Source organism: Zeimonas arvi, assembly GCF_008039575.1.
In the GTDB taxonomy this organism is placed as follows: Bacteria; Pseudomonadota; Gammaproteobacteria; order Burkholderiales; family Burkholderiaceae_E; genus Zeimonas; species Zeimonas arvi.
Map to the genome: position 1 here is coordinate 169,126 of NZ_VDUY01000001.1, position 110,799 is coordinate 279,924.

113 protein-coding genes and 1 other RNA gene (2 of these 114 cut by a window edge) are annotated in these 110,799 nt (G+C 70.3%); 46 read left to right on the top strand and 68 right to left on the bottom strand.

Annotated elements, in window-relative coordinates; translation table 11 throughout:
- Both FHP08_RS00770 and FHP08_RS00775 read right to left on the bottom strand, forming a co-directional pair.
- On the bottom strand, positions 1-769 hold the 5' portion of the coding sequence (locus FHP08_RS00770; protein ID WP_147702403.1) for a PilT/PilU family type 4a pilus ATPase. The gene continues 365 nt to the left of window position 1, outside the view; the window shows 769 of its 1,134 coding nt (coding positions 1-769); its start codon is at positions 767-769; its stop codon lies beyond the left edge, outside the window.
- 88 nt (positions 770-857) lie between these two features.
- Positions 858-1,901, bottom strand: coding sequence for a type IV pilus twitching motility protein PilT (locus FHP08_RS00775; protein WP_147702404.1), 1,044 nt, complete (start codon positions 1,899-1,901; stop codon positions 858-860).
- A 210-nt stretch (positions 1,902-2,111) separates the two neighbouring features.
- Here FHP08_RS00775 and FHP08_RS00780 point away from each other — a divergent pair, with 210 nt between their 5' ends.
- A complete protein-coding gene (locus FHP08_RS00780; RefSeq protein WP_225879019.1) occupies positions 2,112-2,837 on the top strand; it encodes a YggS family pyridoxal phosphate-dependent enzyme in 726 nt (241 codons plus the stop codon).
- Positions 2,838-3,115: 278 nt separating this feature from the next.
- Here the strand turns inward: FHP08_RS00780 and rpsT are convergent, their stop codons facing one another.
- Positions 3,116-3,379, bottom strand: a complete 264-nt coding sequence (gene rpsT, locus FHP08_RS00785; protein WP_147702405.1) for a 30S ribosomal protein S20 — start codon at positions 3,377-3,379, stop codon at positions 3,116-3,118.
- Positions 3,380-3,516: 137 nt separating this feature from the next.
- On the opposite strand from rpsT, the gene murJ reads away from it, so the two are divergent.
- Entirely contained in the window at positions 3,517-5,097 is a 1,581-nt protein-coding gene (murJ, locus tag FHP08_RS00790; protein ID WP_147702406.1) for a murein biosynthesis integral membrane protein MurJ, read from the top strand.
- Between the two features lie 64 nt (positions 5,098-5,161).
- Entirely contained in the window at positions 5,162-5,977 is an 816-nt protein-coding gene (gene proC, locus FHP08_RS00795) for a pyrroline-5-carboxylate reductase (RefSeq protein ID WP_147702407.1), read from the top strand.
- Positions 5,978-5,993: 16 nt separating this feature from the next.
- Here proC and ubiA read toward each other — a convergent pair whose 3' ends face one another.
- The 19 genes from ubiA to FHP08_RS00885 all read right to left on the bottom strand — a co-directional run bounded on the left by ubiA (position 5,994) and on the right by FHP08_RS00885 (position 24,508).
- Positions 5,994-6,836: a 4-hydroxybenzoate octaprenyltransferase gene (gene ubiA, locus FHP08_RS00800; protein WP_267285480.1), complete on the bottom strand. Its 843-nt coding sequence runs from the start codon at positions 6,834-6,836 to the stop codon at positions 5,994-5,996.
- 112 nt (positions 6,837-6,948) lie between these two features.
- Complete coding sequence (locus FHP08_RS00805; protein WP_147702408.1) at positions 6,949-7,311, bottom strand: ComEA family DNA-binding protein; 363 nt, start codon at positions 7,309-7,311, stop codon at positions 6,949-6,951.
- Between the two features lie 42 nt (positions 7,312-7,353).
- Positions 7,354-8,343, bottom strand: a complete 990-nt coding sequence (gene rfaD / locus FHP08_RS00810; RefSeq protein WP_147702409.1) for an ADP-glyceromanno-heptose 6-epimerase — start codon at positions 8,341-8,343, stop codon at positions 7,354-7,356.
- Positions 8,340-9,341 carry a D-glycero-beta-D-manno-heptose-7-phosphate kinase gene (rfaE1, locus tag FHP08_RS00815; protein WP_147702410.1) on the bottom strand — a complete coding sequence of 334 codons (1,002 nt, stop codon included), beginning with the start codon at positions 9,339-9,341 and terminating at the stop codon, positions 8,340-8,342. Before rfaE1 ends, rfaD begins: the two co-directional genes overlap by 4 nt.
- Positions 9,304-10,488, bottom strand: coding sequence for a lipopolysaccharide assembly protein LapB (lapB, locus tag FHP08_RS00820; RefSeq protein ID WP_147703086.1), 1,185 nt, complete (start codon positions 10,486-10,488; stop codon positions 9,304-9,306). The genes rfaE1 and lapB overlap by 38 nt, the downstream gene beginning before the upstream one ends.
- 16 nt (positions 10,489-10,504) lie before the next feature.
- Positions 10,505-10,825 (bottom strand): LapA family protein, encoded by a 321-nt coding sequence (locus FHP08_RS00825; RefSeq protein ID WP_147702411.1) that lies wholly within the window; start codon positions 10,823-10,825, stop codon positions 10,505-10,507.
- 80 nt (positions 10,826-10,905) lie between these two features.
- On the bottom strand, positions 10,906-11,214 hold the full coding sequence (locus FHP08_RS00830) for an integration host factor subunit beta (RefSeq protein ID WP_147703087.1): 309 nt from the start codon (positions 11,212-11,214) through the stop codon (positions 10,906-10,908).
- Positions 11,215-11,369: 155 nt separating this feature from the next.
- On the bottom strand, positions 11,370-13,061 hold the full coding sequence (gene rpsA, locus FHP08_RS00835; protein WP_147702412.1) for a 30S ribosomal protein S1: 1,692 nt from the start codon (positions 13,059-13,061) through the stop codon (positions 11,370-11,372).
- A gap of 109 nt (positions 13,062-13,170) precedes the next feature.
- Entirely contained in the window at positions 13,171-13,878 is a 708-nt protein-coding gene (gene cmk, locus FHP08_RS00840; RefSeq protein WP_147702413.1) for a (d)CMP kinase, read from the bottom strand.
- Positions 13,875-15,197 carry a 3-phosphoshikimate 1-carboxyvinyltransferase gene (aroA, locus tag FHP08_RS18365; RefSeq protein ID WP_187272111.1) on the bottom strand — a complete coding sequence of 441 codons (1,323 nt, stop codon included), beginning with the start codon at positions 15,195-15,197 and terminating at the stop codon, positions 13,875-13,877. The genes cmk and aroA overlap by 4 nt, the downstream gene beginning before the upstream one ends.
- A gap of 43 nt (positions 15,198-15,240) precedes the next feature.
- Positions 15,241-16,101 (bottom strand): prephenate dehydrogenase, encoded by an 861-nt coding sequence (locus tag FHP08_RS18370; protein WP_187272112.1) that lies wholly within the window; start codon positions 16,099-16,101, stop codon positions 15,241-15,243.
- A 3-nt stretch (positions 16,102-16,104) separates the two neighbouring features.
- Positions 16,105-17,199, bottom strand: a complete 1,095-nt coding sequence (hisC, locus tag FHP08_RS00850; RefSeq protein ID WP_147702414.1) for a histidinol-phosphate transaminase — start codon at positions 17,197-17,199, stop codon at positions 16,105-16,107.
- A gap of 92 nt (positions 17,200-17,291) precedes the next feature.
- On the bottom strand, positions 17,292-19,016 hold the full coding sequence (locus FHP08_RS00855) for a class I adenylate-forming enzyme family protein (protein WP_225878983.1): 1,725 nt from the start codon (positions 19,014-19,016) through the stop codon (positions 17,292-17,294).
- Complete coding sequence (locus FHP08_RS00860) at positions 19,013-19,666, bottom strand: ABC transporter ATP-binding protein (protein ID WP_147702415.1); 654 nt, start codon at positions 19,664-19,666, stop codon at positions 19,013-19,015. The genes FHP08_RS00855 and FHP08_RS00860 overlap by 4 nt, the downstream gene beginning before the upstream one ends.
- A 2-nt stretch (positions 19,667-19,668) precedes the next feature.
- Positions 19,669-20,424: an ABC transporter ATP-binding protein gene (locus FHP08_RS00865; protein WP_147702416.1), complete on the bottom strand. Its 756-nt coding sequence runs from the start codon at positions 20,422-20,424 to the stop codon at positions 19,669-19,671.
- Complete coding sequence (locus FHP08_RS00870) at positions 20,421-21,389, bottom strand: branched-chain amino acid ABC transporter permease (RefSeq protein WP_147702417.1); 969 nt, start codon at positions 21,387-21,389, stop codon at positions 20,421-20,423. Before FHP08_RS00870 ends, FHP08_RS00865 begins: the two co-directional genes overlap by 4 nt.
- Positions 21,389-22,282, bottom strand: a complete 894-nt coding sequence (locus FHP08_RS00875; RefSeq protein WP_147702418.1) for a branched-chain amino acid ABC transporter permease — start codon at positions 22,280-22,282, stop codon at positions 21,389-21,391. The genes FHP08_RS00870 and FHP08_RS00875 overlap by 1 nt, the downstream gene beginning before the upstream one ends.
- A 121-nt stretch (positions 22,283-22,403) precedes the next feature.
- The gene (locus tag FHP08_RS00880) at positions 22,404-23,708 is read right to left on the bottom strand and encodes an ABC transporter substrate-binding protein (RefSeq protein WP_147702419.1); all 1,305 of its coding nucleotides are present in this window, start codon (positions 23,706-23,708) and stop codon (positions 22,404-22,406) included.
- The gene (locus tag FHP08_RS00885) at positions 23,708-24,508 is read right to left on the bottom strand and encodes a FadR/GntR family transcriptional regulator (protein WP_222707788.1); all 801 of its coding nucleotides are present in this window, start codon (positions 24,506-24,508) and stop codon (positions 23,708-23,710) included. Before FHP08_RS00885 ends, FHP08_RS00880 begins: the two co-directional genes overlap by 1 nt.
- Positions 24,509-24,657: 149 nt before the next feature.
- Here FHP08_RS00885 and FHP08_RS18375 point away from each other — a divergent pair, with 149 nt between their 5' ends.
- Entirely contained in the window at positions 24,658-24,825 is a 168-nt protein-coding gene (locus FHP08_RS18375; RefSeq protein WP_187272113.1) for a hypothetical protein, read from the top strand.
- A gap of 103 nt (positions 24,826-24,928) precedes the next feature.
- On the opposite strand, the gene FHP08_RS00890 is transcribed toward FHP08_RS18375, so the two are convergent.
- The 9 genes from FHP08_RS00890 to gyrA all read right to left on the bottom strand — a co-directional run bounded on the left by FHP08_RS00890 (position 24,929) and on the right by gyrA (position 35,727).
- Positions 24,929-25,897, bottom strand: coding sequence for a branched-chain amino acid ABC transporter permease (locus FHP08_RS00890; RefSeq protein ID WP_147702420.1), 969 nt, complete (start codon positions 25,895-25,897; stop codon positions 24,929-24,931).
- 2 nt (positions 25,898-25,899) lie between these two features.
- Entirely contained in the window at positions 25,900-26,769 is an 870-nt protein-coding gene (locus tag FHP08_RS00895) for a branched-chain amino acid ABC transporter permease (protein WP_147702421.1), read from the bottom strand.
- Positions 26,769-27,473, bottom strand: a complete 705-nt coding sequence (locus FHP08_RS00900; protein ID WP_147702422.1) for an ABC transporter ATP-binding protein — start codon at positions 27,471-27,473, stop codon at positions 26,769-26,771. Before FHP08_RS00900 ends, FHP08_RS00895 begins: the two co-directional genes overlap by 1 nt.
- Positions 27,473-28,246 (bottom strand): ABC transporter ATP-binding protein, encoded by a 774-nt coding sequence (locus FHP08_RS00905; RefSeq protein WP_147702423.1) that lies wholly within the window; start codon positions 28,244-28,246, stop codon positions 27,473-27,475. The genes FHP08_RS00900 and FHP08_RS00905 overlap by 1 nt, the downstream gene beginning before the upstream one ends.
- A gap of 13 nt (positions 28,247-28,259) precedes the next feature.
- Positions 28,260-29,630 carry an ABC transporter substrate-binding protein gene (locus FHP08_RS00910; protein WP_147702424.1) on the bottom strand — a complete coding sequence of 457 codons (1,371 nt, stop codon included), beginning with the start codon at positions 29,628-29,630 and terminating at the stop codon, positions 28,260-28,262.
- 129 nt (positions 29,631-29,759) lie between these two features.
- Entirely contained in the window at positions 29,760-30,875 is a 1,116-nt protein-coding gene (gene pheA / locus FHP08_RS00915; protein WP_147702425.1) for a prephenate dehydratase, read from the bottom strand.
- A complete protein-coding gene (gene serC, locus FHP08_RS00920) occupies positions 30,868-32,007 on the bottom strand; it encodes a 3-phosphoserine/phosphohydroxythreonine transaminase (protein WP_147702426.1) in 1,140 nt (379 codons plus the stop codon). The genes pheA and serC overlap by 8 nt, the downstream gene beginning before the upstream one ends.
- A 46-nt stretch (positions 32,008-32,053) precedes the next feature.
- Positions 32,054-33,043 (bottom strand): AEC family transporter, encoded by a 990-nt coding sequence (locus FHP08_RS00925; protein ID WP_147702427.1) that lies wholly within the window; start codon positions 33,041-33,043, stop codon positions 32,054-32,056.
- Positions 33,044-33,078: 35 nt separating this feature from the next.
- On the bottom strand, positions 33,079-35,727 hold the full coding sequence (gyrA, locus tag FHP08_RS00930) for a DNA gyrase subunit A (RefSeq protein WP_147702428.1): 2,649 nt from the start codon (positions 35,725-35,727) through the stop codon (positions 33,079-33,081).
- A 121-nt stretch (positions 35,728-35,848) separates the two neighbouring features.
- Here gyrA and FHP08_RS00935 point away from each other — a divergent pair, with 121 nt between their 5' ends.
- The 4 genes from FHP08_RS00935 (at position 35,849) to FHP08_RS00950 (ending at position 39,484) form a co-directional block, all read left to right on the top strand.
- A complete protein-coding gene (locus FHP08_RS00935; protein WP_147702429.1) occupies positions 35,849-37,183 on the top strand; it encodes a TRZ/ATZ family hydrolase in 1,335 nt (444 codons plus the stop codon).
- A gap of 102 nt (positions 37,184-37,285) precedes the next feature.
- Positions 37,286-37,948 (top strand): outer membrane protein OmpA, encoded by a 663-nt coding sequence (gene ompA / locus FHP08_RS00940; protein ID WP_147702430.1) that lies wholly within the window; start codon positions 37,286-37,288, stop codon positions 37,946-37,948.
- Between the two features lie 85 nt (positions 37,949-38,033).
- Entirely contained in the window at positions 38,034-38,771 is a 738-nt protein-coding gene (gene ubiG, locus FHP08_RS00945) for a bifunctional 2-polyprenyl-6-hydroxyphenol methylase/3-demethylubiquinol 3-O-methyltransferase UbiG (RefSeq protein ID WP_225878984.1), read from the top strand.
- Positions 38,768-39,484 (top strand): HAD-IA family hydrolase, encoded by a 717-nt coding sequence (locus FHP08_RS00950; RefSeq protein ID WP_147702432.1) that lies wholly within the window; start codon positions 38,768-38,770, stop codon positions 39,482-39,484. The genes ubiG and FHP08_RS00950 overlap by 4 nt, the downstream gene beginning before the upstream one ends.
- Here the strand turns inward: FHP08_RS00950 and FHP08_RS00955 are convergent.
- Positions 39,403-41,181: an acyl-CoA dehydrogenase family protein gene (locus FHP08_RS00955; protein WP_225878985.1), complete on the bottom strand. Its 1,779-nt coding sequence runs from the start codon at positions 41,179-41,181 to the stop codon at positions 39,403-39,405. The genes FHP08_RS00950 and FHP08_RS00955 overlap by 82 nt on opposite strands.
- 71 nt (positions 41,182-41,252) lie before the next feature.
- Here FHP08_RS00955 and FHP08_RS00960 point away from each other — a divergent pair, with 71 nt between their 5' ends.
- On the top strand, positions 41,253-42,251 hold the full coding sequence (locus FHP08_RS00960) for a Bug family tripartite tricarboxylate transporter substrate binding protein (protein WP_147702433.1): 999 nt from the start codon (positions 41,253-41,255) through the stop codon (positions 42,249-42,251).
- A gap of 43 nt (positions 42,252-42,294) precedes the next feature.
- Here FHP08_RS00960 and FHP08_RS00965 read toward each other — a convergent pair whose 3' ends face one another.
- A complete protein-coding gene (locus FHP08_RS00965) occupies positions 42,295-42,945 on the bottom strand; it encodes an NAD(P)H-binding protein (protein WP_147702434.1) in 651 nt (216 codons plus the stop codon).
- Positions 42,942-43,637 (bottom strand): cupin domain-containing protein, encoded by a 696-nt coding sequence (locus FHP08_RS00970; protein WP_222707789.1) that lies wholly within the window; start codon positions 43,635-43,637, stop codon positions 42,942-42,944. The genes FHP08_RS00965 and FHP08_RS00970 overlap by 4 nt, the downstream gene beginning before the upstream one ends.
- A gap of 139 nt (positions 43,638-43,776) precedes the next feature.
- Here FHP08_RS00970 and ssrA point away from each other — a divergent pair.
- The 6 genes from ssrA (at position 43,777) to FHP08_RS01000 (ending at position 48,783) form a co-directional block, all read left to right on the top strand.
- Positions 43,777-44,152: a transfer-messenger RNA gene (gene ssrA, locus FHP08_RS00975) on the top strand.
- 335 nt (positions 44,153-44,487) lie between these two features.
- Positions 44,488-45,336, top strand: a complete 849-nt coding sequence (locus FHP08_RS00980) for a DUF3047 domain-containing protein (RefSeq protein ID WP_225878986.1) — start codon at positions 44,488-44,490, stop codon at positions 45,334-45,336.
- Positions 45,337-45,366: 30 nt separating this feature from the next.
- A complete protein-coding gene (gene arsS, locus FHP08_RS00985; RefSeq protein ID WP_147702436.1) occupies positions 45,367-46,347 on the top strand; it encodes an arsenosugar biosynthesis radical SAM (seleno)protein ArsS in 981 nt (326 codons plus the stop codon).
- On the top strand, positions 46,344-47,024 hold the full coding sequence (locus FHP08_RS00990) for a TIGR04283 family arsenosugar biosynthesis glycosyltransferase (protein ID WP_147702437.1): 681 nt from the start codon (positions 46,344-46,346) through the stop codon (positions 47,022-47,024). Before arsS ends, FHP08_RS00990 begins: the two co-directional genes overlap by 4 nt.
- Positions 47,021-47,632: a TIGR04282 family arsenosugar biosynthesis glycosyltransferase gene (locus FHP08_RS00995; protein WP_147702438.1), complete on the top strand. Its 612-nt coding sequence runs from the start codon at positions 47,021-47,023 to the stop codon at positions 47,630-47,632. Before FHP08_RS00990 ends, FHP08_RS00995 begins: the two co-directional genes overlap by 4 nt.
- Positions 47,633-47,649: 17 nt before the next feature.
- Complete coding sequence (locus FHP08_RS01000) at positions 47,650-48,783, top strand: FAD-dependent oxidoreductase (RefSeq protein ID WP_187272114.1); 1,134 nt, start codon at positions 47,650-47,652, stop codon at positions 48,781-48,783.
- A 65-nt stretch (positions 48,784-48,848) separates the two neighbouring features.
- Here the strand turns inward: FHP08_RS01000 and FHP08_RS01005 are convergent, their stop codons facing one another.
- Positions 48,849-50,261, bottom strand: a complete 1,413-nt coding sequence (locus FHP08_RS01005; protein WP_147702440.1) for an MATE family efflux transporter — start codon at positions 50,259-50,261, stop codon at positions 48,849-48,851.
- The gene (locus FHP08_RS01010; RefSeq protein WP_147702441.1) at positions 50,254-50,727 is read right to left on the bottom strand and encodes a VOC family protein; all 474 of its coding nucleotides are present in this window, start codon (positions 50,725-50,727) and stop codon (positions 50,254-50,256) included. The genes FHP08_RS01005 and FHP08_RS01010 overlap by 8 nt, the downstream gene beginning before the upstream one ends.
- 202 nt (positions 50,728-50,929) lie before the next feature.
- On the opposite strand from FHP08_RS01010, the gene FHP08_RS01015 reads away from it, so the two are divergent.
- The gene (locus FHP08_RS01015; protein ID WP_147702442.1) at positions 50,930-51,553 is read left to right on the top strand and encodes an FMN-binding negative transcriptional regulator; all 624 of its coding nucleotides are present in this window, start codon (positions 50,930-50,932) and stop codon (positions 51,551-51,553) included.
- A gap of 31 nt (positions 51,554-51,584) precedes the next feature.
- Here FHP08_RS01015 and FHP08_RS01020 read toward each other — a convergent pair whose 3' ends face one another.
- Positions 51,585-52,553: a threonine dehydratase gene (locus tag FHP08_RS01020; RefSeq protein WP_147702443.1), complete on the bottom strand. Its 969-nt coding sequence runs from the start codon at positions 52,551-52,553 to the stop codon at positions 51,585-51,587.
- 157 nt (positions 52,554-52,710) lie between these two features.
- On the opposite strand from FHP08_RS01020, the gene FHP08_RS01025 reads away from it, so the two are divergent.
- A complete protein-coding gene (locus FHP08_RS01025) occupies positions 52,711-54,186 on the top strand; it encodes an amidase (protein WP_147702444.1) in 1,476 nt (491 codons plus the stop codon).
- Between the two features lie 16 nt (positions 54,187-54,202).
- Positions 54,203-55,276 (top strand): enolase C-terminal domain-like protein, encoded by a 1,074-nt coding sequence (locus FHP08_RS01030; protein ID WP_147702445.1) that lies wholly within the window; start codon positions 54,203-54,205, stop codon positions 55,274-55,276.
- 30 nt (positions 55,277-55,306) lie between these two features.
- On the opposite strand, the gene FHP08_RS01035 is transcribed toward FHP08_RS01030, so the two are convergent.
- Positions 55,307-56,158: a class I SAM-dependent methyltransferase gene (locus FHP08_RS01035; RefSeq protein ID WP_147702446.1), complete on the bottom strand. Its 852-nt coding sequence runs from the start codon at positions 56,156-56,158 to the stop codon at positions 55,307-55,309.
- 139 nt (positions 56,159-56,297) lie between these two features.
- Here FHP08_RS01035 and FHP08_RS01040 point away from each other — a divergent pair, with 139 nt between their 5' ends.
- Positions 56,298-57,191, top strand: a complete 894-nt coding sequence (locus FHP08_RS01040; protein ID WP_187272115.1) for a LysR family transcriptional regulator — start codon at positions 56,298-56,300, stop codon at positions 57,189-57,191.
- A gap of 56 nt (positions 57,192-57,247) precedes the next feature.
- On the opposite strand, the gene FHP08_RS01045 is transcribed toward FHP08_RS01040, so the two are convergent.
- Entirely contained in the window at positions 57,248-57,730 is a 483-nt protein-coding gene (locus FHP08_RS01045) for a cytochrome P460 family protein (protein WP_147702448.1), read from the bottom strand.
- A gap of 118 nt (positions 57,731-57,848) precedes the next feature.
- On the opposite strand from FHP08_RS01045, the gene FHP08_RS01050 reads away from it, so the two are divergent.
- The 6 genes from FHP08_RS01050 (at position 57,849) to FHP08_RS18705 (ending at position 62,482) form a co-directional block, all read left to right on the top strand.
- Complete coding sequence (locus tag FHP08_RS01050) at positions 57,849-58,391, top strand: MarR family winged helix-turn-helix transcriptional regulator (protein ID WP_222707790.1); 543 nt, start codon at positions 57,849-57,851, stop codon at positions 58,389-58,391.
- 5 nt (positions 58,392-58,396) lie between these two features.
- Positions 58,397-59,248 carry a PhzF family phenazine biosynthesis protein gene (locus FHP08_RS01055; RefSeq protein WP_147702450.1) on the top strand — a complete coding sequence of 284 codons (852 nt, stop codon included), beginning with the start codon at positions 58,397-58,399 and terminating at the stop codon, positions 59,246-59,248.
- Between the two features lies 1 nt (position 59,249).
- Positions 59,250-60,044 carry an enoyl-CoA hydratase/isomerase family protein gene (locus FHP08_RS01060; RefSeq protein ID WP_147702451.1) on the top strand — a complete coding sequence of 265 codons (795 nt, stop codon included), beginning with the start codon at positions 59,250-59,252 and terminating at the stop codon, positions 60,042-60,044.
- A gap of 49 nt (positions 60,045-60,093) precedes the next feature.
- The gene (locus FHP08_RS01065; protein WP_147702452.1) at positions 60,094-60,675 is read left to right on the top strand and encodes a YqaA family protein; all 582 of its coding nucleotides are present in this window, start codon (positions 60,094-60,096) and stop codon (positions 60,673-60,675) included.
- Positions 60,672-61,277: a DUF2889 domain-containing protein gene (locus FHP08_RS01070; RefSeq protein ID WP_147702453.1), complete on the top strand. Its 606-nt coding sequence runs from the start codon at positions 60,672-60,674 to the stop codon at positions 61,275-61,277. The genes FHP08_RS01065 and FHP08_RS01070 overlap by 4 nt, the downstream gene beginning before the upstream one ends.
- Positions 61,278-61,339: 62 nt before the next feature.
- Positions 61,340-62,482: a sensor domain-containing diguanylate cyclase gene (locus tag FHP08_RS18705; RefSeq protein ID WP_147702454.1), complete on the top strand. Its 1,143-nt coding sequence runs from the start codon at positions 61,340-61,342 to the stop codon at positions 62,480-62,482.
- Positions 62,483-62,495: 13 nt separating this feature from the next.
- On the opposite strand, the gene FHP08_RS01080 is transcribed toward FHP08_RS18705, so the two are convergent.
- Positions 62,496-63,911, bottom strand: a complete 1,416-nt coding sequence (locus FHP08_RS01080) for a dihydrolipoyl dehydrogenase (RefSeq protein ID WP_147702455.1) — start codon at positions 63,909-63,911, stop codon at positions 62,496-62,498.
- Between the two features lie 54 nt (positions 63,912-63,965).
- A complete protein-coding gene (locus FHP08_RS01085; RefSeq protein ID WP_147702456.1) occupies positions 63,966-64,718 on the bottom strand; it encodes an SDR family oxidoreductase in 753 nt (250 codons plus the stop codon).
- Positions 64,719-64,842: 124 nt separating this feature from the next.
- On the opposite strand from FHP08_RS01085, the gene FHP08_RS01090 reads away from it, so the two are divergent.
- Positions 64,843-65,745, top strand: coding sequence for a cation diffusion facilitator family transporter (locus FHP08_RS01090; protein WP_222707791.1), 903 nt, complete (start codon positions 64,843-64,845; stop codon positions 65,743-65,745).
- 12 nt (positions 65,746-65,757) lie between these two features.
- Here FHP08_RS01090 and FHP08_RS01095 read toward each other — a convergent pair whose 3' ends face one another.
- Entirely contained in the window at positions 65,758-67,215 is a 1,458-nt protein-coding gene (locus FHP08_RS01095) for an N-acyl-D-amino-acid deacylase family protein (protein WP_147702458.1), read from the bottom strand.
- A gap of 300 nt (positions 67,216-67,515) precedes the next feature.
- Here FHP08_RS01095 and FHP08_RS01100 point away from each other — a divergent pair, with 300 nt between their 5' ends.
- From FHP08_RS01100 to FHP08_RS01135, 8 genes are read left to right on the top strand one after another with little or no spacing between them, the layout of a single operon-like run.
- Positions 67,516-69,126, top strand: a complete 1,611-nt coding sequence (locus FHP08_RS01100) for an ABC transporter substrate-binding protein (RefSeq protein WP_147702459.1) — start codon at positions 67,516-67,518, stop codon at positions 69,124-69,126.
- Between the two features lie 23 nt (positions 69,127-69,149).
- Positions 69,150-70,088: an ABC transporter permease gene (locus FHP08_RS01105; protein WP_222707807.1), complete on the top strand. Its 939-nt coding sequence runs from the start codon at positions 69,150-69,152 to the stop codon at positions 70,086-70,088.
- A gap of 18 nt (positions 70,089-70,106) precedes the next feature.
- The gene (locus FHP08_RS01110) at positions 70,107-70,997 is read left to right on the top strand and encodes an ABC transporter permease (protein ID WP_147702461.1); all 891 of its coding nucleotides are present in this window, start codon (positions 70,107-70,109) and stop codon (positions 70,995-70,997) included.
- An 8-nt stretch (positions 70,998-71,005) separates the two neighbouring features.
- Positions 71,006-72,052, top strand: coding sequence for an ABC transporter ATP-binding protein (locus tag FHP08_RS01115; RefSeq protein WP_147702462.1), 1,047 nt, complete (start codon positions 71,006-71,008; stop codon positions 72,050-72,052).
- The gene (locus FHP08_RS01120; RefSeq protein ID WP_147702463.1) at positions 72,049-73,062 is read left to right on the top strand and encodes an ABC transporter ATP-binding protein; all 1,014 of its coding nucleotides are present in this window, start codon (positions 72,049-72,051) and stop codon (positions 73,060-73,062) included. The genes FHP08_RS01115 and FHP08_RS01120 overlap by 4 nt, the downstream gene beginning before the upstream one ends.
- 47 nt (positions 73,063-73,109) lie before the next feature.
- Positions 73,110-74,306, top strand: coding sequence for a diaminopropionate ammonia-lyase (locus tag FHP08_RS01125; RefSeq protein WP_225878987.1), 1,197 nt, complete (start codon positions 73,110-73,112; stop codon positions 74,304-74,306).
- The gene (locus tag FHP08_RS01130) at positions 74,303-75,595 is read left to right on the top strand and encodes a Zn-dependent hydrolase (RefSeq protein ID WP_147702465.1); all 1,293 of its coding nucleotides are present in this window, start codon (positions 74,303-74,305) and stop codon (positions 75,593-75,595) included. Before FHP08_RS01125 ends, FHP08_RS01130 begins: the two co-directional genes overlap by 4 nt.
- A 46-nt stretch (positions 75,596-75,641) precedes the next feature.
- Positions 75,642-76,583 carry an N-carbamoyl-D-amino-acid hydrolase gene (locus FHP08_RS01135; protein WP_147702466.1) on the top strand — a complete coding sequence of 314 codons (942 nt, stop codon included), beginning with the start codon at positions 75,642-75,644 and terminating at the stop codon, positions 76,581-76,583.
- Between the two features lies 1 nt (position 76,584).
- Here FHP08_RS01135 and FHP08_RS01140 read toward each other — a convergent pair whose 3' ends face one another.
- Positions 76,585-77,487, bottom strand: a complete 903-nt coding sequence (locus FHP08_RS01140; RefSeq protein WP_147702467.1) for a LysR family transcriptional regulator — start codon at positions 77,485-77,487, stop codon at positions 76,585-76,587.
- Between the two features lie 124 nt (positions 77,488-77,611).
- Here FHP08_RS01140 and FHP08_RS01145 point away from each other — a divergent pair, with 124 nt between their 5' ends.
- The 4 genes from FHP08_RS01145 to FHP08_RS01160 all read left to right on the top strand — a co-directional run bounded on the left by FHP08_RS01145 (position 77,612) and on the right by FHP08_RS01160 (position 82,640).
- Positions 77,612-78,682, top strand: coding sequence for an NAD-dependent epimerase/dehydratase family protein (locus tag FHP08_RS01145; RefSeq protein ID WP_147702468.1), 1,071 nt, complete (start codon positions 77,612-77,614; stop codon positions 78,680-78,682).
- A 92-nt stretch (positions 78,683-78,774) separates the two neighbouring features.
- On the top strand, positions 78,775-79,482 hold the full coding sequence (locus tag FHP08_RS01150; protein ID WP_147702469.1) for a haloacid dehalogenase type II: 708 nt from the start codon (positions 78,775-78,777) through the stop codon (positions 79,480-79,482).
- A 42-nt stretch (positions 79,483-79,524) separates the two neighbouring features.
- Complete coding sequence (locus FHP08_RS01155; protein WP_147702470.1) at positions 79,525-81,687, top strand: malate synthase G; 2,163 nt, start codon at positions 79,525-79,527, stop codon at positions 81,685-81,687.
- A 266-nt stretch (positions 81,688-81,953) separates the two neighbouring features.
- On the top strand, positions 81,954-82,640 hold the full coding sequence (locus FHP08_RS01160) for a PEP-CTERM sorting domain-containing protein (RefSeq protein ID WP_222707792.1): 687 nt from the start codon (positions 81,954-81,956) through the stop codon (positions 82,638-82,640).
- Positions 82,641-82,707: 67 nt separating this feature from the next.
- Here FHP08_RS01160 and FHP08_RS01165 read toward each other — a convergent pair whose 3' ends face one another.
- The 7 genes from FHP08_RS01165 to cadR all read right to left on the bottom strand — a co-directional run bounded on the left by FHP08_RS01165 (position 82,708) and on the right by cadR (position 87,793).
- Complete coding sequence (locus tag FHP08_RS01165; protein WP_225878988.1) at positions 82,708-83,025, bottom strand: acylphosphatase; 318 nt, start codon at positions 83,023-83,025, stop codon at positions 82,708-82,710.
- A gap of 20 nt (positions 83,026-83,045) precedes the next feature.
- Positions 83,046-83,879 carry a TlpA disulfide reductase family protein gene (locus tag FHP08_RS01170; protein WP_147702471.1) on the bottom strand — a complete coding sequence of 278 codons (834 nt, stop codon included), beginning with the start codon at positions 83,877-83,879 and terminating at the stop codon, positions 83,046-83,048.
- Positions 83,880-83,907: 28 nt separating this feature from the next.
- The gene (locus FHP08_RS01175; protein ID WP_147702472.1) at positions 83,908-84,540 is read right to left on the bottom strand and encodes a dienelactone hydrolase family protein; all 633 of its coding nucleotides are present in this window, start codon (positions 84,538-84,540) and stop codon (positions 83,908-83,910) included.
- A gap of 57 nt (positions 84,541-84,597) precedes the next feature.
- Positions 84,598-85,302, bottom strand: coding sequence for an MOSC domain-containing protein (locus FHP08_RS01180; RefSeq protein ID WP_147702473.1), 705 nt, complete (start codon positions 85,300-85,302; stop codon positions 84,598-84,600).
- A gap of 3 nt (positions 85,303-85,305) precedes the next feature.
- Entirely contained in the window at positions 85,306-86,232 is a 927-nt protein-coding gene (locus tag FHP08_RS01185) for a dihydrodipicolinate synthase family protein (RefSeq protein WP_147702474.1), read from the bottom strand.
- Positions 86,233-86,316: 84 nt separating this feature from the next.
- Positions 86,317-87,240 carry an SLOG cluster 4 domain-containing protein gene (locus FHP08_RS01190; protein ID WP_147702475.1) on the bottom strand — a complete coding sequence of 308 codons (924 nt, stop codon included), beginning with the start codon at positions 87,238-87,240 and terminating at the stop codon, positions 86,317-86,319.
- Positions 87,241-87,361: 121 nt separating this feature from the next.
- The gene (gene cadR, locus FHP08_RS01195) at positions 87,362-87,793 is read right to left on the bottom strand and encodes a Cd(II)/Pb(II)-responsive transcriptional regulator (protein ID WP_147702476.1); all 432 of its coding nucleotides are present in this window, start codon (positions 87,791-87,793) and stop codon (positions 87,362-87,364) included.
- Between the two features lie 118 nt (positions 87,794-87,911).
- Here cadR and FHP08_RS01200 point away from each other — a divergent pair, with 118 nt between their 5' ends.
- Entirely contained in the window at positions 87,912-88,550 is a 639-nt protein-coding gene (locus FHP08_RS01200; RefSeq protein WP_222707809.1) for a cation transporter, read from the top strand.
- Positions 88,551-88,580: 30 nt separating this feature from the next.
- Here FHP08_RS01200 and FHP08_RS01205 read toward each other — a convergent pair whose 3' ends face one another.
- Positions 88,581-89,087: a macro domain-containing protein gene (locus tag FHP08_RS01205; protein ID WP_147702477.1), complete on the bottom strand. Its 507-nt coding sequence runs from the start codon at positions 89,085-89,087 to the stop codon at positions 88,581-88,583.
- A gap of 169 nt (positions 89,088-89,256) precedes the next feature.
- Between FHP08_RS01205 and FHP08_RS01210 the strand changes: the two genes are divergently transcribed.
- A complete protein-coding gene (locus FHP08_RS01210; RefSeq protein WP_222707793.1) occupies positions 89,257-90,477 on the top strand; it encodes an MFS transporter in 1,221 nt (406 codons plus the stop codon).
- On the opposite strand, the gene FHP08_RS01215 is transcribed toward FHP08_RS01210, so the two are convergent.
- Together FHP08_RS01215 and FHP08_RS01220 are read right to left on the bottom strand one after the other, a co-directional pair.
- Positions 90,375-91,187, bottom strand: a complete 813-nt coding sequence (locus FHP08_RS01215; RefSeq protein WP_187272116.1) for an SGNH/GDSL hydrolase family protein — start codon at positions 91,185-91,187, stop codon at positions 90,375-90,377. The two genes, FHP08_RS01210 and FHP08_RS01215, sit on opposite strands and share 103 nt — an antisense overlap.
- On the bottom strand, positions 91,184-92,152 hold the full coding sequence (locus FHP08_RS01220; protein WP_147702479.1) for a 23S rRNA (adenine(2030)-N(6))-methyltransferase RlmJ: 969 nt from the start codon (positions 92,150-92,152) through the stop codon (positions 91,184-91,186). The genes FHP08_RS01215 and FHP08_RS01220 overlap by 4 nt, the downstream gene beginning before the upstream one ends.
- A 291-nt stretch (positions 92,153-92,443) precedes the next feature.
- Here FHP08_RS01220 and FHP08_RS01225 point away from each other — a divergent pair, with 291 nt between their 5' ends.
- Both FHP08_RS01225 and FHP08_RS01230 read left to right on the top strand, forming a co-directional pair.
- Positions 92,444-92,869 (top strand): c-type cytochrome, encoded by a 426-nt coding sequence (locus FHP08_RS01225; protein ID WP_147702480.1) that lies wholly within the window; start codon positions 92,444-92,446, stop codon positions 92,867-92,869.
- A gap of 44 nt (positions 92,870-92,913) precedes the next feature.
- The gene (locus FHP08_RS01230; protein ID WP_147702481.1) at positions 92,914-93,963 is read left to right on the top strand and encodes a VIT1/CCC1 transporter family protein; all 1,050 of its coding nucleotides are present in this window, start codon (positions 92,914-92,916) and stop codon (positions 93,961-93,963) included.
- On the opposite strand, the gene FHP08_RS01235 is transcribed toward FHP08_RS01230, so the two are convergent.
- Positions 93,924-95,420, bottom strand: a complete 1,497-nt coding sequence (locus FHP08_RS01235; RefSeq protein ID WP_147702482.1) for a phenylacetate--CoA ligase family protein — start codon at positions 95,418-95,420, stop codon at positions 93,924-93,926. The genes FHP08_RS01230 and FHP08_RS01235 overlap by 40 nt on opposite strands.
- Before the next feature lie 39 nt (positions 95,421-95,459).
- On the opposite strand from FHP08_RS01235, the gene FHP08_RS01240 reads away from it, so the two are divergent.
- Positions 95,460-95,876: a YchJ family protein gene (locus FHP08_RS01240; RefSeq protein ID WP_147702483.1), complete on the top strand. Its 417-nt coding sequence runs from the start codon at positions 95,460-95,462 to the stop codon at positions 95,874-95,876.
- A gap of 61 nt (positions 95,877-95,937) precedes the next feature.
- Here the strand turns inward: FHP08_RS01240 and sufT are convergent, their stop codons facing one another.
- The 8 genes from sufT to FHP08_RS18380 all read right to left on the bottom strand — a co-directional run bounded on the left by sufT (position 95,938) and on the right by FHP08_RS18380 (position 102,510).
- Positions 95,938-96,528: a putative Fe-S cluster assembly protein SufT gene (gene sufT, locus FHP08_RS01245; RefSeq protein WP_147702484.1), complete on the bottom strand. Its 591-nt coding sequence runs from the start codon at positions 96,526-96,528 to the stop codon at positions 95,938-95,940.
- Positions 96,529-96,575: 47 nt separating this feature from the next.
- The gene (gene sufU / locus FHP08_RS01250; protein WP_147702485.1) at positions 96,576-97,028 is read right to left on the bottom strand and encodes a Fe-S cluster assembly sulfur transfer protein SufU; all 453 of its coding nucleotides are present in this window, start codon (positions 97,026-97,028) and stop codon (positions 96,576-96,578) included.
- Positions 97,025-98,245: a cysteine desulfurase gene (locus tag FHP08_RS01255; RefSeq protein WP_147702486.1), complete on the bottom strand. Its 1,221-nt coding sequence runs from the start codon at positions 98,243-98,245 to the stop codon at positions 97,025-97,027. Before FHP08_RS01255 ends, sufU begins: the two co-directional genes overlap by 4 nt.
- Positions 98,242-99,567, bottom strand: coding sequence for a Fe-S cluster assembly protein SufD (gene sufD / locus FHP08_RS01260; protein ID WP_147702487.1), 1,326 nt, complete (start codon positions 99,565-99,567; stop codon positions 98,242-98,244). Before sufD ends, FHP08_RS01255 begins: the two co-directional genes overlap by 4 nt.
- The gene (sufC, locus tag FHP08_RS01265) at positions 99,564-100,385 is read right to left on the bottom strand and encodes a Fe-S cluster assembly ATPase SufC (protein WP_147702488.1); all 822 of its coding nucleotides are present in this window, start codon (positions 100,383-100,385) and stop codon (positions 99,564-99,566) included. Before sufC ends, sufD begins: the two co-directional genes overlap by 4 nt.
- Positions 100,386-100,451: 66 nt before the next feature.
- A complete protein-coding gene (gene sufB / locus FHP08_RS01270; RefSeq protein WP_147702489.1) occupies positions 100,452-101,900 on the bottom strand; it encodes a Fe-S cluster assembly protein SufB in 1,449 nt (482 codons plus the stop codon).
- Positions 101,897-102,364 carry an SUF system Fe-S cluster assembly regulator gene (locus tag FHP08_RS01275; RefSeq protein ID WP_147702490.1) on the bottom strand — a complete coding sequence of 156 codons (468 nt, stop codon included), beginning with the start codon at positions 102,362-102,364 and terminating at the stop codon, positions 101,897-101,899. Before FHP08_RS01275 ends, sufB begins: the two co-directional genes overlap by 4 nt.
- A 2-nt stretch (positions 102,365-102,366) precedes the next feature.
- Entirely contained in the window at positions 102,367-102,510 is a 144-nt protein-coding gene (locus tag FHP08_RS18380) for a hypothetical protein (RefSeq protein ID WP_187272117.1), read from the bottom strand.
- A 537-nt stretch (positions 102,511-103,047) separates the two neighbouring features.
- Between FHP08_RS18380 and FHP08_RS01280 the strand changes: the two genes are divergently transcribed.
- On the top strand, positions 103,048-104,559 hold the full coding sequence (locus tag FHP08_RS01280) for a phospholipase D-like domain-containing protein (RefSeq protein WP_147702491.1): 1,512 nt from the start codon (positions 103,048-103,050) through the stop codon (positions 104,557-104,559).
- Here FHP08_RS01280 and FHP08_RS18710 read toward each other — a convergent pair.
- Entirely contained in the window at positions 104,533-104,667 is a 135-nt protein-coding gene (locus FHP08_RS18710; RefSeq protein WP_187272118.1) for a CPBP family glutamic-type intramembrane protease, read from the bottom strand. The two genes, FHP08_RS01280 and FHP08_RS18710, sit on opposite strands and share 27 nt — an antisense overlap.
- A 638-nt stretch (positions 104,668-105,305) precedes the next feature.
- On the opposite strand from FHP08_RS18710, the gene FHP08_RS01290 reads away from it, so the two are divergent.
- Entirely contained in the window at positions 105,306-106,109 is an 804-nt protein-coding gene (locus FHP08_RS01290) for a Crp/Fnr family transcriptional regulator (RefSeq protein ID WP_147702493.1), read from the top strand.
- Positions 106,110-106,111: 2 nt separating this feature from the next.
- Here the strand turns inward: FHP08_RS01290 and FHP08_RS01295 are convergent, their stop codons facing one another.
- From FHP08_RS01295 to FHP08_RS01315, 5 genes are read right to left on the bottom strand one after another with little or no spacing between them, the layout of a single operon-like run.
- Complete coding sequence (locus FHP08_RS01295) at positions 106,112-106,819, bottom strand: ABC transporter ATP-binding protein (protein WP_407703970.1); 708 nt, start codon at positions 106,817-106,819, stop codon at positions 106,112-106,114.
- 49 nt (positions 106,820-106,868) lie between these two features.
- Positions 106,869-108,062 carry an ABC transporter permease gene (locus tag FHP08_RS01300; protein WP_147702495.1) on the bottom strand — a complete coding sequence of 398 codons (1,194 nt, stop codon included), beginning with the start codon at positions 108,060-108,062 and terminating at the stop codon, positions 106,869-106,871.
- Positions 108,059-109,249 carry an efflux RND transporter periplasmic adaptor subunit gene (locus FHP08_RS01305; RefSeq protein ID WP_147702496.1) on the bottom strand — a complete coding sequence of 397 codons (1,191 nt, stop codon included), beginning with the start codon at positions 109,247-109,249 and terminating at the stop codon, positions 108,059-108,061. The genes FHP08_RS01300 and FHP08_RS01305 overlap by 4 nt, the downstream gene beginning before the upstream one ends.
- Positions 109,246-109,872 carry a phosphoribosyltransferase gene (locus tag FHP08_RS01310; protein ID WP_147702497.1) on the bottom strand — a complete coding sequence of 209 codons (627 nt, stop codon included), beginning with the start codon at positions 109,870-109,872 and terminating at the stop codon, positions 109,246-109,248. The genes FHP08_RS01305 and FHP08_RS01310 overlap by 4 nt, the downstream gene beginning before the upstream one ends.
- Positions 109,856-110,419: a phosphoribosyltransferase family protein gene (locus FHP08_RS01315; protein WP_225878990.1), complete on the bottom strand. Its 564-nt coding sequence runs from the start codon at positions 110,417-110,419 to the stop codon at positions 109,856-109,858. The genes FHP08_RS01310 and FHP08_RS01315 overlap by 17 nt, the downstream gene beginning before the upstream one ends.
- A 156-nt stretch (positions 110,420-110,575) precedes the next feature.
- Here FHP08_RS01315 and FHP08_RS01320 point away from each other — a divergent pair, with 156 nt between their 5' ends.
- Positions 110,576-110,799, top strand: the start of a protein-coding gene (locus FHP08_RS01320) for a cytochrome b/b6 domain-containing protein (RefSeq protein ID WP_147702499.1). It continues 397 nt past the right edge of the window; only the first 224 of its 621 coding nucleotides appear in the window; the start codon lies at positions 110,576-110,578; its stop codon lies off the right edge, out of view.

Here is a 110,799-nt window from a genome sequence, read left to right on the forward strand (position 1 = left end):
GGCGCCGCTCCTCGGGGAAGAAGTTGATGATCCGGTCCAGTGCCTGGTTGGCGCTGTTCGAGTGCAGGGTGGCCAGGCACAGGTGACCGGTCTCGGCAAAGGCCACCGCGTGCTCCATCGTCTCGCGGTCGCGGATCTCGCCGATCATGATCACGTCGGGCGCCTGGCGCAGCGTGTTCTTCAGCGCCACCTCCCAGCTCTCGGTGTCCACGCCCACCTCGCGGTGCGTGACGATGCAGTTCCGGTGCGGGTGAACGAACTCCACCGGGTCCTCGATCGTCACGATGTGCCCGTGGGTGCTTTCGTTCCGGTGACCCACCACCGCCGCCAAGGTGTTCGACTTGCCCGAGCCGGTCGCCCCCACCACGATCATCAACCCGCGCTTGGTCAGCGCCAGTTCCTTGAGCACCGCCGGGAGCTGAAGCTGCTCGAAGCTCGGGATCTCGGTGTTGATCGTGCGCAGCACGATGCCTACGCGGCCCAGCTGCATGAAGGCGTTCACCCGGAAACGGCCGATGCCCGAGGGGCTGATCGCGAAGTTCACCTCCTTGTGCGCCTCGAACTCCGCCGCCTGCTTGTCGTTCATCAGCGCGCGGGCCAGCTCGATCGTGTGCTGCGAGCTCAGCGCGACGTTCGAGACCGGCTGGAGCTTCCCGTCGATCTTGAAGGCCGGCGGAAACTCGGCGGTCAGGAAGAGGTCCGATCCGCCCTTGGTCATCATCAGGCGCAGCAGGTCGTGAAGGAATTTCGAGGCCTGTTCGCGTTCCATATGTGCTCCTAGATTCTCGCTCCGGCCGCCGGCTCGACGTCGGCTGCGCCAACGTCAGTCCGCGCCGGAGTTTCCCAGGATGACTGCGTCATCCAGGGAAATTCTCTTTCACGGTGGCGACGGCTCGGGCGTCGGCCATCGAGACCTTGTTCTTGCGGACCAGATCGGTCAGGCACTGGTCGAGCGTCTGCATGCCCAGGGCGCCGCCGGTCTGGATCGCCGAGTTCATCTGGGCGACCTTGGCCTCGCGGATCAGGTTCCGGATCGCCGGCGTGCCGATCATGATCTCGTGCGCCGCCACCCTGCCCTTGCCGTCCTTGGTCTTCATCAGCGTCTGCGAGATCACCGCGCGCAGCGACTCGGACAGCATCGCTCGGACCATGTCCTTCTCGGCGGCCGGGAACACGTCGATGATCCGGTCGATGGTCTTGGCGGCCGACGAGGTGTGCAGCGTGCCGAACACCAGGTGACCGGTCTCGGCCGCGGTGAGGGCCAGCCGGATCGTCTCGAGGTCGCGCAGCTCGCCCACCAGGATCACGTCCGGGTCCTCGCGCAGCGCCGAGCGCAGCGCGTTGTTGAACGACAGCGTCATCGGGCCGACTTCGCGCTGGTTGATCAGGCAGCGCTTGGACTCGTGGACGAACTCGATCGGGTCCTCCACGGTCAGGATGTGGCCGTAGACGTTCTCGTTGACGTGGTTGATCATCGCCGCCAGCGTCGTGGACTTGCCCGAACCGGTGGGCCCGGTCACCAGCACCAGGCCGCGAGGCGTCATCGAAAGCTCCTGGAACACCTTGGGCGCGTTCAGGTCCTCCAGCGACAGGATCTTCGACGGGATGGTCCGCATCACCGCGCCCGCGCCCCGCTGCTGCACGAAGGCGTTGACCCGGAACCGTGCCAGGCCCGGGATCGCGAAGGAGAAGTCGCACTCGAGGTTTTCCTCGTACTCCTTGCGCTGCGAGTCGTTCATGATGTCGTAGATCATGCCGTGCACCTCCTTGTGTTCCATCGGAGGCAGGTTGATCCGGCGCACGTCGCCATGCACCCGGATCATCGGCGGAAGGCCCGACGACAGGTGCAGGTCCGACGCGTTGTTCTTCACGGCGAACGCAAGCAGCTCGGCAATGTCCATCTCGATCCCTCGGAATGCTGCGGTGTTCCTGCTATCTTGGCCGGGCGACTCCCGGCGAGGCGAGCGCCGGCGGAACGAACGGAGAACCAGACGATGAACGGCAGCCCTTCCCCCGACCCTGCCCGAGCCGCGTTGCGCGAGCACGACGCGGGGGAGCGTGTCGTTCCATCCGAAGCGCGGGAGCGCGTCGTTCCGCCTGGTGCGCAGGGACTGGCCGGCCGCCTGGCCCAGCTGCGCGCGCGGATCGATGCGGCCGCTCGCTGCGCGGGGCGCGATCCGGATTCGGTGAAGCTGCTGGCGGTAAGCAAGACCTTCGACGCCGATCTCGTGCTGGCGCTGGCGGAACTGGGCCAGCGCGCCTTCGGCGAGAACTATGTTCAGGAAGCCGTGGCCAAGATGGATGCCTGCCGCGACCGGCGGCCGGAAGCAGGTCTCGAATGGCATTTCATCGGGCCAATCCAGTCGAACAAGACCCGCACCATCGCCGAGCGCTTCGACTGGGTGCACTCGATCGACCGGGAGAAGATCGCCACGCGTCTCGGCGAGCAGCGTCCCGAGAGCCTGCCGCCGCTGGATTGTTGCGTGCAGGTCAACGTGTCGGGTGAGGCCAGCAAGAGCGGCTGCGCCCCCGAGGACGCGCCCGCGGTGGCCAGGGCGATCGCCGCCCAGCCCCGGCTGAAGCTGCGCGGCGTGATGGCGATACCGGAACCGACCGAGGATCTGGCGCTGCAACGCATGCGCTTCGCCGCCGCACGCGCCGTGCTGCAAGGCCTGCGCGACGAACTGGCCGGCGATCACGCCAAGGCCATCGTCACCCTGGACACGCTGTCGATGGGAATGTCGGCGGACCTCGAGTCCGCCGTCGCCGAAGGCGCCACGATCGTGCGGATCGGGTCAGCCCTGTTCGGCCACCGGCCACGGATAGTGGCCGGTTAGTACAAACCAAGCCACGGAAAGTGGCCGGTTAGTACAAACCAAGCCACGGATAGTGGCCGGCCAGTGGAAAGCCGGCCACAAAAAGAGGCCGGTCAGCCGATATCGAGCCGGCGCGAAGCGACCGGCCGGAGGCGACTCGAGACGTCTGAAGAAATCGTGGCGAGCGGCTCGAGGTCACGCCGAGAAGCGCAGCCGTACGGGCGTACGGCGAGCATCGCAGGGGGGAGACCGAGCGTGGGCGCGAGACGGACCCGCGCAGTAGATCTACCCAGACGTCTTCAGGCCATCGACTTGATGGCCGCCGCCAGCCGACTCTTGTACCGAGCCGCGGCGTTCTTGTGCACGATCTTCTTGTCGGCGATGCGGTCGATGACGCCTTGCGCCGCCTGCAGCGACTTGGCGGCGGCCGGCTTGTCGCCGGTGGCGATCGCCTTGCGAACCGACTTGATCGCCGTGCGCAGGCGCGAGCGCAGGCTGGAGTTGTGCGCGTTGCGCAGGGCGTCCTGACGAGCGCGCTTGCGGGCCGATGCGATGTTTGCCATGCGAGAATTCCGTGTCCGTTCGATCCGGTTGCGCCGCCCGCAACCATTGTCGGACGCCTCGAACCGGAAAATATCTGGAAAGCCTTGAATAATAACCGATTTCGCGACCCGATGACAAGCCGGCGCGTGCCCGCCCGATGAACCTGCTCCGCGCGGCAGCCACCGTCAGCGGCCTGACCCTCCTTTCCCGGATCACCGGCCTGATCCGCGAGAACCTGACCGCGGCGATCTTCGGTGCTTCGGCCTTCACCGACGCGTTCTTCGTGGCCTTCCGCCTGCCCAACCTGCTGCGGCGGATGTTCGCCGAGGGGGCATTCTCCCAGGCCTTCGTGCCGATCCTCGGCGAGGCCAAGGCGCGCGCCGACACCACCTGCGCCACCGGTGCCGAGGCGGCCGCCCGGGACATGCGCCGTTTCGTCGACCGCGTGGCCTCGGCCCTGTTCTGGACGCTGGTGCTCGTCTCGGCTGCCGGTGTCGCGGCCGCGCCCTGGCTGGTCACCGCGATGGCCTCCGGCCTGCGCGCGCAGCCCGAGGTCTTCGCCACCGCGGTCACGATGACACGCTGGATGTTCCCGTACATCCTGTTCGTGTCGATGGTCGCCCTGGCTGCCGGCATCCTGAACACCTGGAAGCGCTTCGCGATCCCCGCTTTCACGCCGGTGCTCCTCAACCTGTGCTTCATCGGCGCGGCGCTCGGGCTGTCCTCGCATTTCGATCCGCCGATCCACGCGCTGGCCGCGGGCGTGTTCATCGGCGGCATCGCGCAGCTCGCGATCCAGCTGCCTGCGCTCGCCCGGATCGGCATGCTGCCGCGCATCGTGAACCCGATGGCCGCCTTCGCCGACGCCGGCACCCGGCGGGTGCTCAAGCAGATGGGGCCGGCCCTGCTGGCCGTCTCGGTGGCGCAGATCAGCCTGATCATCAACACCCACATCGCCTCGCGGCTGGGGGCTGGCAGCGTGTCGTGGATCTCCTACGGCGATCGGCTGATGGAGTTTCCCACCGCGCTGCTCGGCGTGGCACTGGGCACGGTCCTTCTGCCCAGCCTCTCGCGTGCCGGGAGCCTGGGCGACGCGGCCGAGTATCGCTCGCTGCTCGACTGGGGCCTGCGCCTGTGCGTGGTGCTGGCGGCGCCCTGTACGGTGGGACTCGCGCTGATGGCCGAGCCGCTGACCGCGCTGCTCTTCCACTACGGCCGCTTCGACGCCAACGACGTCGCGATGACGCGGATGGCGGTGGCCGCCTACTCTGTCGGGCTGATCGGGCTCATCGCGATCAAGGTCCTCGCTCCGGGCTTCTACGCCAGGCAGGACCTGCGCACGCCGGTGAAGATCGCGCTCTTCGTGCTGGTGGTGACGCAGCTGCTGAACCTGGTCACCGTGCCCTGGCTGCGCCATGCCGGCCTGGCCCTGTCGATCTCGATCGGCGCGCTCGCCAATGCCGGGCTGCTGCTGTCCGGGCTCTGGCGGCGCGGCGCCTGGCGCCCATTGCCCGGCTGGCCCCGCTTCCTGCTGGCCACCGGCGCCGGCAGCGCGGCGATGGCGCTGGCGCTGGGGTCCTTCGTGCCGGGCGTGGACTGGGTGGGCATGCAGGCGCAGCCGCTCACGCGGGTGGCCCTGGTGCTCGGCACCGTGGCGGCCGCCGGACTGCTTTACCTGGCGGTGCTGGCGGCCTTCGGACTTCGGCCCGCGCAATTCCTGCGGCGCAGCCGCGACTGACCCGGTCATGCAGCCGAGACCCTTTCGAATCAACCGATTTCCCTGAGAAATGCGAGGACCCAGAATGAAGATGCTGTTCATCGGAGGCGGCAACATGGCCGCGGCGCTGATCGGCGGCCTGATCGCCCGCGGCACCTCGGCCGCGGACATCCTCGTGGCCGACCCGTCCGAGGCGCAGCGCGAGTCGCTGTCCGCGCGCTTCGGCGTGGCCGCGGTGCCGGCCGCCGACGCCGCCACGATCGGCGCCAGCGGGCTGATCCTGCTGGCGGTGAAGCCGCAGCAGATGCGCGAGGCGGTCGGCGCGCTGGCGCCCGCCATCGCCGGCCAGCTGGTCATCAGCGTGGCGGCCGGCATTCGCGCCGTCGACCTGGCGCGCTGGCTGGGCGGCCATCGGCGCATCGTGCGGGCCATGCCCAACACGCCCGCGCTGATCGGCCAGGGCGTCACCGGCCTTGCCGCGCCGGCCGACCTGGCGAGCGGCGACCGCGCGCTGGCCGAGCGGATCCTCGGCGCGGTCGGCACGACCGTGTGGGTCGACGACGAATCGAAGCTCGACGCGGTCACCGCGATCAGCGGCAGCGGTCCGGCCTACGTGTTCCTGTTCATCGAAGCCCTCGAGGCTGCGGCAGTGAAGCTCGGCCTGAATCCCGAGCAGGCCCGCGCGCTGGCCCAGGGCACGGTGGCCGGCGCGGCCCAGCTCGCCGCCCAGTCGAGCGAACCACCGGCCACGCTGCGCGAGCGGGTGACCTCCAAGGGCGGGACCACCGCGGCGGCGCTCGCCGAGTTCGAGGCCGCCGGCCTGCGCGAGCTGGTCACCCGGGCGACCCGGGCAGCCGAGCGCCGCAGCGTGGAGCTGGGCGACGAGTTCGGGCGGGCCTGATCGGCCCGGACACGGCTCAGGGCAGCCAGAACTCGGCCGCGACGCCCGCGAAGATCGCCGCGCCGAACCAGTTGTTGTGGTTGAAGGCGCGAAAGCAGCCCTCGCGGGAGCGGTCGCGGATCAGCGCGTAGTGGTAGAGCGCGATCACCACGGCGATGGCGATGCCCAGCCAGTACCAGCTGCGGAACTGCTCGACGACGCCGACCGCGGCCAGCAGCCCCAGCGTGATCGCGTAGCAGGCCATGACCGCTGCCACGTCTTGGCGCCCGAAGGTGATCGCTGCGGTGCGGATGCCGAGCTTGAGGTCGTCCTCGCGATCGACCATCGCGTACTCGGTGTCATAGGCAAGCGCCCAGGAGATGTTGGCCGCCAGCATCAGCCAGGCCGACAGCGGCAGCGACTCCTGAACCGCCGCGTAGGCCATCGGAATGCCGAAACCGAAGGCGATGCCCAGGTAGGCCTGTGGCAAGGCGAAGAAGCGCTTGGTGAACGGATAGCTGGCCGCGAGGAAGACGGCGACGAAGGCCAGCTTCCAGACCAGCGCGTTCATCGGAAGGATGAGCAGTCCGGCCAGCAGTGAGAGCGTCACGAACACCGCCACCGCCTCCCAGGGCCGGATCAGGCCCGAGGTGAGCGGACGCTCGCGCGTGCGCTCGACGTGCAGATCGATGTCGCGATCGGCCCAGTCGTTGATCGCGCAGCCTGCCGAGCGCATCAGCAAGGTGCCCAGCGTGAAGGCGAACACCAGGTAGGGCGCGGGATGGCCATCGGCGGCGGTGAGCAGCGCCCACATCGTGGGCCAGAGCAAGAGCAGCGTGCCGATCGGCTTGTGCATGCGCACCAGGCGCCAATAGAGCAGCGCCCGCGAGGGGCGGGCCTGCGGCCCTGGGGGCCCTTCGGCCGCGCGCGAGGCCTCCTGTCGCCGGGTCCGGAAACGCGCGCTCACCGGCCCGCCCCCGCAGGTGCCCGCGTCAGGGCCGCGACGGCGGCGCTCGTCGCGCCGGCGCAGGCCCTTGCCCCGCTCCGCCGCTGCCCACGAAGGTCTCGGCGCCGCCGGGACCGCGCGATCGGTCCACGACCAGCCCGCCCTCCTGCATGCGTCGCAGGCTGGCCGGGCCCACGCCGCGCACCCGCTGCTCGAGGTCGTCGAGGCTGGCGAACGGCGCCTTGCGCCGCTCCTCGACGATGCGCGCGGCCAAGGCCGGGCCGATCCCGGAGATCGCGTCGAGCTCGACCTCGGTGGCGGTGTTCGCGTCGATGCCGGGCGCCGCCAGCGCGGCGGCGGGCGGCAAGGTCAGCAGCGCAAGGATCAGCAGGGCAGTCGAACGGATCATGGCCGGGCTCCGGGTTCGGACGATCCATCCGATTGAACTCCGTCAGCCTCGATTTCGCCAGAGCCATTCGACGTAGGCCGAAACGCCTTCCTGGACCGTGGCAAAGCGGTGGTCGCAGCCCGCCGCGCGCAGGCGCGCCGGATCGGCCTGCGTGAAGCTCTGGTACTTGCCCTTCAGCGCGTCGGGAAAGGGGATGTACTCGACGAGGTCCTGCGCGACCTGCGCCTCGAGCCCGAGCGGGGCCTCGCCGCGCAGCCTGCGCACCGTGTTCACGACCGTGCTGGCGATGTCGTTGAAGGGCTGGGCCTGCCCGGTGCCGCAGTTGAAGACGCCGCTGCGCTCCGGGTGGTCGTAGAAGAAGAGGTTGACCGCCACCGCGTCGTCGACGTGCACGAAGTCGCGGGTCTGCCCGCCGTCGGGCCAGCCGTCGTGGCCCGCGAAGAGCTTCACCTTGCCTTCGGCCAGGAACTGGTTGAAGTTGTGGAAGGCCACCGAGGCCATCCGCCCCTTGTGCGATTCGCGCGGACCGTAGACGTTGAAGTAGCGAAGCCCCACCACCTGCGTGGCGGCCCGGTCGCCGATCCGGCGCCGCACCACCTGGTCGAACAGCAGCTTGGAGTAGCCGTACACGTTCAGCGGCTGCTCGGCCGAGGGTTCCTCGACGAAACGGTCGGACCCGCCGTACACCGCCGCCGACGATGCGTAGATCAGCCGGATGCCGTGCGCGCCGGCGTGCTTGAGCAGCGCCAGCGAGTAGCGGTAGTTGTTCTCCATCATGTAGCGCCCGTCGGACTCCATCGTGTCCGAGCAGGCCCCCTGGTGGAAGATGACCCGCACGCCCTTGTAGCGGTCGATCTGGTCGAGGAATTCGCGCTTGTCGATGTACTCGGCGATCTCGCAGTCGACGAGGTTGCGGAACTTGTCGGCGCGCGAAAGGTTGTCGACCGCGATGACGTCGCGCTCGCCGCGCGCGTTCAGCGCGCGGATCAGGTTGCTGCCGACGAACCCGGCGGCGCCGGTGACGATGATCATTCGAACAACTCCTCGGGGAGCACCACCGCGGTGCCCAGCTTGCCGACCACGATGCCGCCGGCCCGGTTGGCCAGGCGCACCGCCTCGGCGATCGGCCGGCCCGCGGCCAGCATGGCCGCCAGTACCGCGACCACCGTGTCGCCGGCACCGGAGACATCGTAAACCTCGCGGGCCTGGGCCGGCACCGTCAGCGCTCCTTGGTCGGAGAAGAGCGTCATGCCCTCCTCGGAGCGGGTCACCAGCAGCCAGCGCAGGCCCAGCTGCGCACGAATGCGCTGGGCCCGCGCGACCAGGTCGGCTTCGTCGCGCCAGGTGCCGACCACTGCGCGCAACTCGGCCCGGTTGGGTGTGAGCACCGTGGCGCCCGCATAGCGCTCCCAGTCCTCGCCCTTGGGATCGATGACGACCATCCGGCGGGCGGCGCGCGCCAGCCCGATGATTTCGCGGATCTGGGCCAGGCCGCCCTTGCCGTAGTCGGACAGCACCAGCACGCTGGCCTGGCCGATGAGCTCCCGCAACGACTCGAACTTGCGCGCGAGCGCCTGCTCGCCGGGCGCCTGCTCGAAGTCGATGCGAAGCAGCTGCTGCTGTCGGCCGATCACCCTGAGCTTGATCGTGGTGGGAAGATCCGGGTCGACCGCGAGCCGCGCGTCGATCCCCCGGGCGCGCGCCAGATCGGCCACCCGGCGGCCCGCCTCGTCGTCGCCCACCACCCCGATCAACGTGGCCGGAGCGCCGAGGACCACCGCGTTCAGCGCCACGTTGGCCGCCCCGCCGAGCCGCTCCTCGCTGCGCCGCACGCGCACCACCGGCACTGGCGCCTCGGGAGAGATCCGGTCGACGTCGCCGAACCAGTAGCGATCGAGCATCAGGTCGCCCACGACCAGCACCCGCGCGCCCGAGAGATCGATTGCGGCGAAGCGCTCCCCGCCGGCGGAAGCGCTTGCTCCGCTGGCGCCCTCAGCCACGTTCGAGTTCCTCGCTGCGCTTGGGCGCATAGGTATCCCACTGGTTGCAGCCCGGGCAGTGCCAGTAGAACTGCCGTGCCTTGAAGCCGCAATTGCGGCACACGTAGCGCGAGAGCCGAAGTGCCTGCGCCCGGATCAGCCGCTGGGCCAGCTCCACCTCGGCACGCTCTCGCCCCTCGACCTGCGGCGCCCTCATGGCCAGCAGCTTCTCCAGGCCCAGGAGCGAGGGCGCAGCCTGCAGCGCCTGCTCGGCCCAGTTGCGCGCCTCGTCGGCGCCATCGCGTGCCGCGCGCGCGTTGGCCAGCGCGGCGAAGCCGTCGATGGAGGGATGCTCGCGCTGCACCGCCTCGAGCGTGTCGATGCCCTCGTCGCGTCGCCCGGCGATCTCGTGGGCGCGCAGCCAGCCTTCGGCGACCAGCGACAGGTGCGCCGGGCTCTGCGCCGCGACCCGCCGCCAGGCGTCGATCGCGGCGTCGGCGTCGCCGTCGGCCAGCGCAGCCTCGCCGGCGAGCACCCAGGCCCTGGGGTGCTGCGGGTCGGCGCGCACCGCCTGCTCGAGCTCGCGCCGGGCCTGCTCGTAGCCGGCATCCGGATCGGCCAGCGCCCGCTGGGCGAGCTCGCAGCGGAAATGCGCGATCTCGCGGCTGCGGTTCTCGTCGAGGTCGCGCTCCAGGCGCTGCGCCAGCTCGATCGCCTGCGGCCAGTCGCGCACCATCTGGGCGATCTCCAGGCGGTGATGCAGGGCCGCGGCAGCATAGCGGCCGCCCTCGAGGCGGTTGAACGCGTCCTCGGCCCGGTCCAGCAAGCCGGCCTTCAGGAAGTCCTGGCCCAGCTCGTAGAGCGCGTGCTCGCGCTCGGCGGCGTCGAGCCCGGGGCGCTCGGCGAGGTTCTGGTGCACGCGGATCGCGCGGTCGGTTTCCCCGCGGCGGCGGAACAGGTTGCCCAGCGCGAAGTGCAGCTCGATGGTCTCGGGCTCGATCCGCACCACGTCGATGAAGGCGTCGATCGCCTTGTCGGGCTGCTCGTTGAGCAGGAAGTTCAGGCCGCGGAAGTAAGCGTCGGGCAGTCCGCTGCGGCGCCCGCCCCGCCCCGCCTCACGGCTGTCGAAGCGCGCCGCGAACCAGCCCAGGCCGAAGAAGAGCGGCAGCGTGAGCAGCCACCAGATCTCGAGCTCGATCATCTGCCCTCGACGCTCAGACGCCCAGGCCGATGCCGGGGCCGACGGCCGCCTCGGGGGGCAGCTGGTCGGTCTTCGACTGCGGCGCCGTGGCGTGGCGCAGCTCGCGCCCCAGGCGCGCGATCTCGCGCCGCTGCCGGAACATGGCCGGCACCGCGGCCAGCAGGCCGATGACCACGCCCGCGGCAAAGAACACGAGCAGGAAGATCACCAGCGGCGCGCGCCAGCTCAGGTCCCCGATCAGGAACCGCAGGTCGACCGGTTCGGTGTTCGACAGCGCGAAGCCGAGTGCGATCAGGAACAGCAGAAAATTGAAAATCCAGGAAACGATCCGCATCGGTCTCTCCGTTCGGCGCTTCGATCAGCCGCTATTCTGAACGAGACCGGCGCAAGACGGAAAACCGGGACCCCGAGAGATCAGTCTCCGGCGTCCTGGCTGCGTCGCAGCCCGGCGTCGACACGCTCGCGCAGTTCCTTGCCGGGCTTGAAGTGGGGCACCCGCTTCTCGGGCACCAGGACCTTTTCGCCGGACTTGGGGTTGCGTCCGACCCTGGGCGGGCGATGCGACAGCGCGAAGCTGCCGAAGCCGCGGATCTCGATGCGATTGCCATCGGCCAGCGTGCGGGCCATGGCGTCGAGGATGGTCTTGACCGCGAACTCGGCGTCTTTCGCCACGAGTTGCGGATAGCGCTCGGCGAGACGCGCAATCAGCTCCGACTTGGTCATCGTCGGAAGCTGGTTGTCGGCGATCAGGTCTTCGTCGATCCGGGCGGCCATGGTCGGGGCGAAGTCGCGAAACGCGGGATTGCGGAGAATCGTTGACGGCTCGAAAGCGCCGGGAAACGCGCGCGCCGCCGGACACCCGGCGGCGCGCGCACCCGTCACTCTTTCGAGGTGTCGAGCTTGGCGCGCAGCAGCGCGCCGAGGTTCGTGGTGCCGGTCGCGGCACCGCTCTCGGCCTGCATGCGCTGCAGGGCCTCGGCGGTCTCGACCGAATCCTTCGCCTTGATCGACAGGTTGATCGAACGGTTCTTCCGGTCGATGTTGACGATCATGGCCTCGACCTCTTCGCCTTCCTTCAGGTGGCTGCGCGCGTCTTCCACGCGGTCGCGCGAGATCTCGGAGGCACGCAGGTAGCCCTCGACGTCGCCAGCCAGCTCGACGACGGCGCCCTTCGGATCCACCGACTTGACGACGCCGCGAACCACGGCGCCCTTCTCGTGAGTGGCCGCGAAGTTGTTGAACGGATCGCCTTCGAGCTGCTTGATGCCCAGCGAGATGCGCTCGCGCTCGGTGTCGATCGCCAGGACGACCGCCTCGACCTCGTCACCCTTCTTGAAGTTGCGCACCGCCTCTTCGCCGGCAACGTGCCAGGACAGGTCGGACAGGTGCACCAGGCCGTCGATGCCGCCGGGCAGGCCGATGAACACGCCGAAGTCGGTGATCGACTTGATCGTGCCCGAGACCTTGTCGCCCTTGCGATGGTTGTCGGCGAACTCTTCCCACGGGTTGGCGCGGCACTGCTTCATGCCCAGCGAGATGCGGCGACGCTCCTCGTCGATCTCCAGGACCATGACCTCGACCTCGTCGCCCAGGGCGACGATCTTGCCCGGGTTGACGTTCTTGTTGGTCCAGTCCATTTCGGACACGTGCACCAGGCCCTCGATGCCGGGCTCGATCTCGACGAACGCACCGTAGTCGGTGATGTTCGTGACCTTGCCGAACATGCGGGTGCCCTGCGGATAGCGGCGGCCGATGCCGACCCAGGGGTCGTCGCCCAGCTGCTTGACGCCCAGCGAGACGCGGTTGCGCTCCTGGTCGAACTTGAGGACCTTGGCGGTGACTTCCTGACCCACCTGCAGCACCTCGGACGGGTGACGCACGCGGCGCCACGCCATGTCGGTGATGTGCAGCAGACCGTCGATGCCGCCCAGGTCGATGAACGCACCGTAGTCGGTGATGTTCTTGACCACGCCGTTGACGATCGCGCCCTCGTGCAGGGTCTCCAGAAGCTTGGCCCGCTCTTCGCCCTGCGTGAGCTCCACCACGGCGCGACGCGACAGCACCACGTTGTTGCGGCGGCGGTCGAGCTTGATGACCTTGAACTCCATGGTCTTGCCCTCGTAGGGCGTGGTGTCCTTGACCGGGCGCGTGTCGATCAGCGAGCCGGGCAGGAAGGCGCGGATGCCGTTGGTCATGACGGTGAGACCGCCCTTGACCTTGCCGGTGATCGTGCCTTCGACGACCTCGCTGGACTCGAGCGCTTTCTCGAGGTTGATCCAGGCCGAGAGCCGCTTGGCGCGGTCACGCGACAGCCGCGTTTCGCCGTAGCCGTCTTCGAGGGATTCGATCGCCACGGAGACGAAGTCGCCTTCCTTGACGTCGAGTTCGCCGCGGTCGTCGTAGAACTCCTCGATCGGGACGAAGCTCTCGGATTTCAGGCCGGCGTTGACGACGACGAAGTTGTGGTCGATGCGGATCACCTCGGCGGTGATCACCTCGCCCGCCCGCATTTCCTGCTTGGACAGCGACTCTTCGAAGAGCTGGGCGAAACTTTCGGTTGCAGTGTTCAAAACGTTGGTTCCAGTGTTTGCTGACACGCCGGACGGCCGTTTCGACGGCCCGCACGATACTGAGCGGACCGAAGCGACAACCCAGCGGAGTTGGCGAAAATGCCGCCTTTCAGCGGCCCCTGCGCAGAGCCCAGAGCCCGAGCACCCGCTCGACGGTTTCGTCGATGCCGAGCGCCGTGGAGTCGACGACCTGCGCGTCTTCGGCGGGCGCCAGCGGAGCGACGGCCCGGGAGGCATCCCGGCGGTCGCGCTCTTCCAGATCCCGCAAAAGACCCGGGAGGTTAGCAGAAAACCCCTTTTCGATCAACTGTTTATAACGCCTCTCGGCGCGCGCCCGAGCGCTCGCGGTCAGGAAGACCTTCAAGGCCGCGTCGGGGAAGATCACCGTGCCCATGTCGCGGCCGTCCGCAACCAGCCCGGGCGGCCGCCTGAAGGCCCGCTGCCGGTCGACCAGGGCCGCGCGCACCGCGGGCATGACCGCGATGCGCGAGGCGGCATTGCCGACCGCCTCCTCGCGGATCGCGTCGGTCACGTCGGCGCCGTCGAGCAGGATCCGGTCGCCGTCGAAGCGCACGGGCAGGCGGGCGGCGAAGGCGGCGATCGCGGCTTCGTCGGCGTCCGGCGACGGCGCGGCGCAGTCGCCGAGCGACATCGGCCCGGCCATCCCGCGCAGCGCGCCCAGCGCCGCCAGCCGATACAGCGAGCCGGAATCCAGGTAGTGCCAGCCCAGCGCGCGAGCCACCCGCTGTGCGACCGTGCCCTTGCCCGACGCGGTCGGACCGTCGATCGCGATCACCGGGGCGGCGCGATCGCTCACCCCCGGGTCTCCTCGATGTCCAGCCCGGCGCCGCGGGCGAGCGCCACGAAGCCCGGGAACGAGGTGGCCACCACGTCGGTGTCGCGGATCGAGATCGTGCCGCCGGCGCGCAGCGCCGCGATCGCGAAGGACATCGCGATCCGGTGATCGTGATGGGTGGCGATCTCGCCGCCGCCGAAGACCCGCGCGTCGCCGCCCCGCCCTTCGATGACGATCCCGTCGGGCGTGGGCTCGGCGCTCACGCCGAGCGCGCGCAGGCCGTCGGCCATCACCGCGATGCGGTCGGACTCCTTGACCCGCAGCTCCTCGGCGCCGGTCACCACGGTGCGACCCTCGGCGCAGGCCGCTGCCACGAAGAGCGCCGGGAACTCGTCGATCGCCAGCGGCACCAGCTCGCGCGGCACCGCGATGCCGCGCAGCGCGCCGCCGCGCACGCGCAGGTCGGCCACCGGCTCGCCGCCGACCTCGCGCGGGTTCTCGACGGCGATGTCGGCGCCCATCAGGCGCAGGATGTCGATGACGCCGGTGCGGGTCGGGTTCATGCCCACGTGCTCGAGCCGCAGATCCGAATCCGGCGAGATCGCCGCGCCGACCAGGAAGAAGGCCGCCGACGAGATGTCGGCCGGCACGTCGATGGCGGTCGCGCGCAGCGGCCGCCCGCCGACCAGCGAGGCGGCCGCACCGTCGCGCACGACCCGGACCCCGAAGCCGCCGAGCATCCGCTCGGTGTGGTCGCGGGTGGGCGCGGGCTCGATCACCGTGGTCTCGCCCTCGGCATACAGGCCCGCGAGCAGCAGCGCCGACTTGACCTGGGCGCTGGCCATCGGCATCTCGTAGCGGATGCCCTTCAGGCGATCGCAGGGAAGGATGCGCACCGGCGGCCGGCCGTCGCGCGTCTCGATCCGGGCGCCCATCAGGGCCAGCGGGTCGGCGACCCGCCGCATCGGACGCTTCGACAGGCTCTCGTCGCCGATCAGCGTGGACTCGAAGCGCTGGCCGGCGAGCAGCCCCATCATCAGGCGCATCGCGGTGCCCGCGTTGCCGCAGTCGAGCGGCCCGGCCGCCTGCCGAAGGCCGTGCAGGCCCACGCCGTGCACCACCACCCGGCCGGCGGCCGGCCCCTCGATCGTGACCCCCAGCGCGCGGAAGGCGTTCATCGTGGACAGCGCGTCGGCGCCCTCGAGAAAGCCCGAGACGCGGGTGACACCGTCGGCGATCGCGCCCAGCATGATCGCGCGGTGCGAGATCGACTTGTCGCCGGGCACCCGCAGGCTGCCGGACAGGCGCCCGCCCGGGGCGGCGCGAAAGCTTTGTCGCATGGTCAATGGTTTCCTTCGGTGTTCGGCGGCTGCGCGGAGGCGCTCAGCCCAGCCGCGAGCGCCAGCGGCTGGCGGCCGCGAAGACCTCGGCCAGCCGATCGCGGTCGCCGGCCTCGAGCGCGGCGACGATCTCGTCGACCTGGCCCCGGAAGCGCGCCGCCGAGGCCAGGCAGGCCTCGCGGTTGTCGAGCAGGATGCCGGCCCACAGGGCGGGCGAGGAGGCGCCGATCCGCGAGGTGTCGCGCAGCCCGGCGCCCGAGTATTCGATGGCCTCCTCGGCCAGGTCGCCTGCGGCGATGGCCGCCGAAAGCGCGAAAGCCACTGCATGCGGCCAGTGCGAGACCTCGGCGAAGACCCGGTCGTGCAGCGACGGATCCATCGTGCCGAAGCGCGCGCCGGTGGGCGCGAGCATGTCGCGGACCGACTCGCAGTGCTGCCGGGGCGTGGCCTCGACCGGGCAGAGCAGCCAGCGGCGGTCGCGGAATAGGCCCGCGCCGGCCGCCTGCGGCCCGCTCAGTTCCGAGCCCGCGATCGGGTGCCCAGGAACGAAGCGCAGGAAAGCTTCGCCGAGCTCGCGCCGCGCGGCGTCGATCACGCTGCGCTTGGTGCTGCCGCAGTCGGTCACCAGCGCCTGCGGCGCGAGCGACGCCTTGATCCGCGCGAACAGCGCGGGCATCTCGGGCACCGGCGCCGCGACCACGACCAGAGTCGCGCCCGCCACCGCCTGCTCGGGCGAATCGCAGGCGGTGTCCACGAAACCCAGCGCCCGCGCGACCTGCGCATCGTCGCCGGGCGAATAGCCGACGATCTCGGCCACGGTGCCGCCGGCGCGCAGCGCGGCCGCCACCGAAGCTCCGATGAGCCCGACGCCGAGGACCGCGACCTTGTCGATCGTCGCCGACACGGGTCAGCGCCCGAGCGCCGCGGGCAGCGCGGCCAGGAACCGCTCGTTCTCCTCGGGCAGGCCGATCGAGACCCGCAGCCACTCGGGCAGGCCGTAGCCCGCCACCGGACGCACGATCACGCCGGCGCGCAGCAGGCGCTCGTAGACTGCGGCCGCGTCGCCCACCCGCACCAGCACGAAGTTGCCGTACGAAGGCACGTATTGCAGGCCCAGGGCGTCGAAGGCCGTCTGCAGCCGCGCCTTGCCCTGGCGGTTGATCTCGTAGCTGCGCTCGAGGAAATCCGCGTCCCCCAGCGCCGCGATCGCGGCCGCCTGCGCCAGCGAGTTCACGTTGAAGGGCTGGCGGATCCGGTTCATCAGGCCGGTCAGCTCGGGCTGGGCCAGCGCAAAGCCCACCCGCAGCCCGGCCAGGCCGTAGGCCTTGGACAGCGTGCGCGACAGGATCAGGTTCGGGAAGCGGCGCACCCACTGGGTGGAGTCGAAGCGCAGCCCGGGGTCGAGGTACTCGTTGTAGGCCTCGTCGAGCACGACGACCACGTCCGGGGGCACGCTGGCCAGGAAGGCCTCGATGGCCTGCGCCGGCGCGAAGGTGCCGGTGGGGTTGTTCGGGTTGGCGATGAACACGACCCGCGTGTCGGGCTCGATCGCCGCGCGCATCGCGTCGAGGTCGTGGCCGAAGTCGCGTGCCGGCACCACGATCGCGCGGGCGCCCACTGCCTGCGTGGCCAGCGCGTAGACCACGAAGGAGTACTGCGCGTAGACGGCCGACTCCCCCGGCTGCAGCAGCGCGTGCGCCGCGATCTCCAGGATGTCGTTGGAGCCGTTGCCCAGCGTGATCCAGTCCTGGGGCACCGCGTAACGGCGGGCGATCTCGGCCTTGAGGTCGAAGCCGTTGGAGTCCGGGTAGCGCCCGAGCTCGTCCATGGCGGCCATCATCGCGCGCCGCGCCGACTCCGGCATGCCGAGCGGGTTCTCGTTCGAGGCCAGCTTGACGATCGAGGCCTCGTCGAGGCCGTATTCCCGGGCCAGCTCGCCGATCGGCTTGCCGGCCTGGTAGGGCGCGATCTTCCGGACGTATTCGGGTGCGTGGATGCTCATGGACGGATCCTGTGCCAAACCCGAAAGGATAACCCGGCACCGGGCGGCGGCCTTCCGGCCGGCCGGTGCCGCGCCCCGCCCGTCGCCCAGCCCTACAGCCTCTCGCGCAGCACCCGCTTGAGCAGCTTGCCGTTCGGATTGCGCGGCAGCGGCTCGGTCGTGATCGTGACCGTCTCCGGCACCTTGTAGTCGGCCAGCCGCTCGGCACAGAAGGCCCGGATGGCCTCGGCGTCGACCGCCGGATCGGTGGCATGAACGAAGGCGTGCACCCGCTCGCCGAGCACCGGGCAGGGGCGCCCGACCACGGCCGCCTCGACCACGCCCGGCATCGCGGCGATCAGGTTCTCGACCTCCACGCTGAAGATCTTGTAGCCGCCGCGGTTCAGCATGTCCTTCTTGCGGTCGAACACCCGCACGAAGCCGTCGGCGTCGACCGACCCCAGGTCGCCCGAGTGCCACCAGCCGGCGGTGAACTCGCGGGCGGTGGCGGCCTCGTCGTTCCAGTAGCCGCGCACCACCATCGGGCCGGAGATCCACAGCTCGCCGACCTCCCCCGGCGGCAGCTCGCGGCCGTCGTCGTCCACCGCGATCACGTCGGCGCAGGGCAAGGCCACGCCGACCGAGTCGGCGTGATCGCGAGTCAGGCCGGCCGGGATCATCGTGGTCGGCGACGTGGTCTCGGTGGCCCCGTAGGCGTTGAGCAAGGTCAGGCCCGGCAGCCGCGCGGCCAGCGCGTCGATCGTGGCGACCGGCATCGGCGCACCGCCGTAGCCGCCGATCCGCCAGGCGGACAGGTCGTGGACGTCGAAGTCCGGCTGCAGCAGCGCGAGGTTGTACATGGCCGGCACCATCAGCGTGTGGCTGATGCGCTCGCGCGCGGCCAGGGCGAGGAACTCGGCCGCCTTGAAGGCCGGCATCACGACCAGCGCGCCGCCGGCCGCCACGAAGGACGCGATGTTGGCGATCAGCCCGGTCACGTGACTGGCGGGCACCGCTAGCAGCGAGCGGTCTTCGGCCGCAATGCCCATGCAGGACACGAAGTGGGCGGCCGAGTGCACCACGTTCAGGTGGGTCAGCATCGCGCCCTTGGGGCGGCCGGTCGTGCCGGAGGTGTACAGGATCACCGCAGCCGCTTCCTCTTCGACCGCGGCAGCCTCGCGCAGCGGCGAGGCGGACGCCAGTTCGGAGAAGGCGAGCGAGGGTTCGCCGGGGCGCTCCTCGGGCGCGCCCTCTGGCGGCGCGCTCGGCTGGGGCGCACCGCCTGCGACGTGCTCCGGCGGCGGGCAAGCCACCCGGAGAGCCAGCATCGGCAGCTCGGCCGCCGCCGGCAGCCGGCCCGCCAGCTCCGCGTCGTGGAATACCGCCCGCGCGCCGCAGTGGCCGAGGATCCACCTCAGCCCGTCGCGCTGCTCGCGCGCGCCGATCGGAACGGCGATCGCGCCGATCCGCTGGATCGCGAACAGCGCGATCACGAACTCGGGGCGATTGGACACGAAGAGCGCCACCCGGTCACCGGCCTCGATGCCGCGGGCCGCCAGCCCGCCGGCGACCCGCGCGACCCGCTCGTCGAGTCCGCGCCAGTCGAGCCTGAGATGGCCGCAGACCAATGCCTCGCGATCGGGGTGGGCCGCGACGGTCGCGGCGAAGAGATCGTGGAACGAGCGCGCGCGCCCGACGAAACAGCGAACCACCCGATCGCCGAAATGCGCCTCGTGCCGAATCGCCGGCAGCCGGCGGTCGGCCCACCAGTTGCCCGGCCCGCTCCGCGCCGCGCCCTGCCCCGCCTGCGCCTCGATTGCGCTGCCTGTCCCGCTCACGCCGCCTTCTCCTTCGCGTTGGCGCCCCGCTCGATCACCACTTCGCGGTCGAGCATCGACGCCGCGTGGTTGAGCTCGGACTGCGCGATCACGACGGTCAGGTCCTTGCCGCGCAGGCCGAACACGACCTCCGACAGGCGCTGCGAGAGCGCCGGCGCCACGCCCTCGAAAGGCTCGTCGAGCAGCAGCAGCCGCGTGCCGACGGCCAGCGCGCGCGCCAGCGCGACCAGCTTCTGCTGGCCGCCCGAGAGCAGCAGCGCGCGGCGCTCGCGCATCTCTCGCAGCTCGGGCAGCACCTCGTAGACCCGCGCCAGGCGCTCGCGCTCGTCCAGCGTCTTCGAGACCCACACCGGCACGAGGATGTTCTCCTCGACGGTGAGCTCCGGCACCAGGCCGCGGTCCTCGGGCATGTAGCCCACGCCCATTGCCGCGCGGGCGTGCCGCGGCACGGTCGCCAGGTCGACGCCGTCCCACGAGACCCGGCCCGCGATCGGCGTCAGGTGCCCCATGATGGTTCGCAGCAGCGTGGTCTTGCCGGCGCCGTTGCGCCCGACCAGCCCGACCATGCTCCCACGCTCGACCGCGAGCGAGAAGCCGCGCAGCGCCTGCACCGACTGGATCGTCACGTTGACCGATTCGATGTTCAGCATGTTCAGGCCCCCTGCCGCAACGAGCCGGTGACGTAGCGCTGGACCTGCTCGTCGGCCAGCACCGCGTCGGGCGGGTCGTCGGCGATCACTCGCCCGCTGTAGAACGCGATCACGCGGTCCGCGTAGCGGGTCACGATCTCCATGTCGTGCTCCACGAAGAGCACCGTGACCTTCTCGGCGGCCAACGCGCCGGCGATCGTGTCCATCATCGGGAACTTCTCCTCCACCGACACGCCGCTCGTGGGCTCGTCGAGCAGCAGCAGCTTGGGCTGGCCGGTGAGCGCCATCGCGATGTCGAGCAGCTTGCGCACCCCGCCCGGCAGCTCCGAGACCTTGCGCTGCGCGTGCGCGGCGAGGTCGAATCGCTCGAGCAGCGCCATCGCCCTGGCCCGCCGCCCGGGCGAGCGGGCCGGCTTCCAGAAGGACAGCTCGCCGTCGTTGCAGGCGGCGGCGACCAGCATGTTGTCCAGTGCGGTCATGTCCAGCGCCAGCTGCGGGATCTGGAACGAGCGCGCCACGCCCAGCCGGGTGATCCGGCGCGGGCCCAGGCCGGTGATCTCCCGGCCGTCGAGCGCGATCGTGCCGGCGTCCGGCTTCAGGTAGCCGGTCACCATGTTCACGAAGGTGGTCTTGCCGGCGCCGTTGCTGCCGATCAGGCTGACCCGCTGACCGGAGGGGACCTCGATGTTCACGTCGTCGGCGGCGGTCACCGCGCCGAAGGACTTCATCAGGCCGCGGGCCGAAAGCATCGTCGTCATGCCCGGGCCTCCTGCTCGGCGCGACGCGCGACCTGGCGGTCGATCCAGAGCGAGCCGAGCCCGCGGGGCAGGAAACGGATCACGACCAGCAGGAACAGGCCCATCGCGAGCTGCCAGGTGTTCGGGAAATAGAGGTTGGAGAACGAGCGGACGACCTCGACCACGAAGGAGGCCAGGAACACCGCCAGCATGCTGTGGTGGCCGGAGAGGATCGCCACGAAGACGAACTCGCCCGAGGTGGTCCAGTAGCTGAAGTTGGGCTCGATGTGGCCCAGCGCCAGAACCGTCAGCGCGCCGCCCACGCCGCCCAGGAAGGCCGCGAACACGAAGTTCACCGCGATCGCCCCCGACACCGAGGCGCCCAGGTACTCGATCCGAAGTTCGTTCTCGCGAATGGCCAGCGAGACCATGCCGCGCACCGAGTCGCTGTAGACGCGGGCCACCGTCGCCAGCAGGCCCACCAGCACCACCGCGACCGAGTAGAGCGCGAGGTTCGCGCCTTCCGACGAGATCTCGTTGCCGAACAGCGTGGGCCGGCTCACGTTGAAGCCGTCCGAGCCGCCCATGGCCTCGGACTTGACCAGGATGCCGTAGAGCACCATCGAGATCGCCAGCGTGAGCATCGCGAAGAAAATGCCGCGATATCGCGAGAGCAAGGGCGAGAACGGCGCGGCCAGCAGCGCAGCGGCAAGGCCGCCGCCCAGCACCAGCACCACTGCGTCGGTGATGCCGGTGTGGTTGGCGAGCAGCGCGGCGGCGTAGCCGCCGGCCGCGAACACGAAGCCCTGCCCGAAGGAGACCACGCCGCTGCGCATCAGCAGCACGATGCCCATCGACACCAGGCCATGGGAGATCGCCATCGTGGACAGGAACAGCAGCCACTTGGGCATGACGAAGCCGGCGGCCAGCAGCGCCACGATGGCGGCCCCGCCGGCCAGCGCGGTCTTGAGGATCGGGTTGTCCATCAGATCTTCCTTGCCTGAACTCGCTGGAACAGCCCCTCGGGCCGGAACACCAGCACGATGGCCATCGCGATGTAGATGCTGAACAGCTCGGCTGCGGGCCAGGTGTGGACCGCGAGCGCCCGGGCCAGCCCGACGATCAGCGCGCCGATGGCCGCGCCCTCGATGCTGCCCAGGCCGCCGATGATGACGACCGCGAACGAAACGATGATCACGCCCACCGACAGGCCGGGCTGCACCGACACCATCGGCGCGGTGAGCGCCCCGGCGAGCGCGGCGAGGAAGATCCCGAACATGAAGGCGAATGTGTAGATGCGCGACACGTTCACCCCCATGCTGGAGGCGATCTCGTCGCTGTGGATCACCGCGAGCACGATCTTGCCGATGCGCGTGCGGTTCAGCCCCCACCACACGGCCAGCCCGCAGAGCACCGCCACGATGATCAGCATGAAGTCGTAGCCGACGTAGGACAGCGTGCCGAACTCGACGTTGCCGAACAGCATGTAGGGTTCGCTCACGTAGTAGGGCGTGGGCCCCCAGACCAGCTTGGTGACGTCTTCGAGGATCAGGAAGAGCGCATAGGTGACGAGCACCAGCAGCACCTCGTCGCGTCCGTAGAACACGCGCAGCAGGCCGCGCTCGGTGAGCGGCGCCAGCAGCGCGGCCACCGCGACCGCTGCCAGCAGCATGGCCACCGGAGAGAGCTCGGGCGCGAGCCCGAGGGTGGCGAACCAGCCCACGAAGGAGGCGGCCGCGTAGGCGCCCACCGCGTAGAAGCTGCCATGGGCGATGTTGAGGATCTTCAGCACGCCGAAGACCAGCGTCAGTCCGAGCGCGACGATGAACAGCCACGACGCGTAGACGATGCCGTCGATCAGGATGGTGAGTGCAAGCATCGGAGGATTCCGGGCGGGGGGCGCAGCGGCTGCGCCCCCCTGTTCGAATGCGCCCGCGGTCGTTGCCGACCTCGGGCGAAGGCACTGCGAAAGCAGCCGCCAGGCGATCAGGCCCGAGGGCTCAGCACTTCGCTCCCTTGAAGCCGGCCTTGATCCAGTCCTCGGCCTTCATGTCGGCAGGCGGGTTCACGCACTCCGCAGGGAAGCGGACGATGTCGACGATGTCGACCCGCTTCTTCTCCTTGTTGTACTGCGTGCGGCCGATCGCGGTCGGCTGGATCGCCTGATGGCCCTTGCCGTTGACCATCTGGATCTTGCCGGCCGGCGACTCCCACTCGAAGCCCTTCAGCGCGGCGGCGAGCTGCTCGGGGCTGGGCTTCTTGCCGCCGTTCGCGGCGATCGCCTTCTCGGCGACGAGCTTCAGGCCCAGCAGCGCCTGCGCCATCCGGTACGGCGCCTGCACCGGGTACACGTTGTACTTCTTCTCGTACTCGGAGAACCACCAGCGGTTGAGCGGCGTGTCGGGCGACATCAGGCCGTAGGCGCCACGGGCGCCGAGGATCACGCCGTCGGGCATCTTGTCGCCCAGGCCAGGCAGCACGTGGTCGCCGGCCGAGAGCACCACCTGCGAGCGCTTCATCAGGCCCCGCGGCGCCGACTGAAGCATCAGGGCCTGCAGGTCGCCGCCCCACAGGCTCGAGTGGGTGATCGACGCAGGCTTCTGCAGGAGCGCCGAGATCTCGGTGCCGTACTGGCCGGCGCCGAACTTGGGCCGCAGGTCCTGGCCGGTCTTCGCATTCGGATACAGCTGCTCCATCGTGAGCTGGAAGTCCTTCAGCGAGTCGTGGCCCCAGGCGTAGTCCTGGTTGATGTAGTTGATCGAGTCGACCTTGACGTTCTTCGCCTTCAGGTAGCGGCCCAGCGCCACGTTGTCCATCGTGGCGTGGGCGGCGGTGCGGAACACGTACTCGTAGTCGCGCTCCTCGAAGATCCGCGGCGTGCCGCAGTCGTAGAGGATCAGGAAACGCTTCATCTCCTCCGCCACCGGCGCCACCGCCAGGCAGTCGCCCGAACTCACGTAGCCGACCACCACGTCGACGTTCTCGCGGTCGTAAAGGTTCTTCAGCTCCTGCACCTGCTTGGTCGCCCCGCCGGCCTCGTCGACGTAGATCGCCTCGACCGTCATGCCGCCGAAGCCCTTCTTGTCGTAGGGTGCGGGCGCGGCGCCGTTGTTGAAGGCCTCGACCAGGAGCTTGGCCCCGTTCACCGCCGGGATGCCGAAGCTCTCGGCCGCCTGCCCCGACAGGAAGCTGACGACGCCGATGCGAAAGGTCTCCTGCGCCTGGGCCGTGGAAAGCCCGGCCAGGCCGAAGGCTGCCGCGACGGCGGCCGCCCCGAGCGTGGGCGCGAATCTGCTGCGTTTCATTACGGTGTCTCCTCTGTCTCTGTGGTTGCTGCAGGGTGGGAAGTGAAGCCCTGTTCGGGCCAATCGACGGGCGCCTCGACATCGAGCCGGGCCACCCGGTAACCGCGCTTGAAGTCTACGAAATGCCGGTGGGTCCAGGCTTCGGCCTCGTCGGGGTCGCGTCGGCGGATCGCCTCGACGATGCGCCGGTGCGCCTCGAGATTGCGCGCGCCCGCCTGCGGCAGCGTGCGCCGCAGTCGCTCGAAGCTCGGCGCGAGCAGCAGGCTGACCGGTTCGCGCGCGAGCATCAGCACCCGGTTGCCCGAGGCACGGGCCACCAGGGCATGGAACTGGACGTCCAGTTCGATGTAGGACTCGCCCCTGGCGAGCACCGTGTCGGTGCGGGCCAGGTTCGCGTCGAGTGCGGCGAGGTCGCGTTCGGTCGCGTGCTCGGCCGCGAGCCGGGCCGCGCGCGGCTCGAGCGTGACGCCGACCTCCCAGAGCTCGCGGAAACTGACCGCTTCCAGAACCATTGCGCGCATCGCGCGCGGCGCGAGGTCGCCCATCCCGGGCTGCGCGATCCGCAGCCGGCGGCCCGCGGCGCGAACGAGCAGGCCCTCCTGCTCGAGCAGGCGAATCGCCTCGCGGACCGTGGAGCGGTTGACCCCGAAGGTCTCGGCGAGCGCCTGCTCGGTAGGCAGCGGATCGCCCGGCTTCAGGTGCCCGTCGAGGATGCGCCGCTCGATCCGGTCGGACAGCACCCGGTAGGCCGGGGCATGCCGAAGCGGTGCGAACACTGTCGACGCAGTGCGGCGCTCCACGATCGCTGTCTCCCCCTCGCCCCGTTTACTGGTCCGGTCCGCGGAAGCACCCACGGCCCATCGTGTCTTCTTGCGGCAGACCTTCGTTCTTGCCACGGCCTTCTTGCCACAGCGTTTGCCCGATTGTCGGACAAACGATTCGAGGCTGGATGCTGAACCGAGCAGAATCCGACGTCAAGAAGATTCGATGCTGCATTGCAGCGTCGGACCTGCCCCACCGCTTCCGCGCCGGCGGCCGCGCCTTCTGCCACACGGTCGAGGCGCTCGCCGGAGCCCCGCCGATCGCCGAGCTGGAGTGCGGGATGGACGTTCGCTGAGCGACCACGGAAACGGTGCTGCGCCGGCGGCGCGAAGCCGTCGCGCCGGACCGCGGGCGGCGTCGGCGCCACCGATCCAGGCACGGGGCCGGACGCGGCGGGCTCAGGCCCGACGGCGCGCCCGGCGATCGAGCCACTCGCCCAGGATCCCCTTGGGCATGTAGATGATGAAGAAGATCAGCAGCGCGCCGTAGATCAGCAGGTCGAGCCCGTGGATCTGGTTGCCGATCAGGATGCGCAGGCCTTCGGAGAGCAGCAGCAGGAACACCGCACCCGCGGTCGGCCCCAGCATCACGAACATCCCACCGGCGATCGCGCCGAACACCATCTGCAGCGAGATGCCGATGCCCGACACGGTCTCGGGATTCACGTAGAGCTGGTACTGCGCGTACAGCACGCCGCCGATCGCGGTCATGACCGCCGAGAGCATCGCGATCCGAAGCTTCGTCTGGCTCACGTTGATGCCGATCGAGGCGGCGGCGTCTTCCTCCTCGCTGATCGCCTGCAGGGCCAGCCGGCTCATGCTGCGATCGACGCGGTGCCATACGTACAAGGCGAACAGCCAGCAGAGCAGCACCACGTAGAACCAGACCAGCTTGTCCGAGAACTGCAGCGCGTACAGCGAGCCGCTCGCGCCCTCGGCCACGCCTGGTTTCGGCGTGACGCCCAGCGAGCCGCCGGTGGTGTCGCGCAGCGCCACGATGATCAGCCGCACGACCTCGGCCAGGGCGAGCGTGACCAGCGCGAAGTAGTGGCCGACGATCTTGAAGCGGAAGCAGGGGTAGCCGATCACGAAGGCCACGGCCAGCGCGACGACGACCGCCACCACGGCGCCCGCCAGCGGCGGCAGGCCGAAGTGGTTCCACAGCATCACCACCGTGTAGGCGCCGATGCCGAAGAACGCACCGTGGCCGAGGCTCACCATGCCCAGCCGGCCCATCAGCGCCCAGCTGGTGTAGATGAAGCCCCAGAGCAGGGCCATGATCATCAGGTGCAGCGGGTAGACGCCGACCCCGGCCAGCGGGGCGATCGCCAGCAGCGCGAGCAAGACCAGGAACACGGAGCGGCCCATGATCAGCGACGCCTCGCGAACAGCCCCTCGGGCTTCCAGAACATCATGACGATGAAGAAGAGGAAGGCCAGGACATAGCCCCACTCGAGCTGGAACACGAAGCCGCCCACCGATATGAACTGTGCGAACACGAAGGCGGCCAGGAAGCCGCCGATCAGGTTGCCAAGGCCGCCCAGCACGCAGATCAGGAAGGTGATCGGCCCGAAGGACAGCCCGATCGCCGGGTGGATGTCGTACTGCAGCACCAGCAGGCAGGCCGCGAGACCGGCCAGGCCTCCGCCCAGTGCCGAGGTGACGAGGTAGATGCGGCCGGCATTCACCCCCATGAGAGGCATGATCGCCCGGTCCTGGCTGATCGCCCGGATCGCGGTGCCCATGTAGGTGCGGGTGAGGAACAGCCAGGTTGCCAGGATGGCGGCCAGCGCCACCCCGAAGGCGATCAGCCGCGCCAGCGACAGGTTGATCTCGCCCACGCTGACGCCGGGCAGGCGGATCCCGATGTTGCGGAACTCCACGCCGAAGGTCACGGTGGCCGCCGCCTGCAGGAAGAACAGCACGCCGCCGGTCACCAACAACTGGTTGATCGGCTCCGCGGACAGCACCGGCCGGATGATGAACTGGTGCAGCACCGCGCCCAGCAGCGCGACCAGCGCGATGCCGAACACGAAGGCGAGCCACAGCGGCGCCCCCTGCACCGTGTGCAGCCACCAGATCCCGTACATGCCGACCATGATCAGCTCTGCGTAGCAGATCCAGACCACGTCGATCACGCCGAAGACGAGGTTCAGGCCCAGCGCGAGCAGCGCGAGAAGCCCGCCGAGCAGCAGTCCGTTCAGCACTGCCTCGAGCAGGAAGATGTCGAAGAATTCCATCAGATCCCCAGGTAGGCCTTGCGGATCTCGTCGCTGGCGAGCAGCTCGGCAGAGGGACCGCTCATCCGGATCCGGCCGGTCTCGAGCAGGTAGCCGCGATCCACCACCTGCAGCACCTGCTGGATGTTCTGTTCGACGATCAGCACCGTGTAACCCTCCGCCCGGATGCGCTTCATCAGCTCGAAGATCGACTGAACGATCACCGGCGCCAGGCCGGCCGAGGGCTCGTCGAGCAGGAGCAACTTGGGCTTGCTCATCAGCGCGCGGCCGATGGCGCACATCTGCTGCTCGCCGCCCGACATGGTGCCCGCCATCTGCAGCCGCCGCTCCTTCATCTTCGGGAACAGCGAATAGACGAACTCCAGCCGGTCGCGATAGTGCCTGCGCGCCGCGGGCGTGAAGGCGCCCATCATCAGGTTGTCCTCGACGGTGAGCCGCGGAAACAGCCTGCGCCCCTCGGGAACCTGCGCGATGCCGAGCGACACGACCTCGTGCGCCGGAAGCGCGTTGTAGCGGCGCCCCTCCATGACGATGTCGCCGGCGCTGGCATTGATCAGCCGGGAGATCGCGCGCAACAGCGTGGTCTTGCCGGCGCCGTTGGGCCCGATCACCGCGATCGCCTCGCCGGCCTTCACCGACAGGGAAACGTCGAACAAGGCCTGGAATCCGCCGTAGCCGGCGCACAGCCCCTTGATGTCGAGCATCAACCGGCCTCCGCGGCGGACTGTTGCCGGTCGAGCTGGCGGTGCACCGCCTCGGCATCGGAACCCAGGTAGACCTCGATGACCCTGGGATCGCGGGTCACCTCGGCCGGGGCGCCTTCGGCGATCAGCTCGCCGTGGTCGAGCACGATGCAGCGGTCGATGACCTTCATGAGCACGCCCATGATGTGCTCGACCCAGATGATCGAGATGCCTCGCTCGTTGCGGATCCGCTCGAGCATCTCGGCAGCCTGGTTCATCTCGGCCTCGTCCAGGCCGCCGAGGCTCTCGTCGGCCAGCAGAAGCTTGGGCTGGGTGGCGAGCGCGCGCGCCATCTCGAGCTTCTTCAGGCCGGCGGCGCCGAGGCCCTCGACGCTCGCACCCGGGTCGCGCGGCAGGCCGATCAGTTCGAGCGCGTCGTGCGCGCGCCGCTCCGCTTCGGCACGGCCGATCTGGCCGCCGGCGCCGTAGTGGGCCGCGAGCACCGTGTTCTCGAGGATCGTGAGCTTGCGAAAGGGCCGCGGGATCTGGAAGGTGCGCGCCAGCCCGAGCTGGCAGATCCGGTACGGCGGCAGCCCGCCGATCTCGCGGCCGTCGAGCTGCACCGAGCCGGCGCTCGGCGCGTACAGTCCGGCGATCACGTTGAAGGTCGTGCTCTTCCCCGATCCGTTCGGGCCGATCAGCCCGAGGATCTCGCCCTTTTCGAGCTCGAAGGAAAGCGCGTTGACCGCCGTGAAACCGCCGAACCGCCTGGTCAGTTCCTTGACGGAAAGCACGTGGCGCTCGCCGTCACTTGGCGTAGGCGTGGCCCTTGGGAAGGGGCAGCACCGCGTCCTTGGTCTTGATCGCGTCGGGCCACACGATGTAGGTGTCCTTCGCGTTGTACTGCATGACCACCGGCGAGGAGCGCTCGTTCTGGCCGGACATCGGGTGACCGGGCGGGAAGAACTTCACGCCGTAGCCCTGGATGGTGCCGCCGACCGGAATGTCGGTTTCCAGCGAGGCCTGGCGCAGCGCCTCGGGCGAGATGCCGCCATGCTTCTTGATCGCTCGCGGCAGAACGTCGGTGAAGAAGATCCACGCCTGGTTGAAGCCCATCGACACGTGCGGCGGGACCTCGTCGGCCTTGGTCTCGGCCACGTAACGCCTGACCATCTCCTTGGTGACGTCGCCGAGCCCCGGCGCGAGGGTCTTGGGGTCGAGCAGTTGCGCCGCCACCGGGTCGACGTTGTAGATCAGGTTGGCGTCGTCCTTGAAGGTGGCGTAGAGCTTGTCGAACTGGCCGTAACCGGCGCCGTGGCCGATCAGCGCGTCCCACTTCAGGCCCTGCTCCTTGGCCTGGCGCAGGAAGAGCGTGATGTCGGGGTTGTAGCCGGTGTGCAGGATGGCGTCGGGGCGCGCGCGGCGCAGCTTGGTGACCAGCGGCGAGAGGTCGGGCGAGGTCGCGGCATAGCCCTCCTTGATCGCGATCTGCATGCCGAGCTGCTTGCAGGTGGCCTCGTTGCCGGCGGCCACGCCGGCGCCGTAGGGGCCGTCCTCGTAGATGATCGCGACCTTCAGGTCCTTGACCTCCTTGCCGAGCTTGCTCTTGGCGTTTTCGGCCAGGAACTTGCACGAGGCCTCGCCGAACTGGTCGGAGTGGACCTGGGCGCGGAAGACGTTCCTGAGGTTCTTGTCCTTGAACACGCTGGAGGCCACGCAGATGTTGGCCCACATGAAGCTCTTGGCCTGGTCGACCTTCTGGGCCATCGGCACGCAGTGCGCCGACGAGAACACGCCCATGATCATGTCGACCTTTTCCTGGTTGAGCAGGCGCTCGGTCTCGTTGATGGCCACCTCGGCCTTGCTCTGTGCGTCGGCGTAGATCGGGACGATCTTGTAGCCCTCCACCCCGCCGCGCTCGTTGATCATGTCGATCGCGTACTTGTTGCCGAGGTAGCCCGCGTGCGAGCCGCCCGCCGCCAGCGGGCCGGTCAGGTCGTAGATGACGCCGATCTTGATCTGCTTGTCCTGCGCGTGGGCCTGCCCCGGGGCGGCGAGCCCGCACACGGCCAGGGTCGCGACGGCTGCGGCGCCGACCGACAGTGCGGATGCGGAAAGTGCGGAAGCCGATTGGCGGGCGCGAGAGATCGCGACCGCAAGGCGGGTGAACGTGCGCATGCTTGTCTCCTCCAGGATCGTTGCCTGTGCGCCGCGCGGTTCATTGACGACCGCTTCGGCTTGCGGAAACAGTGTAGCCGACGGTTTTCGCCGGTGTCACGCGCTTTCGGTGCCCGCCCGACGCCCGCGTCAGACCACCGCGCGGGGATACGAACCCACGACCTTGCAGAAGGCCGAGTTGCGGCGCAGCTCCTCGAGCGCGGTCGCGACGTTCGTGTCGCTCTGGTGGCCGAGGATGTCGATGTAGAAGTAGTACTCCCATTCGCCCCGGCGCGCGGGCCGCGACTCGAAGCGCTTCATCGACACGCCGTGGCGGGCGAGCGGTTCGATCAGCGCGTGCACCGCCCCCGCACGGTCGGGCACCGACAGGATCAGCGAGGTCTGGTCGGCCCCCGTGGCCGCGCACTCGTAGCGGCCCACCACCGCGAAGCGCGTGCGATTGTTCGGATCGTCCTGGATGCTGCGGGCGACCAGCTCGAGGCCGTAGCGCGCGGCCGCGTTCTCGCCGGCGATCGCCGCGGTGGCGGCGTCGAGCGAGGCCAGCCTGGCGGCCTCGGCGTTGCTCGCAACCGGCACGCGCTCGATGCCGGGACAGTTCCGGTCGAGCCATCCGATGCACTGGGCGAGCGACTGCGCGTGCGAGACGATGCGCGTGACCCCCTCCAGCGTGCCGCCCAGGCTCATCAGGTTCTGGCGCACCGGCACCAGGACCTCCCCGCTGATCGCGAGCGAAGTCTCGAGGAACAGGTCGAGCGTGCGGTTGACCGCGCCCTCGGTCGAGTTCTCCACCGGCACGACGCCGAAGTCCACGGTGCCGGCCTCGGTGGCGCGGAACACCTCGTCGATCGTCGGGCAGGCGATCGGGTCGACCCCGCTGCCGAAGTGCTTGAGCAGGGCCTGCTCCGAGAAGGTGCCGGCCGGCCCCAGGTAGGCGACCCGCATCCTGCGCTCGAGCTCGCGGCAAGCCGACACGATCTCCCGCCAGACCGCCTCGATCGCCGCGCCGGGCAGCGGGCCCGGATTGGCCTCGCGCAGCTTGCGCATGATCAGCGCCTCGCGCTCGGGCCGATAGACCGGCGCATCGGTCGTCTTCTTCAGTTCGCCCACTTCCTGCGCGAGCCGGGCGCGCCGGCTCAGCAGCGCGAGCAGCTCGCGATCGACCTCGTCGATCCGCACGCGCAGCGAGTCGAGTCGCGGGTCGCCCTTCGCGTCGGTCGCGCCCTGAGTGTTGTCTTGCTCAGCCATGGCGGCGCTCGAAGTCCTTCATGTAGCCGACCAGGGCGCGCACGCCCTCGATCGGCATCGCGTTGTACAACGAGGCGCGCATGCCGCCCACGCTGCGATGCCCCTTGAGCTGCAGCAGGCCGGCAGACTCGGCGCCCTTCAGGAAGTCGGCGTCGAGCGCCCGGTCCTTCAGGAAGAAGGGCACGTTCATCCGTGAACGGTCCTGCCTGCGCACCCGGTTCTCGTACAAGCCGCTGGCGTCGATGTAGTCGTACAGCAGCGCGGCCTTCTCGATGTTGCGCGCCTCCATGGCGGCAACCCCGCCCTGTCGCTTGAGCCAGGCGAAGACCAGTCCGGCGACCCAGATCGCAAAGGTGGGCGGCGTGTTGTACATCGAGTCGTTGTCGGCCACCACCTTGTAGTCGAAGGCGGTCGGGCACAGCGGATGCGCCCTGCCGATGAGGTCCTCGCGGACGATCACGATCGTCAGGCCGGCCGGCCCGATGTTCTTCTGCGCGCCGCCGTACAGACAGCCGTAGCGGCTCACGTCGATCTCGCGCGACAGCACGTGCGAGGACACGTCGACCACGATCGGCACGCCGGCCGGCACGTCGGCGGGGCCGGCGCCCTGCGAAGGCGGCCGCTGGAACTCGACGCCGTCGATGGTCTCGTTGGTGCACAGGTGCAGGTAGGCGGCATCGGGCGACATGCGCCACTGCGACTGCTCGGGCACGAAGGTGTAGGCGCCGGTCTCGCCATCGCGATGAGGCGCGGGCAGCTTCGCCGCGTCGGCCACCAGGTTGACCCGGGCGTAGCGCGCGGCTTCCTTCGCGGACCTGGCCGACCACTGGCCGGTGACCAGGTAATCGGCATGCCCGCCGCCGCGCAGCAGGTTCATCGGCACGATCGCGTTCTCCGCGATCGCCCCGCCCTGCATGAACAGCACCTTGTAGTGCTCCGGGATCCGCATCAGCTCGCGCAGGTCGGCCACGGCCTGCGCGTGGATGCCCATGAACTCGGGGCCTCGATGGCTCATCTCCATCACGGACATGCCGGTGCCGTGCCAGTCGGGCAGTTCGTCGGCGACCTGGCGCAGCACTTCCTTGGGAAGCACCGCCGGCCCTGCGGAGAAGTTGTAGACGGTTTCGGACATGACGGCGGATCGTATCAAAGCGGAAGGGGTCGGGAGGCGCGCCGGCTCATCGGCCCGGCAGCACGAGCAGCAGCAGGGGCAGGCTGGCCGCGGCGATCAGCGTGGACAGGGTCACGCCGGCGCTCGCCTGCTCGGCGCCGGCGCGGTAGCGCTGTGCGAAGAGATAGACGTTCGCGCCGATCGGCAGCGAGGCGGTCACCGTGGCCACGGCCAGTGGCAGCGGCGGGAGCTCGAGCAGCCAGCGGCCGATCGCGTAGGCGACGACCGGATGCACGAAGCTCTTGAGCGCGGCCAGCGAGGCGGCCCCGCGCAAGCCCCGGCGCAGGTCGAACTGCGCGAGCGATGCGCCGAGCAGCACCAGGCAAAGCGGCGCGGCGGCGCCGGCCAGCATGCCCAGCGGCACGTCGAGCGGGCGCGGCAGCTTCAGGCCCGCCGCCGAAAACGCGAGGCCGGCCAGGATGGGCAGCACCACCGGATGGATCAGCGAATTGCGCACCACCAGGGCGACCTGGGCGGCGAGCCGGCCGCGATCGCGGTGGGGCGCCGCGTCCGCGGCGGCCCCCCCTCGCGCGTGCGCCGCCGGCGCCGCCCCGCCGGACAGCTCGATCAGCAGCGTGCCCAGCGTGAGGAAGGTCAGCGCGTGCAGCGCGATGATGGTCAGCAGGAAGGCCAGCCCCTCCTCGCCGAAAGCCAGCCGGACCAGCGGAATGCCGAGCATCGCGGTGTTCGAGAACACGCCGCACAGGGCCTGGATCACCGCCTGGTCCATCGGGACCCCGCGACAGCGCTGCACCCCCAGCACCGCGGCGAAGAGCGGCAGGCCGGCGCCGTAGTAGGCGAGCGCCGCACCCGGCGACAGGGTGTCGAACTCCACCCGCGCCAGCGCGCCGAACAGCAACGCCGGCATGAAGATCAGGAAGGTCGCGTCGGAAAGCGCGCGAACCGCCGCATCGGTGAAGCGCCCCGCCCGGGCGGCGCCGTAGCCGATCGCGATCAGCACGACGACGGGGAAGATGACCTCGAAGAAGATCGGCATCGGCGCGTCGCGCTGGGGCCCGCTGCGGGCCGGCCTCAGTCGGCTGCGCCGGTGCCGGATTCCTCGCCGTCGGCGCCGGACGCCGGGGCTCCCGGCGCGCCGGCCTGCTCCTCGCCCTCGCCGCCCTCTTCGGCCGCCTCGCTCGCGTCGCTCTCGACCACGCGCTGCACGCCCGAGAGCGTGGACCCGTCGTCGACCGCGATCAGCGTGACGCCCTGGGTGGCGCGGCCCATCTCGCGGATCTCGGAGACCCGGGTGCGCACCAGCACCCCGCCGGTGGTGATCAGCATGATCTCGTCCTTCTCGTCGACCAGCACCGCCGCCACGACCTTCCCGTTGCGCTCGGTGGTCTGGATCGCGATCATGCCCTTCGTGCCGCGGCCGTGGCGGGTGTACTCGCCGATCGGCGTGCGCTTGCCGAAGCCGTTCTCGGTGGCGGTCAGCACGCTCTGGGTCTCGTCGACGGCCACCAGCATCGAGATCACCCGCTGGCCGTCCTCGAGGTTCATGCCGCGCACGCCGCGGGCATTGCGCCCCATCGGGCGCACGTCGTTCTCGTCGAAGCGCACCGCCTTGCCGGCATCGGAGAACAGCATGACGTCGTGCTCGCCGTCGGTGACCGCGGCGCCGATCAGGAAGTCGCCCTCGTCGAGGTCCACTGCGATGATCCCGGCCTTGCGCGGGTTGGAGAAATCGGTGAGCGGCGTCTTCTTGACCGTGCCCAGGCTGGTGGCCATGAACACGTAGTGCGCCGCGTCGAAGGACTTCACCGGCAGGATCACGGTGATCTTTTCGCCTTCGGCGAGCGGGAACAGGTTGACGATGGGACGGCCGCGCGAGTTGCGCGTGCCCGAAGGCACCTCCCAGACCTTGAGCCAGTACACGCGGCCGCGGTTCGAGAAGCACAGGATGTGGTCGTGCGTGTTGGCGATGAAGAGCTGGTCGATCCAGTCCTCTTCCTTCATCGCGGTGGCCTGCTTGCCGCGGCCGCCGCGCTTCTGCGCCCGGTATTCCGACAGGAGCTGGCTCTTGATGTAGCCGCCGTGCGAGAGCGTGACCACCATGTCCTGCGGTGTGATCAGGTCCTCGGTGTCGATCTCGGTGGCGTTGAGCTCGATGTACGAGCGGCGCGGATTGCCGTACTCGGCCTTGATGCCGGCCAGCTCCTCGCCGATGATCTGCGTGATCCGCTCGGGACGCGCCAGGATGTCGAGCAGGTCGGTGATCTGGCCGATCACGTCGCGGTACTCCTGGACGATCTTGTCCTGCTCCAGCCCGGTGAGCCGCTGCAGTCGCATCTGCAGGATCTCCTGGGCCTGGGCCTCGGACAGCCGGTAGCTGTCGCCGCGCAGGCCGACCGAGGGATCGAGTCCCTCGGGCTGGAAGGCCGCGATGTCGGCGCCGGCGCGCTCGAGCATCTCGCGCGCCACGCCGGCCTTCCAGTCGCGCGCCATCAGCCGCTCCTTCGCGATGGGCGGTGTCGGCGAGGCCTTGATCAGGTCGATCATGTCGTCGACGTTGGCGATCGCCACCGCCAGGCCTTCCAGAATGTGGCCGCGCTCGCGCGCCTTGCGCAGCTCGAACACGGTGCGCCGGGTCACCACCTCGCGCCGGTGCGCGAGGAAGGCGTCGAGCATCTGCTTGATGTTGAGCAGGCGCGGCTGTCCGTCGACCAGCGCCACCATGTTGATGCCGAAGGTGTCCTGCAGCTGCGTCTGCTTGTAGAGGTTGTTCAGAACGACCTCGGGCAGCTCGCCGCGCTTGAGCTCGATGACGACCCGCATGCCCGACTTGTCGGACTCGTCGCGGATGTCGGAGATGCCCTCGAGCTTCTTCTCGTTGACCAGCTCGGCCATGCGCTCGAGCAGCACCCGCTTGTTCACCTGGTAGGGCAGCTCGTCGACGATGATCGCGCTGCGGTTGCCGCGGTCGAGCTCCTCGAAGTGGGTGCGCGCGCGCATCACGACGCGCCCGCGGCCAGTGCGATAGCCGTCGCGAACGCCCTGCACGCCGTAGACGATGCCGGCGGTCGGGAAATCGGGCGCGGGCACGAGCTCGATGATCTCGTCGATCGTGGCGTCGGCCTTGCGCAGGATCAGCAGGCAGGCGTCGACGATCTCGCCCAGGTTGTGCGGCGGGATGTTGGTGGCCATGCCCACCGCGATGCCCGCCGAGCCGTTGATCAGCAGGTTGGGAATCCGTGCCGGCAGGACGGTGGGCTCGAGCTCCTTGCCGTCGTAGTTGGGCTGGAAGTCGACCGTCTCGCGGTCGATGTCAGCCAGCATCTCGGCGGCGATCTTGTCCAGACGGCACTCGGTGTAGCGCATCGCCGCGGCGTTGTCGCCGTCGATCGAGCCGAAGTTGCCCTGCCCGTCTACCAGCGGATAGCGCAGCGAAAAATCCTGCGCCATGCGCACCAGGGTGTCGTAGATCGCGCTGTCGCCGTGCGGGTGGTACTTGCCCATCACCTCGCCGACCACGCGCGCGCACTTCACGTAGGGCCGGTTCCAGTGGTTGTTCGATTCGTGCATCGCGAAGAGCACGCGGCGGTGAACCGGCTTGAGGCCGTCGCGGACGTCGGGAAGGGCCCGTCCCACGATCACGCTCATCGCGTAATCGAGGTAGGAGCGCCGCATCTCCTCTTCGAGACTGATAGGAAGGGTTTCCTTGGCGAACTGATCCATGTGCTGCGGGGTCCCGGAGAGGAATACGAGGAGCTAAATCTTTGAATTTTAACACGCGACACCATCCCGCCCGGCCGGGCTGTGCTTAAATCGCGCGGAACCCAGCCAAGGAAGCGTTCGCATGCCGGAAGCCGTCATCCTCGCCCCGCAATGGATCGCACCGGTCGCCCCGGACCCGCGCGTGCTGACCGGCCATGCGGTGCTCGTCGAGGACGGACGGATCGCCGAGCTCGCGCCTTTCGACGGGCTGCGCGAACGGCATCCCGACGTGCCGCTCACCCTCCTGCCCGGGCAACTGCTGGTCCCGGGCTTCGTGAACCTGCACACCCACGCGGCCATGTCGCTGTTGCGCGGCGTGGCCGACGACCTGCCGCTTCACGACTGGTTGCGCAAGCGGATCTGGCCGCTGGAAGGCAAGCTGGTGTCGCGGGCCTTCGTGCGCGACGGCGCCCTGCTCGCCGCCCACGAAATGCTGATGGGCGGCACGACCTGCTTCAACGACATGTACTTCTTCCCCGAGGAGGCGGTGGCGGCGGCGCGTCAGCTCGGGATGCGCAGCATGCAGGGCATCATCGTCATCGAGTTCCCGAGCGCCTACGCGTCGGATGCCGGCGACTATCTGAGGAAGGGGCTCGAGCTGCGCGACCGGCACAGGGACGACCCGATGGTCGGTTTCTGCCTGGCGCCGCACGCCCCCTACACGGTCAGCGACGAGACCCTGAAGCGGGTGGCCGTGCTGGCACGCGAGCTGGGCCTCCCCATCCACACCCATGTCCACGAAACTGCTGCCGAGATCGAGGAATCCCAGTCTCGGCACGGCAAGCGGCCACTGCAGCGGCTGGACGCCCTGGGCTTGCTGGGCCCGGAACTGATCGCGGTTCACGCGGTGCACCTCGACGACAACGACTTGCGGCTGCTCGCCACGGCCGGCGCCTCGGTCGCCCACTGCCCGCATTCGAACCTGAAGCTGGCCAGCGGCATTGCACCGGTGGCGCGCATGATCGAGTCGGGCATCCGGGTGGGCATAGGCACCGACGGCTCGGCCAGCAACAACCGGCTCGATCTGCTGCAGGAGGCGCGCACCGCTGCCCTGCTCGCCAAGGGAAGCTCGGGGCAGGCGGACGCCTGGCCCGCCGCGCGGGTGCTGAGGGCGCTCACCCTGGACGCCGCCGCGGCCCTCGGACTGGACGATCGGATCGGCTCGATCGAAGCCGGCAAACGCGCCGACCTGGTGGCGGTGGACCTCTCGGCCCCCGAGCTTTCGCCGGTTTTCGACCCGGTCTCGCAACTCGTTTACGCGGCCGGACGCGAGCATGTGCAGCATGTCTGGATCGACGGCCGGCATGTTGTCCGAAAGCGACAATTAACTGACGACGTTGCAAGCGAGGCTGTTTCCGAATTGGTTGGCCGAACGGCGCTATGGCACAATCGGACCGGTGAAATCCTGTCAGGCTGACTGACAGCCCGTGTTTGCAGCCCGTTTCCCGCGGGTTCGAATCGAGCGATCCAGCCTGTCGTGCCCAACCCCGCTGAATCGCTTTCTACCGAGAGGAGAAACATGAACAAACCGGTCAAAAAACTGGCGTATCTGGTTGCTGCGGCGATGCTGTCGGCTTCGACGCTCGCTGTCGCCCAGTCTGCCGATCCGAAGAAGAGCGGCTATGTCATCAGCCCGGACAGCAAGGTCGTGGTGAACCCGTTCGGCCAGTGCTGGCGCACCGGCTACTGGACCCCGGCCGACGCGATCAAGGGTTGCGACGACGATCTGCTGCCGAAGGCCGCCCCGGCGCCCGCCCCGGCCCCGGCTCCGGCTCCCGCCCCGGCTCCGAAGCCCGCTCCGAAGCCCGCGCCGGCCCCGACCAGCGAAAAAGTCACCTTCGCGGCTGACACCTTCTTCGACTTCGACAAGGCCGTCGTCAAGCCGGAAGGCAAGGCTCGACTGGACGATCTGGTCGGCAAGCTGCAGGGCGTGACCCTCGAGGTCATCATCGCCGTCGGCCACACCGACAGCATCGGCTCCGACGCCTACAACCAGAAGCTGTCGGTCCGTCGCGCCGAAGCCGTGAAGGCCTACCTGGTCAGCAAGGGCATCGAAGCCAACCGGATCTACACGGAAGGCAAGGGCGAGAAGCAGCCGGTCGCCGACAACAAGACCCGCGATGGCCGCGCGAAGAACCGTCGCGTGGAAGTCGAGGTGGTCGGCACCCGTCCGCGTCGCTGATACCGGCTCGGGATCGGCTTCGGCCGGTCCCTCCGGAGAGACCCCGCTTCGGCGGGGTTTTTTTTCGTCATCTAGAATCGGTTTCGTGACCGCAGACACCGCCCATTCCGATCAAGCCGCCCCGGCCAACGCCGACCCGGCCGAGCTCGCCAAGTTCTCGGCCCTGGCCTCGCGCTGGTGGGACCCGGAATCCGAGTTCAAGCCGCTGCACCAGATCAACCCGCTCAGGCTGGACTGGATCGATCGGCTGGCGCCCCTGAAGGGCCGGCGCGTCGTGGACATCGGCTGCGGCGGCGGCATCCTGGCCGAGTCGATGGCCGGGCGTGGCGCCGAAGTGCTCGGCATCGACCTGGCCGACCGGCCGCTGAAGGTCGCCGAGCTGCACGCCCTGGAAAGCGGCGCGCAGGTGAGCTACCGGCGCATTTCGGCCGAGGCGCTGGCCGCCGAGCAGCCGGGCAGCTTCGACACGGTCACTTGCATGGAGATGCTCGAGCACGTGCCGGACCCGGAATCCACCGTGCGCGCCTGCGCGCAGCTGGCGAAGCCGGGCGGCTGGCTCTTCTTCTCCACGATCAATCGCAACCCGAAGTCCTTCCTGTTCGCGATCGTGGGCGCCGAGTACGTGCTCCGGCTGCTGCCGCGCGGCACGCACGAATACGGGAAGTTCATCAAGCCCTCGGAGCTGGCGGCGGCCATCCGCCGCTGCGGGCTCGAGACGGTCGAGATGACCGGCTTGACCTACAACCCGATCACCCAGATCTACGCCCTGGACCCGAAGGACGTGTCGGTCAACTACGCGATCGCGGTTCGCAAGCCCGGATGACCGCGATGCTGCAGGCAATCTTCTTCGACCTCGACGGCACCCTGGCCGACACCGCGCGCGACCTGGTGGAGCCGATCCAGGCCATGCGCGCCGATCGCGGGCTCGGGCCCCTGCCCTTCGAGGCGCTGCGCCCCTTCGCGTCGATGGGCGCGCGCGGGCTGATCCTGCGCGGCTTCGGCGTGGAACGCGACGACGACGACTTCGCCGCCCTGCGCGACGAGTTCCTGGCCCGCTACGAGCAGGCGATGCTGGTCCACACCCGCCTGTTCGAGGGCATGGACACGGTGCTCGACGCCCTGGACGACGCAGGCATCCGCTGGGGAGTGATCAGCAACAAGGTCGAGCGCTACGTCAGGCCCATCGTCGAGGGTCTCGGCCTGGGCGCTCGGTCGGTCTGCGCGATCGGGGGCGACACCACGCCCTTCGCCAAGCCGCACCCCGAACCGCTGCTGCACGGCGCGCGGCTGGCCGCGGTGGATCCTGCCTGCAGCGTCTACGTGGGCGACGATCTTCGCGACATCGAGGCCGGACGGGCCGCGGCGATGCGCACCGTGGCCGCGGCCTACGGGTTCTGCGGCGTGTCGGCGGCGCCCGCCGAATGGGGCGCGGACCACCTGATCGAAACGCCGCTTCAGCTGCTCGCCGAACTGGGCATCGCGCGGGCCACGAGCGCCGCCGCGTCGATCTCCATGGGCAAGGTTCCGAAGGCCTGATCGCCGGCTGCGCGAGTCGGGTCCAGGCGCCCGGCGCAAAAGGCCGCCGCGACCCCGGCTGGCGCGTCGCCGATCATGACCGCGGCCTGCCAGGCCCGCGCGAGATCGCCGGCGAGTCGCCGCGCGCCGAACGGATCCAGGAGGGCCGCCGTCTCGCTGCGCTCCGCAGGGCCGGCGGGGCCCGCGCGCAGCGCTTCGAGCCGCTCGATCAGCGGCGACGCGAAGCGGTCGTAGGCCGGCAGCCTGCCTAGCGCCGCGGCCAGCTCGGCCGACAGCGCCTCGGCGCAGCCCGGCTCGCGCGCGAGCGCGCGCAGCAGGTCCAGGCACATCACGTTGCCCGATCCCTCCCAGATCGAATTGACCGGCAACTCCCGGTACAGGCGCGCGAGCGGCGCCTCTTCGACATAACCGTTGCCTCCGAGCACCTCCATCGCCTCGAAGGCCAGCGCGGGGCCGCGCCGGCAGATCCAGTACTTGGCCAGCGGCGTGCCGATCCGTAGCAGCGCGTCGGCCGCCGGGTTGCAGGCCCGTGCATCGAGCATCGCCGCCAGCCGCAGTGCCCAGCGCATCGCCGATTCGGACTCCAGCGCCAGGTCGGCCAGCACGTTGGCCATCAGCGGCTGGCGGGCCAGGGGCCGTCCGAAGGCCTCCCGCCGCGCCGCGTGATGCAGCGCCTCGGCGACCGCCCGCCGCATCATGCCGGCCGAGGCGATCGCGCAGTCGAGCCGGGTGAGCGAAGCCATCTCGAGGATGGTCGGGATGCCGCGCCCGATCTCGCCGACCAGGAAGGCGGCGGTGCCGTCGAACTCCACCTCCGACGAGGCGTTCGAGCGGTTGCCGAGCTTGTCCTTGAGCCGCTGGAAGTGAAGCGCGTTCAGGCGCCCGTCGGGCAGCCAGCGCGGCACCAGGAAGCAGGACAGCCCGCCGCCGTCCGCCTGTGCGAGCACCAGGAAACCGTCGCACATCGGCGCCGACATGAACCACTTGTGGCCGGTGAGCCGGAAGGGCTCGCCCCAGCGATCGCCGAACTCGGATGCCGGCGCGCGCTCGGCGCGCGTGGTGTTGCTGCGAACATCGGAACCGCCCTGCTTCTCGGTCATGCCCATGCCCAGCAGCGCCGAACCGCGATCGGCCAGCGGGCGAAAGCGAGGGTCGTAGTCGCGCGACAGCAGCTTGGGCAACCAGTCCTGCGCCAGCGCCGGCTGTCCGGCCATGAGGGGAATGGCGGCCCAGGTCATCGTCACCGGGCACTGCGTGCCGTTCTCGACCTGCGAGAACAACAGGTACTTCGCGGCGCGCATCAGGTGGCTGTCGACGGGCTTTCGCCCCGGGCCGACGAAGCCCGAGCCGTCGGCCGCGGTCCAGGTCGCCGCGTGAAGGCCCTCGGCCCTCAGCATGCCCATCAGCGCGTGCCAGGCCGGATGGAACTCCACCTCGTCGATGCGCCGGCCGAACCGATCGAAGCTGCGCAGCATCGGCGGGTAAGCGTTGGCCTGGCGACCGAGATCCAGCGTGTCGGCGGCGCCGAGGCGGCGGCCCAAAGCGGACAGCGCCGGGCAGGCCTGCGGGTCCACGCGACCCACGGCCTCGGCCAGCGCCCGGTCGGATCCGAAGAGATCCAGATCGGCCAAGGGATCGGGCTGGTTGAACACCTCGTGCGTGAGCATCGCGCTTCCTCCCGCGATCGGTTGTGCCATCATCCGTTGCGGCGCGCCGCCTCGCAGTCGCTCGCGGGCGCGGTCCGACAACGAATCAGGAGACCCTCATGATGCAGGCAAAATCCCCCAGCCGTCGCGCACTGAGCGTCGCGCTCGCCGGCGCCGCAGCCATCGCCGCCCTCGCCCCCTTGTCGGGCCCTGCACTCGCGCAGGACTACCCGTCGCGCGCGATCACGATGGTGGTGCCCTTCCCGCCGGGCGGCGTGGCCGACACGGTGGGTCGTCCGGTTGCCGATGCGCTGGGCCGCTACCTGGGGCAGTCGGTGGTCGTCGAGAACAAGTCCGGCGCCGGCGGCGGCATCGGCATGGCCCACGCAGCCAAATCTACGCCGGACGGCTACACGCTGCTGCTGGCCCTGTCGTCGATCACGATCATCCCCGAGGCCGACAAGATCCTGAATCGGTCGCCGATGTACCAGCTGAACCAGCTGGTGCCGATCGCCCGCTTCACCGCCGACCCCACGGTGCTGGCGGTGCGCGCGGACAGCCCGTGGAAGACCTACGCCGACTTCATCGCCCACGCCAGGGCCAAGCCCGGCGCGATCACCTTCGGCTCCTCGGGCAACTACGGCACGATGCATGTTCCGATGGAGATGCTCAAGCAGGCCACCGGCACATTCATGGTCCACGTGCCCTACACCGGCGCCGGCCCCGCGATCGTGGGCCTGCTCGGCGAGCAGGTCGACGCGCTGGCCACCGGCCCGGCCACCGTCGTCCAGCACGTGAAGGCCGGCAAGCTGCGCGTGCTGGCGCACTGGGGCACCGGCCGGCTCGCCGCCCTGCCGGACGTGCCCAGCCTGACCGAGCTGGGCGCCAAGGTGACCTTCTCGCAATGGGCCGGCCTGTTCGCGCCCGCGGGCACGCCGGAACCGGTGATCGCCAGGCTGCGCGATGCCGCCCGCAAGGCCGCCACCGACGAGAAGGTGATCCGCACGATCGGCACCGCCGGCACGCCGATCCAGTACCTGGACGCACCCGAATTCGCGAAGTTCGTGGCCGAGGATGCCAGGGTGATGGCGGGCGTCGTGCAGCGGATCGGCAAGCAGTGAGGGACCCGGGCGGCGCCATGCCGCTCCCGTTCCTTGCAGGGCTTCAGCGCGTGCCGGCGAGGGCCTCGGACTCGATCACCCGGGTGCCCGGCTCGGCTCGCAGCGCGGCGTCGAGCATGACCCTCGCCACCGCCGCGGCAGCCACCGGCCGGTAGCGAGGCGGAATCAGCGGCCTCAGCAGCCTCGCCGCGGCCAGCCCCAGGGCTTCGCCGAGGCGGAAGTCCGGCCTCGGCCCCGCATCGAGCAGCGATGGCCGCACGATGGTCAGCGAGTCGAAACCGATCGTCCGCACGTCGCGCTCGGCCTCGCCCTTCACCCGCAGGTAGAAACTGCGCGAATCCGGATCGGCGCCCAGGGACGAGTTCTGCACGAAGACCGGCGTGCCGGCCTGGCGCGCGAGCCCGGCGGCCTCGAGCACGTAGTCGTGGTCCACCCGCCGGAATGCCGCCTGCGAGCCGGCGAGCTTCATCGTGGTGCCCAGCGCGCAGAGTGCGGCATCGGCACGCCACCAGTCGGCATCGGGCGGCAGGCGCTCGAAGTCCACGACCGGATTCTGCAGCCGCCCCGCAGCGGGCACGGCCAGCGGCCGGCGCGTGGGCGCCACGACCCGGGACACCTGGGGGTGCGCCAGCGCGAGGCGAAGCACCTGCCCGCCGACCTGGCCGGTGGCGCCCAGCAGCAGGACGGTCGTCACCGGAGGGCCGGTTCCACCGGCAGCGGCATGAAGGGCGCCCCCAGGTGCCCGACCTTCACGTAGATCAGCGCCCCTTCCGGGCCCGCATGCGGCGCGTGGCTGCTCCAGCGTGGGCTGCGCAGCCAGGAACCGGCCGGATACGCCCCGTGCTCGTCCACGAACAGCCCTTGCAGCACCAGGATCTCCTCGCCCCCCGGATGCGCGTGGCGCTGGAATCGCGTGTCCGGCGCCCAGCGGACCAGCGCCGTGCTCACGCCGTCGTGTTCGTGCAGCGGCATCACCGACAGGCCCGGCACCAGCCCCGGATGCCAGGGGGCGCTGCGGGTGTCGACGCGCACCGGCACCAGGTCGTCGGCCGCGAACTGCCAGAGCTTCACGAAGATCGTGCAGCCCTCGCGAGAGAACGGCGCATGCGCCGTGCCCGGCGGATTGCGCAGGTAGGCCCCGGCCGGATGGTCGCCCGACTCGTCCGAGAACACCCCGTCGAGCACCAGGATCTCCTCCCCGCCGCCGTGCACGTGCCTCGAGAAGCTGCTGCCCGGCGCGTAGCGGACGATGCTGGTCGCGCGGGCGACCTCGCCGCCCACTCGGTCCAGCATCCGGCGCCCGACGCCCGGCAGCGGGGACGGCACCCACTCGGCCCGGTCCGGCGCCTGCACGACGCGAAGCGAGAAATCGGCATTGAAATCCAAGCGGAAACCCCCATGTCGGGAAAGTGCGCGGCCGAGCCGATGCACGCAATTGTCAGCAGACCGGCGACTCGAAACCGGACCTCGAGTCGCCATATGTGAGATGATGAACGAGTTGCTGTAGCAGCAACGCTGAACACCCGGGGCCGACCTGGTTTCGACGTGGGTAGCGAAGCGGCACAGGGCATGCCGAGGCGCCAAGTCCTCGTAAATCCTTTGGCAAATCTACAAACGCCAACGACGAGCGTTTCGCTCTCGCGGCTTAAACCCCGCGAGCGCCGCAACAGTCAGCCGACGGGCTGGGCCTGACCGGGCAACCGGAAGGGCTGCGGTGTAACTTCAGTCGGATAGCGCCCGGGCCGGGTCACTTGGTCCAGGCGCGAAACTCAAGGTGACTGGGTGTGCGGCGGCCTGTCGTTCGGCTAATCGCCCACCGAGATCCAAATAGAGCGACTACGCATGTAGAACTGGTCGTAGAGGACTTGCGGACGCGGGTTCGATTCCCGCCGGCTCCACCATTGAAAGCAAAACGGGCTGCCCCGAAAGGGGCGGCCCGTTTTGCTTTCACACGACGGGACTCTCGCGGGAACCGAATCCGCGTCCGGCACCGACGGTGAGCGCGGGGTTTCGCGGCGCATGCGCCGCGCCGCGCGAACGACGAGCGCGTACTCGCGCGAGGCTCCTGGGGGCGAGCCAGGCACGCGAGAAGCCGTCCGACCACGCGCTGCCCCTGCGTCCGTATCGGTGTAAGTCCCTGTGATACGTTCCCCACCAAGGACATGCCTTCAATCACCCCGATCACCACGCTCCGGGCCCCGTTCGAAGAGGCAACGAAGCGGGCGCCGCGCCTTCCATGACCGACCCCGACGGCCCGATGCGCCCGGTCGCCTCTCACGCACTGAAGCCATCCCGCTCGGTCAGCCCGACGGCCCGCCCTCGCCTGCCGGCCAGCCGCATCGTGGGTCTGGCAATGCTGCTCGCAGCCGGCATCCCCTGCGGAATCGCTCGCGCCGCGAGCCCCGGCACCGCCGCAGAGCCGGTGGCCTGGGTCGGCCGATTCGCCCAGGATCACGATGCCTGGCGCGAAGTCCGCCTCGAGCCCGACCTGACCCCCAACGAATTCCAGTACCGCGAGTGGGACGGCGTCCAGGCCCTGGAGGTGAGATCGGCCTCCAGCATGTCCCTGATGGCCCGCCCCCTGGATGTGGACCTCAAGGCCACGCCCGTACTGTGCTGGCGCTGGCGCGTGGCTGCCTCGATCGCCGAGGCGGACATGCGCCAGCGACAAGGCGACGACTATGCGGCCCGCGTGTACGTGAGCTTCGAGCTGCCCGACGCCACGATGAGCTTCGGACTGAAGGCCAGGCTGGCCCTGGCCCGCGCTGTCTGGGGGCCGGACCTGCCCGATGCCGCCGTCAACTACGTCTGGGACAACCGCAACCCGCCGGGCACCGAGCAGGCCAATGCCTATACCGACCGGGCGATGATGGTGGTCCTGCGCACCGGCGATGCAGAGGCCGGCCAATGGGTGTGGGAGCGCCGCAACGTGAACACCGACGTCTCCCGCCTGTTCGTACCGGGCGCGCGCGCCGTGCAGTTGGCGGTGACCGCGGACACGGACAACACCGGCACGTCCGCCCATGCCGGATTCGCCGACTTCCATTTCGTTCAGGAGGGGAGCCCGTGTCGGGCGCCTTCCTGACAGACCGCTCGCGGACAACCAACGGAATCGATGAGACCGACACTCCCCCTGCTGGTTCACACGCAGTTCCCGTCGCTGCGCCGCAAGCCCATCGACACCCTGCAGGTGAACCTGGGCTACCGGTGCAACCAGACCTGCGTGCATTGCCACGTCAACGCCGGACCGCACCGCACCGAGGCGATGGACGAGCCGACGACACGCCTCGTGCTGCAGGTGCTCGAGGCCAGGCGCATGGGAACGCTTGACCTCACCGGTGGCGCGCCCGAGCTCAACCGGCACTTCCGGGGCCTGGTTCGCGGCGCGCGCGCGCTGGGCGTGCGCGTCATCGACCGCTGCAACCTCACCATCCTGAGCGAGCCCGGGCAGGACGACCTGGCCGCCTTCCTCGCCGGGCAAGGCGTCGAGGTCACCGCCTCGTTGCCGTGCTATTCGGCGGCCAACGTGGACCGGCAGCGCGGCGATGGGGTGTTCGAGCGCAGCATCGCCGGCCTGCAGTCGCTCAATGCCCTCGGATATGGACAGCCGGGGTCCGGCCTCGTGCTGAACCTGGTCTACAACCCGCAGGGCCCGGTGCTGCCCCCGCCGCAGGGGCCGCTGGAGGAAGACTACAAGCGTGAGCTGTTCGAGCACTTCGGCATCCGGTTCAACCGGTTGTTCGCGCTGACCAACATGCCGGTGCAGCGCTTCGGGAGCACGCTGCTGAGCCAGGGCAGCTTCGAGACCTACATGCAGTTGCTCAAGTCCTCGTACCGGGCCGAGAACCTCGACACGGTCATGTGCCGCAACCTCGTCAGCGTGGACTGGCAGGGCTACCTGCACGATTGCGATTTCAACCAGATGCTGGGCCTGCCCGCCTCGCTCGCCGGCAAGGCGAGGCCCCACCTGCGCGACTTGCTCGAGACCGACGGCGACGGCGCGCCGATCCGCGTGGCGGACCACTGCTACGGCTGCACGGCCGGGCAAGGCAGCAGTTGCGGCGGCGCCCTGGAGGGCGCGGGGACCGCGCGGTGACGCGACCCGCACTGTCGATCGTCGTGCCGGTGCTCGACGAGGCCGGGCAGATCGAGGCCACGCTGGCTGCCCTGGCCCCCTTGCGTCACCGAGGCGTCGAGCTCATCGTGGTCGACGGCGGCAGCCAGGACGGCACCGTGGCCCTCGCGCGCGCCGAGGCCGATGCGGTCCTCGACGCCCCGCGGGGCCGCGCGCGGCAGATGAACGCCGGCGCCGCCGCGGCCCGGGGCGAGGTGCTGCTTTTCCTGCACGCCGACACGATCCTGCCTGCGGAGGCGGACCGGCACGTCCTTCGGGCCGTGGCCGGCGGGCGCGACTGGGGGCGCTTCGACGTTCGCATCGCGGGCCGGCACCCGATGCTGCGGGTGGTGGCCCGGCTCATGAACTTGCGCTCCCGCCTGACGGGCATCGCCACCGGCGACCAGGGCATGTTCGTGCGGCGCGAATTGTTCCAGCGGATCGGCGGTTTCCCGGACCAGCCCCTGATGGAGGACATCGAGCTGTCGCGACGCTTGCGCCGGGTCTGCGCCCCGGCCTGCCTGCCGGCGCGCGCGATCACCTCGGGCCGGCGCTGGGAGTCACGGGGCGTGTGGCGCACGATCTTCCTGATGTGGCGCCTGCGCTGGCGCTACTGGCGCGGCGAGTCCGCCCACCGGCTGGCGGCGGCCTACCGGTGAGCACCGCGCTGATCGTCTTCGCCAAGGCGCCGGTGGCGGGCCAGGCCAAGACCCGATTGATCCCGGCCCTGGGGGCCGAAGGCGCTGCCTGGCTGGCGCGGCGACTGCTGGACCACGCCTTGCGCGAGGCCGGCGGCTTGTCCGCGGATCACTGGGAACTCTGCGTGTCCCCCGACACCCGGCACCCCGCCTTCGCGCAGGCCGTTTCGGACACCGGAGGCCGCCTGCGCCTGACGCTCCAGGGTGACGGCGACCTGGGCGAACGGATGCACCGGGCGCTCACGCGGGCCCTGGCCACTCACCGCAAGGCCTTGCTGATCGGCACCGACGCGCCGGCCATCACTTCGGCCACGCTGCAGGATGCCGAGCAGGCCCTGGCGCGCCACGAAGCGGTGTTCGTGCCGGCGCTGGACGGCGGCTACGCGCTGGTGGGACTCACCCGACCCCTGCCGGCGTTGTTCCACGGCATGCCCTGGAGCACGCCGCGCGTGATGGCCGAGACCCGGGCGCGGGCCCGCCAGGCGGGCGTCGAGTGGGTCGAACTGGAGCCCGTGGCCGACATCGACGAACCGCCGGACCTGGTTCACCTGCCGGCGGCCTGGCGATGAGCGCAGGCGCGAGTCAGATGAGCGCGGGCGCGAATCCGATCAGCAGGCGTCTGCTGCTGGTCGGCGCGGGTCACGCTCATGCCCAGGTACTGAAAGGATGGGCCGAATCACCGTTGCCCGGCGTCGAGCTGGTGGTCGTCTCCCCGCATGCGCTGGCGCCGTACTCCGGCATGGTGCCGGGCTGGCTGGCGGGCACCTACGACTTCGACGACATCGTCATCGATTTCTCCTCGCTGTGCGAGCGGGCGGGCGCCCGCTGGGTGCCGGCCGAACTGCTTCGTCTCGACCCTCGACACCGGCATCTCGAGCTGAGCAACGGGGAGCGGCTCCGGTACGACCTCCTGTCGCTCAACGTGGGCTCGACGCTGACGCCGCCCGCCGGTGACTTCAGCGCCCGGGTCCTGCCCATGCGCCCGCTGGCCGAGCTTCGGGAACGCTACGGGCTGCTGCTCGCGCAGTGGCGCGACGACGATCGCGATCAGCCCTTCCGGATCACTGCGGTGGGTGGCGGCGCCGCCGGCTTCGAGTCGCTGCTCGCGGTGCTGCGGCGCCTGCGCGACCTGCGGCCCGGGCGGCGTGTGGAGGGAACCCTGCTGACCCGCAGCCCCGATGTCCTGCCCGGTCATCCCGCCGCCGCTCAGCGGGCGGCGATGCGCGCGCTGAGCGAGGCGAACGTGAGCCTGCAAGCGGGCTCCGACTGGTCCGGCGAGGCCGGGCAAGGTGCCGACCTGGTGTTGTGGGCCACGGGCGCGCAAGCCCATGCGTGGCAGCGCGACCCGCAATGCCGCGGCGAGCTCGCGGTGAGCCCCGAGGGCTTCGTGCAAGTGGACGAGACCCTGCGTTCGGTGTCTCACCCCGATGTCCTTGCCGCGGGCGATTGCGCACAGTGGCTTCGCCCCTTGCCCAAGGCGGGGGTCTTCGCGGTGCGCATGGGGCCCGTGCTGCTCCACAACCTGCAGGCGTCGCTCGCGGGTCGACCCTTGCGACCGTACCGGCCGCAGACCGCTTTCCTGTCGCTGCTGGCGACCGCCGATGGCCGTGCGATCGCCTCGCGGGGCGCCTGGAGCCTGTCGGGCCGGTGGGCCTGGCGCCTGAAGGACCGGATCGATCGTGGCTTCATCCGGCGATTTTCGTCCCAGGCCGGGTCCTGAGCTTCCGCCGAGCCGCGCCCCGGCAAGTCCGATTCCCGACCGGACAGGCGCTGCGCCGGCGACCGTCAGACCTTCACCGCCTTCCACCGCCCCCTGGAGAAGAGCCACAAGGTGAACAGGCCCGCTGTCGTTTCCGAGACGAACACGCCCCAGAACACGCCGCTGTGCGCCAGTTCGAGCGGCACGGCCAGCGCCCACGCAAGCGGAATCTGGATCAGCCAGAAGAACACGAGGTTGATCCACGTCGGCGTCATCGTGTCGCCCGCGCCGTTGAAGGCCTGCACGGCGACCATCCACCACCCGTAGACGAAGTAGGAGTACGCGAGGATCGAGAGCCACTCGCCGCCGACGCGGATGACAGCGGCGTCGTCGGTGAACAGGCCGACGATGCCGTCGTGCCAGAAGAGAAACGCCACCGACACCGCCAGCGTGAACGCCATGGTCATCCAGCCGATGCGCCACACCGCGGCCTCGGCCCGCGTCGGCTCGCCCGCGCCGAGGTTCTGACCGACCAGGGTCGCGGCGGCATTGGACATGCCCCAGGCCGGCATGAGGGTGAACATCATCACGCGCATGGCGATCGTTGCGCCCGCCACCGCCTCGGTCGAGACGCTGGCCAGGATGCGCATGAGGAAGATCCACGCGGTCATCGAGACGATCATCTGGCCGATGCCGCCGAGCGAGGTGCGCGCGATCTGCAACAGCGTGCCGATCTCCAGTCGCAAGTGTCGCCGCGCCACGCGCAGATGCTCGCTGCCACGCGACAGGATCCACAGCTGCATCAGCACGCCCGCGCCGCGACCGAGATTGGTGGCGATCGCCGCGCCCTCGATGCCCATGGCCGGAATCGGGCCCATGCCGAAGATCAGCACGGGGTCGAGCACGATGTTCAGCGCGTTGGCCACCCACAGGACGCGCATGGCTGCCGCCGCATCCCCCGCGCCGCGAAAGATCGCATTCACGACGAAGAGCAGCATGATCACGGCGTTGCCGCCGAGCATCCATTGGGTGTAGCGATGGCCATGCTCGACGGCCCAGGCGTCCGCTCCCATCAGGCGCAGCAGGTCCTGCGCCCAGACGATGCCGACGAGCGCGAACGGCAGAGATATCCCCACCGCCAGCAGGATCGCCTGCACCGCCGACAGCGCTGCCTCTTCGCCGCGCGCTTCGCCGATGCGCCGCGCCACGACGGCGGTGACCGCCATCGCCAGACCCATGGCGATCGAGTAGAGCAGGAAGAGATAGGTCTCGGTCAGCCCCACCGTCGCCACCGCCGACGCGCCGAGCCGGGCGACGAAGAAGATGTCGACCACCGCGAAGGTGGATTCGAGCACCAGCTCGAGCATCATCGGCACGGCGAGCAGGAACACCGCGCGCTCGAGCGGAATGCGGGTGTAGTCGGCGTTACTGCCGCGCAGGGCGGCGCGCAGATCGGCCCAGACCGATGGCTGCGTCGCCGCGGCCGAACTGTCAGCCATGCCGGGCGGCCTCGATGGCCGCGACGTCGATCTTCTTCATCGTCATCATGGCTTCGAAGGCCCGTCTTGCTTCCTCGCCCCCTGCCGCCATCGCATCGGTCAGCACCCGCGGGGTGATCTGCCAGGAAACACCCCACCGGTCCTTGCACCAACCGCAGGCGCTCTCCGCGCCGCCGTTGCCCACGATGGCATTCCAGTAGCGGTCGGTTTCTTCCTGGTCGTCGGTGGCGATCTGGAACGAAAACGCCTCGGTCTGCCGGAAGGCCGGTCCGCCGTTGAGGCCGAGGCAGGGGATGCCCGCGACCGTGAACTCGACGGTCAGCACGTCGCCAGCCTTGCCGGACGGGTAGTCGGCGGGCGCCCGACGGACGGCAGTCACCCGGCTGTCGGGGAATGTCGCGGCATAGAAACGAGCGGCATCCTCGGCGTCCTTGTCGAACCAGAGGCAGATCGTGTTCTTGTGCATGGTCGCTCCCTTCGCAGCGGAGAATGGAAGGCCCTGTCAATCCAGGTTCATGCCTGGATATCGGAATGTGCGTTGCATGAGTTGATATCAACTTAAAGGCTGAATGCTATCGCCAGCGCACTCGTGCGACAAGATCTTCCGATCTTGCAGGTCCTGCGCGATAGTGGGCGATCTCCCAGCCACTCCGAGCCCGTCGACCGCCATGTACCTCCCCGCCCACTTCGCCGAAACCCGGCCCGAGGAATTGCAGCGCATCATCTGCGAGCACCCGCTGGGCATGCTGGTCACCCACGGAAGTCACGGCCTCGACGCCGATCACATCCCGTTCGAGTACGACCCCGGCGAAGACGGGCTCGGCATGCTGTCCGCCCACGTGGCCCGCGCCAACCCGGTGTGGCAGCGCTGCCCCAGCGGCACGCCGGTGATGGTCGTGTTCCGCGGCGCGCAGTCCTACGTGTCGCCCAACTGGTACCCGAGCAAGCACGAGGCCCATCGCCAGGTGCCGACCTGGAACTACGAGGTGGTGCACGCGCACGGCACGCTTACCGTTCACGACGACGAGCGCTTCGTGCGGCGCATCGTCGCGCGCCTGACCCGCCGCCACGAGGCCGCCGAGCCGAAGCCGTGGAAGATGGGCGACTCCGCGCCCGAGTTCATCGATGGCATGCTGCGCAACATCGTGGGCATCGAGATCGCCGTCACCTCGCTGGTGGGCAAGCGAAAGCTCAGCCAGAACAAGGAAGCCCGCGATCGGCTCGGCGCCGCCGACACGCTGGCCGCGCGCGGCTTCGACGAACTCGCGCAGTCGATGCGCGCGGCCGGCTGAACTTCGGTCCCTCGGCCTGCCGGCCGCGGCGCTACGCCCCGGCCAGCACCCGCGCGAAGACACCGGTGTCGACGTTCCCCCCGGTCAGCGCGAAGCCGACCGCGCGCCCGCCCGTGCGGCCGCGCTCGCGGATCGCGGCGGCCAGCGCCGCCGCGCCCGCGCCTTCGGCCACGTTGTGCGTGTCGGAGAACAGGATGCGCATGGCCTCGGCCACCTCGTCGTCGGTGACGGCCACGATGTCGTCGGCCTCCTTCCGCACGATCTCCAGCGCCTGCGGTTCGGCGACGCGGCAGGCCAGCCCGTCGGCCAGCTCGGTGGTCACCGGCGCCTCCACGACCCTGCCCGCCCGGAACGAATCCAGGTAAGTCGTCGCGTGCGCCGAGACCACGCCCACCAGCTTCGATCGGGCGCCGCAGAAGGCCCGCGCCGCAGCCGCCGCGCAGAAGCCCGACCCCAGCCCGATCGGCACGTAGACCACCTCGGGCTCCTCGCCGCGCTCGAAGCTTTCGAAGAACTCGAGCCAGTAGGTGGACACCCCCAGCACGAGCCCACGGTGGAAGGACGGCACCATGTGCATCGCCTGCTCCCGGGCCAGTTCGATCGCGCGCTCGCGCGCCGCCTGGAAGTCGGCGCCGTGCTCGACCAGTTCCGCGCCCAGCGCGCGCATCGCGGCGTTCTTCTCGGTGGAGTTGCCGCGCGGCACCACGATCGTGGCCTCCAGGCCGTGGCGGCGCGCGCCCCAGGCGACCGACTGGCCGTGGTTGCCGCGAGTGGCCGAGATCACGCGCGTGACCCCCGAGTGTTCGCGCGCCAGCGCGTCGAAATACACGAGGCCGCCGCGCAGCTTGAACGCGCCGGCCGGCGTGTGGTTCTCGTGCTTGACCCAGACCGGCATGCCCAGGCGCTCACGCAGCAGCGGCCAGGCGTACTGCGGAGTCGGCGGGACGACGGGCCGGACGATGGCTCGAGCGGCTTCGAATTCCTCGCGGCTGAAGTTCATTCTCGTTCCCCCGGATGTCCACAGGCGGCGACGCCACGAGTCCCGCGTGCGGCATCGACGCAGATCTTAGCGCCGGAATCGGACCCGGGCGCCGTCGGCCGGGATGCATACTTGCGGCTGAACGCGCTTCTGGACAGCCAGCACGAGGACACCCCGAATGACCCTCCCCATGACCTGGGACGAGTGGGCCGCGCACGACGCGACCGCGCTCGCCGAGCGCGTGCGCAAGCGCGAGCTCACGCCCGCCGAGCTCGCCGCCCAGGCCGCCGCCGCGATCGAGCGGGTCAATCCGCAGGTGAGCGCCGTCATCGAGGTCTTCGACGAGGTGGTCGCCGACCCGCTTGCGGACGGCATGAATCCCGACGGCTTCTTCGCCGGCGTGCCCTTCCTGATGAAGGACCTGGGCCCCACGCTGAAGGGCCGGCTGCAGGAAATGGGCTCGCGGCTGATGCGCGGCAACCGCGCCAACGCCGACGCCTTCCTGACCGTCAGGATGCGCCAGGCGGGCCTGAACCTGATCGGCCGCACCACCACGCCCGAGTTCGGGCTGTGCAGCTCCGCCGAGAACCCGGCGGTCTACGTGACGCGCAACCCGTGGAACCTGGAGTACACGACCAACGGCTCGTCGGCCGGCACCGCGGCGGCGGTGGCCGCGGGTGTCCTGCCGCTGTCGCACGCCACCGACGGCGGCGGTTCGATCCGCATCCCGGCGGGCGCCAACGGCAACATCGGGCTCAAGCCCTCGCGCGGCGTGTTCTCGACTGCGCCGCGGTTGTCGGACATCAGCGGTTACGTGTCCACGCAGGGCTGCCAGAGCCGCACCGTGCGCGACACCGCCGCCTTCGTCGACCAGTGCCGCGGCGGCGCGCCGGGCGAGTTCATGCCCTACTGGAAGGCCGACGAACCGTATGTCGAGCTGATCCGGCGCGACCCGCCGCCCCTGCGCATCGCGCTGTCGCACGAATGGGGCGACTACCGCGCCACGCCGCACATCGTGGCCGAGCTCGAGCGTGCCGGCCGTTTCCTCGAAGGGCTGGGCCACCGCGTGGAATGGGCGAAGCCCGACATCGACTACCGCGCCGCCTTCCAGGCCCAGACCCTGTGCTACATCAGCAACTTCGCGCAGACGATCTCGAGCCTGCTCGCCGCGCGCGGCCTGGCCCGGCCGTCGCCCGACCTGGTCGAGCCGATGTGCATCCGTGTCTGGGAACTCGGCATGAAGACGAGCTACACCGAGCGCTTCCGGATGCAGGCGGCGTTCAACACCACCTCGCGCGGCTTCGGCGAATTCTTCGGGCAGTGGGACATCGTGCTGACGCCGATCACCGCGCTGCCCACGCCGCCCATCGGCACCACCGATTACCTGACGATCAGCGACAACCCGTCGGTGCACGACTGGTTCGAGAACCTGTGGCGCAACTTCGCCTACACGCCGCTCACCAACCTGTGCGGCATCCCCGGCATCTCGCTGCCGATGGCCTGGCAGGAGAGCGGCCTGCCGCTCGGCGTCCATGCCCAGGCCGGGCAGGCCAACGACGGCCTGCTGCTGCAGCTGGCCGCGCAGGTCGAGCGCGCGCTCGGCGGCCGCTGGAACGACGGTCGCCGGCCGGGCGTGCACGTCGCGAACCCCTGACCCGAAGGCTCCGGCCATGAAGATCACCGACATCCGCACCACCGCCGTCCTCGCCCCGCTGCCCCGGCCGGTGCGGACCGCATCGGGCGCGATCGAACGCTTCCCGCTGGTGCTGATCGACCTGAGCACCGACGCGGGCGTCGAGGGCCGCGCCTACTCGCTGGTCTACCTGCCCGAGCTGCTGCCCGCGCTCGAGCGCTGCGTGGCCGGCATGGCCGGCATGGTCGTGGGCCGCGATCTCTCGCCGCGCGCGCTGCACGCCCACCTGCTGCAACGCTGCCGCCTGTTCGGCCTGAAGGGCATGACCGGCATCGCGCTGGGCGGACTGGACATGGCGATCTGGGACGCCTGGGCCCGCGCCCGCGATGAGCCGCTGGCCCGCGCGCTGGGGGCCGAGTCGCGACCGGTCAAGGCCTACAACAGCGTCGGCCTGTACGACGCCGCATCGGTGGTCGAGATCGCCGAGGAAACCCTCGCCGCCGGCTACGCCGGCCTCAAGATCAAGGCCGGCTTCGCGAGCTTCGCGCAAGACCTGGCCGCGATCCGCGCGGCGCGCCGCGCGCTGGGCGACGGCACTGCGCTGATGGTCGACTACAACCAGTCGCTCAGCCCTCCGGAGGCGATGGCCCGCTGCAGGGCGCTCGACGACGAGGGCCTGGCCTGGATCGAAGAACCGGTGGCGGCCGACGACTTGGGCTCCTGCGCGCGCATCGCCGATGCGGTGCGCACGCCGATCCAGATCGGCGAGAACTTCAACGGTCCGGGCGAAATGCGCGCGGCGATCGCTGCGGGCGCGATGGATCTGGTGATGCCCGACCCGCAGTACATCCACGGCGTGACCGGCTGGCTGGAGGCCTCGGCACTGGCCCGAACGGCCGGCCTGCCGATGTCTTCGCACCTGTTCGCCGAGGCCGCCTCGCACCTGCTGTGCGCAACCCCCACGGCCGACTGGCTCGAGGTGATGGACGCGGCCGGCGGCCTGCGCCGCGCGCCGCTGCAGTTGCGCGACGGCTGCGTGACCCCCTGGGATGCGCCGGGGCTGGGCCTGGAGTGGGACGAAGCGGCGGTGGCCAGGCACCGGGCCGGCTGAGTCGCAGAAGCCCGGGCGCCTTTCGCCGCCTCAGCGACGCGCCGACACCCGCAGCAGTTCGTTCGGCCCCACCCAGCGGTCGCCGTCCCGGAAGATTTCGAGGCGCTCGCGCATGTCGTCCCACGCGGCCTGTTGCCGCCCGGCGTCGAGCGACGCCAGGATCTGCTGGATCGGGCTGGCCGAGCTGCGGATGAAGTCGATGTAGTGGCCGGCCGACGGCAGCTCGAAAGGCGCGTCGACGACCGAAACAGCAATCTCCCTGAAGCCCGCCTCTTCGTGGATCCGCTCGAGCGCGCCCGGGATCCCGAGGCTGAACAGCCCGCCCGGCCGGCCGGGGTCCGGCATCGGCACGCCGGCGTGCGCCACGGCGGTCTTCATCAGGACGGCCACGCAGGGATTCCGGTCGGGCCGGCCGAACACGAGCGAGCAGGACCTGCCTCCCGCAACGAGGGCCTGCCGCATCGCGCGCAGCGCGTGCACCGGGCGCGGAAAGAGCATCAGGCCGAGCCGGCAGACGGCGACATCGAAGCTTTCCGGCTCGACCCGGAGCGACTCGGCGTCGCCGGCCATCGTTTCGACGCCATCGAACCCCGCCTTGCGACAGCGCGACCGCGCAAGCGCCAGCAGCGCGGGCGACAGGTCGTTGGCCAGCACCCGCCCGGTCGGCCCGACTCGCCGGGCGATCGCGAGCGTCTGGTCACCGGCGCCGGCGGCCACGTCGAGCACCCTGCTGCCCGGCCCCACGGCGGCGAGATCGAGCATCGTCTCGGTGGCTGCCGCCAGCCAGCGGTGTACGGCCGGCGTGTGCGCGTCCCAACCGGCGGCGCTGCGCTCCCACGCGGCGCGGGCGGCCTCCTTGAATGCGACCGGATCGACTTCCATGGCGGCTCCTTTCAGGCTTCGGCATCGCGGAACACGACGAGACAGAGGCTAGACGCTGACGGCGCCCGCTGTAAGGCGCAAAATGTCCGTCCGGGGCAGCAGAATCGCGGCCCCGCAGGATTCTTCCCGGAGGCTGCGCATGGTCGAATGGGATGACCTGAGGTACTTCGTTTCACTCGGACGCGAGGGCAGCACGCTGGCGGCGAGTCGGGCGCTCGGCGTCGACCAGTCCACGGTGCAGCGTCGGGTCGCGGCGCTGGAGAAGCGCCTCGGGCGCCCGCTCGTCGCACGCGGGCAGAGCGGCTATCGCCTGACCGACTTCGGCCGCGCGCTGCTGGGGCCGGCCCAGGACGTGCACGCGGCCGTCGAACGCTTCGAGCAGTCGGTCGCGGAAGCGGTCCGCGGCGAAGCGGGCGTGGTGCGCGTCACCTGCCCCGAGCCGATCGTGCTGCGGCTGCAGCGCGCTGGCTTAGTCGACCGCTTCCATGCCCGCCACCCGGGGCTGCGGATCGAGTTCCTGGTCAGCGACCGCTACATGGACCTGATGCAGGGCGATGCGGACGTCGCGCTGCGCTCGGGCGACACCGACGACGGGGAGCTGGTCGGCCGCCGGATCGCGGATTCGATCTGGGCCGTCTACGGCAGCCGCGACTACCTGGCCGCGCACGGGCGACCGGCGCGCGTCGAGGACCTGCGCCAGCACGCACTGATCGGTCTCGACGACTCGATGTCCAGGCATCGCGCCGCGGCCTGGCTGCGAGAGATCGCGCCCGACGCGCCGCTGGTGGCGCGCAACGGCAGCGTGCTCGGGCTGCTGCATTCGGCCAAGGCCGGGCTCGGCCTGGCGCCGCTGCCGGTCGCGATCGCCGAGGCCGAGCCCGACCTGGAGCGGGTGCTGGGCCCGATCCCGGCGCTGCGCCGGATCTGGCGGGTCCTGACGCCGCCCCATCTGCGGCACGAACCGCGAGTCGCCGCATTCTTCGACTTCGTCGTCGCCGAGGCCGAGGCGCTCGCGCCGGTCCTGACCGGCTGAGAACCGTTCACCTTGCGCTCGTCCCTGGATGCACCCGGGTCGCCGGCGGGACAGGCTCACCGGTCGCGCAGCGAGCTGAACACGTAGTCGCGATCCTTCTGCGGCGCGTGACAGGCGAAGCACGCCCCCTCGGCCTTGTCTGCCACCACGCGCTTCGCGGGATCGCCTCCGGCGAAGCCCTCGAATCCCCAGCCGCCCGTGGCCGCGTAGCGCTTCGCGTCCTTGTGCATGACCCCGGCCACCTTGCGCGCGCCCTCGGTCACTGCCCCGTCGGCGCGGCTGGCTTCGAGCAGGTCGAACACGATGACCGCGCCGTCGGGAAAGCGGCCGTTGCGGTAGCCCTCGAGCGCCTTCTGGTTCGCGTACAGGTGGTGGATCCCGCCGAAAGCGGCGTGAAGGGGGTGTCCCTCCTCGATCACCATGCTCTTGACGTGATGCCAGCTGCGGTAGTTCTCCGGATAGGGCACCGAAGGGTCGGCGGCGAGCACGGGCGCGGCGGCGACGACGCAGGCGCAACCGGCAAGGAACAGTGATTTCATGGTGATGCCTCCTCGTGTTTTATGTATCGACTCGATACATAAAACAGCGTGCGCGACAAGCCCAGGTTTGTCAAGCAATGCTTGGAGGCGATACATTCTGTCGATGATCAGGACCCCGATGATCCTCGAACGCCTCGGCGCGCTCGTCCATCAGGCCGTGCGCGACGACGCCGCGCGTCACGGCCTGCTTCCGATCCATCTGCAGGTGCTCCAGTACCTCGCCCAAGCCAACCGATACAGCGACCTGCCGATCGCGATCGCCGAGTATTTCGGCATCACGCGCGGCACGGTCTCGCAGACCCTCTCCGTGCTGGAGCGACGGGGTTTGCTGACGAAGGCGCGCGACCCCGTCCACGGCCGCCGCGTCCACCTGCGCCTCACGCCGCAGGGCCTCGCCATCCTCGGGGACAGCTGGACCGAACGCGTGCAGGCGGCGTTGTGCGCCGAGCCCGCATCGGCGCGGCTCGACGAGACGCTGGTCGATGTCCTGGCCGCGCTGCAGCGGATCAACGGCCGCCGCGCCTTCGGCGTGTGCAGCCAATGCGCCCACTTCCGCGCCGACGCCGGCGGTACGCACTGCGGCCTGACCGGCGAGCCGCTCGCCGCGGAACAGACCGTCAAGATCTGCCGCGAATGGGCCGCACCCATCCCCACCGACTGACTCCGATGCCCCAGCCCCGCCGCTTCCACCAGCTCGACGTCTTCACCGCCATCCCGTACCAGGGCAATCCGCTGGCCGTGGTCCACGACGCGCAGGACCTCTCCGATGCTCGGATGGCCGCCTTCGCCCGCTGGACCAACCTGTCGGAGACCACCTTCCTGCTGCCGCCGACCGACCCGCAGGCCGACTACCGGGTGCGCATCTTCACGCCCGGCGGCGAGCTGCCCTTCGCCGGCCACCCCACCCTGGGCAGCTGCCACGCCTGGCTGACCGCGGGCGGCACGCCGCGCGGCGGGGACTCGATCGTCCAGCAGTGCGGCGTGGGCCTGGTGCGCATCCGCCGCGACGGGCCGCGGCTGGCCTTCGCGGCGCCCCCCTTGCGCCGGACCGGGCCGCTCGACGACGCGCTGCTCGCGCGGCTCGCCGCCGCGCTCGGACTGCGAGACGGCGAGATCATTGCCCACCAGTGGGTCGACAACGGCCCCGGCTGGTGCGCGGTGATGCTCGGCTCGGCCGGGCGGGTGCTGGCCGTTCGCCCCGACTGGGCGGTGCTGGGCGACGCCAGGCTGGGCCTGATCGGGCCGCAGCCGGCCGGCAGCGACACCGACTTCGAGGTTCGCGCCTTCGTGCCGACGCTGGGCGTGTCCGAGGACCCGGTCACCGGCAGCCTGAACGCCGGACTGGCCCAGTGGCTGATGGGCGCGGGCCTAGCGGCTTCGAACTACACGGTGCGCCAGGGCACCGCGCTGGGCCGCGCCGGCAAGGTCTTCCTGGACCGAGTCGGCAACGACATCTGGGTCGGCGGCCAGGTGGCCGACTGCATCGCCGGCACCGTGGCCTTTCCCGAGGATCGCTGACATGAACGCACCGCAGACCGCCCGGGAATTCGCGATCGACCCGATCCCCGAGGGCGCGATCTTCCGGATCGAACGACCCGCCAAGCTCAACGCGCTGACCCGGCCGGTGCTGCTCGGCCTGGCCGCCTGCCTCGACGAGCTCGAAGCGCGGGGCGCCCGGCTGCTGGTCGTCACCGGCGCGGGCGAGCGCGCTTTCTGTGCCGGCACCGACCTGGGCGAATTGCAGACACTCGATCCCGATGCGCGGATCGCCAAGAGCACGATGGCGCGCGAGCTGCTGGTTCGCCTGTCGCGCTCGCGCCTGGTCAGCGTCGCGGCGGTCAACGGCCTGGCCTTCGGCGGCGGGCTGGAGCTCGCGATGGCCTGCACGCTGCGCATCGCGGCAGCGCATGCCAGCTTCTCGCTGCCCGAGGTGAAGCTCGGCCTGCTGCCCGCCTACGCCGGCACCCAGTTCCTGCCCGCGCTGGTGGGCAAGGCCCGGGCGCTCGAGATCATGATGACCGGCCGGACGATTGCCGCCGACGAGGCGCTGTCGATCGGCCTGGTGCACCGCCTTGCGGAGCACGGCAGCTCCCTGCCGGACCAGGCGGTCGGCTTCGGGCGCGAGGTGGTCCGCTGGCCGGCCGGGGCGCTGGCCTGGATCCGCCGCTGCGTGGATGCGGCCGGCGAGCAGGTCGCGCACGCGGGCCTGTCCGTCGAGGATGCCGCGGTGCGCGCCACCTTCGACTCGGCCGATGCCCGCGAAGGCGTCGCCGCCTTCCTGGAGAAACGCCAGCCGCGATTCGGACAGGGCTGAGGCCGGGAATGCGCGACAATCGCGCCACGTTCATCCACCGTCCCCCCGCATGAAGCTCTTCTCGCCGCTCTACCGCCTCGCGATGACCTGGTCGCGACATCCGCGCGCCCCCTGGTACCTCGGCGGCCTGAGCTTTGCCGAATCCTCCTTCTTCCCGGTGCCGCCCGACGTGATGCTGGCGCCGATGAGCCTGGCCAACCCCCGCCGCGCGATGGCCTTCGCGCTGCTGACCACGCTGACCTCGGTGGCGGGCGGCCTGTTCGGCTACGCGATCGGCCTGTTCGCGATTGACGCGATCCTGCCCTGGCTGCAGGAAGGCCGGTACTGGCCCGCCTACGAAACCGCGGTCGCGTGGTTCGACGAATGGGGCGTGTGGGCGGTCTTCATTGCCGGTTTCTCGCCGATCCCGTACAAGGTGTTCACCATCGCCGCCGGCGCCCTGTCGATGGCGCTGTTGCCCTTCACGATCGCCTCACTGGTCGGGCGCGGCCTGCGCTTCTTCCTGGTCGCGGGCCTGATGGCCTGGGGCGGCGAGAGGATGGAGGCCATGCTGCAGCGCTACGTGGACCGCCTCGGCTGGGCGACCGTTGCCCTGGTCGTCGTGGCAGGCGTCTGGTACGCCTGGCGTTGACCCTCGGACCTCCCCCCAACCTGCCCATCCACATGACCTTCTCCGATCCCGCCCCGCGTCGCCATCTCCACACCCGCAAGGTCCACTGCGAAGGCTTCCTGCGCGAGGACGGCCTGTGGGACATCGAGGGCCGGATCCTCGACACCAAGACCTACGCCTACACCGAACCCTGGCGCGGCGTGCGCGAGCCCGGCAGCGAGGTGCACCACATGGCGATCCGGCTCACGATCGACGACGAGCTGGTAGTCCGCGCGATCGAGGTCGACATGCCTTCGACCCCCTACCCCACCTGCGTCGGCGCGAAGCTGAACTTCCAGGGGCTGGTCGGCGCCTGCATCGCGCGCGGCTGGCGCAAGTCGGTGAACGAGGCCGTCGGCGCCACGCGCGGCTGCACGCACACCCGCGAACTGTTGTTCCCGATGGCCACGGTGGCCTTCCAGACCGTGCTCGGCTGGCCCGAGGACGGCCCGGAAGGCGCCTGCAGGCCCAAGCATGAGGAGACCGGCGAACGGCCGCACTTCATCGACGGCTGCCACGCCTGGGCCGCCGATGGCGAGGTCGTCGCCAGGCTGCACCCGCAGTTCTCGACGCGGCGAGGCTAGCCGGCTCGAGGCGGTCGGGCCCGGTTGGGTCTACACTCGCGCAGTCCCTACGAACCACGACCATGACCGGGAAGGAGCGAGCGAGACCCCACTGGGCGGTGCGGATGAACTACCGCAACCGCTCGCTGTCGGCGCTGCTGCTGTTGGCGACGATCGGCTCGCACCTGTCGGACCTCGGCGCCGGCCTCCCAGCCTGGCTGGCCCTCGCGGCCACCTTCCTCGTCTATCCGCACCTCGTCTACGCCGTCGGAAAACGATCGGCCCGGCCGCTCGAGACCGAGATCCGCTTCATGCTCGTCGATGCGGCGCTCTATTGCGGCTGGGTCGGCGCGCTCGGGTTCCCGGCCTGGATCGGCTTCATCCTGGTCGTGGCGCTGGTGCTGAACCTCGTGGTGTTCCGCGGAATGACCGGCATGGCGCTGGCCCTGGGCGCGGTCGCCGTGGGCCTGGCCGCCGGCTGGGCGCTGGCGCGGCCCGAGATCGCGCCTGCGACCGGCACGCTGACCACGGCGCTGAGCATGCTGTCGCTGTTCCTGTACCTGATGGCCTTCGGCCACGACGCCTACACGCGGGCGCTGCAGTTGCGCCAGACCCGCGACCGGCTGCGCGACAACGAGCAGGCGCTGCAACGACAACTCGGCGAGATCCAGGCCCTGCAGACCCAGCTGAAGCAACAGGCCGAGCTCGACCCGCTCACCGGGCTCTTCAACCGGCGTTATCTCACCGCCACGATGGAGCGCGAGATGGCCCGGATGCGCCGTGAAGGCCGCCCGCTGAGCCTGATGCTGATCGACATCGATCATTTCAAGGCGGTCAACGACACCCTCGGCCACCAGGCGGGCGACGAGTGCCTGGTCCGGCTGGCGACGCTGCTGAAGATCAACACCCGGGAGTCCGACGTGGTCTGCCGCTGGGGCGGCGACGAGTTCCTGGTCCTGCTGCCCACTCTGCCGCGCGAAGCCGCGCTCGAGCGGGCGGAGACCTATCGGAAGGCCTTCGAAAGCCTGCCGATGCCGCGAGGCGGCGAAGTGCAGCGGGCCACGCTGTCGATCGGCGTGGCCTGCCACCCCGACGATGCCCGCTCGGCAGACGCGCTGATCGCGGCAGCGGATGCGGCGCTTTACCGCGCCAAGCAAGGCGGCCGGAATCGTGTCGAGCACGGCGGCGCGCCCGCCGCACGGGATCCCTCCGCGATCGACGCCTAGGAGTCTGTTCAAACTAGTCCAGCGCCTCGGCCTGGAAGCCGCCGCAGGCGGCGAGATCCGAATCGCCGCTGCCCGGCAGCTGCCTGGCCAGCTCGCGGAAGGCGCCACGCAGGCCCTCCTCGAGCACCGGGTGATAGATGGGCATGCGCAGCAGGTCGGCCACGGTCAGCCCCTGCCCGACGGCGAGCGCCAGCAGATGCGCCATGTGCTCGCCTTCCGGCACGCACATCGTCGCGCCGAGCAGCCGGCCGCTCTCTCGATCGGCGTAGACCCGTGCGAGGCCGCGATCACGGCCGCTCATGCGCGCCCTGCTCTGTCTGCGGAAGTCAGCCTCGCCGACGACCATCGTGGCCTCGTCGAACCGGTCGAAACGCAGGCCCACCGTGGCCAGGTTGGGCGCGCAGAAGACGACGCCCAACGGCGTACGCCGCTGGAAGCAGAGTGGCTTCTCGGCCACCGCGTTGAGCCCGGCGATGTGGCCTTCGTCGGCGGCCTCGTGCAGCAGCGCGCGGTCGCCGTTGGCGTCACCCGCCAGGAACACCGGCAGGTCGCCGATCCGCATCGTGCCCGGATCGACCGGCGGCATCCCGCGCTCGTCGAGCTTCACGCCCAGCGTGTCGAATCCGAGATCCGCGAGGTTCGGCCGCCGGCCGATCGCGGCGAGCACCTTGTCGACCACGATCCGCTCGTCACCGGCCTTCACCGCGATCCCGCCGGCTGCCTCCGCGAGTTCGACCGCCACGCCGGTGCGGATCCGGAACTCCGCCCCGAGCGCCTCGCGCAGCACGGTCTCGACCTTCGGGTCGGCCAAGCCGGCGATCCGCTCGGCGGCATCGAAGCCCCAGACCTGCACGCCGAGCCGGGAGAGCGCCTGGGCGATCTCCACGCCGATCGCGCCCAGCCCGACGACCGCGATGCGACCGGGCAGCGCCTGCTGCTCGAACAGGGAATCGGTGGTCAGGATGCGATCGCCGAAAGCGCGCCAGGACTTCGGCACGACGGGGCTGCTCCCGGTGGCCAGCACGATGCTGCGCGCCCGGTACTCGCGGCTGCCCACCTCGACACGCCCCGGCCCGATCAGCTTCGCCCGGCCGGAAATGCTGCGATCGCCCAGCCGATCGGTCAGTTTCAGCGTGCCGGCCACGAAGTCGTCGCGCAGCGCGCGCACCCGCGCAAGCACCGCCGGCAGGTCGACCGACAGGCCGGCGCCGCCACGAATGCCCAACGTGTCGAGGATCCCGCGGTTGTGGAAGGCGTTGGCCACCTCGATCAACACCTTCGACGGCATGCAGCCCACCCGCGCGCAGGTGGTGCCGTAAGGCCCATCGTTGACCAGCAGGAAGCGGTCGGTCCGCTTGCCGATTTCCCGGACCGCGGCGAGTCCGGCCGAACCGGCGCCCACCACGATCGCGTCGAGTGTCTCGCTCATTCGCCACCTCTCTCCTGTTCGGAACGGGGCCGGCGCGAAGCGCCGGCCGGGCACTCAGGACCTGTCGCCGGCTGTGGCGAGTTCTCTCAGGTCCGCGACCGGGGCGTCGCCGAAGGCATCGCCCAGCAGATGGTCCACGATGCGCCGCGCGCAGTCGGCGGCGCTTGCCAGCGCGCCGTCGCGCTTGAGCGCATCGAAACGCTCGCGCAGAGGGAAACGCTCGATGCCGGTGGCGCGGATCTCGGCCTGCATGTCGGTGTCCACGACGCCCGGCGCCAGGCTGCAGATGCGCAGTCCGGGCGCGCCGTCCAGCGCGGCCGCGCGCGCGTGCTGATCGAGCGCGGCCTTGGTGGCGCAGTACACCGACCAGCCGGCATAGGCGTTGCGGGCGGCGCCGCTCGAGATCTGCAGGATGCGCCGATCGGCATTGGCCGGACCGCGCGCCGCGAAGGCTGCCGACAGCATCAGCGGCGCCGCCACGTTCAGCGCGACCGCCCGCGACACCGCGGCGATGTCCTGGGCGGCGAGCGGCCCGATCGGCTGCACAACGCCCGCGTTGTTGATCAGCAGCGCGGTGCCCGCGTTCGACAGCCAGGCATCGAGGGCGCCGCCCTCGATCCAGCCCGCGAGCGCGGCCGGGTCGGCCAGGTCGAGCTCGATCTGTTCGAGCAGCTCGGGGTGATGGCTGGCCAGCCCGGGGTTGGAGGCTCTTGCGAGCCCGAGCACGGCAATGCCGCGGTCGAGCAGCTTCGAGGCGATCGCGGCGCCGAGGCCGCGGCTGTGTCCGGTGACGATTGCCTTGATCATTGCTCGAGGATAGCGGGAACCGACGCGAGTCGCATCGATGACCCGCCAGCGAAGCTGATATCTTCGGCAGATCGCGGCCGGGCGTGCCGCGCCCGACTCCCTGCCTCCGCTTCCGATGAAATCGATGACTCCTCAGCACGCCCTGCTGCTGTCAGTCGCCGCAGCAGTGGCCACGATCGCGATGAAGGCCGGCGCCTGGTGGCTGACCGGCTCGGTCGGCTTCCTGTCCGACGCCCTCGAATCGCTGGTGAACCTGGCCGGCGCCACCTTCGCCCTGCTGATGGTCAACCTGGCGCGCACGCCCGCCGACGACCAGCATCCCTGGGGCCACGGCAAGGCGGAGTATTTCTCGGCCGCCTTCGAAGGCGGACTGATCTTCCTGGCGGCGCTCGCCATCGTGGTCGCGGCCGGCGAGCGGCTTCTCAATCCCCAGCCCCTCGGCGAACTCGGGGTCGGCACGACCCTGTCGGTCGCCGCGAGCGTGGTCAACTTCGCCGTCGCGCGGGTGCTGTTCGAGGTCGGGCGACGGCACCACTCGCTCGCGCTCGAGGCCGATGCCCGTCACCTGATGACCGACGTGTGGACCACCGCCGGCGTGGTGGCGGGTGTGGCGCTCGCAGCCGCCCTGGGATTGCACTGGCTCGACCCGGTGATCGCGATCGCGGTCGCGCTGAACATCCTGCGCGAAGGCTGGGAGCTGATGCGCCGCTCGGTCGATGGGCTGATGGACCGCGCGCTGGGCGATGGCGACATCGCGAAGATCGAGTCGGTCTTCGCCGGCTTTGCCGACCGCGGCTGCCGCTTCGCGAACCTGCGCACCCGTTCGGCGGGTCCACTGCGCTTCGCCCATGTCGACCTGCTGGTGCCGGGCCACTGGAGCGTGACCCGCGCACACGACCTGGCCGACGAAATCGAGATGGCCGTCCAACGGGTGGGCACGACGCTCAGCACGCACGTGGAGCCGATCGCCGCGCCGAAGCCGAGGCTGGCCGAGCCTGACGACCCCGCCGAACCGGAAGCCCGATGAACCGGAAGACCGTCAGCGACGGGCGCCCGGCGCACATGAAGCGCGCCTGATCGCGACCCCGGCCCGCGCGCCGGTGTGACCGGCGGCAGTCCAGGTCTGCCTGCCGTTCACGTAGACCGACACGATGCCCTTCGCGGGGCTCACCGGCCGGGCGAAGGTGGCGGTGTCGGCAACCTTGTCCGGGTCGAAGACCACGAGATCGGCCGCGCAGCCTGGCCGGACGTAGCCGCGTCCGGCCAGCCCGAAGCGATCGGCCGACAGCCCGGTCATCTTGCGCACCGCGGTTTCCAACGGGAACAAGCGGCGCTCGCGTGCGTAGTGCCCCAGCACCCGCGGGAACGCGCCCCAGAGCCGCGGATGCGGGAACAGGTCGTGTGGCAGGCCGTCCGAGCCCACCATGGTCTCCGGATAGGCGAGGATTCGCTCGACATCGGCCTCGTCCATCATGAAGTAGATCGCGCCGGCAGGCTGCAGCATGTCGATGGCTGCGGCCGCGTCGACCCCGAGATCTGCGGCGATGTCGGCCAGGTACCGCCCGGCGAGCTCGGGCCGCGGGGTCGACCAGGTGACCAGCGTGCTCGCCGCGATGCCCGCGGCGTCGCGGCGCAGGATGGTCGACGAGGCGGCGTACGGGTAGCAGTCCAGGCACACGTCGGCGCGCTTGCGCATTGCGTCGAACAGCGCGAGCGTCTCCGACGAACGCCCGAAGTTGGCCTTGCCTGCCAGCTTGTGGTGCGAGATCACCTGCCGAACGCCGAGTTCGGCGGCAATGCCGAACGCTTCCTGCATCGCCGGCACGACATCGTCGGTCTCGTCGCGGATGTGCGAGGCAATCAGCGCACCGCTGCCGCGCAAGGGCTCGAGCACGCGGCGGATCTCGTCGGCGGTGGCGGCCGACGCAGGGCCGTAATAGGTGCCGGTGGATGCCCCGATCGCGCCGGCCGCGAGCGCCTCGCGCACCAGCGCCTGCATCGCGGCGATCTCGTCGTCGCTGGCGGGCCTGTCGAGCGCCGACATGGTGCGCGCGCGCAGCGTGGTGTGCCCGACCAGCGCCGCGCAATTCACCGCCGACGGTCGGGCATCCAGCGCCGCGAACCATTCGGCGAAGCTGTCGAAGCGCTCGCCGTCGTCGGCAGCGACCAGGTTGATCGGCGGCACCGGCTCGCTCGCGCCGAGCGGCGCCAGGCTGATCCCGCAATTGCCGACGATCACCGTGGTCACTCCCTGGCTGACCTTGGGCGCCATGCCGGGGTCGGAGAGCAGCAGCCGGTCGTCGTGCGTGTGCACGTCGATGAAGCCCGGCGCGAGCGCGAGCCCGTCGAGATCGCGGACCCGCGCGGCGCCGCCGGGATCGAGGTTGCCCACCGCGACGATCCTTCCATCGGCGATCGCGACATCGGCGCTGACCCTCGGCGCGCCGCTTCCGTCCATCAGTTGCCCGCCGCGCAACAACAATTCCCAACCGGACATGCCCACCTCGCGAAGTCTCGAAAGCCCTTCAGTCTGCGGCTGCGCAGGTCGCGTCGCAAGCGGTCCTTTCCGGACCCGCAACCCGGCACCGCCGGCACACCCGGATGCGTCTGGACTTGGGTGCCCGCGCGCACTACAGTGACGCAGCGCGCCAGGAGGAGGCACCCAAGGCGTGCATCAAGGAGGCCCTGGACGGCCCGGTTCGAGACAGGCACAGCGGGCATGTTCCTTGCTTCAACAGAGTCTCCGGAAAGCTCGGGCCGGTCGGCGTCCGTGTTCCACCAACCTTGAGGGGAAACCATGTTCCTGAAGTCTTCGTCCCGTCCGCTGGCCGGCGTGCTGGCGCGCGCGACCCTTTCGCTGGTCGCCGCGGCCACCTTCGCGATCGCCGCTCCGGCCGTCGCGCAGCAGAAAGTCCTGAAGTTCGTCCCCGAGGCCGACCTGCGAAGCCTCGACCCGATCTGGACCACCGCCTACATCACGCGCAACCACGGCTACATGATCTACGACGTGCTGCTCGCCGTCGACGAGAAGTTCGACGTCAAGCCGCAGATGGTCGACAAGTGGGAGATCAGCGCCGACAAGCTGACCTACACCTTCACGCTTCGCGACGGGCTCAAGTTTCACGACGGCTCGCCGGTCCGCTCGGCCGACTGCATCGCGTCCATCGAGCGCTGGGCCAAGCGCGACGTGTTCGGCCAGAAACTCGGCGACATGACCGAATCGTGGACGGCCGTGGACGACAAGACCTTCCGGCTCAAGCTCAAGCAGCCCTTCCCCTACGTGCTCGACGCGCTGGCCAAGCCCTCGTCGAACGTGCCCTTCATCATGCCGGAGCGCCTGGCCAGGACCGATGCCTTCACGCAGGTCACCGAGGCGATCGGCTCGGGCCCATTCAAGTTCGTCAAGGAGGAGTGGGTTCCGGGCAGCAAGGTGGTCTACGTCAAGAACACCGACTACAAGCCGCGCTCGGAGCCGCCGTCCTGGGGTTCGGGCGGCAAGGTGGTCAAGGTCGACCGGGTCGAGTGGATCTACATCCCCGACTCGGCCACCGCAGCCGCGGCGCTCAACGCCGGCGAGGTCGACTGGTGGCAGCAGCTCCCGCCCGACCTGATCCCGCTGCTGTCCAGGAACAAGGACGTGAAGGTCGAGAACGTCGATCCGCTGGGCTCGATCGGCCTGCTGCGCTTCAACCACCTGCAGCCCCCGTTCAACAACGTGAAACTGCGCCAGGCCGTGCTCGCCGCGGTGAACCAGCAGGACTACGCGCTGGCGATCGCCGGCGACCCGAAGAGCGGCAAGCCCTGCGCGTCGTACTTCACCTGCGGCACGCCGCTGGCCAACGACGCCGGCTCCGAGGCGCTGACCGGCAAGCGTGACATCGCCAAGGCCAGGCAGATGGTCAAGGACTCGGGCTACAAGGGCGAGAAGGTCATCCTGATGACCGCGACCGACCAGCCGATCGTCCACTCGCAGGCGCTGGTCACCTCGGAGCTGCTGCGCTCGATCGGCATCAATGCCGAACTCGCGGCCAGCGACTGGGGCACGCTGATCACCCGGCGCTCGTCCAAGGAGCCGATCGAGAAAGGCGGCTGGAGCATCTTCCACACCTGGTTCGTGGGCCCGGACATGGTGAACCCGGCCCTGAACTCGCCGCTGCGCGGCGCGGGCGAGAAGTCCTGGTTCGGCTGGCCGAACGATCCGAAGCTCGAAGAGCTGCGCGACGCCTGGTTCGCCGCTCAGACGCCCGCCGAGCAGAAGAAGATGGCCGAGGAACTCCAGAAGCGCGCCTTCGAGACCGTGCCTTACGTCCCGACCGCCCAGTTCATCATTCCGACCGCGTACCGCACGAACATCACCGGCATCATCAAGTCGCCGGTCACGTTCCTGTGGAACGTCGAGAAGAAGTGACCTGAGTCTCCGAGGCGGTCTTGATCTACTACATCGTCAAGCGACTGCTCGCGACCATCCCCGTCATGGGGGTGGTCGCGCTGTTCGTCTTCTCGCTCCTCTATCTCTCCCCCGGCGACCCTGCCGCGGTGATCGCCGGCGACATCGCCACCGAGGAAGACATCGCCCGGATCCGGGCCTCGCTCGGCCTTGACCAGCCCTACCTGGTGCGCTTCGGACACTGGCTGTGGGCCCTCGCTCAGGGCGACCTGGGCACCTCGATCTTCACCAACCTGCCGGTCACGCAGCTGATCGCGCAACGGGTCGAGCCGACCGTGGCGCTCACGCTGTGCACGCTGATCGTCTCGATCGTGATCGCGGTGCCGCTGGGCGTCATCGCCGCGGCGCGCGCCGGCGGCTGGGTCGACCGGATGGTGATGGCGATCTCGGTGATGGGCTTCTCGGTGCCGGTCTTCGTGCTGGCCTACCTGCTGATCGGGCTCTTCTCGATCCAGCTGGAGTGGCTGCCGGTACAGGGCTACAAGAGCCTCTCCGAAGGCTTCGTGCCTTTCATCCGGCACATGATCCTGCCCAGCGTTGCGCTCGGCATCGTCTACATGGCGCTGATCGCGCGCATCACGCGGGCCAGCATGCTCGACGTGCTGTCGCAGGACTACGTTCGCACCGCGCAGGCCAAGGGGCTGGCGCCGCAGACCGTGCTGGTCGGTCACGCGCTCAAGAACGCGGCGGTGCCGGTCGTGACCATCATCGGCATCGGCGTGGCGCTCCTGATCGGCGGCGTGGTGGTGACCGAAACCGTGTTCGCGATTCCCGGCATCGGGCGGCTCACCGTCGACGCGATCCTGCGCCGCGACTATCCGATCATCCAGGGCGTCACGCTGCTGTTCTCCGCGGTCTACGTGATCGTCAATCTGCTGGTCGACCTGTCCTACACGCTGTTCGACCCGCGCATCCGCTACTGACCCTGTGACCGATCCACGATGAGCTCCGCGACCGTCTCGCCCGCGGCTGCCCCCGCGCAGCCCGATTCGCCCCGCAGGACCCGCCTCGGGGATGCGCTCCGGCGCCACCCGACCGCGATCTTCGGCGGCACCGTCCTCGTCCTGATGGCGCTGATCGCCATCCTCGCGCCCTGGCTCGGCACCACCGATCCGCTGGCGCTGTCCCCGATCCGCCGGCTGCGCCCGCCCGGCGAGCAATGGTGGTTCGGCACCGACATGCTGGGCCGCGACGTGTACAGCCGCGTCGTCTACGGCACCCGCGTGTCGCTGTCGGTGGGGCTCGCGGTGGCCATCCTCAGCTCGATCATCGGCCTGGCGATCGGCCTGGTGACCGGCTTCGTGCGCTGGGCCGACGCGATCGTCATGCGGATCATGGACGGGCTGATGTCGATCCCCTCGGTGCTGCTGGCGATCGCGCTGATCGCCCTGACCGAGGCGAGCCTGCAGAACGTGATCATCGCGATCACGATCACCGAGATCCCGCGCGTGGTCAGGCTGGTGCGCAGCCTGGTGCTCACGCTGCGCGAGCAGCCCTACGTGGAGGCCGCGGTGGCCTCGGGGACGCGGCTGCACCGCATCCTGCTCAAGCACATCCTGCCCAACACGATGGCCCCGCTGCTGGTGCAGGCCACCTACATCTGCGCATCGGCGATGATCACCGAGGCCATCCTCAGCTTCATCGGCGCGGGCACCCCGCCGAACATCCCGAGCTGGGGCAACGTGATGGCCGAAGCGCGCAGCCTGTTCCAGATCGCCGGCTACCTGATCTTCTTCCCCGGCCTGTTCCTGTCGCTGACGGTGCTGGCCGTGAACCTCCTCGGCGACGGGATGCGCGACGCGCTCGACCCGCGCCTGGCGCGCCGGATGTGAGCGGCACCATGACCGACAAGAACCAGCCTTTGCTCCGGGTCAGCAACCTGAAGACCCACTTCGAGAACCGCGACGGCGTGGTGCGCGCCGTCGACGGCGTGTCCTTCGACGTGATGCCGGGCGAGACGCTGGCGGTGGTCGGCGAGTCGGGCTGCGGCAAGAGCGTGACCTCGCTGTCCATCCTGCGCCTGATCCCCACGCCGCCGGCGCGGATCATGCCGGGCAGCCGCATCGAGTTCAAGGGCCGCAACCTGCTCGATCTCAGCGACGCGCAGATGCGCCAGATCCGCGGCAACGAGATCTCGATGATCTTCCAGGAGCCGATGACCTCGCTGAACCCGGTGCTCACCATCGGCAGGCAGATCTCCGAGGCCCTGGTGCTGCACAAGGGCATGACGAAGCAGCAGGCCACCGGACGGGCGGTCGAGATGCTCCGGCGGGTCAACATCCCCGAGGCCGAGCGCCGGGTCACGCAGTACCCGCACGAGCTGTCCGGCGGCATGCGCCAGCGGGTGATGATCGCGATGGCGCTGGCCTGCGAGCCGCAGCTGCTGATCGCCGACGAACCGACCACCGCGCTCGACGTGACCATCCAGGCACAGATCCTCGACCTGATGCGCGACCTGCGCGACGACACGCACGCGTCGATCATCCTGATCACGCACGACCTGGGCGTGGTGGCCGAGATGGCGCAGCGCGTGGTGGTGATGTACGCCGGCCGCAAGGTCGAGGAGGCGCCGGTGCGGCAGCTCTTCGCCGTGCCGCGCCATCCCTACACCCGCGGGCTGCTCGACTCGATGCCCAAGCTGGGCGAATCGCTGCGCGGGCACGATCGCCAGCGGCTCACCGAGATCCCGGGCATGGTGCCCTCGCTGAAGACCGAGATGCCGGGCTGCCTGTTCGCCCCGCGCTGCACCTTCGCCACCGAGCGCTGCCCGCGCGAGGTGCCGCCGCTGAAGGACTACGGTGACGGCCACCTGTCGGCCTGCTGGGAGTCGGAACGTGTCGCCGCGCTGGCCTCGGCCGGCGCGCTGCAAGGGAGCGCAGCCCGATGAGCGCCGTCATGAAGGAACGCGCCGGCGCTTCCGGCGCCCCGGCGCCCGCCGACACGCTGCTCGAGGTCCGCGACCTCTGCAAGCACTTCGACGTCAAGCAAGGCCTGCTCGGCCGCGGCGGCGCCAAGGTGCGCGCGGTCGACGGCGTGAGCTTCTGGATCCGCGAAGGCGAGACGCTGGGGCTGGTCGGCGAGTCCGGCTGCGGCAAGTCGACCACCGGCAAGATGATCCTGCGGCTCACCGACCCGACCAGCGGCACGATCAACTGGCGAGGCAGGCAGATCGAGAAGCTGCCGCAGGGGCAGATGCGCGCCTTCCGCCGCGAATTGCAGGCGGTGTTCCAGGACCCGTACTCCTCGCTGAACCCGCGGATGCGCGCGGCCGAGATCGTGGCCGAGCCGCTGCGCAACTTCGAATCGCTCGGCCGGAAGGAGATCGGCGAGCGGGTGGCCGCGCTGTTCGACCGCGTGGGCCTGCGCCCCGACCAGCTGGTCAAGTATCCGCACGAATTCTCGGGCGGCCAGCGCCAGCGGCTGGGCATCGCCCGCGCACTGTCAGTGCAGCCGAAACTGATCGTCTGCGACGAGCCGGTCTCGGCGCTCGACGTATCGGTGCAGGCCCAGGTGATCAACCTGCTGATCGACCTGCAGGAAGAGTTCGGCCTGTCCTACCTGTTCGTGGCGCACGATCTCGCGGTGGTCGAGCACATCAGCCACCGGGTGGCGGTCATGTACCTGGGCAAGATGGTCGAGATCGCGCCCAAGCGCGAGATCTTCGCGGCGCCCCGGCACCCGTACACCGAGGCCCTGCTCTCGGCGGTGCCGGTGCCCGATCCCACGGTCGAGAGAAAGCGGATAATCCTGAAGGGCGACGTCCCGAGCCCGATGAAACCGCCGTCGGGATGCCGCTTCCACACCCGCTGTCCCTACGCCGAGGCGCGCTGCAAGGTCGAAGAGCCCGTGCTGCGCGAGATCGAGCCGGGCCACCTCGTCGCCTGCCACCTTCGCTGATGCCCACCTTGCCCTCCTCCATCGAAGCCGGCGCGCAAGCACGCGCCGTGTCCAATCCTCGTGCCGCCGCGCCGGCCGAGCCCTACGGCGAGGCCCGGTCGCAGGTCATGAGCGCGCCGCGCTTCGCCGCCGCGCTCGCCGAGATCTCCAGCTGGCCCGGCTACGCGCGCACGCCGCTGGTGGCGCTGCCGGGACTTGCCTCGGCCCTGGGGCTCGCCCAGCTTCACTACAAGGACGAGCGCGGCCGCTTCGGCCTGCGCAGCTTCAAGGCGCTGGGCGGCGCCTACGCGGTGTCCAACGTGCTTCGCCGCAAGGTGGCCGCCGCGAAGGGCCTGCCGCTGGCGTCGCTCGGCTCGGCCGACCTGCTTTCCGGCGCGCACGACGACCTGATCCGCGGCGAGACCGTCACCTGCGCCACCGACGGCAATCACGGCCGCTCGGTGGCCTGGGGCGCGCGGCTCTTCGGCTGCCGCTGCGTGATCTACGTGCACGAGACGGTCAGCCAGGGCCGGCGTGACGCGATCGCGCAGTACGGCGCGCAGGTCGTCGAGGTCAAGGGCAACTACGACGACGCGGTCCGGCACGCGGCGCAACAGGCCGCCGCCAACGGCTGGACCGTCGTCTCCGACACCTCCTACCCCGGCTACCGGGACATCCCCAGCGACGTGATGCACGGCTACGGCGTGATGGCCGCCGAGATCGGCGCCCAGACGCCCGAACCGCCCACGCACGTCTTCGTGCAGGCCGGCGTGGGCGCGCTGGCTGCCGCGATCTGCGCCGACTTCTGGATCCGCTGGGGCGAGCGCCGCCCGCAGTTCGTGGTGGTGGAGCCGCTCGCGGCCGACTGCGTGTACCGCAGCCTCGAGAAGGGCGAGCAGGTCGCGGTCCAGGGTTCGCTCGAAACCGTGATGGCCGGTTTGGCCTGCGGCGAGGTGTCCGATCTCGCCTGGGCGATCCTGCGCGAAGGCGCGAACTCGGCGATCGCGGTCGACGACCGCTACGCGCTGGCCGGCATGCGGCTGTTCGCCAACCCGCTGGCCGGCGACACGCCGATCGTGTCCGGCGAGACTGGCGCATCGGGACTGGCCGCGCTGCTCGCGGTGCGTGACCACCCGGCGCTTGCGGCCACGCTGAAGCTGGACGCGAGCTCGCGGGTCCTTCTGCTTGGCAGCGAGGGCGACACCGACCCGGCCATCTATCGCGAGGTGGTCGGGCGGTCCGCCGACGCGGTGCTCGCGGCATGAGCTGCTGCGGCCATGGTCACGCCGGCCACGATCACGCCGGATCGGCGCCTGAGGACCCTGCACTGGCGGGGCTCGCGATCCGCCCCGACCGCCTGCTCGACCGCCTGGAGCGGCTTGCCGCGATCGGGCGCACCGACGAGGGCGCCTGCTGCCGCCTCGCGCTGACCGACGAGGACCGCGCCGGCCGCGACCTGGTCGTCTCCTGGATGCGCGAGCTCGGGCTCGAGGTGCGGGTGGACCGGATCGGCAACATCTTCGGGCTGCGCCGCGGCAGCGAGGACCTGCCCCCGGTCATGAGCGGCTCGCACATCGACACGGTGCGCACCGGCGGCCGCTTCGACGGCAACCTGGGCGTGCTCGGCGCGCTCGAGGTGGTCGAGGCGCTGAACGACGTCGGCGCGCGCACCCGCCGTCCGCTGGTCGTGGCCGTGTTCACCAACGAGGAAGGGGCGCGCTTCGCGCCCGACATGCTGGGTTCGCTGGCCTACGTGGGCGGGCTGCCGCTTCGGCAGGCGCTCGACACGGTGGGCATCGACGGCAGACGGCTCGGCGACGAGCTCGAGCGCATCGGCTATGCGGGCGATGCGGGGCTCGGGCTCTACCGGCCCCACGCCTTCGTGGAGCTGCACATCGAGCAGGGGCCGGTGCTCGACATCGAGGGCGTGCGCATCGGTGCGGTCGAGAGCCTGCAGGGCATCTCCTGGCAGGAGGTGAGCATCACCGGCCAGTCCAACCACGCCGGCACCACGCCGATGCGCATGCGCCACGACGCCGGCTACTGCGCCGCGGCCATCGGCACGAAGCTGCGCGAGATCGCCCGCGAACTCGGCGGCGACCAGGTCTGCACGATGGGCATGGTCAGGCTGCACCCCAACCTGATCAACGTGATCGCCGCGCGGGCCACGGTCACCGTGGACATCCGCAACACCGACGAGGCCAGGCTGCAGGAGGCCGAGCGCCGCTTCGCCGACTTCCTGGAAGCGCTGGCCCATGCCGAGGGCGTGAAGATCGAGACCCGTCGGCTCGCGCGCTTCGAGCCGGTGCGATTCGACGACGGCATCGCGCGCGTGGTCGAGCGACACGCGGCGTCGATGGGCCTGTCCTGTCGCCGGATGACCTCGGGGGCAGGCCACGACGCGCAGATGCTGGCCCGCATCTGCCCCACCGCCATGATCTTCGTGCCAAGCATCGGCGGCATCAGCCACAACCCCGCCGAGGACACGCGGCCCGAGGACCTCGCCGCCGGCGCCGAGGTGCTGCTGCGCACGCTGGTCGAGCTCGCGAGCTGACGGCACGCCCCCCGAACGACGCATTCACCGATCTGGAAGAACCCCCATGCCCCGCATCGTCTCCGTCGGCGCCGCCCAACTCGGCCCGATCGCCCTGAAGGAAAGCCGCGCCGAGGTCGTCGAGCGCCTGGTCGCGCTGATGCGCCAGGCAAAGGGCCACGGCTGCGACCTGGTCGTGTTTCCCGAACTGGCGCTGACCACCTTCTTCCCCCGGTGGTACTTCGAGCACCAGGAAGAGATCGACGCCTTCTTCGAGCGTCAGATGCCGGGGCACGACACCCGCAAGCTCTTCGACACGGCGCGCGAGCTCGGCATCGGCTTCTACCTGGGCTACGCCGAGCTCGTGGAGCAGGAAGGCCGGCTGCGCCGCTTCAACACCTCGATCCTGGTCGACAAGGCAGGCAGCATCGTCGGCAAGTACCGCAAGATCCACTTGCCCGGCCACCACGAGCACGAGCCCTGGCGCGCCTTCCAGCACCTGGAGAAGCGCTACTTCGAGCGCGGCGACCTGGGCTTCCCGGTCTACCGGGCCTTCGGCGGGCTGATGGGCATGGCGATCTGCAACGACCGCCGCTGGCCCGAGACCTACCGGGTGATGGGCCTGCAGGGCGTGGAAATGGTGCTGCTCGGCTACAACACGCCGGTGCACAACCCGCCCGCGCCCGAGCACGACGCGCTGTCGAACTTCCACAACTCGCTGGTCATGCAGTCGGGCGCCTACCAGAACGGCACCTGGGTGGTCGGCGTGGCCAAGGCCGGCCGCGAGGAAGGCGTTGACCAGATCGGCAACTCGATCATCGTGGCGCCCTCGGGCGAGATCGTGGCCGCCTGCTCGACTCTGGGCGACGAGCTGGCCATCGCGCGCTGCGACCTGGACCTGACCAGGTCCTACAAGAGCACCACCTTCAACTTCGCGCGGCACCGCGAACCCGACCAGTACCGGATGATCGTGGAGCGCAAGGGCGCGGAGCCGCCGCCCGAGGCCTGAGTCACCCGGACAGTTCGGCGAGCCGCTCGGGAATCCGCGCGGCCAGGAAGTCGTAGACGCGCCTGACCACGCGGTTGCCGCGGATCTCCCGGTGCACCGCCAGCCAGCAGGGCATCGGCGGGACCTTCAGCTGCGGCAGGACCCGCCTCAGCTCGGGCTCCCCGGCGGCCGTGTAGTGCGCGAGAAAGCCGATGCCCGAGCCTTCGGCCACCAGCCTGCCGTAGGCGATGTGATCGTCGGTTCGCAAGGCGAAGGCCTCGCGCCCGATCGGCAGTCCCAGCGCAGCGAAGCCGCGCAGGATCGTCTCGTCGCGGTCATAGCCGACCAGCCGATGCGCCACCAGGTCCTCGGGCCTGCGCGGTTCACCGGCGCGAGCCAGATAGCGTCGGTGCGCATAGGCGCCGATCCCCACGTCGGCCAGCTTGCGGGCCACCAGCGAACCCTGGTCCGGGCGCACCATCCGCACCGCGATGTCCGCCTCGCGGCGCAGCAGATTGCTCAGGGCATTCGAGGCCACCAGCTCCACCTGTATTCCCGGCTCGGCGGCCTGGAACTCGGCCAGCAGCGGCGGAAGCAGCCATACCGCCGCCACCTGGCTGGCCGTGACCCGGACCACGCCCGTCGCCGTGTCGCGCTGCCGGGCCAGCGCGCGCTCGAGGCCCAAGGCGCCCTCCTCCATCTGCCGCGCGTCATCGGCAATCGCCAGCGCGGCGGCGGTGGGCACCACGCCGCGCCCCGTCCGCTCGAAGAGCGCCGTGCCGAGTTGCGCTTCAAGCTCCGCGACGTGCCGGCTGAGCGTCGGCTGGCGGGCTCCGGTCGCGCGGGCCGCGCCGGTCAGGCTGCCGGCCTCCAGGACGGCCAGGAAGCTGCGGATCAGGGTCCAGTCGAAGCGCTGCGTCGTCATACCGAATCGTATGACTGCAATGCGCCGGTGCGCAATTGTCGGATGGCAGGCCGGAGCCGACACTTGACGGCATCCCGACACGCGCCCGACCGCCGCCCGCCACCCGAACCGAAGGAAGACCCTCATGGAACCGAACGCCTGCTCCGCACCCACCTCGCGCGCCGCCCCGACCTCGCGCGCCGCCCCGACCGCCCGCATCGTCCTCGTGCTCGGCGCGAACGGCCGCTTCGGCGCAGCCGCCACGCAGGCCTTCGCCGAAGCCGGCTGGCGGGTGATCGCGCAGGCCCGGCGCGCGCCGGCCGCCCTGCCGGCCGGGGTCCGCCATGTCGACACGCCGCTCGCCGATCCGGCGGCGCTGGCCGCGCAGGCGAACGGAGCCGACACGGTGGTCTACGCAGTCAATCCCCCCTACACCCGTTGGGCGGCCGAGGCCCTCCCGCTCGCGCGTGCCGGCATGGCGGTCGCCGAGCGCCTGGGCGCGCGATTCATGCTGCCGGGCAACGTCTACAACTTCGGCGAGTCCATGCCGCCGCTGCTTCGCGAGGACGCGCCGCAAGACGCGCGAACCCGCAAGGGCCAGATCCGCGTCCGGATGGAGAGCGAGCTCGAGTCGCGCGCAGCCGCCGGCCTCCGGTCGGTCGTGATCCGGGCGGGCGATTTCTTCGGCGGCGGCGCCGGCAGCTGGCTCGATCTGGTGATCGCGAAGTCGCTGCGCGCCGGCAAGCTGGTCTACCCCGGCCCGACCGATCGGCCGCACGCCTGGGCCTACCTGCCGGACCTGGCTCGCACCTTCGTGGCGGTGGCGCAGCGTGCCGACCTGCCTGTCGCCGAGCGGCTGCACTTTGCCGGCCACACGCTGACCGGCGCGCAGTTGCTCGACGCGATCGAGCGCGCCGCCGAGGCCGGCGGCATCCGGCCCGCCGGCGGGTGGCGCTGCGGCGGCCTGCCTTGGTTCCTGCTGCGCGCGGGCGGCCTCCTCGTACCGATGTGGCGGGAGATCGCCGAAATGGCCTACCTGTGGCAGGCGCCGCATGCGCTCGACGGCAGGCGCCTCATGCAGGCCGTGGGCCCGCTGGCGGAAACGCCTGTCGAAGTCGCCATGGCCCACGCGCTTCAGGCACTGGGCCTGATCGCACCGCAGCGCAGCTCCGCGGCTGCCAGGCCCGCGTCCCCGGCGAAAGCCGCGTTTTCTTGACTGATTTTTAACTAAAAGTCCAAAGTCCTTAGCCAATTCGCCACTTTTTTAAAGGTAATCGAGCCGCTATGCTCCGAGTCAGGAGAATGGCAATGGCTCGATCCCCCGATTCCTTCAGCGCTGCGCCGATCAAGGCCGTCGTGTTCGACGCCTACGGGACGCTGTTCGACGTGCATTCGGTAGCGAGTCTCGCAGAGCAGCTCTTCCCCGGACACGGCGACGCGCTGTCGCAGCTGTGGCGGCAGAAGCAGCTCGAGTACTCGTGGCTGCGCGCAATGTCGGGTCGCTACAAGCCGTTCTGGGACATCACCCGCGACGCGCTGCGCTTCTCGGCCGAGCGCCTGGGCGTGCCGCTGTCCGTCGAATCCGAGCAACGGCTGATGAACCAGTATTCCAGCCTCTCCGCCTTCCCCGAGAACCTGTCCGCGTTGCGCGCGCTGAAGGACGCCGGCCTGCCGCTGGGCATCCTGAGCAACGGCAACCGCGAGATGATCGAGGTGTCGGTGCGCAGCGCCGGCATGACCGGCCTGTTCGATCACCTGCTGTCCTCGCAGGAAGTGAAGACCTTCAAGACGGTCGACAGGCTCTACGCGCTGGCGCCCGAGGCCTTCGGATGCCGGCCGCGCGAAATCCTGTTCGTGTCCTCGAATTGCTGGGACGCGGTCGGCGCCCGCTGGTACGGCTACACCAGCTTCTGGATCAATCGCGCCGGCGCGCCGCTCGACCGCCTCGACACCGCCCCGGATCACACCGGCAGCCTGCTCACCGACGTGCTGGCCGTCGCCCGCCCGACCGGCTAGCCATCCCTTTCAAGCATCCATCCTTCGACTCGGAGACCTTCCATGACCGACCGCATCGAGAAATTCGGCCTGCAGGTGGCGCGCCCCCTGCACGACATGATCGAGAACGAAGCGCTGCCCGGCACCGGCGTTGCCTCGGACCAGTTCTGGAAGGGGCTCTCCGCCCTCGTCCACGAGAAGGGCCCGAAGAACCGCGCGCTGCTGGCCAGGCGCGACGAACTGCAGGCGAAGATCGACGCCTGGCACCGCGAGCGGCGCGGCAAGCCGCACGACGCCGCCGCCTACAAGACCTTCCTGGTCGAGATCGGCTACCTGGTTCCCGAAGGCGCGGACTTCAAGGTCGACACCGCCAACGTGGACGCCGAGATCGCCAGCATCCCCGGCCCGCAGCTGGTGGTGCCGGTGATGAACGCCCGCTACGCGCTGAACGCCGCCAACGCCCGCTGGGGCAGCCTGTACGACGCGCTGTACGGCACCGACGCCATGGGCGACGCGCCGCAGGCAGGCGGCTACGACCCGGTGCGCGGCGCCCGCGTGATCGCCTGGGCCAAGCATTTCCTGGACGGCGCAGCGCCGCTGGCCAAGGGCAGCCACGCCGACGTGACCGCCTATCGCGTGGCCGGCGGCAAGCTGGTGGCCGACACCGCGGCCGGCGAGACCGGTCTGGCCGACGCCGCGCAGTTCGCGGGTCATGCCGGCGACGGGGCCGCGCCGTCTGCCGTCCTGCTGTGCAACAACCGCCTGCACGTCGAGATCCGCATCGACCGCGGCAACCAGATCGGCAAGACCGACAAGGCAGGCGTGGCCGACGTGATGCTCGAGGCCGCGATCACCACGATCATGGACTGCGAGGACTCGGTCGCCGCGGTCGACGCCGAGGACAAGGCGCTCGCCTATCGCAACTGGCTGGGCCTGATGCGCGGCGACCTGGTCGAGACGGTCGCCAAGGGCGGCGGCAGCTTCGAGCGCAAGCTGAACGCGGACCGCGCCTATACGGCCGCGGACGGCTCGGCCCTGACGCTCAAGGGCCGCTCCCTGATGCTGGTGCGCAACGTGGGCCACCTGATGACCAACCCGGCGGTGCTCGACCGCGACGGCGAGGAGGCCCACGAGGGCCTGCTCGATGCGATGTGCACCGTGCTGATCGCGATGCACGACCTGAAGAAGACCGGCGGCGCGCGCAACTCCACGCAGGGCTCGGTCTACGTGGTCAAGCCCAAGATGCACGGCCCCGAGGAAGTCGCCTTCGCCGACGAGATCTTCACCGCGGTCGAGGCCGCGCTCGGCCTGCCGAAGAACACGGTGAAGATCGGCATCATGGACGAGGAGCGCCGCACCACCGTCAACCTGAAGGAATGCATCCGCGCCGCGAAGTCGCGGGTGGCCTTCATCAACACCGGCTTCCTGGACCGCACCGGCGACGAGATCCACACCTCGATGGAGGCCGGCGCCATGGTGCGCAAGGCCGACATGAAGGCCCAGGCGTGGATCGGCGCCTACGAGCTCGCCAACGTCGACATCGGTCTGGAGTGCGGGCTGGCCGGCCGCGCCCAGATCGGCAAGGGCATGTGGGCGATGCCGGACCTGATGGCAGCGATGCTCGAGCAGAAGATCGGCCACCCGCAGGCCGGCGCCAACTGCGCCTGGGTGCCGAGCCCGACCGCCGCCACGCTGCACGCGACCCACTACCACAAGGTCGACGTGCTGGCCCGCCAGGCCGACATCGCGAAGCACGGCAGGCGTGGCGAGCTCGACCACATCCTGATGATCCCGGTCGCGAAGGACACGAACTGGACCGCGGCCGAGATCACCGCGGAACTCGAGAACAACGCGCAGGGCATCCTCGGCTACGTGGTGCGCTGGGTCGACCAGGGCGTGGGCTGCTCCAAGGTGCCCGACATCAACAACGTGGGCCTGATGGAAGACCGCGCCACCTGCCGGATCTCCTCGCAGCACATCGCCAACTGGCTGCACCACGGCGTGGTCACGAAGGACCAGGTCATGGAGGTCATGAAGCGGATGGCCGCGGTCGTCGACAAGCAGAACGCCGGCGACCCGCTGTACCGCCCGATGGCGCCGAGCTTCGGCACAGTGGCCTTCAAGGCGGCCTGCGACCTGGTCTTCGAGGGCACGACCCAGCCCTCGGGCTACACCGAGCCGATCCTGCATCGGCGCCGGCTGGAGCTGAAGGCGTCGATGGGCTGATGGTCCGGACTTCGGCAGCCTGCGCTCGCGCGCCGGCCAGCCGAGCCGCCCGATGGGGCCCGCTTCGGCGGGCCTCTTTTTTCCGCTTTCGAAAGCAGGCATGGCACCGCCTGGTCGGGGCGCCGCGCGCGTCGACGGAGCTGTCGGATTTTCTTACATCGGACCCCGGGGGTGCGCTGTAAACCATTGAAATTTCTACGATATGCTCGGCTGGCGCACAACTTGCATCCAGATCGGCCACTGTCTGGCTCGATTCGGGAATCGAAATGAAACTCAAGCGTTTGTTCACCTTGGCCGTCGCGAGCGCCGGTGTCGCCTTCGGGGCGAGCACGGCTCAGGCCGCCGTCATCATCGACGCAAGCACTCAGGCTTACTACAACGACGGGCTCGGCGACCTCGCTCCCGCCCTTGGTACGCAAACCAGCGCAGGCGGATTCTCGCTGTTCCCCGCCGCGAACGTCTCCGGCGGCGACCCGACCATTCCCCCGATCGCCACTGCGCCCGACGTTTCGTCGGTCACCAATCTCGGCAGCTGGCTGACAAACGCCGCGCCGACCGGCGGCACCTGGTCCGCCGCGCCGATGGCGATCCCGTCTACCTGGGCCGTGAATTCCGAGACGGCAATCGTCTACGCGATCAACGCTGGCTCGGGCCTGAGCAACGTGCACATCGACCTCGGCGTCGACAACGGGATCTATGTCTGGCTCAACGGGGCCTACATCTTCGGTGCGATGGCGCCGGGCGGCGCCGCCATCACCGAATACGACATCGACATCGCTTCTCTAGGCGCGGGCATGCACTATCTGCAGATCCTGCGCGAGGACCATGGCGGGCAGACCGGCTATCTGATCCAGATGACCGCCGACCGCGGCCAGGTACCCGCGCCGGGGGCACTGGCGCTGCTCGGCATCGGCCTTGCGGGCCTCGGCTTGAGTCGCCGCCGGACGCGCTGAAGCGGCGTCCACACCAATTCACAGGGCCCGCTTCGGCGGGCTCTTTTTTTGTCCCGCCGTGCCTTGTTCAGACTGTCGGCCGCTGCTCGAAGCCGACGAACTCGCCGGCGACGGCCTCCACGTCGATCCGCTCGACCCGGGCGGTTGGAGGACCGCGCTGCGCCCAGTCGATCAGCGCGCCGACCGCGGCCTCGGGTCCGGCAGCCACCGCCTCGACCGAGCCGTCGTGGCGATTCCGGACCCAACCGGACACGCCGAGGCGACGCGCCTCATGCGCCATCGACGCCCGATAGCCGACGCCCTGCACGCGCCCGCTGATCCGCAAGCGCACGGACTTCGTCCCGGCCTTGTCCGGCGACGCCATCGACTTGCCTGGCGCATTCATCGCACCGCCCTCCTCCGCGATCATCTGGACCCCCCTGCCCGGATCCGCGCGAGCTTCGCCGCCAGGGAGGCGTCCGACACCGCGCCCAGGTGCGTGTCCACCAGCCCGCCTTGCGCATCGTAGAACAGCGTGGTGGGCATGGCCCGCGAACCGACGGCGCGAGCCAGATCGCCGCCCGCGTCCAGCAGCATGTTGTCGAGCACGAGCTTCTGGTCGCGGATGAAACGCTCGACGCGTGCCGCACCCTCGGACTGGTTCACGAACACGAAGGCGATGCCGCGCTCGTGCTGCTGCGCCGCGGCCAGCACCGGCATCTCGCGCACGCAGGGCGGGCACCAGGTCGCCCAGAGGTTCACCACCATCGGCCTGCCCTGGGCCAGGGCGGCCAGCGTGATGCGTTCGCCGGTCATCGACTGCAGCGCCGTGTCGGGCACGCCGGGCATCGAAGCCCGGATCTGGTGAACGCCGACCGCGACGCCGCCCCAGGCGAGCGCACCGGCGGCGAGCCCCGCCGCGAGCGGCACGCGCAGCTTCGGGCGCCGCCAACCTCGCCAGGCCGCCAGCAGCAGCGCGGCCGCGACGCCAGCCCAGACGTCGAAGCCGCCGTCGCGGATGTCGAGCATCGACCAGGGCTGGTCCCGGTAGGAGTCGAACCAGCGCACCACGAAAACGATGCGCCCCACCAGCAGGCCGACCAGCAGCATGTCGGGCAGCACCGCGCCCACGCCCTCGCCGCGGACCGCGCCGCGCCGCCGCCCGACGAGCCAGCCGACCGACAACGCCGCCAGGAAGGCGAGCACGACCGCGAGGCGGTCGACCGACAGGCCCAGCGGGCCGAGATTCACCGAGAGCATCGACTCACCAAGAGACTGGACCCGCCCCTCAGGACAGCCACCGGTCGAACCAGTCGGCCGCGTGCTCCGCGGCCTGCGCGAGCGTGCCCGGTTCCTCGAACAGGTGGGTGGCGCCAGGGACGATCACCAGTTCCTTCTCGCAGGAGAGCCTCGCCATCGCCTTGCGGTTCAGGCCGATCACCACGTCGTCGAGGCCGCCCACGATCAGCAGCGTGGGCGCGCCGACCGACTCGAGCAGGCCGGGGCCCGCCAGGTCGGGCCGGCCGCCGCGCGACACGACGGCCGACACCCCGGCGCCCTGCTCGGCCGCGGCTTCGAGTGCCGCGGCCGCGCCGGTGCTCGCACCGAAGTATCCGAGAGGAAGTCGCGCCGCGGCGGCCTGGCCTGACAGCCAGTCGCTGGCGGCCAGCAGGCGCAGCGTCAGCAAGGGGATGTCGAAGCGCGCCTCGAGGTCGCGGTCCTCCTGCGGCGTCAGCAGGTCGAAGAGCAGCGTGGCGATGCCGCGGCGCTGCAGCGCCCCGGCCACGAAAGCGTTTCGCGGCGACAGCCGGCTGCTGCCACTGCCGTGCGCGCAGGCCACCACACCGCGGGGAGACGGCGGAATCGTGAGCGTGCCGGGGAGGCCGCGCTCGAGTGATGGCACATCGATCAGGATTTCCATCGTCGCTCCCCGCAGTGCCTGGTTCATGCCGAGGGTTGGTCCATGCCGAGGCCTGGTTCAGGGCGATGGCCCTTCGAGCCTGGACGACCAGTCCTCGACACGTCCTTCCTCGAGTCGCCGCTCGATCAGGCGCTGCCACGACATCACCAGCGGCAGCGCGCGGGCTCGCGCCAGCAGGCCGCGATCGAGGGGCCGCCGGTAGAGCATCTCCATCAGCAGCGATAGCGGCCACCCGGGGTGCGGCCGCTCGACCAGCTCGATCGCATCGCCCGCCTGCAGGCTGCCGGATTCCAGCACCCGGCAGTACCAGCCGCTGCGCAGCGTGTCCTGCAAGCGCCGCGCCATGTCCGGCACACCGAAGCGGTCGTTCAGCTTCCAGCAGGGCTGGCGCGACTGCGTGACCTCGAGCAGGGTCGTGCCGACGCGGATCCGATCGCCGATGCAGACCTCGTCCTCGGTGAGGCCGATCGTCGACAGGTTCTCGCCGAAGGCGCCCGGCCGGTCGAGCACCGGCAACGGACCCAGCTCGGCGCGCCAGGCTGTGTAGTGCTCCCAGGCGTACAGGTGCACGGCCTTGTCGACGCCGCCGTGCACGCGCGGATCGCCGTGCTCGTCGCCCCGCAGGCCTTCTGGGCCCGCGTCGACAGGCCCGGTGACGGCCGACTTCGCGATCGCGCTGAAGCTGCCCGGCCGGCTGAACGGCACCGCGCGCCCGACCAGCACGGCCGAGACGCGGGGCCCCTGGTGCTCGGGCGCGCGCATCGTTCAGCCGATCACGGCCGCCACGTCGAGCGGCTGGGTGATGTCCACGCCCGGCATCACCGCGTCGAGCAGCTCGCCCAGTTGTGTCGCGCTGACCGGCGACAGCGCGCCGCCCGGGTGCCGGACCGTTCCGGTGGCGAGCAGCCCCCGCCGGCGCAGCAACTCCTTGCGCACCGCCACGCCGGGCTGCTGCTCGAAGACGATCAGCGGCAGGAAATGCGTCCAGACCCGGCGCGCGAGCGACTTGTCGCCGCGCTGCCACGCCGCGACATGGGCCTGCAGCACCTCGGGAAACGCGAAGCCGGTGTTGTAGCCGCTCGAGCCCTGCTCCAGGTCGAACTGGCCGTAGAGCGCGCCCAGACCGGTGAGCATCGGCAGATCGCGCGACAGCGCCGCCTTCAGCGCGGCGATCTTGGGCGCCGATGGCACCGCCTCGGCCTTGATGCAGGCGATGCGCGGGTTGTCGGCCACGATCTTCGCGATCAGGGGCACGCCCATGTGCACGCCGGTGGAGGCCGGATGGTCCTGAAGCACCACCGGCAGCGACACGCCTTCGCACACGCGCGAGAAGTACTCCGCCACCCGCGCATCGTTGGGCGCCGGCTCGGCCGAGGGGGTGACCATCAGTGCGTGCGCGCCGAGTTCGGCAGCCATCCGGCCCAGGTCCACCGTGGCCCGCGTGCCCGGATGCGAGATGCCGACGATCACGGTCATCCGGCTGCCGACCTCCTCGACCGCGGTGCGCACGATCGCCTCGCGCTCGCGGTCGCCCATCCGGTTGGCCTCGCCGAGCACGCCCAGCACGGTCACGCCCTGCACGCCGATGCGCGCCATGAACGCGAGCATCCGGCGCAGCGATTCTTCGTCGAAGCGCTCGTCGCTGCGGAAAGGGGTGGCCAGGATCGGGTAGACGCCTTTGAAGTCGTGCATCGGTCTGTTCTCGGAAAAGCGGTCGTGAGGAAGCAGCGCGCCTTGCGGCGCCAAGTCCGGACATTCTGCGCCAAACGCCGCAGGTCAGGCCCGCGCCGCCCCGCCCTGCGCCAACCCGAGCGCGCAGGCCGCGACCCACGCCATGGCTTCCTCGGCCGTGCCGGCCGCGATCACGCCGCCGATGCGCGCCGCGCCCTCCAGCGCCACCACGGTCTTGCCGGACTGCCGGCCCAGCGCCACTTCGGAAAGGGTGCCGAAGCTGTCGCCGATCGCGACCAGGCACAGTGCCGAGCGCGCGATGATCGCGTTGCGGGCCTCGCCGATGCCGGTGGCCCCGTAGAAGGCCTGCAGCAGCACGACCGGGTAGGTGCGGTTCAGGAATCCGGCGATCAGGTTCGAGAACTGGAACTCGCCGATCGACAGCGCGGCCACCACGATCAGCCCCGACAGGATCGAGTGGCGCAGCGCCGGCAGCACGATGTGCAGGTAGCGCTGCAGGCCGGTGCTGCCGCAGGACTCGGCGGCGTCTTCGAGCACCTGCAGGCCGAGCCGCTGCATGTCCGCCACCACCGCCTGCAGGAAGTACGGCAGGCCGAGCACGATGTGCCCGGCGATCAGCAGCCAGATGCTGCCCAGCCACGGCAGCGTGTCCGACGAAAAGACGAGGATGTAGCCGAAGGCGAGCACCAGCGGCGGCAGCGCGATCGGCAACTGGTAGAGCGCGCGCGACAGCGCCCGGATGCGCGGATCGCGCGCCTTGAACACTGCGTAGGCCAGCGGCAGGCCGATGGCCAGGCAGGCCGCGCAGGCCGCACCGGCGACGATCAGGCTGGCCATGAAGGCGCGCTGGAAGCTGGGGTCGGTGGCGACTTCGAGGTACCAGCGCGCGGTGAACCCGGTGGGCAGGAGCGTGCCGAGCCACAGGTCGCCGAAGGACCCCGCGAAGAGCAGCAGGATCGGCGTGACCAGATAGATCAGGTAAACGAAGGTCACCACCCGGGGGAACATCGCGCCGTCTCGTCTGCCCTTCGGTTCGAATCCTCGCGATCAGACCCTGAGATCTGCGTCAGGACAATGACACCGGTCAAGCGATGCCGGATCGCCGCGCCGGGGCCCGGGGGCCCCGCCCTCAGCCCTCGGGCTCGTGACAGGCGCAGGCCTCGCCGTGCGCGGCCGCCACCAGCTCCTGCAGGATCCCGCACTCGCGCGCGGCGTGCGGCTCCCCGCATTGCGCCCGCAGCGCGGCCAGCTGGCGCTCGAGCGCCCGCAGGCTTTCGATCCGCGCGCGCACCCGACCCAGCTGGTCGTCGATCAGCTCGTTGATGTCGCCGCAATCGGCTTCGGGCTGCGCCGCGAAGTCGAGCAGGCGCCGGACCGCCTCGAGCGGCATGTCGAGCGCGCGGCAGTGCCGCACGAAGGCCAGCCGTTCGAGATGCCCGATGCCATAGGCGCGATAGCCGTTGCTCTCGCGCGCAGGCTCCGGCAACAGACCCGCCCTCTCGTAGTAGCGGATGGTCTCGACGTCGACGCCGGTGGCTTTCGCGAGTTCGCCGATACGCATGATTCCCTCCGATGGTCGCGCACTGCGTTCGACCGATCATAGCCCCTTGACTCCGTAGCGACTACAGGCTTTTCAATATCGAACCATCGATATCGATGTCTCGCTGAACAGGAATTCCATCGTGTCCCATTGCCACGGCTATCACTGCAGTGCCACCGCATTCGATGCGCGCAGCCCGCGGCTTCGTCGGGTGCTGTGGATCGCCTTGATCCTCAACGCCGCGATGTTCGCGGTCGAGATCGTGGGCGGACTGAAGTCCGGATCGGTCTCGCTGCTGGCCGACGCGGTCGACTTCGCCGGCGATGCGGCCAACTACGCGCTGTCGCTCACCGTGCTGTCGATGGGCCTGCTGTGGCGGGCCCGCGCCGCCTGGATCAAGGGCGCCACGATGGGCGCCTACGGGGCCTTCGTGCTCGGCAAGGCGGCCTGGGCGGCGGCAGCGGGCTCGGCGCCCGAGCCGATCACGATGGGCGCGATCGCCGTGATCGCGCTGGCGGTGAACGCCGGCGTCGCGGTGATGCTGTTCGGCTTTCGCGAGGGCGATGCCAACCTGCGCTCCGTGTGGCTGTGCAGCCGCAACGATGCGATCGGGAACCTCGCGGTGGGGATTGCGGCGCTCGGCGTGTTCGGCACCGGCACCGCCTGGCCCGACCTGGCGGTCGCGAGCGTGATGGCCACGCTCGCGCTGACAGCCTCGGTGTCGGTGCTCAGGCAGGCGCGCGGCGAGATCGAGTTGGCGACCTCGACCGCGCGCTGAAACCGAAACGCCGGCGAGCGACGCGCGCGCTCAGCCCAGTCGCTCGTCGGCCTTGGCGCCGGCGCGATAGGTCTCGTAGACGACGACCGGCACGCCCAGGTCGCCCAGGTGCTGCTTGACCAGCGGCTCGACCTGCGCCCACTCGAGACCGCCCACGCCGGTGGCCAGGCGAGGCAGGGCCACGCTCTGCACCTGCTCGGCGCGGACGAACTTCGCCAGCGCCTTCAACGCGCGGCTCACGTTCTCGGTGGTGGCCTTGCCGGGCCTGGCCGACCCGCCGCTGCCCATCGTGTCCTGGGTCAGCAGGTTGACGATGCCGCGGGTGCTGCCGTCGACATCGACGCCACGCCAGGCCCAGATTTCGCCGGCGGCCAGCGGCTTGCCGTGGATCGCGTGCCGGTAATCGCGCACCATCGACGGCCAGCGCTCGCGCAGCGCCAGCGCCAGGCCGGTGTCGAAGTGGTCCTGCGGTGCGATGCCGTGCGCGATGAACTGGGCCCTGGTCAGGAGGATGTCGCCTTCGACTTTACGGATCATGGAACGTTTCCGGTCTGGATCGTTGAGGAGGAGGATGCCCCGGGGCAGACGGTACGCAACGAGGGGCGCGCCCGATGTCATCATTGTTCTCGTCATCTGCCGTCCGCACCCTGACGCGGGTCAATCGATGCCAATTCACCTGAACCCGCCGCGAGCGACGGGCTGACCGATGCGCCCGGCCCCTCTCGTCGCCGCGATGTGCGCGGGACAGCTCGGCAGCCTGCTGCCCCACATGGCGTTCTCGGCGCTGATCCCGCGCTTCGCCGCGCTCTGGGGCCTGAGCGCCGCCGAGAGCGGCGCGATCTCCGGCGCCTTCTTCATCGGCTACGCGTGCGTGGTACCCCTCACCACCACGCTGACCGATCGGGTCGACGCGCGCCGCATCCTGGCCTTGGGGTCCCTTGTCAGCGCGCTCGCCACCTTCGCCTTCGCGGCCTTCGCCCGCGACTTCTGGTCGGCGGCGCTGTTGTGGGCGCTCGCCGGAGCCGGCTTCGCCGGCGCCTACATGCCCGGGCTGCGCGCGCTGACCGACCGGCTGCCGCCGGGCGACGCCTCGCGCAGCATCACCCTCTACACCTCGAGCTACTCGATCGGCGTGGGCCTGTCCTTCCTGGGCGCCCAGCTGCTCGAGCGTCAGTTCGGCTGGCAGACGGCCTTCGTGTCCGTGGGCTGCGGGCCGCTGGTGATGGTGGCCGTCGCGCTGTCGCTTCCGGCCTGGCAGCCCACGCCGCGCGCCGGCACGCGCTTGCTGGATTTCCGGCCGGTGCTGCGCAATCGGCCGGCGATGGCCTTCGTGCTCGGCTACGGCGCGCATTGCTTCGAACTCGCGGCGATGCGGGCCTGGATCGTGTCGTTCTGGCTGTTCACCGCCGCGCGCAGCGGTGCGCCCTCGTGGATCGACGCGGTCGGCGTCAGCGTGGCGGTCACCCTGATCGCGATGCCGGCCAGCATCCTGGGCAACGAGCTGGCGATCCGGCTGGGCCGCCGCCGGCTGATCGCCGGCGTGATGATCGCCTCCTCGCTGATCGCACTCGGCCTCGGGTTCGCCTCGGCCGCACCCTGGCCACTGGTGCTGGCGCTGTTGCTGCTGCATGGCTTCGCGATCCCGGCCGATTCGGGCTCGCTGACATCGGGCATGGTCGGGGCGGCCGAGCCCGACTGCCGCGGGGCCACGATGGCGCTGCACTCGACCATCGGCTTCGGCGCATCCTTCCTGGGGCCGCTCGCGATGGGGCTCGCCATCGACGGTTTCGGCGGGCCGAGCAGCGTCGCCGGCTGGCAGGCCGCCTACTTCGTGCTGGCGCTGGCCGCGGTCGCCGGGCTTCCCGCGCTGCGGCTGGGCATCGCGCGCAGCACCTCGCCCGCCAGCGTCCCGGCCCAGATCCGGTAGCCGACCGGCGACGGGTGGAATCCGTCGGCGGCCATCGGCGAGCGGGCGGCCGGCAGCGAGCCGTCGTGCATCGTCGAGCGGTCGTCCATCGCCGGCAAGGGCAGATGGCGCAGCGCGGGGTCGCCCGCGGCCCGCCGCACCAGCACGGCGTCGAGCCGGCGGGCCTGCTCGCCGAGGTACCAGCGCAGCGGCTGCGGCAGCAGCGGGAACCGGTGCATCGGCGGCAGGCCGGAGAGCACCACGGTCCGCGCGCCGTGCCGGTGCCCCAGCGTGTCGATCAGCCGATCCACGGTGCGCTGCCAGCGCGCGGGCGGCGTGGCGCCGGTCACGTCGTTCACGCCGACCACCAGCACCGCCACGTCGCAGGGCCAGGGCGCCAGCGCCTGGGCCATCGCGAGCGCATCGGCGGCGGCGGCGCCGGTGCGTGCCTCGAGCCGCCAGGCCACCCGGTCGAACGCAGCCGGGCCGATCAGCGCCCGCGCCAGGTTGCCGGCCAGCGCCTGGTCCTGCGTCGGGGCGCCGACGCCGGCCGCCGAGGAATCGCCGACCAACAGCAGCCGCAGCGGGCGGACGGCGCCCCCCTCGGGCAGGCCCTCGGCGCCCTCGCGCAGTCCCGCCGCTTCGGGCAGGCGAAGCGCGATCCTGCGAACCCGCCTGCCCTGCGCGATCAGCAACGGCGCGAGCGCGAGCCTCGCGACCACGAGCTTCAAGGCCGCCTCGGGCCTCGAGGGGCCCGCCCGGCCCCCGGTCCGCTTGCCGCCACGCGCACGCGGGCTGCCGGCTTGCGGCCCGGGCCGGCTGCGCCTGCGCCATGGGGCTCCTCGCCGTCCGTCTCGAGCGTGAAACCCGCGCCATCGTCCTGGCGCAGGGCCGCCAGCAGCCAGGGCAGGCATTCCCGCAGGCTGGCCTGCAGCGTCCACGGCGGATTGACCACGAACATGCCGCTGCCGTGCAGGCCCAGGCCATCGGCCGACGGGTGCCGCACGCTCAGCGTGGCGTGCAGCCAGCGGATGCCGGGCTGGTTGCGCAGCCGCCGCGCCAGGTCGGCCGGTTCCGGGCGCTGCACCAGCGGATACCAGATCGCGTAGCAGCCTGTCGCGAAGCGCGACAGCGCGTCGCGCAGCGCGGCCAGCACCCGCGCGTAGTCGCGCTTGTCCTCGTACGAGGGGTCGATCAGCACCAGCGCCCGACGGGGCGGCGGCGGCAGCAGCGCCTTGAGTCCGGCGAAGCCGTCCCCCGCGTCGACGATGGCGCGCTTCTGCGCCTCGCGACCCGCCTCGCCGATATTGCCGGCGAGCACCCGGCTCTCCGTCGGATGCATCTCGAACAGGCGCAATCGGTCGCGCTCGCGCAGGTGACGCAGCGCGATGAAGGGCGAGCCAGGATAGTGGCGCAAGCGCCCCTCCGGATTCAGCGCGCGGATCTCGTCGAGATAGTCGACCACTGCCGGCGGCGCGTCGGCGCGGCCCCAAAGCCGGCCGATGCCGTCGGCGAACTCGCTGCGCTTGGCGGCCCATTCGCCTTCGAGTCCGTAGAGGCCCGCGCCGGCGTGCGTGTCGACGACCCAGAAAGGCGTGTCCTTCTGGGCCAGGTAGCGAAGCAGCTGAACGAGCACGAGGTGCTTCAGGACGTCGGCGTGGTTGCCGGCGTGGAAGGCGTGGCGATAGCTGAACATGGTCGTGTGCTCCCTGTCAGCCGATCCGCTCGCGCAGTCGCAGCGGCTCGAGCGCCGGCAGCACGAGGCGACTCGGCGGGCGTCGGTCCAGGAGGGGGGAGATCATTGGCGCCTCGGCGGCGCGGCGGCATGCCGCATCGCAGGAATGTTGGTACGAAGAAGATCATCGCAGATCGGCGACGGGAATCGGCCAGGTCCATGCCCGACCTGTCCTGCGTCAAGTCGCGATCCACGGGAGACGCGCAGATTCTCCATGAGGCGCATTCAGCCTGAATCAGGAAGGAGACTCTCATGAAACGCGATCTCGTGAACGCCGCATTGCTCGGCATTGGACTGACCATCGCCGGCGGAGCGGCACTGGCCCAGCAGAAACCCGACATCGGCAAGCGCGAATACGACGCAAACTGCGCCAGTTGCCACGGCCCGGCCGGCAAGGGCGACGGACCGGTCAAACCCTGGCTGACGAAGAGCGCTCCGGACCTGACGATGCTCGCGAAGAACAACGGCGGCGTCATGCCGGTCGCGAAGCTCTACGCAACGATCGAGGGAAGCCGCGAGGCCACCGCGCACGGTACCGCGGACATGCCGGTGTGGGGTTACGAGTATCGGGTCCAGGCAGCCCAGCACTACATGGACACGCCGTACGACCCCGAGGTCTACGTTCGGACGCGGATCCTGGCCCTGATCGACTACATCTACCGGCTGCAGGCAAAGTAGCCGGCGCTGGCCGGGACGCTCACCGACAGGATACGATCCCCGCGATGAGCGCACCGGATCTCGACACGGCCACGTCGGGCTTCCTCGAAGAGGCTCGCTCGGCACGCCTGTATCGCGAACTGGCCGACATCGAGCGAGAGCCGAGGGTCGCCCGGATGTACCGGGAATTGGCCGGGGCCGCGGACCAGCAAGCGGCCTTCTGGGCGGTGCGCATGCGGCAGGCAGGCGGTCAGCCGCCCGCCGAGGCGCCGATCGGCTTCCGGGCCCGGCTCGCGCTCGCGCTCGCCAGGCGAATCGGCATCCGCCCGATGCGCGGCGTGCTGTCCACGCTCAAGGTGCGCGGCTTGTCGGTCTACTCGGCGCCCGCCCCGTCCGGGCACCCTCACCCGATCCGGGCCGACGAGATCGGGCGCCGGCATCGCACCGGCGCTGGCAACCTGCGCGCGGCGGTGTTCGGCGTGAACGACGGCCTGGTCTCGAACGCCAGCCTGATCATGGGCATGGCCGGCGCGTCGGCCGACCCGCGCACGCTGCTGCTGGCCGGCATCGCCGGGCTGCTGGCGGGCGCCTTCTCGATGGCCGCAGGCGAGTACGTGTCGGTGCGCTCGCAGCGCGAGGTCTTCGAGTACCAGATCGGCCTGGAACGCGAGGAGCTCGAGGAATACCCCGACGCCGAGGCCGAAGAGCTGGCGCTGATCTACCAGGCCAAGGGCTTTCCGCCCGAGGATGCGCGAAGGCTCGCGCGGACGCTGATCGCCGACCCCGAGCGCGCGCTCGATACGCTGGCGCGTGAGGAGCTGGGACTGAACCCCGACGAGCTCGGCTCGCCCTGGGGCGCGGCGATCTCGTCCTTCCTCGCCTTCGCGGCCGGCGCGGTGATCCCCCTGCTGCCCTTCCTGCTGGCGAGCGAGGCGGCGGCCCTCGCGGCCTCCATCGGCCTGGCCGCGACCGCGCTGTTCGGGGTCGGCGCCGCGCTGTCCTTCTTCACCGGGCGCAATGCCCTGATGTCGGGGCTGCGGATGCTGGCGATCGGCGCGGCCGCCGGCGCGGCCACCTACGGCATCGGCGCGCTGGTCGGCGTGAGCGTCGGCTGAAGCGAGCCGGGCGGCAGCGCCCGCACCTGCCTGAGCTTGCCGCTGACCGGGTTCGCTTCGGGAGGCTGCGGGTCGAGCGAGAGCGTCACCGGCGCGGCGCCTTGCGCCTTAAGGTATCGCGCCAGCACCCGCTTCACCCGCGTGAAGGCCTTCGCGCGCTCGGCGTCGTCGGCGACCTCGATCCGCAGGCACATCGCATCCGGCGCCGTCTGCACGAGCTGGAACCCGTGGACGCCGGCCTGTTCTTCGATCACCGTCTCGATCGCCAGCGGCAGGATCCGCACCTCGCCCTTGCCTTGCCCGATCCGCCGCAGCAGCAGCACGTCGTCGCGCCGCCCTTCGATGCGCACCGACGGCCGGCCGCAGCCGCAGGGGCAAGGCGAGTCGTCCAGCGTGACGCTGTCGCTCAGGTCGTAGCGGACCAGCGGCTGCACCCGGTTGGCCAGGTTGGTGACCAGCACGCTGGCCGAGGCCTCGCCCGGCGGCACCGGCCTGCCCTGCTCGTCCACCGGCTCGAGCACCACCCAGTCGTCGTTGACGTGCAGGCGGCCGTGCCGGCAGGCGAAGGCCATGTTCATGCATTCCGAGGCGCCGTAGTCCTCGACGACCGGGCAGCCGAAGGCCGCTTCGATCGCGGCCCGGTCGGCCCGGGTCAGGCCCTCGCCGCCGCACCACAGCGCGCGCGGCTCGATGGCCAGCCGCCCCTCGGCACGTTCGCGCGCGAGCAGCATCAGCATCGTGGGGTAGCTGGCCACGAAACCGGGCCGCCATTCGTTCAGCGCGGCCACCAGTTCGGGCAGCGGCCGCAGGATCGAGAAGGCGCGCGCGCTCGCGCCGATCGCCGGATGGATGCGACGCTGCCGCTCCCAGGACACCACGCCGGCGAAATGGCCCTCGACAGCCGCGATGAAGGCCAGCCGAGCCGGCTCCGGCACGAGTGCGCGCGGGTCCGCGATGCGCGCCCCGAGGTCGAAGCGGCAGGTCATCAGCGCCGAGTAGAGGGCCAGCGCGTCGGCGTCCTGCACGTAGATGCCGGGCACCCCGGTGGTGCCGGAACTCGTCCAGACCGCGTACTTGCCGAGGTAGGGCTCGGCGATCCGCTGCGGGTCGGCGACGAACTTCAGCAGGTCGGCCTTGCGCAGGTCGGGGTCGATCACCCAGTCGTCGAAGCTCGCCATCAGCTGCCCGCGCGAAACCGGCGGATAGGCGGTCAGGTCGTCGCTCCCGGGCGGCACGTGGCGCCAGTGGGCGCGATAGAAGGCCGAGCGGGTGCGCGCGTGCTCGATCATGCCGGCCAGGCGCTCGCGGCGGATCTCGGCGCGGCGTGTGTCGTCGGCCGCGTCGTAGGCCCAGATCTTCTGCGCGTGCAGGCCCCAGCGCCACAGGTCGTCGACGCCGCGCCACCACTCCCAGGGGCTGGCGGTGCCCAGCAGCGCGGATACCGGGTCGATGCTCATGCGCGCAATCTAGCGCGGCGAGGATAATCGCGCTTGACCATGACCAAGCCTTCCCCCGATCCGATCTCTCCCGGCGCGGCCTGCCCCTGCGGCAGCGGCCGCCGCTACGCCGAGTGTTGCGGCCGCTGGCACGCCGGGCCGCTGCACCTGGCAGCGCCCACCGCCGAGGCATTGATGCGCTCGCGCTACTCGGCCTTCGTGCTGGGGCTGAACGACTACCTGCTGGCCACCTGGCATCCGGACGGGCGGCCGCGCGGGCTCGAGCCGAACGAGCCGGGCCTGCGCTGGCTGGGGCTGGAGGTGAGGCGCTGCGTTCAGCAGGACGACTCGCACGCCACCGTGGAGTTCGTCGCGCGCAGCAAGCTGGCCGGCCGCGCGCAGCGGCTGCACGAGACCAGCCGCTTCGTGCGCGAGGACGGGCGCTGGTACTACCTGGACGGCGAGATCGTCGAGTGAGAACGGCGGACCGAGCGGTCCGCCAGCATCGACCGGCAAGCCGAGGCCGGCCGGCCCACGCCTACATCAGCCCCATCTCCAGCCGCGCCGACTCGCTCATCATCTCGCGGCTCCAGGGCGGGTCCCAGACGAGGTCCACGTCGACCTGCTCGACGCCGCGGATGCTCATCAGCTTCTCGCGGGCCTCGTCGGCAATGGTCATGCCCATGCCGCAGCCGGGCGCGGTCAGCGTCATCCGCACGTCGAGCCGGAAACCGCCGTCAGGCAAGGGCATGGCCTGACACAGGTAGACCAGGCCCAGGTTCACGATATCGACCGGGATCTCCGGGTCGTAGCAGGTGCCCAGCCTGCGCCAGGCCTCGGCCTCGACCGATTCGGCCGTGGGCGGGAGGGCCGGGTCGTCTGCCTGCGGGCCGCTGCCGGGCGGATTCGGGTCGCCGGCGTCGGACGGGTCGAGGCCCAGGGCGTCGGCATTGGCGCCCGAGATCCGGTACAGGTTGCCGCCCACCATCACGGTGAAATTGCCGCCGAGCTGCTGGGTGATCTGGGCCAGGCTGCCGCCGGGCAGCGTGGTCGAGGATCCCCAGGGAATCTGGGTGGCCTCGCAGTCGCGTTCCAGGTAGATCTGCCTGATGTCGCCGTGCCGGTTCATTTTCCTTGCCTCGCTCGGTCGCTCTGCCTCGATCGGAATTCGCCGCATCATTCGGTCTTCGCGGTGCCTGCGCCGACCAGCGCGTTGTGCAGCGTGTGCCAGGCCAGCGAAGCGCACTTGACCCGGGCCGGGAACTCGCGCACGCCCGAGAGCACCTGCAGCTTGCCGAAGTCGCGCCCCTCGGGCGGCGCATCGGTGAGCATGGCGTGCACATCCCGGAACAGCGCCTCGACCTCGTCGATCGGCTTGCCCTTGACCGCCTCGGTCATCAGCGAGGCCGACGCGGTGGAGATCGCGCAGCCGTGGCCCTCGAAGCTGACGTCGGCGATCCGGCCGTCCTCGATGCGCAGGTACACGGTGAGCCGGTCGCCGCACAGCGGGTTGTGACCGTCGGCCACGTGATCGGCTTCGGGCATCTCGTGGAAATTGCGCGGCTTGCGGTTGTGATCGAAGATCACTTCCTGGTAGAGCTCGCGCAGGTCGCCGCCGCCCATGCTCATGCCGCGGCCTCCGTGCCGAACAGTTTCTGCGCCTTGGCGATCGCCGCGATCAGCGCCGCCACGTCGCGCTCGTCGTTGTACAGCGCGAAGGAGGCGCGCGCGGTGCCGGGAATGCCGAAGCGGGTCATCACCGGCATCGCGCAGTGATGGCCGGCGCGGATGGCCACGCCCTCGGAATCCAGGATGGTGCCCAGGTCGTGCGGATGGATGCCGTCCACCGTGAAGGACAGGATGCCGGACTTGCGGGCGGCCGTCCCGTAGAGCCGGATGCCGGGCAGCTTGCGGATCTCGGCGGTCGCGTGAGCCAGCAGCGCGTCTTCGTGGGCCGCGGCCGCCTCCAGGCCTGCCTCGTCCAGATAGTCGATCGCCGCAGCCAGGCCGACCGCGCCGGCGATGTTGGGCGTGCCGGCCTCGAAGCGCGCCGGCGGCTCGGCCCAGGTGCTGCCCTCGAAGGCCACGGTGAGGATCATGTCGCCGCCGCCCTGCCAGGGCGGCATGGCGCCCAGCAGCTCGCGCCGCGCGTACAGCGCGCCGATGCCGGTGGGGCCGTAGAGCTTGTGGCCCGAGAAGGCGTAGAAGTCGCAGCCCAGCGCCCGCACGTCCACCGGCAAGTGGGCCACCGCCTGCGCGCCGTCGACCAGCGCGAGTGCGCCGACCGCGTGCGCCTTCTCGATCATCCGCGCCACCGGGTTGATGGTGCCCAGCGCGTTGGACACGTGGCCGATGGCCACCAGCTTCGTGCGCGGGCCCAGCAGGCTCTCGTAGACGTCGAGCCGCAGCTCGCCGGCGTCGGTGATCGGCACCACCTTGATCGTCGCGCCGGTCTGCGCGCAGACGAGCTGCCAGGGCACGATGTTCGAGTGGTGCTCCATCTCGGTGAGCACGATCTCGTCGCCGGCCTTCAGGTTGGCGCGGCCCCAGCTGAAGGCGACCAGGTTGATCGCCTCGGTGGTGCCGCGGGTGAAGACGATCTCGTCGGCGCGGGCCGCGTTCAGGAAGCCCCGCACCCGCTCGCGCGCGCCCTCGTAGAGGTCGGTGGCGTGCTGCGAAAGCCAGTGCACGCCGCGGTGGATGTTGGCGTTCGACTCGCGGTAGAAGGCGCTCTCGGCCTCGATCACGCGCTCGGGCTTGTGCGTGGTGGCGGCGTTGTCGAGATAGGCCAGCCGCTTGCCGCGCACCGGCCGCGACAGGATCGGGAAATCGGCGGCGCGCTTCATGCCATGGTCTCCAGCAGCTCGCCGCCGGGCAGGCGCGAGCGGATCGCTTGCGTGGCGCGCTCGCGAAGCGGCGCGAGTTCGATGCGCGCCAGCACCTCGGCCGCGAAGGCCCAGGTCAGCAGGTTGCGGGCATGCGCCTCGTCGATGCCGCGGGTGCGCAGGTAGAAGAGGCTCGCCTCGTCGATCTGGCCCACGGTGGCGCCGTGCGAGCACTTGACGTCGTCGGCGTAGATCTCCAGCTCGGGCCGCGCGTCGGCCTCGGCCCGCGGCGACAGCAGCAGGTTGTCGGCGCGCTGCATCGCGTCGGTGCGCACCGCGCCCGGGGCGACCACGATGCGGCCGCTGAACACGCCGCGCGCCTCGCCGTCGAGGATGCCGCGGTAGTACTCGTGGCTGGTGCCGCGCGGCGACAGGTGTTCGATGCGGGTGTGGTGGTCCACGTGGCGCTTGCCGTCGACGTGGTACAGGCCGTTGAGCAGCGTCTCGCAGCCCTCGCCGCCGAAGCGGGTCACGATGTCGTGACGCGCAAGCCGGGCGCCGAAGGACATCGAGTGCGACTCGAAGCGCGCGCCGCGCGCCTGCGAGGCGTCGATGCTGGCGAGGTGGATCGCCCGCTCGGACTCCTGCTGCAGCTTCAGGTGGGTGATGCGCGCGTCGGCGTCGGCCTCGATGCGGGTGACCGCGTTGGTCAGGGTGGCGGCATCGGCCGACGAGGCGACGTAGTGCTCCACGACGGTGGCCTGCGCGTTGGCGCCGGCGCGGACCAGGTTGCGCACCTGCGCGCTGCTGCCGGCCTGGCCGGCCACGAAGACCAGGTGCACCGGCGCCTCGAGCGCCACGCCCGCGGCCAGTTCCACGCAGGCGCCGTCCGTGGCCAGCGCCGCGTTGAGCGCCGCCGGGCTGCCGCCCTGGCTGGCATCGCCGAACAGCGATTCCACCGAGTCGGCCTTGCGCGCGAGCGCGGCCGACAAGGGCTCGATGCGCGCGCCGGCCGGCAGCGAGCCGATCTGGCTGAGCGCCGGCGCATGGCGGCCATCGACGAAGACCAGCCAGTGGCCGCCGTCGGCCGCGCGCAACGCAGCCACCTCATTGCGGATCGCCGCCTCGTCGACGCCGCCCGCCGGCGCGGGCGCGAAGGACTCGTTGTTCAGGAACAGCAGCGAGGTATGCCGCCAGGCCTCGAGCCTGCCGCTGGGCCAGCCCTCGGCCGCGAAGCGCTCGATCGCTTGCGCGCGGACGCGGTCGAGCCACGGCAGCCCGGCGCCCGGCAGTCCGGCGGCCCGCGCGCGGAAGCTGGCCAGCCAGGTTTCCGCTGCGCTCATCGCTTGGCTCCGGACTGGGCCGCCGCGGCGGCGCGAGCCGGGCCGGTGGCCGGGGCGCCCTGCCCCTGGCCGGCCGCGCCTTCGAGCAGCCAGGCGTAGCCGCGCTCCTCGAGCTCGTGGGCCAGCTCCGGGCCGCCCGAGCGAATGATCCGGCCCTGGGCCAGCACGTGCACCTTGTCGGGCACGATGTAGTCGAGCAGGCGCTGGTAGTGGGTGATGACGACCATCGAGCGATCGGGGCTGCGCAGCCGGTTCACGCCGTCGGCCACCACGCGCAGCGCGTCGATGTCCAGGCCCGAGTCGGTCTCGTCGAGGATCGCCAGGCTCGGTTCGAGCAGGGCCATCTGCAGCACCTCGTTGCGCTTCTTCTCGCCGCCCGAGAAGCCCTCGTTGACCGAGCGATACAGGAACTCCTCGCGCATGCCCACCGCCTTCATCTCGGCCTTGACCCTGGCGAGGAAGTCCATCGCGTCGAGCTCGGGCAGGCCGCGGTGCCGACGCACCGCGTTGACCGCCGCCTTGAGGAAGTAGGCGTTCGACACGCCGGGAATCTCGACCGGGTACTGGAAGGCCAGGAAGAGCCCCTCTCGGGCGCGCTCCTCGGTGGCCAGCTCGAGCATGTCGCGACCGTCCCAGGTGACGCTGCCGCCGTCGACGCTGAAGCTGTCGCGGCCGGCCAGCACCTGCGCCAGCGTGCTCTTGCCCGAGCCGTTGGGCCCCATGATCGCGTGAACCTCGCCATCGTTGACCTGCAGGTCGAGCCCGCGCAGGATCTGCTTGCCGTCCACCGAGGCCTTCAGGCCATTGATCGTCAACATCGATGCTTTCTCCGTTTTCCGCTCATGCCGCCGACCGGGTCGACGGCTCGAATTCCTGTTGCCTGCTCAGCCCACGCTGCCTTCCAGGCTCACGCCCAGCAGGTTCTGCGCCTCGACCGCGAATTCCATCGGCAGCTCCTTGAACACTTCCTTGCAGAAGCCGTTCACGATCATCGAGACGGCGTCTTCGGCCGACAGGCCGCGCTGCATCGCGTAGAAGAGCTGGTCCTCGCCGATCCGCGAGGTGGTCGCCTCGTGCTCCACGCGCGCGCTCGGGTGCCGCACCTCGATGGTCGGGAAGGTGTGCGCCGCGCACTTTTCGCCGATCAGCAGCGAGTCGCACTGCGTGTAGTTGCGCGCGTTCTCGGCCTTGGGCGACATGCGCACCAGGCCTCGGAAGGTGTTGCTGCCGTGGCCCGCCGAGATGCCCTTGGAGATGATCGTGCTCTTCGTGTTGCGGCCCAGGTGGAACATCTTCGTGCCGGTGTCGGCCTGCTGCCTGTGGTTGGACAGCGCCACCGAGTAGAACTCGCCGACCGAGTCGTCGCCGCGCAGGATCACGCTGGGGTACTTCCAGGTGATCGAGGAACCCGTTTCCACCTGGGTCCAGGAGATGCGCGAACGCGGCCCGCGACAGTCGCCGCGCTTGGTCACGAAGTTGTAGATGCCGCCCACGCCGTCCTTGTCGCCGGGGTACCAGTTCTGCACCGTCGAGTACTTGATGTAGGCGTCGTCGAGCGCCACCAGCTCCACCACCGCCGCGTGCAGCTGGTTCTCGTCGCGCATCGGCGCGGTGCAGCCCTCGAGGTAGCTGACCGAGGCGCCCTCTTCGGCGATGATCAGCGTGCGCTCGAACTGCCCGGTGTCGCGGGCGTTGATCCGGAAATAGGTGGACAGCTCCATCGGGCACTTGACGCCCTTGGGGATGAACACGAAGGAGCCGTCGGAGAACACCGCCGAGTTCAGCGCGGCGTAGAAGTTGTCGCCCTGCGGCACCACGGTGCCCAGGTACTTGCGCACCAGCTCCGGGTGCTCCTTCACCGCCTCGGAGAAGGAGCAGAAGATGATCCCGTGCTCGCCGAGCTGCTTCTTGAAGGTGGTGGCCACCGACACCGAGTCGAAGACGGCGTCGACCGCCACGCCGGCCAGGCGGGCGCGCTCGTGCAGCGGCACGCCGAGCTTCTCGTAGGTGCGCAGCAGCTCGGGGTCGACTTCGTCGAGGCTCTTGGGCCCGTCCTTGAACTTCTTGGGCGCCGAGTAGTAGACGATGTCCTGGAAGTCGATCGCCGGGAAGCTCACCTGCGCCCACTCGGGCGGCGTCATGGTGAGCCACTTGCGGTAAGCCTGCAGGCGCCACTCGAGCATGAACTCGGGCTCGCCCTTGCGGGCCGAGATCAGCCGGATCGTGTCTTCGGACAGCCCCTTGGGAACCGAGTCTGCCTCGACATCGGTCACGAAACCGGCCGAGTACTCGCGCTCCAGGAAGGCGTCGAGCTGTCGGGTTGCACTGCTCATCTGCTGATGCTCCGGGTGATTCGGATTGAATTCGGATCGATCCTTTGCTCGCGCCGCGGCAAGGGCCGGATCATGTCGGCCAGCGTCATGCCCTCGAGGGCGCGCCGGACCAGGTCGTTTATGGACAGCCAGCCGGCGCGAATGCCGCAACCGTCCTCGATGCCGCACAGCCCATCATTCGCGCTGCACTCGGTGAGCCCGAAGGGGCGCTCCTCGAGCGCGTCGACGATGTCGGCCACCGTGATCTGCTCGGGCGGATGCGCCAGCGAGTAGCCGCCGCGCAGCCCGCGCACGCTGGTGACCAGCTCGCCGCGCGCCAGGCTTTTCAGCACTTTCGCCACCGTGGGCACGCCCAGGCCCAGAGCCGCGGCCAGGTCGGTCGCGCTGAAGAGCTGCTCGGGCGAACGGGCCATGTGACTCATGACCATCGTGCCGTAGTCGGTGAGGCGGCTGACTCGCAGCATGGCTAGTCGTCCTGCGCGCCGGGCCCTTCGGCCCCGGCCGTGTCGAGCCCCAGGTGAACGGCGCTCAGCGCCAGGAACTGTTCGAGGGGGTCGGTCGGGTGGGTGATTTCGTCGCGATAACGGTCTGTTCGAGGGTCTGTTTGCATGGGCGATATAGTACATTTTGAGTCCTATTTCGGCAAACGATGACCCTGCCGGCGCCCCCGAAAATCGCCCGGAGAATCGGTCGCGAGGCGGCACCGTCCGCTGCCAGACAACCAGCGCGGCGACATCCTCGGCTGCCAGGCCGGCGTACCCGTGCCAGCCCATCGGCGGCCCAAGCGCGCGGCCGTCGCGCGAGACGCCGCGGGTGATCGCCCGGGCAGTCTCGGCGTCGGTCCAGGATACGATGCCCGTTCGACGATCGGGCGTGATGTTGGAAGCGGTGCCGACGAATGGAAGCGGTGCCGGCGAAGAACGACAGGTCGAAGGACAGACCGCGACCTGCCAGCTCCCTGCCCGCAAGCGGCCTGCCCTCGGCATCCTTGGGGGTGTGGCCGTCGCCACGGGCGAGAATCGTGTTCACCAGGCAGCGGCCGCGTTCCACGGGCGTTTCGGCCGCGACGTGGGCCGATGCGGCGGCGACCAGCATGGCCGCCCCGAGCGGCCTCGAACCCGGCGGCTTTTGGGCTATCGTCCGCCTCATGCCACCCGAGACCGAGACCTCGCCGCTTCGCCTGCTCGCCGAGCAGGCGCTGTCGCGTACCGCCGGCGCGCCGCTGCTCGGCGGAAACGCGATCGAACTGCTCCGGGACGCCGAGGAGAATTACCCCGCCTGGCTGGAGGCGATCGCCGGCGCGCGCGACTCCGTCATGTTCGAGAACTACATCGTCCACGACGACGCGATCGGCCGGCAGTTCGCCGACGCCCTGCTCGAGGCCGCCGATCGCGGCGCGCGCGTGCGCGTCCTGTACGACTGGCTCGGCTGCCTGCGCACCGCCTCGCGCGCGTACTGGGACCGGCTGCGGCAGGGCGGCGTGGTGGTGCGGGCCTTCAATCCGCCCAGCCTGGTCAGCCCCTTCGGCTGGATCAGCCGCAATCACCGCAAGTCGCTGTGCGTGGACAGCGAGGTCGCCTTCGTGAGCGGCCTGTGCGTCGGCCAGGTCTGGGCCGGCGACCCGGCGCGCGGCACCGCGCCCTGGCGGGACACCGGGGTGGCGGTGCGCGGACCGGCAGTGGCCGAAATCGCCAAGGCCTTCGCCCGCGCCTGGGCCACGGCGGGCGAACCGATTCCCGAGGACGAGCTGCCGGACGCGGAAACGATACTGCCTGCCGGCGACGCGACGCTGCGCGTGCTGGCGAGCATGCCGCAGGTGGCCGGTCTGTATCGGCTCGACCAGCTGATCGCGGCCCTGGCGCGCGAAACCTTGTGGCTGACCGATGCCTACTTCGTGGGCACGGCCAGCTATGTGCAGGCCTTGCGGCAGGCCGCGATGGACGGCGTCGACGTGCGTCTGCTGGTGCCGGGAGCCAGCGACATCCCTGCCCTGTCGCCGGTCAGCCGCGCCGGCTATCGGCCGCTGCTCGAAGCAGGCGTGCGGGTCTTCGAGTGGAACGGCCCGATGCTGCACGCCAAGACCGCGGTGGCCGACGGCCGATGGGCGCGGGTGGGCTCGAGCAACCTGAACGTGGCGAGCTGGCTCGGCAACTGGGAACTGGACATCGCCGCCGAGGACGAGGACTTCGCCGAGCACATGGAGGAGATCTACCTGCAAGACCTGTCGGGGGCCACCGAAATCGTGCTCGGGCAACGCAACCGGGTGCGCCCGGCCGATCCGGCCGCGGCGGCCCGCACCGCCGAGCGCAGGCGCCAGCGTCGCGCCGAGCGGCGGGCCCGGCGGGCCGCCGGCGAGCCGAAACCCCCGCGCGTGTCGGGCGGCTCGGCCGGCCAGATCGCCGCCGGCGCGATCCGGGTGGGCAACACCTTCGGCGCGGCCCTGGCGAACCGGCGCGTGCTGGGCGCCGCCGAGGCGAAGACCATGGCCATGGCCGGCGGCGCGCTCGCCCTGCTCACCGTGCTGGCCCTCGTCTGGCCCAGGGTCGTCGCCTGGCCGCTCGCGCTGCTGGCCGCCTGGAGCGCGCTGGCATTGCTGCTGCGCGCACACCGACTGCATCGGTCGGGCCGTCGGTCAGACCGAAGCGCGCCCGGCGACTAGCGCAGCGATGCCGAAGCCGGCGTTGTAGAGCGCGTGCATGGCCACCGCGGGCCAGACGCTGTCGAAACGCTCGCGCAGGTGGCCGAAGATCAGCGAGGGCGCGACCACCGCCAGCGCCCTGCTGCAGGCCGGTCAACAGGTTGTCGTTGACCTTCTCCGCCGCCGAGCCTTCGCAGTCCGAGCTCGTGAAGGTGACCAGCGCATTGGCGCCCGCGCCCGCGGGCCCATCGGCATAGACGAGCACCTGCGCCTTCACGTCGTACTGGGTCCCGGCAGGGCCGGACATGTAGGAGATCCAGCCCATCTTCGCCTTGAAGGCGTTGTTGGCCGGATCGCTGGTCGACATCACCAGCGGTGCGTCCAGCGGGATGAGCGTGCCCGCGACTGCCGCTGTCGCGACAACCGTGCCGCCTGCCGCAAGGGCCAGAAAACGTCTCCTCGATGCCCGTTTCTTGCTTGCCTTCTCCGGAGTTTCGGGCTTGCCGCCCTACTGGTCACACAAGGCCAGTATCGAGTCGTCATTAGGGGCCAATCCTGAACGTGATCCCTTGAGAGCCGTCAAGAAATTCGAGGCCCGGCGAGCGGATACTGATCTTTGTTATGAGCGCGTGATTCATTCCTGGGCGGGCGCCGTCGCTACAGGTCCGCGGCAAGGAAAATGCGCCTGACGAAAGACCAGGTCGTCGGCATGCCGAATGCGGCGCCCCGGAGCAGACAGGAGAATCCCCTTGCAGAAGCGGCCAATCATGGTTTGCTCATGGCCGGTCGAGCATCAGGCCGCCGACCCCTTGCTCGCGCGCGGCAACCTGTCCGGCGGCACGCCGATCGAGGTGCCCGGCCCGTCACCCTCCGTCCGCACGCCCGCGCGGCATCCCTTCTGCCTGATGTGCGACGTCGTCGACCATCCGGACGAGGCGCCCGAACCGGGCGAGCCCGGCGCGCGGTCCGGCTCGGTGCGGATCCCCCTGCTCGCGGGCGCCCGGCTCTTCGAGGCCGGCACCGTGGGCAAGGCCATCTACGTGGTGCAGAGCGGCATCGTGAAGGAAACCATCCCCTGCCCCGACAATTCGGTGTGCATCGTTCGGCTGGTCTCGAAGGGCGGCGTGGTCGGCCTGTCGGCGCTGCTGGGCGAGCCGCACCCGCACTCGGCCTACGTGATGCACCCGGGGGTGGCCTGCCGGATTCCGGTGCCCCTGATCGACGAGATGCGCCGCGACGATCCGCGGGTCACCGAGCGCATCTTCCGCGACTGGCATCAGGCGATCGCCGATGCCGACCGCATCCTCGGCGAATTCGGCAAGGGCCCGGCGCGCGCGCGGCTGGCCCGGCTGCTGCTGTTCCTGCGCAGCCAGCTGGCGCCGGGCGAGCCGCTGTGGCTGCGCCGCACCGACGTGGCGAGCCTGCTGGCGATCACGCCGGTCAGCGTGGCCCGGCTGCTGGCGGAGTTCAAGCGCGAGGGGCTGATCGACGAGGAGAAGCGCCGCTGCGTGGACCTCGACGTGGAGCGGCTGGGCGAGCTGGCTCGCTGCCGGAACCAGCCCGAGGCCTGAGTTCAGGCGCCGCGCGCCAGGCCGGCGCGCTCGGCCTCGCTCAACTCCGCGGTGCGGCCGTCGCGGATCTGGTAGATCCGCCGGAAGGTCGGCATGATCTTCTCGTCGTGGGTCACCACGATGATCGCGGTGCGGTACTGCCCCGCCATCTGTTCCAGGATCTTCATCACCCCCAGCGCCCGCTCGCTGTCGAGCGGCGCGGTGGGCTCGTCGGCCAGGATCACCGGCGGCCGGTTGGCCAGCGCCCGGGCGATCGCCACCCGCTGCTGCTCGCCGCCGGACAGCTCCGACGGCTGCGCCTTCGCCCGGTGGCTCACGCCGAGCGCATCGAGCAGCTCGCGCGCCCGATCGCGCGCCTCGGAGTTGGGCCGTCCGGCGAGCATCGGCAGCAGGGCCACGTTGTCGGTCACGTCGAGGAACGGGATCAGGTAGGGCGCCTGGAACACGAAGCCGATGCGGTCGCGCCGCAGCGCGCGCAGGTCGGGGATCTTCCAGCCGTCGTCGTAGATGAGCTCGCCGCCCAGCGTCATGCGCCCTGCCGTCGGTTCGATCACCGCACCCAGGCATTTCAGCAGCGTGCTCTTGCCCGAGCCCGAGGGACCGATCAGGCCGACCACCTCGCCCGGCGCCACGCGCATGTCCACGCCCTTCAGCGCGTCGACCGCGGTGTCGCCCCTGCCGTAGCGCTTTCGCACACCCTCGAGCAGGATCGCGACCCTCGGCTCGGTCGCCTTCTCGGCGTCGACCCGCGCCTTCACCTCAGCCCCCGATCGCCGCGGCCGGATCGACCCGCAAGGCCGCCCTGATCGCCAGCGTGCTGGCCAGCACGCAGATGAGGATGACCGCGACCAGCCCGCGCACCGCATCGCCGTTCTCGAGCAGCACGTACTTGGGGAAGGCCGGCGCCCAGATCGTGGCGGCCACCTTGCCCACCACGAAGCCGATCAGCCCGAGCCCGAGCGCCTGCTGCAGGATCATCCAGGCGATGGTCACGTTGCGGGTGCCGATCAGCTTGAGCACCGCGATCTCGCGGATCTTGCCCAGCGTCATCGTGTAGATGATGAAGGCCACGATCGCCGCGCTGACCACCGCAAGGATCACGAGGAACATCCCGATCTGGCGCGCCGAGGTGGCGATCAGCTTGGCCAGCAGGATCTCCTCCATCTCCGCCCGGGTGAAGGCCTCGAGATGCTTCCAGCGCCGGATCGGCTCGGCGACCGCCTCGGGCGTGCTGCCCTCGGCCGCCCGAACCAGCACCGCGTTCACGTTCCGGTTGCTCGACTGGGAGGCCTGCACCGCCTCGAGCAGACCGGGCACGCCGGGCCGGTTCAGCTGGGGGTTGGCGGCGGTGCGGGCGCGCTCGTTCAGGATGGCGTCGTTGTCCTTGAGGAACTGCGCTTCCTGAGCATCCTTGAGCGGGATGAAGACCATCGGGTCGCCGCCCGACGAGACCATGCGCCGGGTGAGCCCCACCACCGCGTAGTCGTGGCGGCGGATCGTGATCTGGTCGCCGATGGTGAAGCCGGTGCGCACGTCGGCGATCGCCTCGTAGTGGCTGCGGGTGATGCGGCGGCCCGCCACCAGCTGGCCCGGCTCGCCCGGCTGGCCGGGTTCGAAGCCCACCACCATGGCGCGCACGTCGATCTCGCCCTTGCGGACCTGCATGGTCAGGTAGGTGACGTTCGAGGCGGCCGCCACGCCGGGCATGCCCAGCACGCTGCGCACCACGTCGTCCCGGATGCTCGAGGACTCGGCGTAGGGCCCCAGCGTGTCCTGCTGCACCACCCAGACGTCGGCGCGGCTGTTGTCGAGCATCGCCTTCGCGTCGTCGACCATGCCGCGGTAGACGCCGGCCATGGTCAGCGTGACGCCGATCAGCAGGCCCAGCCCCAGCCCGGTGAGGAGGAACTTGCCCATCGAGTGGGCGATGTCGCGGCCGGCCAGGCTGATCACCGCGTGCGCTCCGGCAGCGATTCGACGATACGGATCCGGCTGCGCGTCGAGAGCTCGCTCTCCGCGTACGCGACCACACGATCTCCGGCCGACACCCCTTCGATCACCTGCACCCGGCCGTCCAGCCCGGTGGCGCCCACGCGTACCGGCTGGAAGCGAAGCCTGCCGTCGGCCACCACCCAGACGCCGGTTTCGGCGCCGCGCCGCGCGATCGCGGCGTTGCTCACCACCGGCCCTTCGGCCGCCGGCGGCAGCTCGAGCGTGACCTCGGCCATCTCGCCCACCGACAGGCCCGCGGGGATCGCGTCGAAGCCCACCTGCGCGATCCGCTCCTCGGTCACGCTGTCGCTGAGCAGCTCCAGCCGGGCGACCTTGCCCGGGTGTTCGACCGCGGGATCGGAACGGCGCACGATGCGCGCCGGCAGGCCGACGGCCAGGCCCGCCGATCGCCCCTGATCGAAGCGGGTGCGCACCCAGAGGCTGGCGGGCTCCACGAGCTTGAGCACCGCCTGCCCGGCCACCACGGTGGAGCCGGGCTCGGCATCGCGCGAGGTGACCACGCCCGCCGCGGGCGCGACGAGGCGCACGTTGGCGCGCTGCCTGACGAGCGCATCGCGCTCGGCGCCCAGGCGAGACGACTCCTGCCGGGCGCCGGCCAGGTTGGCCTCGGCGGCCTGCACCGCTGCCACGGCCGAATTGCTCTCCTGCACCCTGATCTCGACCGCACTGGCGCTCACGAACGCCTGGCGGCCGAGCTCCTCGTAGCGCTTCGCGTTGGCCTCGGCGACCTTGCGGCGCGCCTGGGCGTCGCGGCGCTGCGCGTCGCTGGCCGTCACCGCGCTGGCGGCCCGCGCGATCGCCGCGTCGAGCGAGGCGACGCGCGCATCGAGGTCCACAGGGTCCATCTCGGCCAGCAGCTGGCCGGCCTCGACCCGCTCGCCCACGTCGACCAGCACGCGCAGCACGCGACCGGCCACCGTGGGTCCGATCAGGTAAGCGCGCCGCGCCTCGACGGTGCCGATGCCGAAGAGCGACGGCGACACCCTGCCCCGCTCCACCTGGGCCACGATGACCCGCACCGGCGCAAGCGGGCCGGATCGCAGGAACACGAACGCGATGCCGGCCAGCAGCGCCAGCGCCGCGAGCGCCAGCGAAGAGCGACGAAGCAAGGAACCCGCGGATTTCATGCCGCGCCCGCCAGGATCCGCTCGACCTCCTCGTCCTCGACCTGGTCGAAATGGAGGTAGAACTGCGACACCGCGCCGAACCACTCGGGCACCGACAGGCAGACCACCTCGTCGGCCAGGGGCTTCACGCGCGCCAGGCTGTCGCTGGCCGCCACCGGCACCGCGCAGATCAGTCTCGCCGGCTTGCGCGCGCGCACCGCGGCGAGCGCGGCGACCATCGTGGAGCCGGTGGCCAGGCCGTCGTCGACGACGATGACCACGCGCCCCTCGGGATCCACCGGGTGTCGGCGCGCGCCGTAGCGCTCGCGGCGCTTGCGCATCAGCTCGAGCTGCTCGCGCTTGGCGCGCTCGATCCAGCCCGAGGAGGCGGCCTCCGGGCCCAGACCGGGCGTCCAGTGCACCTGGCCGCTCTCGTCGATCGCGCCCAGGGCGAGTTCGGGCTGGAAAGGCGCGCCGAGCTTGCGGACCAGCACCACGTCGAGCTCGCCGCCCAGCTCGTCGGCGAGGATGCGGCCCATCGGCACGGCGCCGCGCGGGATCGCCAGCACCAGCGGATCCTTGCCGCGCCAGGCCGCCAGCGCGGTGGCCAGCTGGCGCGCGGCGTCGTCACGATCCCTGAACATCGCCGGCCTCCCGCCTGAGGATGTGCAGCTCGAACTCGGGCTCGTAGGGCGGCACGTGCGCGTCCACGATCTGCAGCGGCGCGACCTCGAGCGTGATGCCCACCACGTCGGCGCGGATCGGCAGCCTCGCGCAGGCGCGGTCGACCAGCACCGCGGTGCGGATGGCTGCGGGCCGGCGCGTGGCGAGCCATTCCACGGCACGCAGCATCGAGTGTCCTTCGTAGAGCACGTCGTCGACCAGCAGCACGGTGCGCCCGACGACATCCGACTGCTCGCCGGATTCGCGCTCGCGCAGCCGGGTCTCGGGAAAGAGCAGCGTGAGATCGTCGGCATAACGCTTGATGTCGAGGTCGAGCCGCGCGATCCGGTCCACCCGCCACAGCGCCCGCAGGTGCGCGCAGAGCCGGTCGGCCAGTGGCGCGCCGCGGCGCAGGATGCCGACGACGACCAGCCCCGCGGGATCCTCGACCAGGCGGTGCGCATCGCGCGCCATGCGGGCGACGACCGCTTCGAGCTCGTCGGTTCGATAGAAAGCGCCTTCGGCCATTCGCTGCATCCCTGTCGATTCGTGCAGGAAGTCTGACGGATCGGCGCCGCGTCGACCTGATCCGCGTCAAGACGCGCCATTCAGTTTCGTTTCAGGCGCCGCCGCCGACACTGCCTGCCATGGGCCGGATCCGCCGGCCAGCCAAGGGAGTCGATCATGAGGCAGGCAGGAGAGATCAAGGTCTGGGATCCGTTCGTGCGGATCTTTCACTGGGGGCTGGCCGCGGCCTTCCTCACGGCCTTCGTCGTCGAGGACCACAACCTGGCGGTGCACAGCTGGGCCGGCTACATCGCGCTGGCGCTGGTGGCGCTGCGCCTTCCCTGGGGCTTCGTCGGCCCGCGCCACGCCCGCTTCTCGGACTTCGTGCGCGCGCCGCGCGA

Coding starts and splice junctions, on each gene's coding strand:
- cadR (WP_147702476.1), bottom strand. CDS start 87,793: ATGCGTATCGGCGAACTCGCGAAAGCCACCGGCGTCGACGTCGAGACC.
- FHP08_RS01145 (WP_147702468.1), top strand. CDS start 77,612: ATGGAACCGAACGCCTGCTCCGCACCCACCTCGCGCGCCGCCCCGACC.
- FHP08_RS01005 (WP_147702440.1), bottom strand. CDS start 50,261: ATGGCTGACAGTTCGGCCGCGGCGACGCAGCCATCGGTCTGGGCCGAT.
- FHP08_RS00775 (WP_147702404.1), bottom strand. CDS start 1,901: ATGGACATTGCCGAGCTGCTTGCGTTCGCCGTGAAGAACAACGCGTCG.
- FHP08_RS00925 (WP_147702427.1), bottom strand. CDS start 33,043: ATGCCGATCTTCTTCGAGGTCATCTTCCCCGTCGTCGTGCTGATCGCG.
- FHP08_RS01155 (WP_147702470.1), top strand. CDS start 79,525: ATGACCGACCGCATCGAGAAATTCGGCCTGCAGGTGGCGCGCCCCCTG.
- sufC (WP_147702488.1), bottom strand. CDS start 100,385: ATGTTGACGATCAATGGCCTGAAGGCCTCGGTGGACGGCAAGCAGATC.
- aroA (WP_187272111.1), bottom strand. CDS start 15,197: ATGCGACAAAGCTTTCGCGCCGCCCCGGGCGGGCGCCTGTCCGGCAGC.
- FHP08_RS00950 (WP_147702432.1), top strand. CDS start 38,768: ATGACCGCGATGCTGCAGGCAATCTTCTTCGACCTCGACGGCACCCTG.
- FHP08_RS01085 (WP_147702456.1), bottom strand. CDS start 64,718: ATGATCAAGGCAATCGTCACCGGACACAGCCGCGGCCTCGGCGCCGCG.
- gyrA (WP_147702428.1), bottom strand. CDS start 35,727: ATGGATCAGTTCGCCAAGGAAACCCTTCCTATCAGTCTCGAAGAGGAG.
- FHP08_RS01090 (WP_222707791.1), top strand. CDS start 64,843: ATGACTCCTCAGCACGCCCTGCTGCTGTCAGTCGCCGCAGCAGTGGCC.
- FHP08_RS01220 (WP_147702479.1), bottom strand. CDS start 92,152: ATGTTCAGCTATCGCCACGCCTTCCACGCCGGCAACCACGCCGACGTC.
- FHP08_RS00935 (WP_147702429.1), top strand. CDS start 35,849: ATGCCGGAAGCCGTCATCCTCGCCCCGCAATGGATCGCACCGGTCGCC.
- FHP08_RS01030 (WP_147702445.1), top strand. CDS start 54,203: ATGAAGATCACCGACATCCGCACCACCGCCGTCCTCGCCCCGCTGCCC.
- FHP08_RS18375 (WP_187272113.1), top strand. CDS start 24,658: ATGCTGAACCGAGCAGAATCCGACGTCAAGAAGATTCGATGCTGCATT.
- FHP08_RS01310 (WP_147702497.1), bottom strand. CDS start 109,872: ATGTTCAGGGATCGTGACGACGCCGCGCGCCAGCTGGCCACCGCGCTG.
- FHP08_RS01315 (WP_225878990.1), bottom strand. CDS start 110,419: ATGGCCGAAGGCGCTTTCTATCGAACCGACGAGCTCGAAGCGGTCGTC.
- FHP08_RS00880 (WP_147702419.1), bottom strand. CDS start 23,708: ATGAAACGCAGCAGATTCGCGCCCACGCTCGGGGCGGCCGCCGTCGCG.
- sufD (WP_147702487.1), bottom strand. CDS start 99,567: ATGAGCGCAGCGGAAACCTGGCTGGCCAGCTTCCGCGCGCGGGCCGCC.
- FHP08_RS01010 (WP_147702441.1), bottom strand. CDS start 50,727: ATGCACAAGAACACGATCTGCCTCTGGTTCGACAAGGACGCCGAGGAT.
- FHP08_RS01065 (WP_147702452.1), top strand. CDS start 60,094: ATGAAGCTCTTCTCGCCGCTCTACCGCCTCGCGATGACCTGGTCGCGA.
- FHP08_RS00805 (WP_147702408.1), bottom strand. CDS start 7,311: ATGATCCGTTCGACTGCCCTGCTGATCCTTGCGCTGCTGACCTTGCCG.
- FHP08_RS18380 (WP_187272117.1), bottom strand. CDS start 102,510: ATGCAAACAGACCCTCGAACAGACCGTTATCGCGACGAAATCACCCAC.
- FHP08_RS01035 (WP_147702446.1), bottom strand. CDS start 56,158: ATGGAAGTCGATCCGGTCGCATTCAAGGAGGCCGCCCGCGCCGCGTGG.
- FHP08_RS18705 (WP_147702454.1), top strand. CDS start 61,340: ATGACCGGGAAGGAGCGAGCGAGACCCCACTGGGCGGTGCGGATGAAC.
- FHP08_RS01180 (WP_147702473.1), bottom strand. CDS start 85,302: ATGCGCGCGCCCGAGCACCAGGGGCCCCGCGTCTCGGCCGTGCTGGTC.
- FHP08_RS01110 (WP_147702461.1), top strand. CDS start 70,107: ATGAGCTCCGCGACCGTCTCGCCCGCGGCTGCCCCCGCGCAGCCCGAT.
- FHP08_RS00865 (WP_147702416.1), bottom strand. CDS start 20,424: ATGACGACGATGCTTTCGGCCCGCGGCCTGATGAAGTCCTTCGGCGCG.
- FHP08_RS00960 (WP_147702433.1), top strand. CDS start 41,253: ATGCAGGCAAAATCCCCCAGCCGTCGCGCACTGAGCGTCGCGCTCGCC.
- sufT (WP_147702484.1), bottom strand. CDS start 96,528: ATGAACCGGCACGGCGACATCAGGCAGATCTACCTGGAACGCGACTGC.
- FHP08_RS01120 (WP_147702463.1), top strand. CDS start 72,049: ATGAGCGCCGTCATGAAGGAACGCGCCGGCGCTTCCGGCGCCCCGGCG.
- ompA (WP_147702430.1), top strand. CDS start 37,286: ATGAACAAACCGGTCAAAAAACTGGCGTATCTGGTTGCTGCGGCGATG.
- FHP08_RS01015 (WP_147702442.1), top strand. CDS start 50,930: ATGTACCTCCCCGCCCACTTCGCCGAAACCCGGCCCGAGGAATTGCAG.
- FHP08_RS01115 (WP_147702462.1), top strand. CDS start 71,006: ATGACCGACAAGAACCAGCCTTTGCTCCGGGTCAGCAACCTGAAGACC.
- FHP08_RS01225 (WP_147702480.1), top strand. CDS start 92,444: ATGAAACGCGATCTCGTGAACGCCGCATTGCTCGGCATTGGACTGACC.
- FHP08_RS00860 (WP_147702415.1), bottom strand. CDS start 19,666: ATGCTGAACATCGAATCGGTCAACGTGACGATCCAGTCGGTGCAGGCG.
- FHP08_RS01185 (WP_147702474.1), bottom strand. CDS start 86,232: ATGCACGACTTCAAAGGCGTCTACCCGATCCTGGCCACCCCTTTCCGC.
- FHP08_RS01080 (WP_147702455.1), bottom strand. CDS start 63,911: ATGAGCGAGACACTCGACGCGATCGTGGTGGGCGCCGGTTCGGCCGGA.
- FHP08_RS01150 (WP_147702469.1), top strand. CDS start 78,775: ATGGCTCGATCCCCCGATTCCTTCAGCGCTGCGCCGATCAAGGCCGTC.
- arsS (WP_147702436.1), top strand. CDS start 45,367: ATGAGACCGACACTCCCCCTGCTGGTTCACACGCAGTTCCCGTCGCTG.
- FHP08_RS01235 (WP_147702482.1), bottom strand. CDS start 95,420: ATGAGCATCGACCCGGTATCCGCGCTGCTGGGCACCGCCAGCCCCTGG.
- proC (WP_147702407.1), top strand. CDS start 5,162: ATGAAGATGCTGTTCATCGGAGGCGGCAACATGGCCGCGGCGCTGATC.
- hisC (WP_147702414.1), bottom strand. CDS start 17,199: ATGAGCATCCACGCACCCGAATACGTCCGGAAGATCGCGCCCTACCAG.
- FHP08_RS01060 (WP_147702451.1), top strand. CDS start 59,250: ATGAACGCACCGCAGACCGCCCGGGAATTCGCGATCGACCCGATCCCC.
- FHP08_RS00830 (WP_147703087.1), bottom strand. CDS start 11,214: ATGACCAAGTCGGAGCTGATTGCGCGTCTCGCCGAGCGCTATCCGCAA.
- FHP08_RS01000 (WP_187272114.1), top strand. CDS start 47,650: ATGAGCGCGGGCGCGAATCCGATCAGCAGGCGTCTGCTGCTGGTCGGC.
- FHP08_RS01020 (WP_147702443.1), bottom strand. CDS start 52,553: ATGAACTTCAGCCGCGAGGAATTCGAAGCCGCTCGAGCCATCGTCCGG.
- FHP08_RS01140 (WP_147702467.1), bottom strand. CDS start 77,487: ATGACGACGCAGCGCTTCGACTGGACCCTGATCCGCAGCTTCCTGGCC.
- FHP08_RS01190 (WP_147702475.1), bottom strand. CDS start 87,240: ATGTTCCCCCGGGTGGTGACCTTCGTTTACCTGATCTATCTGGTCACG.
- rfaD (WP_147702409.1), bottom strand. CDS start 8,343: ATGATCATCGTCACCGGCGCCGCCGGGTTCGTCGGCAGCAACCTGATC.
- FHP08_RS01165 (WP_225878988.1), bottom strand. CDS start 83,025: ATGAATGCGCCAGGCAAGTCGATGGCGTCGCCGGACAAGGCCGGGACG.
- FHP08_RS01100 (WP_147702459.1), top strand. CDS start 67,516: ATGTTCCTGAAGTCTTCGTCCCGTCCGCTGGCCGGCGTGCTGGCGCGC.
- serC (WP_147702426.1), bottom strand. CDS start 32,007: ATGTCCGAAACCGTCTACAACTTCTCCGCAGGGCCGGCGGTGCTTCCC.
- FHP08_RS00870 (WP_147702417.1), bottom strand. CDS start 21,389: ATGGACAACCCGATCCTCAAGACCGCGCTGGCCGGCGGGGCCGCCATC.
- FHP08_RS01210 (WP_222707793.1), top strand. CDS start 89,257: ATGCGCCCGGCCCCTCTCGTCGCCGCGATGTGCGCGGGACAGCTCGGC.
- FHP08_RS01305 (WP_147702496.1), bottom strand. CDS start 109,249: ATGAAATCCGCGGGTTCCTTGCTTCGTCGCTCTTCGCTGGCGCTCGCG.
- FHP08_RS01025 (WP_147702444.1), top strand. CDS start 52,711: ATGACCCTCCCCATGACCTGGGACGAGTGGGCCGCGCACGACGCGACC.
- FHP08_RS01135 (WP_147702466.1), top strand. CDS start 75,642: ATGCCCCGCATCGTCTCCGTCGGCGCCGCCCAACTCGGCCCGATCGCC.
- FHP08_RS01240 (WP_147702483.1), top strand. CDS start 95,460: ATGACCAAGCCTTCCCCCGATCCGATCTCTCCCGGCGCGGCCTGCCCC.
- FHP08_RS01055 (WP_147702450.1), top strand. CDS start 58,397: ATGCCCCAGCCCCGCCGCTTCCACCAGCTCGACGTCTTCACCGCCATC.
- rpsT (WP_147702405.1), bottom strand. CDS start 3,379: ATGGCAAACATCGCATCGGCCCGCAAGCGCGCTCGTCAGGACGCCCTG.
- FHP08_RS00955 (WP_225878985.1), bottom strand. CDS start 41,181: ATGGCACAACCGATCGCGGGAGGAAGCGCGATGCTCACGCACGAGGTG.
- FHP08_RS00875 (WP_147702418.1), bottom strand. CDS start 22,282: ATGCTTGCACTCACCATCCTGATCGACGGCATCGTCTACGCGTCGTGG.
- sufU (WP_147702485.1), bottom strand. CDS start 97,028: ATGAGCATGGGCGGCGGCGACCTGCGCGAGCTCTACCAGGAAGTGATC.
- FHP08_RS00890 (WP_147702420.1), bottom strand. CDS start 25,897: ATGGGCCGCTCCGTGTTCCTGGTCTTGCTCGCGCTGCTGGCGATCGCC.
- FHP08_RS01175 (WP_147702472.1), bottom strand. CDS start 84,540: ATGGAAATCCTGATCGATGTGCCATCACTCGAGCGCGGCCTCCCCGGC.
- sufB (WP_147702489.1), bottom strand. CDS start 101,900: ATGAGCAGTGCAACCCGACAGCTCGACGCCTTCCTGGAGCGCGAGTAC.
- FHP08_RS00980 (WP_225878986.1), top strand. CDS start 44,488: ATGACCGACCCCGACGGCCCGATGCGCCCGGTCGCCTCTCACGCACTG.
- murJ (WP_147702406.1), top strand. CDS start 3,517: ATGAACCTGCTCCGCGCGGCAGCCACCGTCAGCGGCCTGACCCTCCTT.
- FHP08_RS01255 (WP_147702486.1), bottom strand. CDS start 98,245: ATGAAGCGCGCCGCCGATTTCCCGATCCTGTCGCGGCCGGTGCGCGGC.
- FHP08_RS01230 (WP_147702481.1), top strand. CDS start 92,914: ATGAGCGCACCGGATCTCGACACGGCCACGTCGGGCTTCCTCGAAGAG.
- FHP08_RS01170 (WP_147702471.1), bottom strand. CDS start 83,879: ATGCTCTCGGTGAATCTCGGCCCGCTGGGCCTGTCGGTCGACCGCCTC.
- FHP08_RS00900 (WP_147702422.1), bottom strand. CDS start 27,473: ATGCTCGACATCAAGGGGCTGTGCGCCGGCTACGGCGGATTCCAGGCC.
- FHP08_RS00910 (WP_147702424.1), bottom strand. CDS start 29,630: ATGCGCACGTTCACCCGCCTTGCGGTCGCGATCTCTCGCGCCCGCCAA.
- FHP08_RS01205 (WP_147702477.1), bottom strand. CDS start 89,087: ATGATCCGTAAAGTCGAAGGCGACATCCTCCTGACCAGGGCCCAGTTC.
- FHP08_RS01095 (WP_147702458.1), bottom strand. CDS start 67,215: ATGTCCGGTTGGGAATTGTTGTTGCGCGGCGGGCAACTGATGGACGGA.
- FHP08_RS01280 (WP_147702491.1), top strand. CDS start 103,048: ATGCCACCCGAGACCGAGACCTCGCCGCTTCGCCTGCTCGCCGAGCAG.
- FHP08_RS01050 (WP_222707790.1), top strand. CDS start 57,849: ATGATCCTCGAACGCCTCGGCGCGCTCGTCCATCAGGCCGTGCGCGAC.
- FHP08_RS01045 (WP_147702448.1), bottom strand. CDS start 57,730: ATGAAATCACTGTTCCTTGCCGGTTGCGCCTGCGTCGTCGCCGCCGCG.
- rfaE1 (WP_147702410.1), bottom strand. CDS start 9,341: ATGCGCCCAAGCGCAGCGAGGAACTCGAACGTGGCTGAGGGCGCCAGC.
- FHP08_RS01275 (WP_147702490.1), bottom strand. CDS start 102,364: ATGCTGCGAGTCAGCCGCCTCACCGACTACGGCACGATGGTCATGAGT.
- FHP08_RS01040 (WP_187272115.1), top strand. CDS start 56,298: ATGGTCGAATGGGATGACCTGAGGTACTTCGTTTCACTCGGACGCGAG.
- pheA (WP_147702425.1), bottom strand. CDS start 30,875: ATGGCTGAGCAAGACAACACTCAGGGCGCGACCGACGCGAAGGGCGAC.
- FHP08_RS00895 (WP_147702421.1), bottom strand. CDS start 26,769: ATGGAATTCTTCGACATCTTCCTGCTCGAGGCAGTGCTGAACGGACTG.
- FHP08_RS01160 (WP_222707792.1), top strand. CDS start 81,954: ATGAAACTCAAGCGTTTGTTCACCTTGGCCGTCGCGAGCGCCGGTGTC.
- FHP08_RS00825 (WP_147702411.1), bottom strand. CDS start 10,825: ATGCGGATCGTTTCCTGGATTTTCAATTTTCTGCTGTTCCTGATCGCA.
- FHP08_RS01130 (WP_147702465.1), top strand. CDS start 74,303: ATGAGCTGCTGCGGCCATGGTCACGCCGGCCACGATCACGCCGGATCG.
- FHP08_RS01290 (WP_147702493.1), top strand. CDS start 105,306: ATGGTTTGCTCATGGCCGGTCGAGCATCAGGCCGCCGACCCCTTGCTC.